Source organism: Mesorhizobium sp. 10J20-29 (genome assembly GCF_054130485.1).
Map to the genome: position 1 here is coordinate 1058801 of NZ_CP199156.1, position 115343 is coordinate 1174143.

Annotated in this window: 95 protein-coding genes and 4 pseudogenes (2 of these 99 running past the window's edge); 60 read left to right on the forward strand and 39 right to left on the reverse strand. The window is 61.1% G+C overall.

What is annotated here, in order from left to right:
- The 5 genes from ACT2BZ_RS05160 to ACT2BZ_RS05180 form a co-directional block, all read right to left on the reverse strand.
- Positions 1-768 carry the 5' portion of an aldo/keto reductase gene (locus tag ACT2BZ_RS05160; protein WP_457939780.1) on the reverse strand. Its footprint begins 243 nt before the window's first position, so 768 of the gene's 1011 nt are visible here — the first part of the coding sequence; it begins with the start codon at positions 766-768; the stop codon falls past the left edge of the window.
- Entirely contained in the window at positions 765-1052 is a 288-nt protein-coding gene (locus ACT2BZ_RS05165; protein WP_457939781.1) for a putative quinol monooxygenase, read from the reverse strand. The genes ACT2BZ_RS05160 and ACT2BZ_RS05165 overlap by 4 nt, the downstream gene beginning before the upstream one ends.
- Before the next feature lie 3 nt (positions 1053-1055).
- On the reverse strand, positions 1056-2612 hold the full coding sequence (locus ACT2BZ_RS05170) for a tripartite tricarboxylate transporter permease (RefSeq protein ID WP_457939782.1): 1557 nt from the start codon (positions 2610-2612) through the stop codon (positions 1056-1058).
- On the reverse strand, positions 2612-3388 hold the full coding sequence (locus tag ACT2BZ_RS05175) for a hypothetical protein (protein WP_457939783.1): 777 nt from the start codon (positions 3386-3388) through the stop codon (positions 2612-2614). Before ACT2BZ_RS05175 ends, ACT2BZ_RS05170 begins: the two co-directional genes overlap by 1 nt.
- A gap of 66 nt (positions 3389-3454) precedes the next feature.
- Positions 3455-4462: a Bug family tripartite tricarboxylate transporter substrate binding protein gene (locus ACT2BZ_RS05180; protein WP_457939784.1), complete on the reverse strand. Its 1008-nt coding sequence runs from the start codon at positions 4460-4462 to the stop codon at positions 3455-3457.
- Between the two features lie 134 nt (positions 4463-4596).
- Between ACT2BZ_RS05180 and ACT2BZ_RS05185 the strand changes: the two genes are divergently transcribed.
- Genes ACT2BZ_RS05185 through ACT2BZ_RS05195 form a run of 3 tightly spaced genes read left to right on the forward strand, consistent with a single transcriptional unit; the run spans position 4597 to position 7514 of the window.
- Positions 4597-5742, forward strand: a complete 1146-nt coding sequence (locus ACT2BZ_RS05185) for an isocitrate/isopropylmalate dehydrogenase family protein (RefSeq protein WP_457939785.1) — start codon at positions 4597-4599, stop codon at positions 5740-5742.
- On the forward strand, positions 5739-6809 hold the full coding sequence (locus tag ACT2BZ_RS05190; protein ID WP_457939786.1) for a Gfo/Idh/MocA family protein: 1071 nt from the start codon (positions 5739-5741) through the stop codon (positions 6807-6809). The genes ACT2BZ_RS05185 and ACT2BZ_RS05190 overlap by 4 nt, the downstream gene beginning before the upstream one ends.
- A complete protein-coding gene (locus tag ACT2BZ_RS05195) occupies positions 6810-7514 on the forward strand; it encodes a GntR family transcriptional regulator (RefSeq protein ID WP_457939787.1) in 705 nt (234 codons plus the stop codon). It abuts the gene before it with no gap.
- Positions 7515-7922: 408 nt separating this feature from the next.
- Here ACT2BZ_RS05195 and ACT2BZ_RS05200 read toward each other — a convergent pair whose 3' ends face one another.
- The 9 genes from ACT2BZ_RS05200 to ACT2BZ_RS05240 form a co-directional block, all read right to left on the reverse strand.
- Positions 7923-8330: a DUF1428 domain-containing protein gene (locus tag ACT2BZ_RS05200; protein ID WP_457939788.1), complete on the reverse strand. Its 408-nt coding sequence runs from the start codon at positions 8328-8330 to the stop codon at positions 7923-7925.
- A 565-nt stretch (positions 8331-8895) separates the two neighbouring features.
- Positions 8896-12060 carry a GAF domain-containing protein gene (locus tag ACT2BZ_RS05205; RefSeq protein WP_457941228.1) on the reverse strand — a complete coding sequence of 1055 codons (3165 nt, stop codon included), beginning with the start codon at positions 12058-12060 and terminating at the stop codon, positions 8896-8898.
- Between the two features lie 540 nt (positions 12061-12600).
- Entirely contained in the window at positions 12601-14019 is a 1419-nt protein-coding gene (locus tag ACT2BZ_RS05210) for a flavin monoamine oxidase family protein (RefSeq protein ID WP_457939789.1), read from the reverse strand.
- Positions 14020-14742: 723 nt separating this feature from the next.
- Positions 14743-15690 (reverse strand): formyltransferase family protein, encoded by a 948-nt coding sequence (locus ACT2BZ_RS05215; RefSeq protein WP_457939790.1) that lies wholly within the window; start codon positions 15688-15690, stop codon positions 14743-14745.
- Entirely contained in the window at positions 15687-16718 is a 1032-nt protein-coding gene (locus ACT2BZ_RS05220) for a nucleotidyltransferase family protein (RefSeq protein ID WP_457939791.1), read from the reverse strand. The genes ACT2BZ_RS05215 and ACT2BZ_RS05220 overlap by 4 nt, the downstream gene beginning before the upstream one ends.
- A gap of 8 nt (positions 16719-16726) precedes the next feature.
- Positions 16727-17737 (reverse strand): hypothetical protein, encoded by a 1011-nt coding sequence (locus ACT2BZ_RS05225; RefSeq protein WP_457939792.1) that lies wholly within the window; start codon positions 17735-17737, stop codon positions 16727-16729.
- Positions 17730-18173: a lasso peptide biosynthesis B2 protein gene (locus ACT2BZ_RS05230; protein ID WP_457939793.1), complete on the reverse strand. Its 444-nt coding sequence runs from the start codon at positions 18171-18173 to the stop codon at positions 17730-17732. The genes ACT2BZ_RS05225 and ACT2BZ_RS05230 overlap by 8 nt, the downstream gene beginning before the upstream one ends.
- 20 nt (positions 18174-18193) lie before the next feature.
- Positions 18194-18496: a PqqD family protein gene (locus tag ACT2BZ_RS05235; protein WP_457939794.1), complete on the reverse strand. Its 303-nt coding sequence runs from the start codon at positions 18494-18496 to the stop codon at positions 18194-18196.
- A gap of 535 nt (positions 18497-19031) precedes the next feature.
- Positions 19032-20225, reverse strand: coding sequence for a cytochrome P450 (locus tag ACT2BZ_RS05240; RefSeq protein WP_457939795.1), 1194 nt, complete (start codon positions 20223-20225; stop codon positions 19032-19034).
- Positions 20226-20296: 71 nt separating this feature from the next.
- On the opposite strand from ACT2BZ_RS05240, the gene ACT2BZ_RS05245 reads away from it, so the two are divergent.
- Positions 20297-20839 (forward strand): hypothetical protein, encoded by a 543-nt coding sequence (locus ACT2BZ_RS05245; RefSeq protein WP_457939796.1) that lies wholly within the window; start codon positions 20297-20299, stop codon positions 20837-20839.
- Between the two features lie 263 nt (positions 20840-21102).
- Here ACT2BZ_RS05245 and ACT2BZ_RS05250 read toward each other — a convergent pair whose 3' ends face one another.
- The 4 genes from ACT2BZ_RS05250 to ACT2BZ_RS05265 all read right to left on the reverse strand — a co-directional run bounded on the left by ACT2BZ_RS05250 (position 21103) and on the right by ACT2BZ_RS05265 (position 23885).
- A complete protein-coding gene (locus tag ACT2BZ_RS05250) occupies positions 21103-22272 on the reverse strand; it encodes a hypothetical protein (protein ID WP_457939797.1) in 1170 nt (389 codons plus the stop codon).
- Positions 22273-22364: 92 nt separating this feature from the next.
- A complete protein-coding gene (locus ACT2BZ_RS05255) occupies positions 22365-22889 on the reverse strand; it encodes a hypothetical protein (RefSeq protein ID WP_457939798.1) in 525 nt (174 codons plus the stop codon).
- Entirely contained in the window at positions 22867-23328 is a 462-nt protein-coding gene (locus ACT2BZ_RS05260; RefSeq protein ID WP_457939799.1) for a YidB family protein, read from the reverse strand. Before ACT2BZ_RS05260 ends, ACT2BZ_RS05255 begins: the two co-directional genes overlap by 23 nt.
- 107 nt (positions 23329-23435) lie before the next feature.
- A complete protein-coding gene (locus ACT2BZ_RS05265; RefSeq protein ID WP_457939800.1) occupies positions 23436-23885 on the reverse strand; it encodes a DUF4112 domain-containing protein in 450 nt (149 codons plus the stop codon).
- A 337-nt stretch (positions 23886-24222) separates the two neighbouring features.
- On the opposite strand from ACT2BZ_RS05265, the gene ACT2BZ_RS05270 reads away from it, so the two are divergent.
- The 9 genes from ACT2BZ_RS05270 (at position 24223) to ACT2BZ_RS05310 (ending at position 37933) form a co-directional block, all read left to right on the forward strand.
- Positions 24223-24621, forward strand: coding sequence for a recombinase family protein (locus tag ACT2BZ_RS05270; RefSeq protein WP_457939801.1), 399 nt, complete (start codon positions 24223-24225; stop codon positions 24619-24621).
- A 565-nt stretch (positions 24622-25186) separates the two neighbouring features.
- Positions 25187-26041, forward strand: a complete 855-nt coding sequence (gene coxB, locus ACT2BZ_RS05275; RefSeq protein ID WP_457941229.1) for a cytochrome c oxidase subunit II — start codon at positions 25187-25189, stop codon at positions 26039-26041.
- On the forward strand, positions 26041-28557 hold the full coding sequence (ctaD, locus tag ACT2BZ_RS05280; RefSeq protein WP_457941230.1) for a cytochrome c oxidase subunit I: 2517 nt from the start codon (positions 26041-26043) through the stop codon (positions 28555-28557). Before coxB ends, ctaD begins: the two co-directional genes overlap by 1 nt.
- Positions 28557-28940, forward strand: coding sequence for a hypothetical protein (locus ACT2BZ_RS05285; RefSeq protein ID WP_457939802.1), 384 nt, complete (start codon positions 28557-28559; stop codon positions 28938-28940). The genes ctaD and ACT2BZ_RS05285 overlap by 1 nt, the downstream gene beginning before the upstream one ends.
- Positions 28937-29569 (forward strand): cytochrome c oxidase assembly protein, encoded by a 633-nt coding sequence (locus ACT2BZ_RS05290; RefSeq protein WP_457939803.1) that lies wholly within the window; start codon positions 28937-28939, stop codon positions 29567-29569. The genes ACT2BZ_RS05285 and ACT2BZ_RS05290 overlap by 4 nt, the downstream gene beginning before the upstream one ends.
- Entirely contained in the window at positions 29566-30645 is a 1080-nt protein-coding gene (locus tag ACT2BZ_RS05295) for a c-type cytochrome (protein WP_457939804.1), read from the forward strand. The genes ACT2BZ_RS05290 and ACT2BZ_RS05295 overlap by 4 nt, the downstream gene beginning before the upstream one ends.
- A 322-nt stretch (positions 30646-30967) precedes the next feature.
- The gene (locus ACT2BZ_RS05300) at positions 30968-31612 is read left to right on the forward strand and encodes a TetR/AcrR family transcriptional regulator (protein ID WP_457939805.1); all 645 of its coding nucleotides are present in this window, start codon (positions 30968-30970) and stop codon (positions 31610-31612) included.
- A gap of 13 nt (positions 31613-31625) precedes the next feature.
- A complete protein-coding gene (locus ACT2BZ_RS05305) occupies positions 31626-32402 on the forward strand; it encodes a VOC family protein (RefSeq protein WP_457939806.1) in 777 nt (258 codons plus the stop codon).
- A gap of 992 nt (positions 32403-33394) precedes the next feature.
- The gene (locus ACT2BZ_RS05310) at positions 33395-37933 is read left to right on the forward strand and encodes a hypothetical protein (RefSeq protein ID WP_457939807.1); all 4539 of its coding nucleotides are present in this window, start codon (positions 33395-33397) and stop codon (positions 37931-37933) included.
- Positions 37934-38208: 275 nt separating this feature from the next.
- Here the strand turns inward: ACT2BZ_RS05310 and ACT2BZ_RS05315 are convergent, their stop codons facing one another.
- Positions 38209-39084: a thermonuclease family protein gene (locus ACT2BZ_RS05315; protein ID WP_457939808.1), complete on the reverse strand. Its 876-nt coding sequence runs from the start codon at positions 39082-39084 to the stop codon at positions 38209-38211.
- Between the two features lie 134 nt (positions 39085-39218).
- On the opposite strand from ACT2BZ_RS05315, the gene ACT2BZ_RS05320 reads away from it, so the two are divergent.
- Positions 39219-40430: a tyrosine-type recombinase/integrase gene (locus tag ACT2BZ_RS05320; protein WP_457939809.1), complete on the forward strand. Its 1212-nt coding sequence runs from the start codon at positions 39219-39221 to the stop codon at positions 40428-40430.
- Between the two features lie 306 nt (positions 40431-40736).
- Here the strand turns inward: ACT2BZ_RS05320 and ACT2BZ_RS05325 are convergent, their stop codons facing one another.
- A complete protein-coding gene (locus ACT2BZ_RS05325; protein WP_457939810.1) occupies positions 40737-42038 on the reverse strand; it encodes a hypothetical protein in 1302 nt (433 codons plus the stop codon).
- A gap of 314 nt (positions 42039-42352) precedes the next feature.
- On the opposite strand from ACT2BZ_RS05325, the gene ACT2BZ_RS05330 reads away from it, so the two are divergent.
- Positions 42353-42607, forward strand: a complete 255-nt coding sequence (locus ACT2BZ_RS05330) for a hypothetical protein (RefSeq protein ID WP_457939811.1) — start codon at positions 42353-42355, stop codon at positions 42605-42607.
- Positions 42608-43190: 583 nt separating this feature from the next.
- Complete coding sequence (locus tag ACT2BZ_RS05335; protein WP_457939812.1) at positions 43191-48149, forward strand: ATP-binding protein; 4959 nt, start codon at positions 43191-43193, stop codon at positions 48147-48149.
- A 360-nt stretch (positions 48150-48509) separates the two neighbouring features.
- Here ACT2BZ_RS05335 and ACT2BZ_RS05340 read toward each other — a convergent pair whose 3' ends face one another.
- The gene (locus ACT2BZ_RS05340) at positions 48510-48899 is read right to left on the reverse strand and encodes a hypothetical protein (protein WP_457939813.1); all 390 of its coding nucleotides are present in this window, start codon (positions 48897-48899) and stop codon (positions 48510-48512) included.
- Between the two features lie 74 nt (positions 48900-48973).
- A complete protein-coding gene (locus ACT2BZ_RS05345; protein WP_457939814.1) occupies positions 48974-51004 on the reverse strand; it encodes a DNA/RNA helicase domain-containing protein in 2031 nt (676 codons plus the stop codon).
- Positions 51005-51296: 292 nt separating this feature from the next.
- Between ACT2BZ_RS05345 and ACT2BZ_RS05350 the strand changes: the two genes are divergently transcribed.
- From ACT2BZ_RS05350 to ACT2BZ_RS05375, 6 genes are all read left to right on the forward strand, one after another.
- A complete protein-coding gene (locus tag ACT2BZ_RS05350; RefSeq protein ID WP_457939815.1) occupies positions 51297-51776 on the forward strand; it encodes a hypothetical protein in 480 nt (159 codons plus the stop codon).
- Positions 51777-51883: 107 nt separating this feature from the next.
- Positions 51884-52144, forward strand: coding sequence for a hypothetical protein (locus tag ACT2BZ_RS05355; protein WP_457939816.1), 261 nt, complete (start codon positions 51884-51886; stop codon positions 52142-52144).
- A 7-nt stretch (positions 52145-52151) separates the two neighbouring features.
- On the forward strand, positions 52152-52487 hold the full coding sequence (locus tag ACT2BZ_RS05360) for a hypothetical protein (protein WP_457939817.1): 336 nt from the start codon (positions 52152-52154) through the stop codon (positions 52485-52487).
- 482 nt (positions 52488-52969) lie between these two features.
- Entirely contained in the window at positions 52970-53695 is a 726-nt protein-coding gene (locus ACT2BZ_RS05365) for a hypothetical protein (protein WP_457939818.1), read from the forward strand.
- Between the two features lie 21 nt (positions 53696-53716).
- Positions 53717-54934, forward strand: coding sequence for a YcaO-like family protein (locus ACT2BZ_RS05370; protein WP_457939819.1), 1218 nt, complete (start codon positions 53717-53719; stop codon positions 54932-54934).
- A 170-nt stretch (positions 54935-55104) separates the two neighbouring features.
- Complete coding sequence (locus ACT2BZ_RS05375) at positions 55105-55686, forward strand: TfuA-like protein (RefSeq protein ID WP_457939820.1); 582 nt, start codon at positions 55105-55107, stop codon at positions 55684-55686.
- Between the two features lie 13 nt (positions 55687-55699).
- On the opposite strand, the gene ACT2BZ_RS05380 is transcribed toward ACT2BZ_RS05375, so the two are convergent.
- The 3 genes from ACT2BZ_RS05380 to ACT2BZ_RS05390 form a co-directional block, all read right to left on the reverse strand.
- Positions 55700-57565, reverse strand: a complete 1866-nt coding sequence (locus tag ACT2BZ_RS05380) for a TPR end-of-group domain-containing protein (RefSeq protein ID WP_457939821.1) — start codon at positions 57563-57565, stop codon at positions 55700-55702.
- Between the two features lie 432 nt (positions 57566-57997).
- Positions 57998-59017 (reverse strand): LLM class flavin-dependent oxidoreductase, encoded by a 1020-nt coding sequence (locus ACT2BZ_RS05385; RefSeq protein ID WP_457939822.1) that lies wholly within the window; start codon positions 59015-59017, stop codon positions 57998-58000.
- Positions 59018-59147: 130 nt separating this feature from the next.
- Entirely contained in the window at positions 59148-59732 is a 585-nt protein-coding gene (locus ACT2BZ_RS05390; RefSeq protein WP_457939823.1) for a DUF3489 domain-containing protein, read from the reverse strand.
- A gap of 156 nt (positions 59733-59888) precedes the next feature.
- On the opposite strand from ACT2BZ_RS05390, the gene ACT2BZ_RS05395 reads away from it, so the two are divergent.
- From ACT2BZ_RS05395 to ACT2BZ_RS05415, 5 genes are all read left to right on the forward strand, one after another.
- Complete coding sequence (locus ACT2BZ_RS05395) at positions 59889-61049, forward strand: hypothetical protein (protein ID WP_457939824.1); 1161 nt, start codon at positions 59889-59891, stop codon at positions 61047-61049.
- A 135-nt stretch (positions 61050-61184) separates the two neighbouring features.
- On the forward strand, positions 61185-61697 hold the full coding sequence (locus ACT2BZ_RS05400) for a hypothetical protein (RefSeq protein ID WP_457939825.1): 513 nt from the start codon (positions 61185-61187) through the stop codon (positions 61695-61697).
- 76 nt (positions 61698-61773) lie between these two features.
- The gene (locus ACT2BZ_RS05405; RefSeq protein WP_457939826.1) at positions 61774-63117 is read left to right on the forward strand and encodes a bifunctional DNA primase/polymerase; all 1344 of its coding nucleotides are present in this window, start codon (positions 61774-61776) and stop codon (positions 63115-63117) included.
- Positions 63118-64710 carry a hypothetical protein gene (locus ACT2BZ_RS05410; protein WP_457939827.1) on the forward strand — a complete coding sequence of 531 codons (1593 nt, stop codon included), beginning with the start codon at positions 63118-63120 and terminating at the stop codon, positions 64708-64710.
- A gap of 676 nt (positions 64711-65386) precedes the next feature.
- Entirely contained in the window at positions 65387-66190 is an 804-nt protein-coding gene (locus tag ACT2BZ_RS05415; protein ID WP_457941231.1) for a class I SAM-dependent methyltransferase, read from the forward strand.
- A gap of 605 nt (positions 66191-66795) precedes the next feature.
- Here the strand turns inward: ACT2BZ_RS05415 and ACT2BZ_RS05420 are convergent.
- Positions 66796-68826 carry a TRAP transporter permease gene (locus ACT2BZ_RS05420; RefSeq protein ID WP_457939828.1) on the reverse strand — a complete coding sequence of 677 codons (2031 nt, stop codon included), beginning with the start codon at positions 68824-68826 and terminating at the stop codon, positions 66796-66798.
- A 73-nt stretch (positions 68827-68899) separates the two neighbouring features.
- Positions 68900-69913, reverse strand: a complete 1014-nt coding sequence (locus ACT2BZ_RS05425) for a TAXI family TRAP transporter solute-binding subunit (RefSeq protein ID WP_457939829.1) — start codon at positions 69911-69913, stop codon at positions 68900-68902.
- A gap of 461 nt (positions 69914-70374) precedes the next feature.
- On the opposite strand from ACT2BZ_RS05425, the gene ACT2BZ_RS05430 reads away from it, so the two are divergent.
- The 10 genes from ACT2BZ_RS05430 to ACT2BZ_RS05475 all read left to right on the forward strand — a co-directional run bounded on the left by ACT2BZ_RS05430 (position 70375) and on the right by ACT2BZ_RS05475 (position 79883).
- Positions 70375-70563, forward strand: coding sequence for a hypothetical protein (locus ACT2BZ_RS05430; RefSeq protein ID WP_457939830.1), 189 nt, complete (start codon positions 70375-70377; stop codon positions 70561-70563).
- 464 nt (positions 70564-71027) lie between these two features.
- Positions 71028-71669, forward strand: a complete 642-nt coding sequence (locus ACT2BZ_RS05435; RefSeq protein ID WP_457939831.1) for a TetR family transcriptional regulator — start codon at positions 71028-71030, stop codon at positions 71667-71669.
- Between the two features lie 94 nt (positions 71670-71763).
- On the forward strand, positions 71764-72807 hold the full coding sequence (locus tag ACT2BZ_RS05440; RefSeq protein ID WP_457939832.1) for an NAD-dependent epimerase/dehydratase family protein: 1044 nt from the start codon (positions 71764-71766) through the stop codon (positions 72805-72807).
- A gap of 99 nt (positions 72808-72906) precedes the next feature.
- On the forward strand, positions 72907-73914 hold the full coding sequence (locus ACT2BZ_RS05445) for an ABC transporter substrate-binding protein (protein WP_457939833.1): 1008 nt from the start codon (positions 72907-72909) through the stop codon (positions 73912-73914).
- A 51-nt stretch (positions 73915-73965) separates the two neighbouring features.
- Positions 73966-74742, forward strand: a complete 777-nt coding sequence (locus tag ACT2BZ_RS05450; protein WP_457939834.1) for an ABC transporter permease — start codon at positions 73966-73968, stop codon at positions 74740-74742.
- On the forward strand, positions 74739-75506 hold the full coding sequence (locus ACT2BZ_RS05455; RefSeq protein ID WP_457939835.1) for an ABC transporter ATP-binding protein: 768 nt from the start codon (positions 74739-74741) through the stop codon (positions 75504-75506). Before ACT2BZ_RS05450 ends, ACT2BZ_RS05455 begins: the two co-directional genes overlap by 4 nt.
- 10 nt (positions 75507-75516) lie before the next feature.
- Positions 75517-76212: a hypothetical protein gene (locus ACT2BZ_RS05460; protein WP_457939836.1), complete on the forward strand. Its 696-nt coding sequence runs from the start codon at positions 75517-75519 to the stop codon at positions 76210-76212.
- Entirely contained in the window at positions 76209-77066 is an 858-nt protein-coding gene (locus tag ACT2BZ_RS05465) for a fumarylacetoacetate hydrolase family protein (RefSeq protein ID WP_457939837.1), read from the forward strand. The genes ACT2BZ_RS05460 and ACT2BZ_RS05465 overlap by 4 nt, the downstream gene beginning before the upstream one ends.
- On the forward strand, positions 77059-78687 hold the full coding sequence (locus tag ACT2BZ_RS05470) for a GMC family oxidoreductase (RefSeq protein ID WP_457939838.1): 1629 nt from the start codon (positions 77059-77061) through the stop codon (positions 78685-78687). The genes ACT2BZ_RS05465 and ACT2BZ_RS05470 overlap by 8 nt, the downstream gene beginning before the upstream one ends.
- Complete coding sequence (locus ACT2BZ_RS05475; protein ID WP_457939839.1) at positions 78684-79883, forward strand: MFS transporter; 1200 nt, start codon at positions 78684-78686, stop codon at positions 79881-79883. The genes ACT2BZ_RS05470 and ACT2BZ_RS05475 overlap by 4 nt, the downstream gene beginning before the upstream one ends.
- A gap of 96 nt (positions 79884-79979) precedes the next feature.
- Here ACT2BZ_RS05475 and ACT2BZ_RS05480 read toward each other — a convergent pair whose 3' ends face one another.
- Both ACT2BZ_RS05480 and ACT2BZ_RS05485 read right to left on the reverse strand, forming a co-directional pair.
- The gene (locus ACT2BZ_RS05480) at positions 79980-81107 is read right to left on the reverse strand and encodes an NAD(P)/FAD-dependent oxidoreductase (protein WP_457939840.1); all 1128 of its coding nucleotides are present in this window, start codon (positions 81105-81107) and stop codon (positions 79980-79982) included.
- A 52-nt stretch (positions 81108-81159) separates the two neighbouring features.
- Entirely contained in the window at positions 81160-82161 is a 1002-nt protein-coding gene (locus ACT2BZ_RS05485) for an SIS domain-containing protein (RefSeq protein ID WP_457939841.1), read from the reverse strand.
- A gap of 93 nt (positions 82162-82254) precedes the next feature.
- On the opposite strand from ACT2BZ_RS05485, the gene ACT2BZ_RS05490 reads away from it, so the two are divergent.
- The 4 genes from ACT2BZ_RS05490 to ACT2BZ_RS05505 all read left to right on the forward strand — a co-directional run bounded on the left by ACT2BZ_RS05490 (position 82255) and on the right by ACT2BZ_RS05505 (position 86922).
- The gene (locus ACT2BZ_RS05490; protein WP_457939842.1) at positions 82255-83112 is read left to right on the forward strand and encodes a PfkB family carbohydrate kinase; all 858 of its coding nucleotides are present in this window, start codon (positions 82255-82257) and stop codon (positions 83110-83112) included.
- A gap of 136 nt (positions 83113-83248) precedes the next feature.
- On the forward strand, positions 83249-84082 hold the full coding sequence (locus tag ACT2BZ_RS05495; protein WP_457939843.1) for an ABC transporter substrate-binding protein: 834 nt from the start codon (positions 83249-83251) through the stop codon (positions 84080-84082).
- An 82-nt stretch (positions 84083-84164) separates the two neighbouring features.
- Entirely contained in the window at positions 84165-85694 is a 1530-nt protein-coding gene (locus ACT2BZ_RS05500; RefSeq protein ID WP_457939844.1) for an amino acid ABC transporter permease/ATP-binding protein, read from the forward strand.
- Positions 85695-85797: 103 nt separating this feature from the next.
- The gene (locus ACT2BZ_RS05505) at positions 85798-86922 is read left to right on the forward strand and encodes a LacI family DNA-binding transcriptional regulator (protein WP_457939845.1); all 1125 of its coding nucleotides are present in this window, start codon (positions 85798-85800) and stop codon (positions 86920-86922) included.
- A 40-nt stretch (positions 86923-86962) separates the two neighbouring features.
- On the opposite strand, the pseudogene ACT2BZ_RS05510 reads toward ACT2BZ_RS05505, so the two are convergent.
- Both ACT2BZ_RS05510 and ACT2BZ_RS05515 read right to left on the reverse strand, forming a co-directional pair.
- Positions 86963-87136, reverse strand: a pseudogene (locus ACT2BZ_RS05510) (IS3 family transposase); the annotation flags it as partial.
- A 124-nt stretch (positions 87137-87260) separates the two neighbouring features.
- Entirely contained in the window at positions 87261-88142 is an 882-nt protein-coding gene (locus tag ACT2BZ_RS05515; protein ID WP_457939846.1) for an alpha/beta fold hydrolase, read from the reverse strand.
- A gap of 1177 nt (positions 88143-89319) precedes the next feature.
- On the opposite strand from ACT2BZ_RS05515, the pseudogene ACT2BZ_RS05520 reads away from it, so the two are divergent.
- Together ACT2BZ_RS05520 and ACT2BZ_RS05525 are read left to right on the forward strand one after the other, a co-directional pair.
- Positions 89320-89682, forward strand: a pseudogene (locus ACT2BZ_RS05520) (DUF4238 domain-containing protein); the annotation flags it as partial.
- A gap of 19 nt (positions 89683-89701) precedes the next feature.
- Positions 89702-90244, forward strand: coding sequence for a DUF4238 domain-containing protein (locus ACT2BZ_RS05525; protein WP_457939847.1), 543 nt, complete (start codon positions 89702-89704; stop codon positions 90242-90244).
- A 76-nt stretch (positions 90245-90320) separates the two neighbouring features.
- Here ACT2BZ_RS05525 and ACT2BZ_RS05530 read toward each other — a convergent pair.
- Positions 90321-90433 (reverse strand): annotated as a pseudogene (locus ACT2BZ_RS05530) (thermonuclease family protein); the annotation flags it as partial.
- Between the two features lie 673 nt (positions 90434-91106).
- On the reverse strand, positions 91107-91466 hold the full coding sequence (locus tag ACT2BZ_RS05535; RefSeq protein WP_457939848.1) for a cupin domain-containing protein: 360 nt from the start codon (positions 91464-91466) through the stop codon (positions 91107-91109).
- 22 nt (positions 91467-91488) lie between these two features.
- Between ACT2BZ_RS05535 and ACT2BZ_RS05540 the strand changes: the two genes are divergently transcribed.
- The 13 genes from ACT2BZ_RS05540 (at position 91489) to ACT2BZ_RS05600 (ending at position 103636) form a co-directional block, all read left to right on the forward strand.
- Positions 91489-93090, forward strand: a complete 1602-nt coding sequence (locus ACT2BZ_RS05540) for an FAD-dependent oxidoreductase (protein ID WP_457939849.1) — start codon at positions 91489-91491, stop codon at positions 93088-93090.
- 41 nt (positions 93091-93131) lie between these two features.
- Complete coding sequence (dctP, locus tag ACT2BZ_RS05545; protein WP_457939850.1) at positions 93132-94193, forward strand: TRAP transporter substrate-binding protein DctP; 1062 nt, start codon at positions 93132-93134, stop codon at positions 94191-94193.
- A gap of 66 nt (positions 94194-94259) precedes the next feature.
- Positions 94260-94781 (forward strand): TRAP transporter small permease subunit, encoded by a 522-nt coding sequence (locus ACT2BZ_RS05550; RefSeq protein ID WP_457939851.1) that lies wholly within the window; start codon positions 94260-94262, stop codon positions 94779-94781.
- On the forward strand, positions 94778-96091 hold the full coding sequence (locus ACT2BZ_RS05555; protein ID WP_457939852.1) for a TRAP transporter large permease: 1314 nt from the start codon (positions 94778-94780) through the stop codon (positions 96089-96091). Before ACT2BZ_RS05550 ends, ACT2BZ_RS05555 begins: the two co-directional genes overlap by 4 nt.
- A 21-nt stretch (positions 96092-96112) precedes the next feature.
- Positions 96113-96628: a cupin domain-containing protein gene (locus ACT2BZ_RS05560; RefSeq protein ID WP_457939853.1), complete on the forward strand. Its 516-nt coding sequence runs from the start codon at positions 96113-96115 to the stop codon at positions 96626-96628.
- Positions 96629-96635: 7 nt separating this feature from the next.
- Positions 96636-96950 carry an NIPSNAP family protein gene (locus ACT2BZ_RS05565; protein WP_457939854.1) on the forward strand — a complete coding sequence of 105 codons (315 nt, stop codon included), beginning with the start codon at positions 96636-96638 and terminating at the stop codon, positions 96948-96950.
- Positions 96947-97774 (forward strand): alpha/beta fold hydrolase, encoded by an 828-nt coding sequence (locus ACT2BZ_RS05570; protein WP_457939855.1) that lies wholly within the window; start codon positions 96947-96949, stop codon positions 97772-97774. Before ACT2BZ_RS05565 ends, ACT2BZ_RS05570 begins: the two co-directional genes overlap by 4 nt.
- Complete coding sequence (locus ACT2BZ_RS05575; protein WP_457939856.1) at positions 97771-98577, forward strand: aspartate dehydrogenase; 807 nt, start codon at positions 97771-97773, stop codon at positions 98575-98577. The genes ACT2BZ_RS05570 and ACT2BZ_RS05575 overlap by 4 nt, the downstream gene beginning before the upstream one ends.
- Positions 98578-98674: 97 nt before the next feature.
- The gene (locus tag ACT2BZ_RS05580; RefSeq protein ID WP_457939857.1) at positions 98675-99460 is read left to right on the forward strand and encodes an SDR family oxidoreductase; all 786 of its coding nucleotides are present in this window, start codon (positions 98675-98677) and stop codon (positions 99458-99460) included.
- 32 nt (positions 99461-99492) lie between these two features.
- Positions 99493-100233 carry an SDR family NAD(P)-dependent oxidoreductase gene (locus ACT2BZ_RS05585; RefSeq protein ID WP_457939858.1) on the forward strand — a complete coding sequence of 247 codons (741 nt, stop codon included), beginning with the start codon at positions 99493-99495 and terminating at the stop codon, positions 100231-100233.
- 38 nt (positions 100234-100271) lie between these two features.
- A complete protein-coding gene (locus tag ACT2BZ_RS05590; protein ID WP_457939859.1) occupies positions 100272-101234 on the forward strand; it encodes a dihydrodipicolinate synthase family protein in 963 nt (320 codons plus the stop codon).
- A gap of 18 nt (positions 101235-101252) precedes the next feature.
- Positions 101253-102998: an oxidoreductase gene (locus tag ACT2BZ_RS05595; protein ID WP_457939860.1), complete on the forward strand. Its 1746-nt coding sequence runs from the start codon at positions 101253-101255 to the stop codon at positions 102996-102998.
- Positions 102995-103636 (forward strand): TetR/AcrR family transcriptional regulator, encoded by a 642-nt coding sequence (locus tag ACT2BZ_RS05600; RefSeq protein WP_457939861.1) that lies wholly within the window; start codon positions 102995-102997, stop codon positions 103634-103636. Before ACT2BZ_RS05595 ends, ACT2BZ_RS05600 begins: the two co-directional genes overlap by 4 nt.
- A gap of 126 nt (positions 103637-103762) precedes the next feature.
- On the opposite strand, the pseudogene ACT2BZ_RS05605 reads toward ACT2BZ_RS05600, so the two are convergent.
- The 3 genes and pseudogenes from ACT2BZ_RS05605 to ACT2BZ_RS05615 form a co-directional block, all read right to left on the reverse strand.
- Positions 103763-103909: pseudogene (locus ACT2BZ_RS05605) on the reverse strand (transposase); the annotation flags it as partial.
- A gap of 378 nt (positions 103910-104287) precedes the next feature.
- A complete protein-coding gene (locus ACT2BZ_RS05610) occupies positions 104288-105388 on the reverse strand; it encodes a PAS domain-containing sensor histidine kinase (RefSeq protein WP_457939862.1) in 1101 nt (366 codons plus the stop codon).
- Positions 105389-106177 carry an alpha/beta fold hydrolase gene (locus tag ACT2BZ_RS05615; protein ID WP_457939863.1) on the reverse strand — a complete coding sequence of 263 codons (789 nt, stop codon included), beginning with the start codon at positions 106175-106177 and terminating at the stop codon, positions 105389-105391.
- Positions 106178-106505: 328 nt separating this feature from the next.
- Between ACT2BZ_RS05615 and ACT2BZ_RS05620 the strand changes: the two genes are divergently transcribed.
- Together ACT2BZ_RS05620 and ACT2BZ_RS05625 are read left to right on the forward strand one after the other, a co-directional pair.
- Entirely contained in the window at positions 106506-107963 is a 1458-nt protein-coding gene (locus tag ACT2BZ_RS05620) for a sensor histidine kinase (RefSeq protein WP_457939864.1), read from the forward strand.
- The gene (locus ACT2BZ_RS05625; protein ID WP_457939865.1) at positions 107960-108331 is read left to right on the forward strand and encodes a hypothetical protein; all 372 of its coding nucleotides are present in this window, start codon (positions 107960-107962) and stop codon (positions 108329-108331) included. The genes ACT2BZ_RS05620 and ACT2BZ_RS05625 overlap by 4 nt, the downstream gene beginning before the upstream one ends.
- 262 nt (positions 108332-108593) lie before the next feature.
- On the opposite strand, the gene ACT2BZ_RS05630 is transcribed toward ACT2BZ_RS05625, so the two are convergent.
- Both ACT2BZ_RS05630 and ACT2BZ_RS05635 read right to left on the reverse strand, forming a co-directional pair.
- Positions 108594-109226 carry a tyrosine-type recombinase/integrase gene (locus tag ACT2BZ_RS05630; RefSeq protein ID WP_457939866.1) on the reverse strand — a complete coding sequence of 211 codons (633 nt, stop codon included), beginning with the start codon at positions 109224-109226 and terminating at the stop codon, positions 108594-108596.
- Between the two features lie 173 nt (positions 109227-109399).
- Positions 109400-111067 carry an amidohydrolase gene (locus ACT2BZ_RS05635; RefSeq protein WP_457939867.1) on the reverse strand — a complete coding sequence of 556 codons (1668 nt, stop codon included), beginning with the start codon at positions 111065-111067 and terminating at the stop codon, positions 109400-109402.
- Positions 111068-111380: 313 nt separating this feature from the next.
- Here ACT2BZ_RS05635 and ACT2BZ_RS05640 point away from each other — a divergent pair, with 313 nt between their 5' ends.
- Positions 111381-111809, forward strand: a complete 429-nt coding sequence (locus ACT2BZ_RS05640) for an AAA family ATPase (RefSeq protein WP_457939868.1) — start codon at positions 111381-111383, stop codon at positions 111807-111809.
- Positions 111810-111817: 8 nt separating this feature from the next.
- Positions 111818-114109, forward strand: a complete 2292-nt coding sequence (locus tag ACT2BZ_RS05645; RefSeq protein WP_457939869.1) for a LuxR C-terminal-related transcriptional regulator — start codon at positions 111818-111820, stop codon at positions 114107-114109.
- 225 nt (positions 114110-114334) lie between these two features.
- On the opposite strand, the gene ACT2BZ_RS05650 is transcribed toward ACT2BZ_RS05645, so the two are convergent.
- Positions 114335-115343, reverse strand: the 3' end of a protein-coding gene (locus tag ACT2BZ_RS05650) for an MASE1 domain-containing protein (protein ID WP_457939870.1). The gene runs 1019 nt beyond the window's last position; 1009 of the gene's 2028 nt are visible here — the last part of the coding sequence; its start codon lies beyond the right edge, outside the window; it ends in the stop codon at positions 114335-114337.

The window sequence follows — 115343 nt, forward strand, 5'->3', positions numbered from 1 at the left end:
TTCGGCGAAATTCGCGGCCTTCGCCGCCAGCGCCAGGGTATCGGCATGGAATTCGGTCTCGAGAATGCGCTTGTCGCCGCGCATCGCGCGCGAGCCTTCCGGCGTGCCCTCTCGATACTTGCCGGTCAGAACGCCACGCCCGAGTGGCGAATAGGGGACGACACCGATGCCGAAATGGCGGCAGGCCGGAATGGTGTCCGCCTCCGCCGTACGGTTGAGCATGTGATAGTAGGGCTGCGCGACCACGGGCCGCGGAACACCGAGTTCATCCGCCACCCGGATCATCTCGGCGACCTTCCAGGGGCGAAAGTTCGAAAAACCCCAATACCCGATCATGCCCGAAGCAATCAGTTCGCCAAGTGCAGCGATGGTTTCGGCAAGCGGCGTGCGATTGTCATCGAGGTGCAGGTAGTAGACGTCGATGCGATCCGTCTTCAGACGATCGAGGGACATGCTTGCTGCACGCTTGACCCATGCGCCCGACAGCCCGCCCGATCCCTCGACACCCGCGACCGGATTTCCGACCTTGGTTGCCAGGACAAAGCGGTCGCGGTCGCCCCCGAGCACCAGTCCGAGCATCGTTTCCGAGCGCGATCCGGCGTAGGAATCCGCCGTATCGACAAATGTGCCGCCGGCCTCGGCGAATGACTCGACGATTCTCGATGCCTCGGCTTCTTCCGTCTGGTCGCCGAACATCATCGTGCCGAGGCAAAGGCGCGAGACTCCGGGCCCGCCCGGAAAGAGGTCGGTCTGCTTGAGTCGGCTCATGATTTGCGTTCCCAGGTTACGACCTTCTTTTCAACCACCCAGGGTGCAACCGCACGATCGAAGGCAATGAAGTGCTCCGACTTCAGATGTTCGTCGAAGGCTTCTCGATCTGCGTAGATCTCATAAAGATAGGTCGAATTTGGCCTGTCCGGCGACGTCCAGACGTCGAACACGTGGCACCGCACCTCCTTTTCGAGTGAATCCGCAGCCTGCCGTGCGACGCGATGGGCAAAATCATCCGCGTGCTCCGGTTGCACGTCGAACAGGACGGTCACGCAGTACATGGGTCAGGCCTCGTTGCTTTCAGGGGTGGTGCGTGGTGCTGCCGCGACGGCGCTTCTCGACGTCAGTCTGCGCAAGGCGCGTTTCACCATGGGTATTTGCGACAGTATGAGAAGCAGGTTCAGTCCGACCAGGACGGCGGCGCCGGGGCGTGTGACGAATGTCGAAAGATCGCCGTCGGAAACCAGCAGCGAACGCCTGAAGGTTTCATCAAACAGTCCCCCCAGAATGACGCCGATCACCAGCGGCGCGATCGGATACTCCATCCGGATCAGCGCGTAGGACACGATGCCGACAACGATCATGAGGAACAGATCGTTGGTTCCGCCGCCGACGGAGAACGAGCCGATGGTCGTCAGCACCAGCACGACCGGCAAGAAGATGGTCTGCGGCAACTTCAGCACCGTGATGAAGATGCGCGCCATGAACAGTCCGAGCACCAGCATGGTCAGCGAAGCCATCAGCAGTATCGCAACGATACGGATGATCAGCATCGGATCGATCGTCGGGCCGGGAGTGACGTTGTTGATCATCAGCGCGCCGAGCAGCGCGGCCGCCGGCGGCGATCCGGGAATGCCCAGGACCAGCAGCGGGATCAGCGCGCCGCCGATGCAGGCATTGTTGGCGGTCTCGCTGGAAAGCAGCCCTTCCAGCGAGCCCTTTCCGAACAGGCCGGGTTCCTTGGAGACACTTTTCCCGACCCCGTAGGAGACCCAGCCCGCGACGTCCTCGCCCACTCCCGGCAGGGCGCCTATGCCGACGCCGATGGCACCGGACCGGGCAATGGTCGGCATGTTCCGGCCGATGGTGCGCCAGTTCGGGAGGATGCGCCCCACCAGTGCCGGATTGCCCGTCAGCGGGCCGTTCTGCAGCCCGAACAGGATTTGCGGGATGGCGAAGCAGCCCATCAGCACGGGCACGACCTGAAAACCGCTCATCAGATACGACCAGCCGAAGATGTAGCGCTGCTCCGACAGGATCGGATCGAGCCCGACCATCGCCATGGCCAATCCGATCAATCCCGCGATCCAGCCCTTGATGACGAGATCCGAACTCATCAGCGTTCCGGACACCAGGATCCCGAAAAGAGCGAGCAACGCCTTCTCTGGCGAAGCAATCTGCTTTGCCAGCGCCATCAGCACCCACACGAAGATCAGCAGGCAGAACGTACCGATCAGCGTGCCTATGAAGGATGAGGTGGTGGTCAGGCCAAGGGCTTCGCCGCCGCGTCCCTTCTGAGCCAGCGGATAACCGTCCATTGCGGTAGCCGCGGATGCGGCGGTGCCCGGAATGTTGAGCAGGATCGACGGATAGGAGCCGCCATAGATCGCCCCGACATAGGCGCCGATGAGCGCGATCAGGGATTGCTCGACCGGAAACTTGTTGCCGAAGAAGCCCGTCAGGATCGTGACCGCGAGTGTCGCGGTCAGGCCCGGCAAGGCGCCGAAAACGATGCCGAGCGCGACCGAGCCAAACAGATAGACATAGGTGATCGGGTCGCTTGCCAGCTCGAAAAGGATCAGGCCGAAATTGGCGAACTGGCCGACGGCAAAGTCAAACATCACCTGGCATCCTTTCCGGCAAGCCAGGGCTTCAGCGTGACATAGTAGTGGTACTCGATCTGCTTGAAGATCAGCCCGGTGCGGTTGGGCACGTTCTGGCGGAACCCGAAGGCCATGGCGATGACCAGCAGGAGCGGCACCAGGAAGGCGATTGCCGGCGCGGCCCTGAGATACCCCCCGATGCGTCCGTTGGCGGAGCGCACCTCGAACATCATGACGATCGACAGAAGAATGAAGAAGGCCAGCGTCACCCAGTCATCGTCGTGCGGCACACTCCAGGCCGATTGCGGAAAGTTGGCGATCAATGCGTAGCCTGAAGGGATGCCGACGGAGATGAGCGCAATGGCGGTGGCCCTGCCCCGCGTCTCGTGGAAACCGTAGATCAGGGCACAGACCACGAGAGCGCTGGCAATGACGAAATCCACCCGCGGCACGAGCGCGAAGATGTAGGCCAGCATGATTGCTGCCGCGGCCAACATGCGCGTTCCGGCCATGCTCGTGGCCCAGGCGGCGACGGCTGCAGGCAGGCCGCGCTGCGGCAGCCCGCCCTGCCTGATCGCGGTGACCAGAAGAGCAATCGCCAGCACCAGGATGCCGGCGAAGATGCCGTAGGGAACCAGCGCCGCCGAGTTGTACCATTTGCCGGCCTCGACGCCGGCAGCGTCCGCCTTGAAGAAGGGAATCTGGGCTGTCTTGGCAAGAAAGAAGATGCTGGCTGCAATCAGTGCGATCGAAGTCCAGAAATCCTGTCGCCGGAGGCGGGCCTTGTCGGACAATGTCATCTCCCGAAAACGTTGGCCCGGATAAATTCCGAGCCAACGACGGTGCATCCTGGCCCGCGATCAGGGCTTGGATATTCCAAGCGTTTCCGGATCGACGGCCGTTGCACCGAGCTCCTTGAGCGTCCAGGCGAAATTGCTCTCGAGCTTGGCGAAGGCCGCGCTCGCTTCGTCACCCGACAGGCCGGACAGGTCGTAGTAGTTCTTCGCGGCCCACTCTTTCACGGTGGCAGACTGCATTGCCTTTGCAAAGGCATCGCTCAGCGCCTTCTTGGCGTCATCGGGCGCCGTCGCCAGAACGGCAAAGCCGATGGCCTGCTTTAGCGGCAGGTACTTCGAAAGATCGCCGTAGTCATCGAAGGCGGATGGAATTTCCATACCGTCGAGGTCGCCCTTTTCAGGCACCAGCATGGCCAGCGGCCTGATCTGCGAGCCCTTGATGAGACCCTGCTGTTCGGCCAGCGAGGTGACGATGACTTCCACTTCGCCCGAAACCGCAGCCTCCTGTGCTGGACCCGAACCGCCATAGGGCACGAATTTGAACTTCGCGCCGGTGCCTTCCTCAAGCGCGAGCAGGTTCAGATGGTGGATCGAACCCGAGCCGGAGGCGGCCGCCGGGATGGTGCCCGGATTGGCCTTGGCCGCCTCGATCAGTTCGGCGAGCGTCTTGTATTTCGAGTTCGCGTTGACCGAGATCAGGTCCGGCGAACCACCGACGATGAACGGGTACCAGACGTCGAACTTCTTGTCCCAGCCACCCTGCACGGCTGCGGTCACATTCGATTCCGAAATACCGGCGAGCGTATAGCCGTCGGCGGGCTGGTTGAGCACGTAGACCATGCCGTTCGAACCGGCGACACCGCCGGTCACATTGTTGACGGTGATCGAGACAGGCAGTTCCTTCTCCATCTCCGCCATGATCATGCGGTTGATCGAGTCGGTGCCGCCACCGGCGCCCCAGACAACGGCGTTAGTAATGTCGCGATAGGGGTATTCCTGCGCGGCCAAAGGCGATGTCAGCAGCGTTGCGCCTGCCACGGCCATTCCAAGCGTAGCGATGAGTCGATTCATCTGATTTCCTCCCAAGATGACCCTCCGACTTGCGCGAGCGGCGCCAAGACGTGTCATTTGCGTATGCATTAATTTATGCATTGTCAACGACATTGTTTGTGGGTATCTGTCGCTCGATCAACAAGGGCCTCTGAATGAACCAGATAGCGACAGCCGCGACGCGAGCCGGGCAAGGATCGAATGTCGAGACCTTCAAGGTCGCGGTCTTTGAGGGCGACGGGATCGGTCCTGAAATCATGGCCCCCACCATGCGCATTCTTAGCGAGGTGGCGGCCAGATCGGGCGCTTTCAGGCTCGACTACGACATCGTCCCGGCCGGAGCAGCTCACTATCGCGACCACGGAGAGTCCCTGCCGAAAGCGTCGCTCGAAAAGGCGCGCGCCGCGGATGCGATCCTGTTGTCGGCCATGGGCCTGCCATCGATTCGCTATGCCGACGGCACCGAAATCGCGCCGCAAATCGAACTGCGCATGGAACTCGGACTCTATGCCGGTGTCAGGCCGGTCATTATCCGCGCCGGGCAGAACTCGCCTCTGAAGGTAGCCGAACAGCGCGACATCGATTTCGTCATCATCCGCGAGTCCACTGAAGGTCTGTTTGCCTCGCACGGCAAGAAGCGCGCCGAAAGCGACGTCGAGGCAAGCGAGACCATGGTCATCACGCGGGCTGTTTCCGAGAAACTGTTCGACTTCGCATTTCGCCTTGCCCGCCAGCGAAAGGCCGCGGGCCTCGGACCGGGCATCGTTCATTGCGTCGACAAGGCCAATGTATTCCAAGCCTTCGCCTTCTTCCGGAAGATCTTCCTGGAACGGGCCGCGCGGTTTCCGGACATTTCGGCGCAATCGGCCTATGTGGATGCTGCGGCCTTGTGGATGGTGCAGCGACCTGAAATGTTCGATGTCCTGGTGACGGAAAACATGTTCGGCGACATTCTCTCCGATCTTGGCGCGGGCCTGATGGGCAGCCTTGGACTGGCGCCCTCGGCCGATATCGGCGACCGGCATGCCGTGTTCCAGCCATGCCATGGCAGTGCTCCCGACATTGCCGGCAAGAGCGTCGCCAATCCGATGGCGATGATCCTTTCCGCGGCAATGATGCTGGAATGGCTGGCCGAAAAGGGAGGCGAAGGCGTCTCTCAGGCGGCCATGACAATTCGTAGTTCTGTCTTCGATGTGTTGCGTGAAGGCCGCTGCCTGACGCCGGATCTTGGCGGCACTGGCTCCACCGAGGATGTTTGCGCGGCAATCCTCGCGCGCTGCCTGAGCGAGCCCGCATCATGAATGACACCGCACAACAGGCAGGGAGACTGCGCGTCGCACTGGTCGGCGCCGGATACTTCAGCGCCTTCCACGCCGACGGCTGGCGTCGGAACCCGGACACCGAGCTCGCAGGCATCGCCGACCCCCAGGTCGAGAAGGCTGCGAAACTGGCCCGGGCGGACGATGGCTCTGCCGCGCCCACCCGGATATTCGCCGATGCCGAGGAATTGTTCCGCAGCGTCGAACCCGACATCATCGACATCGCGGCACCGCCCCCGGCCCATTTCGCGCTGATCGAAAAGGCGTTGCGGACCAACGCCCGGGCGATAATCTGCCAGAAACCATTCTGCGGCACGCTGGCTGAAGCGCGGCGCGCCGTCGACATGGTTGCAGCAGCCGGCAAACTGCTTGTCGTGCACGAGAATTTTCGTTTTCAGCCCTGGTACCGTCTCATTCGGCGGCTGATCGAAGCCAAACGCATCGGCGACCTCTACCAGATCACATTCCGTCTTCGGCCCGGTGACGGGCAGGGCAGGGACGCTTATCTCGACCGGCAGCCCTATTTCCAGACAATGGAGCGCTTTCTGGTGCACGAGACTGCCGTGCACTGGATTGATACCTTCCGTTACCTTCTTGGCGAACCCGATACCGTCTATGCAGACCTGCGACGCTTAAACCCGGTAATTGCCGGAGAGGACAGCGGTTATTTCATCTACGGCTTTGCTGACGGCAGACGCGCTCTCTTCGATGCCAACCGACTGGTTGACCACCCTGCAGAGAACACACGATTGACCATGGGCGAATTACTCATCGAAGGCTCGAGGGGCGTGATTGCTCTGGATGGCTTCGGCACGGTCTCGGTCCGAGACACCGGCTGCCAGGCATGGACGGCGGTCGACGAGCACTATTCGCGTGACAGATTTGGCGGAGATTGCGTCTTTGCGCTACAGAAGCATGTCTCCGATCACCTGCGGCATGGCTCGCTGATCGAGAACGAGGCTGCATCCTACATCCGAAATATGGAAATCGAGGAGGCAGTATACCGGTCTGCACATGAAGGTCGAAAGGTCGACCTTGCGGGGAGTTGAATGCCTGATATCGAGCTCGCCCTGATAAGCAGCGAAACGGCTGACAAGCCGCAGTCGCAGACCCAGCGTGCGGTGACACTTCTGCGAGACATGGTAATCTCGAACAAGCTTGCACCCGGTTCGAACCATCTCGAAACAGAACTCGCCGAAATGCTTGGCATGTCGCGCACCCCGGTGCGCGAAGCCGCTATCATTCTTGAAGGCCAGGGACTGGTCGAGGTCAGGCCGCGACGCGGCGTTAGGATCCTGCCCATTTTGCCGGCTGACATGGAAGAGATCTATTCGATCCTGACCGAGTTGGAATCGCTTGCCGCTTACCAGGTTGCGAGCAAGAACATCGACACCAAGGACCTCAAGGAACTCAGGGCTTTCATCGAGACAATGGAGACGGCTCTCCAGGCCGACGACCGCCAGGCTTGGGCCCGTGCCGACGATCTGTTTCACCGCAAACTCATCAATCTGGCCGGCAATCGCAGGCTCGAGACCATCGTTTCTACCTATTCCGACCAAGTGCATCGCGCGCGTCTCTTGACCCTCTATATCCGTCCGGCCCCGCACGCGTCGAACGCCGATCATCGCGCACTGGTCGATGCCATCGCCAGCGGCGACGCCGATCTCGCTCGCAACATCCATCGGCGGCACCGGATCGGTGCCAAGGATCTGATGATAAAACTGATTGCATCACACGGCTTCGGCGCAGTCTGACATGATCGCCGATCCAAACTATCTGGATCGAGCAAACTAAGATTGGAACACCGACTGTCGCATCCAATCGCTGAGATGAGTTGGGTTGGGCCTATGACGGGTTCGACACCAGCCTCTAGCAGCGCACCCCGGTTGGAAACCGTGCCGCAACCTCGATCCGTTGGTTGGCCAACCGCAATGTCCGCTTTCGGGCGGTTCTGAGGCGGAGCCGTATGACCGACATGAGGGCGCAAAGAGGAATGACCAGTTTGGGGCCGATTCCCGACGGTCCGGTTCTAGGCAGCGCTCGGCAGTGAGCTGCCATTTTGGGCCCGCCCTCCCGGGCAAACTTTCCTGACCAGCCTTCGACCTCATTGCTGTCTCAGAAGCGCTCGCTCCAGCCGCCTGAAAGCCGAGGAGTATACAGTGTCATCGCAGGTCGAGTTCGACATAAAATCCTCCGGCAATCAGCCTTCGGCCGTCGAACACCGGTTCTTCGTCCATCGTGGCCTTTATGCGGGGATCCACCACTACAGCCTTTACTGCCCGATCACGTACCTCGCGGCTTGGCCACTCGGTGATCGATATCACGACAGTTTCACCGTCGCCTGCTCCAGCGAGCCTTTTCATGTTGGGCAATTCGCCAGGCGAGTAATCTTCCATGGCGTCTACGGCATGAAAATCTGCAGCGTCACTCCCCTCCTCGGATTGCCAGCAATCGAGGACACGAAGCGCACCATACTCCCGGTAGACTTCAGCGATACGGGCAGAAAATGCGAGGTACGCGGCTTTGTGGTCAGTGCGCACAGGCACAATAGTGACGTCATTGAAGGCCATCGTGTCTCCACAGCCGAAAAGCTCAATAGAGGATGGATCGTCGCGGGGAAGCTGACAACACTTTTCGTTTCGAGTTCACACCAGAAGACCCGGGACCGAAGTTGCCGGCGGCCGATGTCGTCTTCCAGGCCTGCGGGAGTCTGTACATGGATGGCCGATACGGTGCCGCTATCGGACTGGCAGCTTATGGCGAACGCAAGTCGGAAGCAGACGTTCAATTGGTCGGGTCGACGCTTCTAGCTGACATGAAACTCAAGAATCTGGACATCTCGGCTTGACTTGTTTTCTGTGCAGTCAGCCAATCAGTCTGTTAAAGTTTTCGTCCTGGCGAATCGACGCCTTCACGGACAGTCTGGCCACCACCCAGGACGCATACACCATAGGGCAACCGATTGCCTCGTTCGGGCTGGGCGTGGAGAATTCCTACAAGCTGTCGAATGGTACCGTCAGGCTGCACGACGATCTTTCGGTCGCATATGCGTTCAACTCCGGAACTGACACCGTCGGCTCGTGGCCCACACCTCCAAGCTAAATTGCCGTCATAAACGCGAGACGTCGCTCTTTGCTATCGATCGAGAATGGTCCGCACCTTAGCGGCCAGTTCCTCGATCGTGTACGGCTTTGACAAAAGCTCCGTGCCGAAGTCCAACGTGCCATTATGAACGATGGCATTGCGCGTGTATCCGGTGGTGTAGAGAATTTTCATGTCCGGCTTGAGCAACTTGACCTGCTCGACCAGTTCCCGGCCTGACATGTCCGGCATCACTACGTCAGTGAACAGCAGGTCTGGAACCGATCCTTCCTGGATCGCGCAAAGCGCTTCCTTGGGGCCACGCATTTCGATGACCGAATAACCCAACTCCCGTAGCGCTTCCACGGCCATAGCGCGGACGCGGTCATCGTCTTCCACCACCATCACTACCTCGGTTGCCTGTCCGCCATGGATTGCAGGCGGGGGATCCACGACCTCGTCGATTACGCTCCCAATGGAGCGCGGAAGATAGATCTTGACCGTGGTTCCTACCGACACCTCCGAGTAAAGCTTGACGTGCCCCCCAGATTGCCGAACGAAGCCATAAACCTGGCTGAGACCAAGTCCCGTGCCTTTCCCGACACCCTTGGTCGTATAAAACGGGTCGAATGCTTTTTCGATGACGTCCGGCGTCATCCCTGTCCCCGTGTCGGTGACGCAGACCAGTACGTACTGGCCTTCGGGAATGGAGTATTCGCGAGCGTAGCGCAGGTCGACATGCGCATTGCCTGTCTCGATAGTCAGCTTCCCGCCGTCCACCATAGCATCGCGGGCGTTGACGGAGAGGTTGAGCACCGCACTCTCGAGTTGTGCAGGATCGACCTCGACTTGCCAGAGTCCGGCGCCGAGGACAGTTTCAACCTGAATGGTCTCGCCAAGCGTCCGGGTGAGCAGTTCGCTCATGTCGCCAACCAGCCGGTTCAGGTTGATCCGTTTCGGCGCAAGAGGCTGCTGTCGGGAAAATGCGAGCAGGCGCTTCGTCAGTTCCGCTGCGCGTTGGGCGCCATCGACCGCGCCCTCGATGAACCGTCCAACATCGACATCGCCCTTGGCCAGCTTGCGCTGTGCGAGATTGAGACCACTCATGACGACGGCTAGCATATTGTTGAAGTCGTGCGCGATGCCGCCGGTGAGTTGGCCCACAGCCTCCATCTTCTGCGCCTGGCGCAAATGCTCCTCCGCCTTGGTACGCTCCTGGACTTCTTCGAGAACGCGTTGCTCGAGCGTGGCATTCAGTCTCTGTAGAGCATCTTCAGCGCGCCGCCGTTCCTCGATTTCCCGCTTTGCCGCGGAAAACAGCCTGGCGTTGTCAATCGCCGTCGCGGCATGTCCCGCGAGTCCCAACAGAGCAGTTTCGTGTTCTTCCCGGAATATATTGGGCTTCGCGTGCCCGAAGAACAGGCCACCCAACACCTCGCCCGACCGAGACATCACCGGCACAGCAAGATATGAGCGAACCGGCAGGTGCCCCTTTGGCATGCCGTGATTTGGCGAGTTCTTACCGTAGCGGGGATCGAGCAGGATATCGTCTGAGCGCACGACTCCACTTCCAACAAAGGTCGGTTCGAAGACGGCTGTCGCGCGAGGCATCGGGTAGTTCTCGAAGGCCGACCTGGGAGCTCCCGAGAGAGCGTACAGCATGTAGCTGCCGCCTTGCTCGTCCAGGACATTATAGAAGAAGGCGCCGAACTGGGCGCCCGACAGCTCGACGCCGGCGTCAGTGACGGTCTGGACGATACGGTCGAGATCCAGCTCGGCAGCGACGCGGGCACCCGTGTCGTTCATGATCTGGAGGTGACGTTCGGTACGCTTGCGAGACGTAATGTCGATCACGGTGCCGATGAACCGAACCGCCTGTCCGCCACTGAAGTGTGCGCTGCCCGTCGCTGCTATCCACCGCTCGACCCCATCCTGAAGACCGATCGTCCTATATTCGATGTCAAAGCCGGATGGCTCAGCGGGAGTTAGCGCACGACGGACGGCGGCGTCGGCGCTTTCCCTATCGTCCGGATGCAACCCGGTCAGAAACGCACCCTCGTAGGTGACCTCCGCATCCGGGGCCAAACCAAACAGCGCCTTGCACCGGTCGTCCCACTGCAAATGTCCTGAGACAGGATCGTAGTCCCAAATTCCGATTGCTGCTGCATCGGTAGCAAGGCGCAATCGCTCCTCGCTTGCTCGGGCGGCTTCCTGCGAGCGGATTCGTTCGATGTGCGCCCAACAGCGCTCGGTGACATCTTTTAGCAGCCCGAGTTCGTGCTCTGTCCACTGGCGTGGGGCCTTGTCATGGATCGCCATCAAAGCGGTCAGACGACCTTCCTTGACCAGCGGCATGCATATTGTGGCCGCAATGCCTATCGACTGGAAGGCTTCCGCCTCCTGCGGCGCGAGCTCCTTTCGATTGTCGCGGACGACCAGAGGCAAGCCGGCCCTGAGCCTCGCGACTGCAAGCTTCCCGAAGTCTGCGAGGCTATAGTATCCGACAATGCTCGGAGAACCCGCGGCGCTCCAGGCGCCACGGATGGTGAAGTGGTCTTGATCGCTCTCCATATCGGCATAGGCGCAAATCGACACTGCGAGATGTTCGCCAACGAGCTGCGTCGCCAGCTTCATCAGCGCGCTGGCATCGGTCATGAGACCTGTGGCCGTTCTGAGCTGATCAAGGAATGCCAATCGTTCTGCGTTTTGATGGAGTGCTTGCTCCGCGCGCAGGCGCTCGACTGCCGTTCGGGTTCGCTGCGCCACCTCGGAAATAAGAGCGAGTTCCCCTTCAGTCCAAGCCCGGGGTTCGGCGTGATTAAGATAGAGGAGCGCGACGAAGCCACCGTGCTCGGTCACCGGCATATTGACCACGGCCTGGGCGCTGATTGCCTTCAGCGCCTCCGCACCGCCTGCGGTCCTAGGGTCCTTTTCAGCATCCTCGAATACAACGGTCTCTCCGCGTTTCAGATCGTCAATGTATGAACCGTAATCGCGAAAATGCAGTGTTCCTGCCAGACTTCGGATCCCAGGCGCGTTCCAGTCGCGATCGATGGTGATCGTCTCTCGATCCTTGTCGATCTCGCCGTAGCCGACGCGGCTGACTTGCAGCGCCTGCCCCAGAATCTCGGCGGCGGCGTAGGCGAGCTCATCCGGATCGGTGATCTCGCGTATCCTGTCACCAAGCGCAGCCAAGACGGCGGCGCCGGGCGAAATCATTTCCTGATCTGGTAGATCCGAGGCCAAGAATCCCCCCAACGTTTGCGCGACAACAATTGACTGGCTTTCTGGTTCCACGGAATTCTGCCAGCATCCAACGCAGACGGAGATCTTTGTGGCGAGTCAAGGTCACATTCATCACAAGCGTTCAAAGGTCTCATGGCCGAGACCGGGCGCCAGACACCCAGACCGCTTACGGTCGTCGCTGGACGGTCCGTTGCCCTGCGCCGGCCGTCGGACGTGGCAGGCCACCTCACAGTTGCAGCGCCACCGCCAAACCCGAATCCTGACGCGTTCGTGGGACTCACCCGGCGGAAAAGGGGTTGACAGCGGAATGGCAGCTTGTTGGCCTGACATGTAGAAGTGCAGACTTTGACTCACTGCAGCCATGAGCGTGATCCGGCCCAAAGGGGACCGAGCCTACAACGGCATGGTCGGTGGATTGGCTTGAACCGTCAATGGATCGTCTGCGATCCGACCCTTGATGCCGGAGCGGTTGGAACTCGGTCAGAGGAGATTGAGTCCACCAAATCGAACCCGTCATTTACGGCGAAGCAGACCGAAATGCCGCTCGAGGAGAGCCTCGCTGGACTCCAGAGCACCCTCCATCCAGGCCTGTCTTCTTGACCACGCCTCACCGCAGATGTGGAGCTCGCAGTCCGGCATGGGCTTCAGCGCGGTGTTGAACGCCTTGTCCGGATCGCATCCCGACGACCAAAGATGGAACCCCGCGCCGAAGGGGAACTCCTGCCAATCCTGCAGGCAGACATCCAACGGTTCTGGCACAGATCCAGAAACCCCTCGCCCTAGAACCTGCGCCATCTGTCTGCATATTTCGGCCGCGAATGGATCGCCCGGCCCACGCCATTTCCCAGGCGCGGCGTCTCGCGAGAATGCGCGCCAGTATTCCGTGCGCTGACCTTCAGCATAGGCTTTCGCGACACCCACGCCAGTGCTCCTGCCCGCCCGCGCGTCGGTGCTGGCAAGGAACAATTGTCCGATTGGGAGGTCGGAGATTGCTCGATCTCCCGCAAGCTTCCCGGCCTGCCACCAAGGCTCGTCGAAGATGATCCCGCCCGTCACCAGGGGCCATGGGGTAATTGCGCCGAACAACTCCTTAACAGCTGGAAGGTCGGCCACGCCCTCGACCGGCTTCAGCCCTCCGGGGGGCATCGCCAGAATCGTCCGCTCCGTCTCCACGCTTCGCCTATCGACGCCGTCGACACGAAAGTGGAGGGTAGACGGTGCGCCATCGCGCCCGGCTTCGAACCGGTCGAGCCGGTGTCCTGTGCCAATCGTGACGCCATGCTCCGACAGGCTGGCAGCAAGTGCGGCAGTCAGTTCCGACATGCCGCCCGCGATGGTGACGTATCGTCCACCGAACATCTCCGTCCACAGCCAGTCGAGCGTCGTCCCGGCGTTCACTGAAGCCTCGCCGACGGAATAGCCGAGCCGGTCCGAAAGATAGCGGAGTTCCTCAGCCGTCAGCCTCTGCCGCAATACGGCATCAAGGGCCTGGCCGCTGAGTTCCTTGGAGTATGCCGGTACTCCGCCCCGGCCGCTGCCAGGCAGTTCATGGGCTTGCAGTGCGTCCTTGAGCATTCGCCTGGGACTGCGCCGCAGCCAACGCCAGCCGGCATCATAGGCAAACGCTTTTCGGAAGTAGCTGCGCCTCACCTCCCGCTCGCCGCGTGTCCTGCCGCGAAGATGCAATATGGCCGTGTCCTGGCTGGTTCCGACAGGAGCGGTTGCCAGCCCGAAATGGCTGACCAGACCGTGTACGATCCTGTGGCCATCGCTGATGACATGCGCGCCGAGATCCAGTCGCACGGCGGGATCGCCGCCCCACGAAACAGTGTGAACCCGCCCGCCGTGGCGATCGAGTGCGTCGAAAATTCTTAGAGAGTGAGCTGGATAGCCGGACTTGAGAAGCCGCCAGCCACAATAAAGCCCGGCCATTCCTGCGCCGACGATCACAATTCGACCGGGCTCACCCGGTCCCGCGCCACGCGACGTAGCGCTCACGCCTTGGCCTCAGGAGGCCGAGCTTGACGCAGCAAGGGCTCTAACCCCCTGGAGGGCAACGCAATATTGGAATGGTGTAGGACACATGGCTGCTTCTCGCGGTCCCGCACCATACTAGGTTCAGTTGACCTCTGAAATCGGCCTTTTCATCTGAACCAGCGTCACAACAGTTCCCGCCGTGACTGCCTGTAGCGTGACGCGCGATCTCGTCAAGGTCGGCTTCTGATAGCTCTTCTTCATTTCCCACTCCTACACTCGTTACGCCGTCGAGTGCGGAGTCCTCCGCCCTCGCGCAAGGACCACCTAGCGGAAGGTTTTATCTGGGACCCGCAACCGAAAGGTGGAAGCCTGGAGAACTAACGGCGGCACAACAGCGCCACAGCTTCTCGACCGCCTGACGCCTACTTTTTGGTCAGCGTGATGACAGCTACGGCGGTGACTGCCTGCAGCGTCACGCGTGACTTCGCCAAAGTCGGCTTCTGGTAGGTCTTTTTCATTCCCCGCTCCTATTTTTTCACGCCCGTGGCCGAAACCAACGCATTCTGTGAAGAAAGTGATACCCCAACGGCAGGCCTAGACAATATCTCCCCGGTGGGCAACCGCCGGGCACCGAAGCATCCGAGCGCATGCTCCGACTGTGGCAGCAGCACCACACCTTCAGGTGGCATCGCGTTCCGCAATCAACGTCGCCAGGCGCTTGAATTTCAAGAACGTGCTGCTCCAAGGCCAAGCCCGACGCAGTCGAAGGCGACCATCGGCGACATCTGCGTCAACGGTAAACCGTCCAATGTCGGGGCCATGCCCGCTCGGTAGGCCGAGCTGTTTCACGATCCCGGTAACCTTGATATCTTGAGCCTCGACGAGCGGCAGCGGCACCAGACTGCCCATTGTCTCGCAAAGCACACGGGCGGTCTGGACATCGAGATGCCGTCCGATCGCGATCTTCCCGAGATCCATGCGTCGGTAGCGCGCCTCGCCCTCGTTCTGGGGTTGCGCTTCCAATTCCCCTGCCAAGTAGCGCGGCAGCGCTTCGGCGGTCAGATACCAGGCGGCCCTCGCCGCGCTAGCCGTATAGCGTGCGAAATTGCCATCTTCCGGATAGGCGATCGGTCGTGTTTCGATCACGTCGCCACTATCGAATCCTGCATCCATCCGGTGGAGGGTCACGCATGCGTTTTCCACGATCTGGCCATCCAGAACCAGTGCTTGGGTCACATGGGGTCCCCGATAAGCAGGCAGCGGAGCGGGGTGCAGGTTCACGGCTTGCGTGCCGAAACGATCAAGGACGTCCTGAGGAACACGGAACGAAAAGAAGGTGCTGATCAGCACGTCGGCGCCGGATGCTTCGACCGCCTGCAGCCGCTCGGCCCAGCCTGACAATGGCAGCACGTCTCTGGTCACGATTCCATGGCGACGAACCACGGCTGTAGTGGACCAGCGCGGGGCCAGGATCGCAAGTCGCCCATCGCGGTGCATCAAACCAGGCCGGGGGTGGCGTCCGTACCAGACTTCCGCGATCTCGTTGCCGCCATCGATCCATCCGCGCATTGCACCAGCAGCTTCGGGAACCGGACTGGCAAGGAACAGGGCCTTTCTGCCGCTCATGGCGCGACCGGGGCTCTACGCAGGAGGTACCGATAAAGATACCTCTGGGGCAGGAAGCGCCAGCGATGCGGATCCTTAGCCGAGACAACCATCGGCGCGGTTATGAGCCGGCGCTCCAGCGCTGCCGACGGGATGGGTCGAAGCTGTCGATAGAGATCGCGGCAGGCGCGACAGCCGAAGATCTCGGCGGCGAGACGCAGCATGGTCGCCACCGCGAGCTTGGAATTCGATCGTTTCGCCCTTTCGGCCAGTTCATCCTTGTCCACTCCCATGCGCACGATCATCAGCCCGTCGACGACATATTGCAGTCGCCCGAAGAGGTGAGACGTGGCGCCGTGCAGGCCCGCGAGCACCAGCCGGGCTGCCGGCGTGACACCCCCCGCTTCCGGGTCGGCATAGAGATCGTAGGTCAGCGTCTGCGCGGCACGCAGTTCGGGCGCGTGGACCATGTCCGTATGAACCTCGACCAGCGTGTTTCCGCCATAGGCGTCGGCACGGGTCCACTGCCGCTCGGTGCGCAGACTGTGCTTGGCCGACTGCATCACCTCGGCGAACCCCTGATCCCGCAGCATCTTCGACAGTTCTTCAACCGCGTCCAGTCGGGAGAGGAGGTCGATGTCGGAAAAGGTTCGCGCGTGCAGGCCGCCATAGGCAGCTTCGGCGAAGTCCACGCCCTTGACGAGGACTACCGGCAGCCCGGCGGATACGGTGCTTTCCGTGATTGTCCGTGCGGTGTCAGCCAGCAGCGCCGCCCTTGCGAAATCCAGAAGCCGCAGATCGGTTGCGTACTCCATGATCTGTGTCTCGACCTTCTCTCGAAGACCCGGATCGCCCGAGAGCAAGTCCTGAGGCGCATCGGCAAATTGCGTTCTCAGGTTCTTGACGAAACTCGGCCTGACATTATGACGGCCGGCAAGTTCGACCAGCGCCTGCAATCGTCCGGGCTTTTCCGCGGGGAATGGCGAACAGGGAAAACTGTCATTGAGGCCCGCCGGATCAGAGAGCCTCGCCAGCCAGGCACCTTCCATACCAATCCTCACCTAGCGACGACCTGCGGGGCATGTTGCTCCAGGGCCTCCGCGAGAATCCCCGGCAACGTCCGGAGCTCCGTGCCGGCCGAGAGCATCAGGGCCGGGACCCGGGCAACGACCTCCGCCAGCGCTTCGAAGCGTGCTTGCGCCTTGATCGTCATGCCGCCCGGCCGGGCGGCGACATTGTCGTGCGCCAGCGCCATCAACAGGTCTGCCTTGGACAGGCGCTCGACAACGTGGCCGCCAGCTGAGCGCTGACCGAGGAGCACGACCGCCGCCACTTCCCTTGCCGCCGGCTTGGCGGTCGACAAGCGTCCTGCCAGGTCCGCGAGGGGCACAGCCTGCTCGCCACTGGCGTCCCAACAATCCTGCATCTGCCCTACCCATGGCAGGAGTTCCGCTGTCTTCCAGTGAACCTTCAGCGCTCGTGGCAGTCCCCAGGCGAGCGCAGCGCTGCCTGCCGGGATCACCACGCTCGCATCGTCGGTCACGAGCGAAAATCCATCATGCGCGAGCGCCATGGATGTCGTCGTCTTTCCGGCGCCCGATGGCGCGCAGATCAAGATGACCCGGTTTGACTGGCGGTCGACGAGACAAGCGCCATGCAGAAGATACTGGCCGTCACGTGCAAGTGCTGCATCGATGACCGCAATGGCCGCGGAAGTGAAGAATTCGGACTGGCTGTCCGGCAGGACAAACGCTTTCGCATCCTTGTATCGGTAGGACCATGAAACGGCCACGCGGTCTTCGACAGTCAGGTAAGCCTCATCCTCGGCCTCGAGTATCCGGCCCTGATAGCCGTCAGGCATCCGGCCTTCCCAGGTCAAAGGAAAACCAGGGGGATCGGGTAACTTGTCCGTCTGGATGATCCGCAGGGAAAAGACATCGCCGCGCAATTCGCCATCGGCGACGAAGTCCGGGAAGGCGGAAATCATGCCCTCAACCCATTCGTCCGCCGTCGCCGTGACATGCATGGCGGTGCCGAGAAAATCGAAGCTGCCCGACCGGTCAGGCATCGGCATCCTCGAACCGTAACCCCTCGGGTGCGGAGCCGACTCCCTGGCCGTTGTAGCTGAAGAGCTCGACCGTCCTTACGGTGGCCGGGTTGAGCACGGTTCGCCCGTCCAGATCGACCCAGCAATGGGCGCGGGGATGGTCGCTCCTGGCGGTATCGGGGAGCAGGCCGAAATGCAGCACGGGCCTGTAGCCTGCCAGCGAGAGGAACCGAAAGGCCAGCAGACCTTCGCGAAGGCATCGGCGGCCGCGCATTCTGAGCGGGCGCGCGGTGACCTCTGTGACCGCCTGCAATATCTCTTCGGCTGAGAGCGCCTCATAGGCTGGCACCGTCCTTGCCGGTGTCGCGAAATCTAGCAGCCTTTCGAGCGGCGAGCGTTTCGCCAGCAACGGTAGGTACCGCGCGACGATCCAGAGGTGCCATCGAAACGGCAGCATTCCGAGAACCTGCGAAGCCCTCACGCTCTTCTGATCAGCTGCTGTTCCAGCAGATCCTGCGCGATCTCCACAAGGTCCGATTCAAGCACCTCCCTGTCGACATCGAACACGTCGGAGAGGCGGCTGACCAGTTCCCCGAAATCGATGCCGTCCTCTAGGGCGCCGAGGACCGTCATCGTGGTATCGTTGACCGTGAACATCTCTCCGGAATCGAGTTTCAGCAGGACGCCCCCTTCGTTTTCGCCAAGCGACTTCGCGCTCACCTTCGGCGCCAAGACAAGCTTCGTAGCTGCTGAAATCACGCCTCTGGATGGTTGCATCATGGAATGGCTCTCTGCGAATCCCAAATGTTTGTAAGGGAAAGCCGGGCCGACTTAAACGCCCAGTACGGGCCTACGCGGAAGCGGCGGGCTATGGCACCTGACCAGCGTCAAGAGGCTCGTGGAAAGGCTGCGGCCTATGCCGGAGGGCGACGCGGGCCGGTGATAAGCACCTGGGCCGTCACCGCCTGGAGCGTGACGGACGACTTGACCAGGGTCGGCTTGCTGTAAACACGCTTCATTCGCTTGCCCCTTCTGAAATGCCGTTCACTCATACCAGCGGATGATAGGTCGGGCAATGGACCTGCCTCTGCCACGTCCTCGAAAAAGAGGCAGGCAAGCGTCCAGAATATTTCATCGACCTTGCGCGCGACTCGCCGAGGCGTTCCAGTCTGCGGGAACTGAGACACATGCAAAGCTTGATGCCCACGTGGCTTCCGGCGGAGCCCGCTGTGACGATTATTGGGCGCATTAGATCGAGCTGAAGGGTCTCACTGCGGTATAGCAGTTGCCAGACTGAAACTTCCGAGTTCGATATTCAAACGCACTTTGCGCGTGCGTAGGCTTTGACAAACAGCGAGGCAATCTGGGTTGTGAATTCAGCCGCCGGACATCTGTGGTGGCCAAGCCCAAATGGGGCAAACTGGTCTGCCGAGAACTCGCGCTGCAGGAAGCGATCCGAATTGAACGTCAGGGCGTCTTCGAAGGTTGAAGCGGCCTTGTGTATTTCCCACAGGCATATTCGGACGGCTGCACCCTTCGGGATCAATAATCCGTCAAATACAAAGTCCCTTTTTGCTGATCTCATCAAAGCTATGCTCTGCTCCATTCTCAGTGCTTCTAAGACAATTGCTTGCGTTCGCGAAACGCCTGATGTCGGCGGTTGGCTAGAGAAGGCTTGCCTGAGGATAGATGGATCGTCCCCGATAAACCGGACTATCCATGAGAAAAGGCTTTGAAAGTCGCTCCTACCCATCTCGACCATGTAAATGAGATTGCCGATCGTCGTACTGTCAATGAGATCTCCATTCACGAGTCGCCCTAAGACACTGTTGGAATCTATCCCTATTTCTCCATTAGCGTCAGTAATCAGCGCAAACAGTCGGTTGTAGATTATCTTGAAAGCTGCCCTCTGGCTGGGGCCAATCTTCCACACAAAGCCATCCGGGCCCATTGCGCGGAATTGCTGCTCGATCTCTTCGAACGCTGCTGTATGCGGCCTAACACCCAATAGTGTTCTGATAAGCACCCGCAGCGCGATCTGCTCAAGGACCCGCTGGACCGCAGTTTCTGTGCCACCGTCCAGCATCCCGGTCACACCCTGACCAATGATGACGCAAACATCGGTCACCGCAGAGGGTGCAACGGAGCCTGCCATCGCACGCGAAAACAGCTTGCGATAGGTCTTGTGGTCCTCCCCTTCCATCGTCCGGAGGAAACCTTTCGGGACGATGGACTTGAGGTCGATCGAAATTGAGTTCAGGTCCTCACGGTGCTGCGCCAACAGGCGACGAGCAGTCGCTAAATTGAGCACACATATATGGACCCTGTCTCCCCAAACGGTGGTAAAGATGGAACAACCATTTCCGGCTTTAGTGATCAGCACCTTGCGGTCGCTGGCTTGCAGTGGATCAATCGTGACAAAGTCGCCCGGCGGAAGGGGGAGGCGCTTCCATCCGGACTTAATTTTCGCGATGGCTACGCGACGTTTAGTTTTCCAAGAATTCCTCATATTGTCCCTTAAAAAGGGCACTTTGAGCTATCACACGAATTCGTACAAAACGTGAGTATCTGGCTTCGCCGATGCCAGCAACCTCCAGTGCATCCCTAGTTGATCTCGTCGATTCCGCATCCGAATTTTTCGCTCTACTGGCCGGACACCGCTTCTTCATCCTCTCGACGTCATACGTCATCCCAAACTTCCTGACTGCGGTCCAGGGGTTCGACAGCCTGCAGATGGGTCGCGTCCTGCTGGGGATCGTTTTGCCTCAGGTGCTGCTCGTCGTCCCGTTGGCCTTCGTGCTGGCACGCATCGATCCGCACTGGGTACTGGGCGCGGGTACTGCCCTGATTGTATTGGCCTGCCTGATGGCTGGCCAGCTAACCTCCGTCTGGTCGACGTCGGACTTCCTGTATTCCCAGGTACTTCAGGCCGTCGGTCAGTCTTGCGCCCTTACCAGTCTGGTCGTCATCACCACCCGTATCATCACGCCGGCACAGGCAGTCACGGGGGGCCTTCATGCAGACCAGCAGACTGCTCGGCGGCGAGGCCGGAGTGTCGTTCATGCAGAGCTATCTCTCGCAGCGCGAGCAGGTTCACTCCAATCTGCTCGGACAGCATTTTGACGGCCCAAGGAACCGCCACCGCCGCGCGGCTGCAGTCCTACACCGAAGCACTGCGGGCCCGCATCGCAGACGCGGGCAACACAATGCAACTTTTGTCATGCTGGGATCGGCCGTGCGCAAACACCCCGGAATGGATCAACTGCGTCAGAGGCCCGGAAATCTCGCCGGTTGATGCTCCTGTCGGAGACTGGATCCTCGCCAGCCAGTTCTGCAAGGAATTGAGCCAGTTTAGCCGGCACGATTTTTTGCGCCAACGCGGAAGTTCACTCGAGACGCACGAATGTGACTTCATCGAGAGCCGCACAAGACCCCTCGGTCTCTGCCAGTATAAAGCCGTTCGGAAGCGGGTTGACTGCACAATGCATGGGGAAGAAGGCATCGCCGATGTCGCCGACCGCATCATCGAGTATCAGCGCACTCTCACTCACTGAGAATCGACCTGTGACATTCTTCCTGCCCGATTTGTCTGTCATGCGGAAACTACCATCTGACGCAAAGTAGGCTTGCACCGGACCTGCCTGATACTCGCCGGGGGTGACTTGGCCTTCCGCGTCGTCTCCTAAGGCTGTCTGTCCCATCGACTGGTGCTCCGCGATCCGTTGCTCGATGTCGACGAGTTCGCTGCTGCGCTGTTCGAGGATTGAAGCGACTTCGCTCACTTGGTCTTGAAGCGATTTTCTCTGCTCTTCAGCGGCACTGATGTCTGATATCGCAGCGTCGCGTCGTCTGGATAGCTCTGCGATTTCCTTCTGCAGTTCAGTCCGTTCTTCGGCGATTCGGCTAAACTCCAGTCGTGCGGCTTGTAGCGCATCCTGGGTGGCGGCTTCAGCTTCACGGACCTTCTGAACCCGGGCCTCGGCACCAGCGGCCTCTTCGGCCAGCCGAGCCGCCTCGTCACTCAATTGGGCCACGTTCTGGCGAAGCTTTTGCTCTTCGTTTCTCGCAGCTTCGACCCGTTCTCCAATTTCAGTCAGGGCCTTTGACTGGCCGGCGATGTCTGCCTGCGCCTCTTCGAGTGACGATTGGCGCTTGCCGAGTTCGGCTTCGGTATTCTCAAATTCGGTCCGAATTTCTTCCAGCAGTTGGGTTTCCGATTCCACGGAAGCTTCCAACTCTGTCAAGCGCGCTGTGGACTGCTCCAGTTCCTTCTCGACGGCCGCCTGCCTTTCCGTCGCTTGAGAAAGTTGCGACCCTGCCTCCTCCGTCTGGATGCGAAGGTCCGCCAGATTGCCGGCGGCCTGCTTCTGCGCGGCCAATTCGGACTGCACGGCTTGCAACTGAGATTGCCTGTCAGACAATTGCGCTTCGGCGTCTGTCAAGTCGTCAGCGTAAGACAGCCATATGCCGATCAATAGCACCCAGCCGAGCCCAGCCAAGGCTGCTAGCGTGATGGGGACTGGACGTTTCATCTCGGACTGAAAGGAATTGGTCATTTCGCACCCCACTTTTCCCTAATAACGGGTAACAGTGGCGGAGCAAATTCGGTTCCAATTGTCCAAGCGCGTGGCCGGCAATTTGAATGCGGCTAACAACCTGCTGGCTTCAGCGATTTCACCATTCGTACCACAATTGGATCGTAGTGCAGCTTCTCGCCAAAATCATAGTCCAGTTGGAAAAAGCCGGCCCTGCTATCGCATACTGCGACTGCCCGGAAATAGCGAATGCGACCATTCCTGGTCCCGGAATAGCTTGCCCAGGTAGGGGTGATGCGCCGGTAGGAAACGTTCCAGCCTTGGGCCTCGTCGGACCTGAGTTGCGCTCGAACGGCAGCTTTGAATTCTTGCAGGGGAAGGTTGTCTCCCCATACCGCGAGATACCCGCTCTCTAGCGTCTGGAACGTAGCACCTTGGCCATCTTCAGTTGTGTTTGCTAGTTCGAAACCGGGCGGTACTTCGAAGATGACACCAAGACTGCGAAATCCAAACGGTTTCCATTCCGGGGAATCCGCCGGGACCGCCGGCGAACTGGCTGCCAAAGTTGCGGCTATCGCTAGGGTTGTCCAGGCGAGGACTCTAATCCATCGCCGATCACGTCCGTGCAGGTACATCATCGAGCAGATTTTCCCGGTCGGGCGCAGAGCCTGCGGCTAAAGTTCCGTCCGGTGTCAGTGCATCTACTGCTTGGGGCAGATCCCGCGTAATCCGAGAAACAAGCTCATCGCGTGACAAGCCTGTTTGCCTCGATAGGGATGCGAGCGTTTCCTCATCAATCGCGGATTCTACTTCCGGGACTCCGATGGGTTCGTTCGGCCCATTACGAACCCAGGAGTCAACCTTCGAAGCCGATCCACTCTGCCGGAAACGATCGAGTACATCTCCCAGCGCAGTGCCGGAGACGCCTTCTGACAGTTGGTCCAATATACCACGTTGCGGATTGTTCGGGTCTGCGCCCTTCCCCATCCCGCGGATAGCATCCCCAATTTTGTCGCGGTTCTGATATGCAAGAATGCCGAGAAGTCCAATTGCCAGTCTGCCGAGATTTGCCATCATTCATCTCCCTGTCCGCAGGAGAATTCCGGGGAATGTCGAAAGTTCCGTCGTGCAGTAATATCCACAGATCGCGTGGATGCGGCTGAACCCATCTGATTGAGCGTCTGCTACGGCCAGGGGTCTGCGCTGCGGTCCAGATGGCGACGCAATAGCCGCATGTTGCGATTGTTGGCCTTGAAGTAGATGTCAAACACCGACCCGAGGAGCGGGACACTTCCAATCAGCGTGTCCAGCAAGACGTTTGCGATCATTCGTCCCAGCAAGGCCCTTTCGACTCCCAAGGCCCGAGCGCGAGTTAGGATGTAGACCGAAATCAGTGCCGAGGCGGAGTCGCCAAGGATGGGGACAAGACCAACCACGGCATCCAAGCCAAACCGGATCGGTGTGCCAGGAATACTCCAGCGAGAATCCAATAACCTGGACAGCACCTCAAGGTCGGCCACCACGGTACCTTGGCGATCGACGGTCGTCTCACTCTGTATTTTTTTGGCTTTGCGTCTCTGGGCGGGGCTCAGATCGCCTCGCGGCCCTGCCGTATTCACATTGGCTGTCATCATCGCTCCTCCAACTGCAACTGAAGCAGGCTGGCGGGCAAAAGTTCCCTGCACGCAAATTGCGCCCTTGCGCTATGACGCACCTCTGCTGATTCCTCTCATCTGCTTGGCTTTTCATGGGTTGTGAGCACACTGCAAACGGTGGTTTGCAGTTTGAACACGAGGGCCAATTCCATGTTGCAGTGCGCAATCGCCTACTACAGGGTCTCAACCCAGCAGAATGGTCCTCAGATCTTGGTCTAGATGCTCAGCGCTCGGCCGTTCAGCGATTTGCAGAGGCCGAGGGGATGAAGATCGGTGCTGCCTTCACGGAGATTGAGACCGCAAGGGAGCACACGCATTGGAGCGACGCCCCCAACTCGCCGCGGCACTTTCCGCAGCGCGCCGGGCCAACTGTCCGATCGTAGTCGCTAAGCTTGACCGGCGGTCACGCGATGTCGCATTCATCTCAGGCCTGATGGCTCAACGCATCCCCTTCATCGTCGCTGAACTCGGCGCTGATGCCGAGCCATTCATGCTCCATCTCTATGCCACCCTCGCCGAAAGGCAACGCCGGCTGATCACTGAGCGTACCAGGGCGCCCTTGCCTCTCGTAAGACCAACGGGGCGAAGCTGGGAAATCTGGCCGCTGCGGCGGCTGCCAAAGCGGGTGCCGTGTCGATTAAGGCTGACCGTTTCGCCCACAGTGCTGCCGATCATCGCGTCCGCGCCCGATCGTGGCAGGCCGCGAACCTGCTGAGACACCTTATAACGCTCTGCGATTCTGCCATTAACAGCAGAATATTCTTATTAGAAAGCCGATAATTGAGCGACAGCGAGTTGCCCCGCTCACAGCGCGTCTCGGTCTTATCTGATGGCCCGGGCGACCATGCTGTTCCCAGGGAACCGCGGCAGGTGATCGGTCCGCCGATCCTCGGCACGCCCATCACGAATGGCAGCGGGATCGGCGACAGACCAGACACCGAACGGTTGACGTGCAAGCAAGGTCCGGTTCCAAAGGGGGGCTCACGTGACTTGCTGATGAAATCAACCCTGAACTGGAAGTCATGAGGAACATTTCTGACTGATCCAAGTTTCGCACGAGGCTCCAAGAAACGCCTTTGAGAACCAAAGTGCTTCTGCCCGCAGAACGGGAGGACGATATAGAACCAAGCCTCAGAGTAGGATCCAAAAAATCTTATGAGCTTCCGAGTAGCTTTGTGGTTCTTTGTTTTGCAGGCATGCTTGCCGGTTGCGGTGGCGCGCAATCCGCGCTCGACCCGTCAGGCGACGAGAGTATTATCGTCGCAAAACTCTTCTGGGTCATGACCGTAGGCAGTACCGCCATTTGGCTTGCGGTGATTGGCACGATGATGTTCGCAATTTCGCGGAGACGCCGGTCGCTTAGCGATGCAGGCGCCGGTCGGCTCATCCTGTGGGGCGGGGCGGTCTTTCCCTCGGTCACACTGCTCTTCCTGCTGGGTTTCGCGCTATGGCTGATGCCGGGCCTGCGACCGTTTGCGGCGCCCGCCGATGCCTCCCTGAGGGTCGACGTGACCGGCAAGCAGTTCTGGTGGCAGGTCGCCTATAACCTGCCGGACGGCAGCCGCGTGCATGCCGCCAACGAAGTCAGGCTGCCGGTCGGCAAGCGCGTCGAGTTCGCACTGGCGAGCGACGACGTTATACACTCGTTCTGGATACCGGCACTCGGCGGCAAGATGGACATGATCCCCGGGCGCACCAACCGGCTTTCGCTGCTTGCCACCAAGCCCGGAACCTTCCGCTCTCCCTGCGCCGAATTCTGCGGCACGTCGCACGCCCTGATGGCACTCTCCGCCGTCGCCATGGAGCCGACCGAATTCGACGCCTGGCTTGCGGCTCACGCGCGGCCGGCAGCTGGCGCGACCGGCGAGGGCCGTGAAGCCTTCCTGCGCAATGGCTGCGGCGCCTGCCACCGGGTCGATGGAACCGAGGCCAATGCCACCATCGGTCCCGATCTCAGCCATGTCGGCTCGCGGCTGACAATCGGCGCCGGCATCCTGCCCAACACCGAAACTGCGATCGCCCGCTTCATCGCCGATCCCGGCGCCATCAAGCCGGACGCGAAAATGCCAGCGTTCGGCATGCTGCCGGCGGAAGAAATCGCGGCCATGGCCGCCTGGCTAAAGGGGCTCGAATGATGCAGCCGGCTCCGAGGCTTCCTGAGCAGGAACGATCGGCACAGGCCGACCAGCTGCGCGATGCTTGGGCGGCGCCGACCGGATGGCGTTACTGGACCAGCGTCAACAACACCCAGGTCGGGCTCTGGTACGCCGGCTCCGCCTTCTTCTTCATGCTGTTTGCCGGAGTGCTGGCGCTGATGGTTCGCGTCCAGCTCGCCGTGCCCGACAATGACTTCCTGTCTGCCGATCTGTTCAACCAGGCCTTCACGCTGCACGGCACGGTGATGATGTTCCTGTTCGCCGTGCCGATCTTCGAGGCCGTGGCGATCTTTCTTCTGCCGTCGATGCTTGGCGCCAGAGAACTGCCATTCCCGAGGCTCGGCGCCTTCGGCTTCTGGAGCTTCCTGCTCGGCGGCATCTTCGTCTGCGGCTCGATCTTCTTCGATGCGGCGCCGTCCTCGGGTTGGTTCATGTATCCGCCACTCGCCACCGACAAGGAGTTCTCCGGCATCGGCGCCGATATCTGGCTGCTCGGTCTCTCCTTCATCGAGGTCGCGTCGATCGCCGCGGCGGTCGAGATCATCGTCGGCATCATGAAATGCCGGGCGCCCGGCATGCGCATCAACCTGATGCCGCTGTTCGCCTGGTACCTGCTGATCGTGGCCGGCATGATCCTGTTCGCCTTCCCGCCGCTGATCGCTGGCGACCTGCTGTTCGAGATGCAGCGCATGTTCGACTGGCCGTTCTTCGATCCGTCGCGCGGCGGCGACCCGCTGCTGTGGCAGCACCTCTTCTGGATCTTCGGGCACCCGGAGGTCTACATCATCTTCCTGCCGTCGATCGCGCTGATGGCGATGATCGTGCCGACCTTCGCGCAGCGGCCGATCGTCGGCTACTCGTGGATCGTGCTCGCTGCCGTCGGCACCGGCTTCCTGTCCTTCGGCCTGTGGGTGCACCACATGTTTACCACCGGACTGCCGCAGATATCGCTGGCCTTCTTCTCGGCGGCGTCTGAGGCAGTCGCCATCCCGACCGGCGTACAGATCTTCGTCTTCATCGCCACGATGCTGGCTGGCCGCGTCATCTTCTCGACGCCGATGCTGTTCGGCACCGGCGGGCTGGCCATCTTCGTCATCGGCGGGCTGACCGGCGTTATGGTGGCGCTGGCGCCGTTCGACTGGCAGGCACACGATACCTACTTCATCGTCGCCCACCTGCACTACGTGCTGATCGGGGGTATGCTCTTTCCTGTCGTCGCCGGCATCTACTACTACTATCCGCTGCTCAACGGCAGGAAGCTGTCCGACGGGCTCGGCCGGCTCGCCTTCTGGCTGATGTTCGTCGGCTTCAACGTCGCATTCTTGCCGATGCATCTGACCGGGTTGCGCGGCATGCCCCGCCGCGTCTTCACCTATCCGGACGAGCTTGGCCTGAACCTGTTGAACCTGGTTTCAACTGTCGGCGCCTTCGTCTTTGCGGCAGGCGTGCTAGTGGTTGTGATCGATGTCCTCAGGCCGAAACACCAGCAGCCCGTCGGCGAACGCAATCCTTGGAATGCCGGGACGCTGGAATGGATCAACGAGCCGCAGCACAATTGGGGCGTGCGGTCCATTCCCCAGATCTCGAGCCGCTGCCCGCTCTGGCAACAGCCGGACCTGGCCGAGCAGGTCAATGACGGACGCTGGTATCTCGCCGACGCCCCGCATGGCCGGCGCGAGGGCATGATCACCTCGGTGCTCGACGCCCGGCCGATCCAGGTTCTGCGCGTCGCCGGACCGGCGCTCATCACCATCGCGGCCGCCGCCTCGCTTGGTGGGGCATTCGTCGCCATGACCTTCCATTGGTGGCTTGCGACAGCCTTGTTCGCCGCCGTCTCTTTCAGCGCCATTCTCTACTGGCTGTGGACGGGCACGGGCGACATTCCGGACCAGGCGACCAGGCGCGCCGGTCCGGATCTCGACCTGCCGCTTTATGCCTCTGGCCCGGCCTCGGTCGGCTGGTGGGCAATGTTTATCACCATGGTCGGCGACGGCACGGCATTCGGCAGCCTGGTGTTCGGCTATTTCTTCTACTGGACGATCCACAGCGATTTCACCGCCGGCGCTGCCGGGCCCGGCGCCACATGGCCGATGATCGCGCTTGCACTGTTCGCCTGCAGCTGGGGGCTGACCGTCGCGGCACGGCAACTGAACGGCCGGGCAATGGTCGGCGCCATGCGGCTGGCGCTCAGCGTCGCCGCGGTGCTAACCGTTGTGGCGGCAATCGCCGGGTTCCAAGGCCCCTGGCAGGCCGGCATGGACCCGACCGAGCACGTCTACCCGGCCATCGTCTGGATCCTGATCGCCTGGACCCTCGTCCATGCCGCACTCGGCACCGTCATGCAGCTGTGGTGCCTGGCCGCCAGTTTTGCCGGTCGGCTAACCCCGGCGCATGACCAGGACATGCACAACGTGACGCTCTACTGGCACTTCATGATGGTAACCGCACTGACGGCTTTCGCCGTCGTCGGCCTGTTCCCGATGGCGGTGCCGTGATGGTCCGGCTGCTCCCCCGCGAAGTCGAATCCCTGTGGACGCTGTTCACGGCGCCGATCGTCTGGGCGCTGCATTTCCTCATCTGCTATGTCGGCGCGGCGATCTACTGCGCCAAGCCTGGCTTGCTGGGGCTTGATTTCGATGACGTGCGGCTTGGCATCGGCATCGTCACGGCGGTGGCGCTCGCATTGATCCTGCTCTCGACACTGCTGGCGTGGCGGCAATGGGGTTTTGGCACCTACGACCCGCCGCATGACGACGCCACCGCGCATAGCCGGCGCCGCTTCCAAGGCTTTGCGACGCTGTTGCTGTCGGGATTGAGCTTCGTGGCCGTGGTCTTCGTGGCGCTGCCGGCCCTATTCATGACGGAGTGCCTGCGATGAGGCGGCTGCTCCTATCCGGCGGGCTTGCGGTGCTGGCCTGTGTCTGGGGCGGTCCGCTGCTGGCCGCCTGGCGCGACAGTTTTGCCGCGCACATGCTTGCGCATATGGGCGTTGTCGCCGTGGCGGCGCCGCTCATCGCCGCGGGACTGGCACGCTCCTCCGGCTGGCCGCTGACGGCCATTCCTGCGCTATCCTCCGGCGCGGTGCCGGTCGTTGCTGCCCTGCTGGAGTTCATCGTCGTCTGGGGCTGGCATGCGCCGGCGATGCGGGCGCTGGCGGAAGCGTCGCTTGCCGCGACCGCGATCGAACAACTCATGTTCCTCGGCTGCGGCCTGGTGCTGTGGACCGCGGCCTTTCGCCAGGGCCACGAATTGGCGGGCGCCTTCGGACTGCTGCTGACCTCGATGCACATGACGCTGCTCGGAGCATTGCTGGCGCTCAGCCCGCGCCCACTTTACGGCCTTGCGGACGTCACCTGCTTTGGCGTGTCGCTCGGCGCTGGCCTCGACCAGCAGATCGGTGGCGTCGTCATGCTCGGCGTCGGCGCCGCCGTCTATCTTGCCGGCGGCATCTTTCTCGTCGCGCGCATGCTCAACCATGACGCTCCGACTGCGGAGGTTGTCCGATGATCAGGATCAACTGGAAACATGTCGCTGTCGCACTTGCGGTGCTGCCTTTTGCGGCGGTGCTGTTTGCATGGATCGGCTTCTTCAATGTCGGGGCCTCCACCGGCCACTGGAAGATCACCGACTGGTTCCTGCATTTCGCCATGCGCTCGGCCGTCCGCACCTACGCGCTGACCGTTGATGAACCGGAACGCCTTCCGGTCGAGGCGATCAAGCCGGCGGCCGGCCATTTCGCACGCGGCTGCGCCATTTGCCATGGGTCGCCGGGGGAACCGCGCTCGCCCGCTGCGATGAACATGCTGCCGCGACCGCCGGATCTCTTCTACTCGGTGGGTGAATGGCAGGACGCCGAGCTCTTTCGTATCGTCAAGCACGGCGTGCGCTTCACCGGCATGCCGGCCTGGCCGACCCAGAACCGCGACGACGAGGTGTGGGCGATGGTCGCCTTCCTGCGCACGCTGCCCGACCTGGAGGCCGGTGCCTACCGGCAACTCGCTTATGGCGAGGCCGGCGCTCCCGAGTTGCACACCACCTCGTTCAGCGAGGCGGTGGCCGAATGCAGCCGCTGCCATGGCGAGGACGGGGCCGGCGGTGGCCCGGCGACACCGCTGATAGCTGGTCAGAGCGAGGCCTACCTTGCCGCCAGCATCAGAGCATTTGCCGAAGGCCACAGGGCCAGCGGCTTCATGGCCCTGCCGGCGGCGGCCGTGGATCAAACCGATATCGACGCGCTGGCAAAGCACTTCGCGGAATTGCCTTCAGCGTGGGAGGACCGGGGCCAAGAAGCGCCGGAGGGAAGCCTGGCGCGCGGCGAACGCATCGCCCGTGCCGGCGTCGCTACGGAAGGCGTGCCGGCCTGCCTCGGGTGCCACGGAGAGGACCGCAATCCGCTCTACCCCCGCATTCGGGGTCAGCGGCAGGAATATCTCGCGCAGCAACTGCGGCTGTTCCGCGCCGGACGACGTGGAGGCGGTCCGTTCGGCCACCTCATGACCCATGCGGCCAATGGACTTCAAGATCGAGATATCGTCGATCTCGCGGCTTACTTTTCAGTTCAAACGACGCCGGATCCGCAATAAAGCGGATCTACCAAGTGGTTTAGAGATCGTAGCGCTCCAGCAGATCACGCCACGGTCCTCCCGACCGCGCAAGGGCCCAACGGGAAGCGTGACAAGACCGCTGACTCAAGCCAAAGGCAGCGCACCTAGTTTTGAAGATCCGGAATCTCCTCTTTCTGCATTGGCGCAAGAGCCGTTCCCGCCTCGACTGACGCTCCCGCCTCGGAGCGTCTGTCCAACCGTCTGTCGTCTCGAGCATGTTGCTGTAGGGCTTGGGGCGCCCTATGGGCGGGGTGGTGGATCCTCAAGTTGACATATACCAACTAACCGGTATGTATGTCGTATGCCAAGGCCAACCAAACAGAGCCCTGAACGCGGCGATGCCCGAACACGCCTTCTGGAGGCCGCGCGGGATGTCATCCGCAAGAAAGGATTCACCGCGACAACCGTCGACGACCTATGCAAAGCGGCCGGCGTGACCAAGGGAGCCTACTTCCATCATTTCGACACCAAGGAGGCTCTTGGCGTCGCTGCGGCGGACTTCTGGGCCGAGACGACCTCGGCGTTCTTCGCCGGCGCGCCCTATCATGCGCCGGACGACCCGCTCGATCGGGTGCTCGCCTATCTCGATTTCCGCAAGGCGATTATCGAAGGTGATCCGGCCGAGTTTACTTGTCTCGTTGGGACTATGACGCAGGAGACGTATGAAACTTCTCCAGCAATCCGCGACGCCTGTGCCTCAAGTATTTTCAGCCACGTCGCAACGCTGGAGCCCGATATTGAGGGCGCGATGCGGGATCGCGGCATGACCAAGGTCGGCTGGACAGCGGGGAGCCTTGCCCGCCAAACACAGGCGGTACTGCAAGGCGCCTTCATCCTGGCGAAGGCGAGCTGTGATCGCGAAATCGCACGCGAAAGTATTGATCACCTCAAACGCTATATCGAGCTGCTGTTCGACCAAGGTCGAGACCAGCAAGCAAACCGTTAGAGAGGAGAGAACCATGACCAATCGCGAAGGGACACCCATCTGGTATGAATTGATCACGAATGCCCCTGATGCAGCACAGGAGTTCTATGCCAGCGTCATGGGTTGGACGTTCGAGACAATGCCAGGCGGTCTGGGTCGAGACTATCGGATCGCCTCCACCGGTGATGCAGCCGTGGCAGGCTTGATGCATACGCCAGATCAAGCAACGGGCATGCCTAACATGTGGTTCACTTATATTGGGGTAGACAATGTTGACGCCTCGGCCACAAAGGTGAAATCGCTTGGCGGCGCTGTAGATATAGAGCCGACGGACATTCCTGGGGTCGGTCGTTTCGCCTTCTGCCGAGACCCGCTAGGCGCGATGTTTTATGTCATGCGTGGGAATAGCGACGAAGACAGCAAGGCGTTTTCGTCGACGAAAGCTGGCCACTGCAGCTGGAACGAGCTCATCACGACAGACCAGAAAGCGGCACTCAGTTTCTACAGCGAGCTTTTCGGCTGGGAACATGGCGGCGCGATGCCGATGGGCGACATGGGCGACTATACGTTCATCAACCACAATGGCATCATGATCGGCGCCATGATGGACGCGCCCGAAAAGGATGCCAAGCCATACTGGAACTTCGCGCTTCAGGTCTCCGATATCGATGCGGCCAAGGCCGCGGTGGAACACGGCGGCGGTACGGTGCGCATGGGTCCGATGGAACTGCCCAATGATAGCGGCTGGCTGATCCAGACCGACGATGCACTGGGTGCAAAGATCATGTTCACGGGCCGACGGAAAGGGTGAACGCGAAGGCTGACAAACTTGGTAGTCACGCCTCGATTCTTGGACTGACTATCGGTTTTTGGCGGCAATAGATTTGACGGTACTGGATCAGCGATTCATGCAGAGGGCGCCCGAAGCCCGATGGCTTGAACAGAACCAGCATTTCTGTTTCGCCCTGATGAGCTTCGCTGTTTGGTCTCGCCCCTCTATTTCCATCAGCCAATCGGCGGCGAAGCCGATCATCTCGCGTAGCAGACCGGCATTCGCGACGATTCTACCGAGTTCTTCATGTCAGCGGTTATCGGCGTTCCTTCCTGAGGTGACGCGGCCTCGACATCTAGACCCTAACGAGGCGCCGACGACCAGCGCGACGAGCTACACTACTTCCGGGGACGGCACCGAATCGGCCGCACCGCCTGTTGTCCCGTCTGTCCCCGCAGCTATGCAGGACACAACGGCGCAAACCGGCCAGACCACGGTGACGCTCTCTCCGCCATCGTCCCAAACGCAGTCTGTCGGTAAGTGATTGTAAACGCGGTGCAATACCGTGTGTCATCGCTGTTTGGCGGACAGGCTTGGCGGCTTTCAGGCGATGTTGGCGGACAGATGTTTGCCTAAAGCCCGGAACGCTGCGGGTTACGGGTTTCCGCTGCACAGTCTGTCGTACCGTCTGTTGTCGGGGCGGTGTTTGTCATTGGGCAGACTCTGGAACGGCGGCATCTTGCATCATGCCGCCGTTTGCTAAAATACGCCAACGGAAGCTGGCTTCTTCTGGAGACGAACTTCATATTGGACGTTCAGCTTAGTATGTGCGCGATCCAAAACCCGCAATTCGCATGGGTTGTGTATGGACGGTCCAAATATGGGCCCCGACGTTGCAAAGCGGATGTTCACCTTGCAATACCAGTCCGATCATTTGCGTGTCTTTCCGGCAAGGACCGAAGATTGCCAGATGCGCGCTTTATTGCTGTCAGGTTCATGTTATGCGGAAGCATGGAAGACCTCGCCAATCCTTGGAAACTCGGCCGTCGGAGTTCATCGACCTCGGCCGTACGTTGCGCGACATTCCGGTCGGCGAAAACCTAACGGACGAACTCGACCTGCAGCAGCGCATAAGTTCGGGCGCCTCGAAAACCTGGACGGAACTCTGCTCGGAGATGCGAGTCGTTGTGCTGGCGGAAGCGGGCGCCGGGAAAACCTGGGAGATTCGCAATCTCACCCAGCGTCTCCGCCATGATGGAAAGGTGGCATTCTTTGTCCGCCTGGAGCTCTTGGTGGACAATTTCGATCTGGCGTTCGAGCCCGGAATATACCCTGAGTTTCAGGCATGGCTGGCAGGGCAAGACGAGGCGTGGTTTCTCCTCGACTCTGTGGACGAGGCGCGCTTACGCCACCCCGGTGACTTCGTAGTCGCGATCAAGAGGATTGCCGCCGCACTGGGCGCGGCGAGCGCTCGCGCCCACATCGTACTGACCGGCCGCATCAGCGCGTGGCGTCCTGCGACCGACCTGGCTCTATGCCACGAGCAGCTGCCACATCCATCGCCTCGGATCAACAAACGGGTCGAAGAGGAAGCCGACGAGTCCGCTGAATCCGCCATAGAGATCGTAAGCGACCGGGGCAGGACGGGCGGCGCCACGCATGGATACCGTCTAGTCGCTCTTGATGACCTCAATGACGACCAGATCGGTCGCTTCATCGCCGCTCGAGGCGTGACGGAGCCTGCCGCGTTCATGAATGCGGTCGAACGTGCTGATGCCAAGGGGCTTGTCGGGCGACCACAGGATCTCGACGAGTTGGTAGATTTCTGGCGCGACAAGCAACGGATCGGCTCGAGGTGGGAACTTCTGACCGACAGCATCGAGCGTCGGCTCGCCGAGCGCGATCAGAACCGGGCCGATGCTCAGCCGCTGTCATCTGCGCGAGCTCTCTTGGGAGCGCAAACCTTGGCCGCGGCCGTCACTACGGTTGGCGTGCCAGTCATCAGGGTGCCTGATGGCGACGACGGCGCTGACGGCCTCGCTGCGACGGCCGTGCTGCCGCGGTGGACGCCAGCAGAGATCGGTGTGCTTCTGCAGCGCCCGATTTTTGACGGCGCCATTTATGGGACGGTCCGGTTCCACCACCGGTCAGTTCGTGAATTCCTCGCTGCTCAATGGTTCGCCAACCGGCTCGCGCACGCGCCCTCGCGCCTCGGCATTGAACAGCTCTTCTTCCGCCGCCAATATGGGATCGAGGTGCTCTCTTCGATCCTCCGCCCAGTTCTGCCCTGGCTGGTGCTAATGGACGAGGGCATACGCCGACGAGTCCTCGACCTTACACCCGAGGTGATCTTCGAAGGCGGTGATCCTAGCCGACTGCCGCTGGAGGATCAGAAGCGGATCCTGACCGACGTCTGCGACCAGCTTGCAAGGCACACCTCCCTCCGAACGGTGCAGGATTTCGCTGCGGTGCAGCGTTTCGCCAACAAGGACATCGCGGACGAGATCAAAGTTTTACTTCAACGCTATGGGGACGATGAGCAGGTCGCGCCGTTCCTACTCAGAATGGTTTGGCTCGGACAGCTTCGGGAGCTTGCTCCCGAAGTCATCAGACTGGCAGGGGATCCCAGAAACGCAGGTTATCGTCGGATCACGGCGATGCGGGCACTGAACGCCATCGGAACCGCGGCCGAGATTGACGCAGTACGCCAGGCCGTCCTAACGGACCCCGGCGATCTCGATAGGCGGCTGCTGTCAGAGATGATCTCTAGCCTGCCAGGAACACCTAACGACACCAGCTGGTTGCTGGACGCGATCAGGCGAGCAGTGCCAAAGCGTAAGCATGAGGTTGATCACCTGTCACATGAGATAGCCGCTTACGTGGAGCGGAGTGCGGTCATCGATCCGGCTCTGCTTGTTGGATTTGAGTCGCTGCTAGCTACCGCACCAATGCTCAGCGGCCTGAACAACGATGTCTCGCAGCGCTTCGAGTGGGTGCTCAAGGCAGCCTCGCGGTCGGTGGAGCGTCTGATCCGAGAGCGTGACCCGATCGTGCTCACGCCCGCGGTACACAACATCATCCGCCGTATAAGCACGGCACGCAGTTACCAGAGCAATGTCCTCTCCGACGAGAAGGAGGTCCTGGCAGAGCTCGTCCCGGCGTGGCCGGAGCTGAATCGGGCGCAGTTCTGGCACGACGTGGACCAGTTTCGGGCTCGATTGGTCGCAAAGGGTAATGGACGGCTGGTCGACTGGTGGCGGCCGGCAAACTATGGTGCGGCTTGGAAGTTCGTCGCCGACGATTTCGGCTACGTGGTCGAGGCCGTAGGCCAAAGACCGTTACTAGACGACAAACATGTCGCGCTTTCACTGGCATTCCACCTCTACCAGGGCAATGATCGCCCGCGGCCATGGCTGGCGGCGATGAAACGCATGGCGGCAGACGGTCAGCTGGCAGAACGGCTGCATGCCCTGCTTCATCCAGCTCCCGATCCCGAGATGAGGACGCTGAAGGCACAGCAACGTCGGTGGAAACGTCGCGACAAGGAACGTCAGGCAGCTGAGGCGAAAGAGCTGAAAGCATCACGCGACAATCTGACAGCGCATCTTCCGATGCTGCGAGCTGAGCTCAGCGCTCACCCGGAGAAAGCCGGCCAACTCAACGCAATCAGGTATCTGTTCGATCGCACCCGGAATGACCAGCATCAAAACCATTGGTCGAGCTACGACTGGCGCGTACTGATCGCCGACTTCGGCGAGGAGTTGGCGGAGCTATTTCGGGACGCTGCCCGGAATTTCTGGCGCCTCAACCGGCCGGTCCTTAGATCCGAAGGAGCGCCGGCCAATGAAACTGCGTTCGCCACGATCCTGGGACTTGCCGGCCTTGATATCGAGACGCGGGAAACGCCATTGATCCTCGAAACCCTGACGCCGAATGAAGTCGAGATCGCATCCCGGCACGCGGTGTCTGAGCTCAATGGCTTTCCGGCGTGGTTTCCGGCGCTTTACGAGTACCATCACACGGCTGTCGCAACCTTCCTCTTTACCCAGATCGAGTGGGAGCTGTCTGGAATGGCCGCCGAGAACCGGGGTTCCGATGTCCTGAGCGACGTGTGCTGGTCGGGCCAATGGTCCTGGAACGAGATCGGCCCCATGCTGCTCGCGCTACTCGGAAAACGAGAGCCGATTGACGGCGGCGCCTTGGGCAAGGCGCTTAGGATCGTTCGGGGGGCCAACGGCCCTGACGCGGCAATGGCAGAACTGGCACGATCCAAATGCCAAATTGTGACGGACATACCCCGACTTGGACAGTGGTTCGCGGTGTGGGTGGGCACCGAGCCCGAGGCGGCAATCCCGGCTGCTTCGGAGCGTCTCACTTCGTTGGAGGCGACGGTAGCGACCGAGCTCGCGATGCACATGGCAGTCGCTCTGTTGGGCGGGGATCATTACGATGGGCCAGTGGCAAGGTCCGCCTTTCTTCATCCCCGGCCGTTGCGCCTACTGTACGAACTCTTGCACCAGTATATTCGGCGTACGGAGGACATTCACCGGGCTGGTTCGGGCGTCTATAGCCCGGGACTGCGGGACCATGCCCAAGATGCCCGCGACAGCATCTTAATCCGCTTGCGTGACCAGCCCGGCAAGGAAGCGCTGCTGGCGCTACGCGACCTTGTGACCGGGCAGCCTGGTCGCGAATGGCTATCCGGAATGGTCCGCGGTAAGGCTGAGCAAGAAGGCGATATCGAGCCGTTCAAACCGCATGAGCTTGTCTATCTCGGCGAGCACTTCGAACGTCGCCCCGGGAGTGCCCGCCAGCTTGGAGACACCGCGCGGCTGCGCCTGCACCAATTGAAGGAAGCGGCCGAGGCCCGCCGATCGCTCGATCCTAGCGTGCGTGACATTGCCGATCCGGTAGCGGTTCGCGATCTGGTGCAAGGTCGGCTGGTTGAACAGTCCGACAATGCCTACGCCGTCACCGCGTCGAACGGACCGCCGCCGGCGCTTCTGTTGACGGGTATTGGCCATGCGGCGACGCAACCAATGATTGCGGTCACCTCAGAAGAAGCACTTGACGCCACCTGGATTGACGCACTCGACGCGGCAAACAGCTCACGACGCGGTGTTCTTGGCGTTGTCCATATGGCCCGGTCGAAGCGTTGGCGCTTACCGTGGTCGCGGCAGCCGACTCTGGAGAAAGCTGTTGCGGCCGCCAAGGCGCAATGGCAAGCGCGGGAGGGCGAGGTCCCAACGCTGGATGACGTCGAGGTTATCGGCATCGACCTGACAGCGATTCCGCTCGCTGCAGGCAAGAAGGGGCTGGCGGACCACTTCTTCGAAACGTTGCGCTGGTTCTGGCGCACGACGCCGCAGAAGGTGGGGGCCTGGATGATCGCGGCGGCCGTTGCTGCGCTCACAGGCATTGTGCCGGCACTTCTCGACGCCGCGTCGGAAAAATATCTCGACCTCCAGCTCAACCTCCAGGAAGCCGCCCCGTGGGTCGGCTGGGTCCTGTTGGTCCTCGGCCTGGCGATTTTCTTTATCGGCATCGCCAATGAGCGCAATGATCGGTAGCCATGCCGATCATCAATCGGTCCCGCATTCACCCATTCGTCTGACAAGGTAGGAGCGGCGAAAAGGTAAAGCTGCAAGCCCGTCTGCTACCGCTCTGGGAAAGGACGACCAGATGCCAACCTAGTAGGTCTTTCCAGTATGTCGTTGGCTTGATGTTCTCATGCGCGTCGGCCCCTGAACGGCAGTTCTCCAGATTCGCTGCCCAGAACGCCGCCGTTCCGCTACCCACCCCAAAACACGCGTTCCGGCCAGCAGTAAACGAGAGAGTTTGAACACTACCCACACCACGGCTTCGGCGTCGGCGGACAGCGAGTGGAGCCACACACGAACCGCACCGCCAGGCCCTCCGAAACAAGCGTGTCACCGACGTCACGGCCGTCAACGCTCAGAACGCCGCAGCTGCGGCCATAATTGCAAGCATCCGTTCCTTCGGTGCCAGGCTTGCAGGCGCATCGAATCCGCTCAAGACTGAGCCTGCCCTTTGAGACCAGTTGGCGTAGCCGTGCTTTGGCCTTCAGGCCGAGAGCGCGCTCCGCCGAGCATCCAGGCTGGATTGTCTCTGGCGTGTTGAAGCCAACCAAACGCGTCCCCTTGCGCTCGCCATTCACCCGGATGGTGTCACCGTCGATGATGGTGAAGTCGCTTCTTGTGATATTGGACCGCTCGAACTTAGACGATTTTACCGACTGCGTAGGTGTCGAGATGAGGCTGCTGACATCAAGCGATGGCGCTTTGTCGACGAGGGCCGAGACGACAGCCAGAACGGCAATGATTTTTAGCGAAATAAGCCAGCTTCTCGTCCTGTAGCCAAACCGCCGTCTGCGGTAGGTTTTGCGGTAGCCTGAACGAGGTACGGGCCGCGGTCGCGGACTGGCAAAGACCAGATTAACCGACCGTGCGGGGATGTCGCGAAGGGATTCTGGCGGCGCTACAATCTCCACGAGCTTCGCAAGTTGCTTGTCGCTGAGGCGCACGTTAACGCCGAACTGTTCGATGCGGCCTTTGAGGTCGGTCAGGAAGTTGGTCTGCCATGAGTCGAGCCTGCCGCTGGCGAGTGCGCCGTTGATCCTCGTCTTGAGCTGTTCGAGCTCCGCAGTCGTGTAAGCCACCAGATCAAGCCCCTCATCCGAAGTATCTGGCACTCCGGCCATGATCGTTCCGTCGGCATTGTCTCCGATCCACCTTGCCAAATACTAACCGGAACAATCTCTTCACTGCCGCTGGACTATCCCCACAGAGCACGCAATGTTCCGCGTCCGAGCAACCTGTTCACGGGGTAACAATCATGGCCCGAAAGCGCGCCATGTCAGCAAGGGAGGTGGATGCAATCCGCAAGGTCGGAATGACCTGCGTATCCGACAACCTCTATCTGCAGATCCGCGACCAGGGCACGAAGAGCTGGCTGTTCCGCTATTGGGTGGAAGGAAAGCCGAAGGTGATCGGCCTGGGCGCCGCTAAGGACGTCACGCTGGCAGAAGCCCGCGACAAGGCCGAACGACTGCGCATTGCGATCAGGGACGGCGCTGACCCCGCAGATGAGAAGAAGGCCAGACGTACGGCCCTTACAGCCGAACGTGCGGCTGCAACAGGAGCGACTGGTGCAGTCCCAACATTCGAGCACTGCGCCCGTGAGTACATGCGCTCCCATGAAGCATCATGGCAGAATGACAAGCATCGGGCTCAGTGGCCATCAACGCTGAAGGCTTATGTCTATCCGGTCATCGGAAAGAAACCGGTGGACCAAATCGGCATCGATGACATCCTTGCCATCCTGAAACCGATCTGGACCACGAAGGCTCCGACGGCCGGCAACGTCCGCGGCAGGCTGGACAAGATTTTGGGCTGGGCGACGGCAATGGGCTATCGCACAGGCGACAATCCGGCTTCCCGAGACGGACCGCTCCAACATCTGCTGCCGTCGATCGGCAAGATGAAGCGTGAAAAGAAGCACCACGCCGCTGTCCCCTACAAGGAAGTCCCGGCAGTAGTGGCAGAACTTCAGAAGCTCGGTTCGACAAGCGCTACTGCTCTGATTTTCACGATCCTGACTGCAGCTCGCACCGGCGAGGCGCTCGGTGCCACATGGAACGAGATCGAGCTGGGTGCAAAACTCTGGACGATTCCCGCATCTCGCATGAAGGCCGGCGCCGAACACCAGGTGCCGCTGTCCGATGAAGTCATAGCCTTGTTGAAGGCATTACCACGAGACGAAACCAACCCGCATCTCTTTCGTGGACGGCGGGCCAAGACATTGTCGAACATGGCCATGCTTCAATGCCTTCGCGGTATTCGTGGCGACGCTGCCACGGTGCATGGTTTTCGTGCATCGTTCTCGACATGGGCACGGGAGCAGACCGACTTCAATCACGAGATCGTTGAGGCAGCTCTTGCCCATACGCAGTCCAACGCCGTTATCGCGGCGTATGCCCGAACGACTTATCTCGACCGGCGGCGGGAGCTGCTGGCGGATTGGGCGACGTTTTGCGAGGGCTCTTGATGCCCATGGATGGGCACGAAGCTGCAATTGCATCGCACTGCAGCCCTAATCGCTTCCACCGCGGGGTATCCGCGGCCTCAAAATAGCGATGTGCTATTGTGGCGCCGGTCGCGGACAGTCTGCTTTGAGAACCGCTGGGGGTAAGCTGCCGTTCAAATTCACATTAGCTGGACACAGTTTGCCCCAATCGGCTTTCGTCCCCTTTTTGCGATCGTTCTTGTCACCTTCAAGAGGTGGCGCCGAGTTAGACGGATGCCGTACGCAATCCGCATGACTGCTTCGACGAACGCGTCTTGAGAGTGAGCGTCACAGTCTGTCCTCGCGCTTCTCGATTGTCCGTTCGTGCAGCAGATCGAAGATGCACCCCTGCTGGACCTGCCAGGTGCCTTCATCAGTTGGCATGGCGATGTCACCATTGGCCGTATGACGGAATGCCAGAATCAGGAAGTTGCCGCCAACACTTCCTTTCATACTCTGACCGAGCATTCGAACGTGCGCTTCCGCCCGTACGACAGTTGTCTGAAACACCGAGGAGATCTCGAACTCAGCGAGTTCCACATGTTCCGCATCTGCTCGCATACGCCCTGCGAGATGCCCATGCTTCTGCTGTGTAATGTTGACGGCCCGCTTTGCCATGAGGCCAAAATTCCCGGTCTGCCAGCCAGTAAGGAATTCCCGGACCGCAAACGGGGGTTCGTCCTCGGCCAAGTCCTCGGCGAACGGCCCCTCCCACCGGCGAGGCGCGAACGCTTCGATAGACGCCCGGTCGGCGCGGTTCTTCTGCATCGATGTGGTAATGTCGCCCCAGTGTGTGGATCGTCGCGCTTGGTCTTTCGTCCGTCGCGCCTCCTCGTCCCGCTTGTCTGCCGCCCAATCGACCAATGCGATCATCAACATCCAAGCCTTCCCGCAGACTGTACGATTCGCGTATCCTAGGGACCGACCGTGAAGGATGCCGTGCCGAAGCGGCACAGATAGCGCATCGTCGCTCGTCTTTCGCACTCCCTTCTTAATTCTCTCGATCGCCGCTGGGAGCGAAGAGGGGTGGGCCACCATCGAGTCGAACAAACTCAGGTCCGCATTCTTTTCGAACGGAGAGGTACCCAGCAAATCGGACGCAAAACCATCGCAGGCAATCAGGACCAGCGGTACTGCGGACCAGTAGCGGCGTTCTTCGGTCAGCGCGAGTGCCTCGCGCAGCTGATGCCATCGACCGTGGACATCGCCGAAAGACTTGCTCCGTGTGATCGCGAAGAGGTTGATGGTCTGTGGGTCTAGTACCCAGTTAACTAGGACCTCTTCCCCCGAATCCGTGTCACCCTCTCTGTGCTTCTCCAACGCAGCACGCATCGCGTCTACTGACATGGATGAGGTCGCGAACCAGCCGCGTTCTGCGAATACCGCGTTAAAGCGATCGGGAAGATCGAGGATCTCGGATTGGGCAAGAAGCTGATCTGCACTGTCTATAAAATGCTTCGCCTTTGCTCCACCAAAACCCGTACTGAGGGCTAGCTTCGCTAGAAAACGCGCCGCTCGTGCGGCAGGGAGCGCGGCCGAGAGTTCCTGCTTGGATGGCAGGTCAGCAATTCGGTTGTCCTTCTTCGCCATCTCGCCGCAGCTTGCGCTTCCAACTTGTCGGTGTGTCGCGCAGCATAAACGTCCGTCAGAAAAGTAACAACGACGGAGGTCCGTCCACAGCCGGTCGCCAACAATGCGCAGGCCATGAAGGATGCTCGCGACCGTCACGCCGCTATCGAGCAATCTGATCGTAGTCGATCGCGACGATCAGCCGGCGAAAATGCTGGCTTGGCTCTACGGTTCGCCAGCTACGATTTCGCTGCAGGCGTAAGCGTCGAGTGAAGCGATGGCGTTCGTCGCGGGCGCGCTCGCTGCGCTGCCTGAGCCCTACCGGGTGTATTTGGATGAGCCGCATCCTGGCGGCACAATCCGAAGACGTCGCGCGCCAATTGGTCGGGCTCGGGCCCAAGTTGGCGATGGTCCTCGACGGGGGCGATCCCGGGCAGAGCGTGGCATTCCTTGCGGTGATGGGCGAGCCTAACCCGGCATTCGACGCCAAGCCCGAGGATCTGCAAGATCGATCGCGAGCCGCCCAAGGTCGCATCCTCCGATTTGCGGCACGGGCCTGGCGAAGAGACGCGCGACGACGGGTCGATTGACGGTGCCGAGCTGGAAAATTGGACCAAGCCGGCGCGCAAGCCGTGCGCCGAGGCCGACCTCGCCGATATCGGGGACTCGCGCATCGGATAGATTCTGTAGGCACCGCCGCTCGTCGCGGGCGAGGTCTGGCCGCCCGAGCCGATCCGCGAGGTGATCGAGTTGTGTCGCAGCCGCGAACTCGAAGGTGGCCTTGCGGTCGGCGTCTCGAACCGTCGCAGCGTGACTGTCCGGCTGACGTCCGATGGCAGCAACCAGGAGCGCGATCTCGCGCTGCGCTATCGCGCCGAGGCGCTCGCCTGCGCTCTCACGTGGCCGCGTACCCGCGCGGTGCTTGAACGGATCGCGGAGCTACGACGCGCATGCCAAGTGGGAGGACAAGCATGCCGAGCAAAGAGACTGGACCTAGCCAATGCTACAGTGAGAGAGTTTGCGCCTTAGAAGTTCCCCTTGAGATCGAGCGGTTTCTTTGATTGCGTGCAGATGCTCGTACGGTTAACGAACAGCGGGTTTTTAAGATCATCGAAGAGAATCTTGACGACTGAGACTAGGACGAAAAACTGCCTGCACAATCGCGGACGTGCGATGAAGCAGTCGATTATTGTTTTGAGGGACAATCAACTGTCTAGTAAAACGCCACCGACATCTAAAATGAACGCGGGTGGACGGGCAACCGAAGCCGGAATGGACTTCCAGGCCGAGGTCGGCACTTGGCTTGCCGCTCATCTGCTGGCGCGGATACCCGTCGGTGGACGTTTCGGTCTCGCCAACACCGCCTTGCCGGTTTCGATCCAGCTCGAAACCGGCGACGGGCTCGACGATATCCGCCTCCAACAAGACGACGCCAGCCGTATTGACTTGCAGAGCAAAACCAGCGCAGGGCTGGCCACCAGTCTCATGAGCCCGCTCGGCAAGACCATTAGCCAGCTCGTTCGCGTAATGATCGACGCCCGCGCCGCCGGCGTCGCGGTCGATCCGGCGAAAGCGCGCGCCGTGCTGGCGGTCACCGCCAACGCGCCGCGTACGCTGGACTTACTGGAGCACGGGTGCCGAGCATTCGATCTTGGCGGCAGCTGGGCACCCACCAAGGCCGGGCGGTCCTCAGCCGAGCGCGACGCACTTGATCTCTTCGAGACCCATGTGCGAAGCGCATGGGCGACGCATCCGTCCACGCCGCCGACCGACGACGAACTCGCGACAGCGGCACGGCTGTTCCGCATCGTACGCTTCTCGATGAACGAGGGCGAGGACAATTGGCGCGAAGCCTCGCGGCTGCTCGGCGCGCGGCTTTATGGTGCCGAAGCAGCCGGCGACGCGCCCTTGCGCGAATTGAAGGGCATCATCCGCGCGATGATCGGCAGCGGCGCGGTCGCCAATCGCGTCGGCTTGCTGCGCGAGCTTCGCCGGCTTGGCCAAACTGACGTCGGCGCAGCGGACTATACCGGAGATCTGGAACGTCTGTCGATCGCGACCGAGGCCGAGCTTGGGCGCCTAGTGGGACACACGCGCCTGCCGATTGCCGACGGCATTCCTATCGCGCGGACCAGCGATGGGCGACTTGGCGCGGCGGTCGATACTGGCTCGCTGATCGTTATCGGTGAGCCCGGCGCCGGCAAGACAGGTGCACTGGTAGCGCTGGGGGAAGCGCGCCGAACGGAGGGAGACACAGTGGTGTTTCTCTCGGTGGATCGCTTTCCAGGCGTCGCTATCGCCGCCGACCTCCAATCCGAGCTGGGATTGGCTCATCCATTGACCGAGGTTCTGGCCGCAGCGCCCGGCTCAAGACGCAAGCTGCTTATTATTGATGCGCTGGACGCTGCACGTGGCGGTCCGGCGGAAGGCGTATTCGCCCAGTTAATCGAGGCGCTCGGTGCGGTGGCGCCGGACTGGACTGTTGTTGCCTCGATCCGCACATTCGATCTTCGCAACGGTCGGCGGTTCCGCGATGCGATGTCCGGCACTCCCCCCGACTCGTTTTATGCGGTGGCGGGCTTGGGCAATGTCCGGCATTTCCAAGTGCCGCGGCTGGCGGACGATGATCTCGACGCTGCCGGGATAGTAGCCTCCGAAGTTGGCGCGCTGCTTGCCGCGGCGCCCAGGAAGCTGCGCGACCTTCTGCGCAACGTCTTCAACCTCTCGCTCGCCGCGCAATTGCTCGCCGATGGCGCGAGCCCAGACAGCATCCGCACCGTCGCCACCCAGTCCGACCTGATCGACGCATCTGAAGATCGCCGGCTCACTGACACTGCCCTGCATCAGGCGACGGCAATGACAGTGGGCGCGATGGTGACCCGGCGCAGGCTCGCGGTACGCAAGATCGTGGTCGGACATAGTCAGCTTGACGCAGTGATTCAGACTGGCGTTCTGACGGAATCCGGCGATCTTGTCAGCTTTGCTCATCATGTTCTGTTCGACCATGTCGCCGGTCGTTTCTTCCTGGAATGGGATGACCCGGTCCGACTGATTGGCCAGATCGGCGGCGACAGCTCGATTGCGCTGATGCTGGCGCCGGCGCTGCGCTTCGCGATTGAGCGGCTATGGCGCCAGGACACCGACGGCAAGGCGCAGGTCTGGCAGCTCGTCGCCGATATCTACGCTGACCCGGCGGTCGATCCAGTGCTTGCCAATGTCGCGCTGCGCACCGCGATGGAGCGCGTTGCAACGTCCGCCGACGTCGCGGGCTTGGTCGCATTGATTGCAGCCCGCCCGAATGAGGAAGCGCTGGCGACAATGCTTTCGCGACTGGCCCGCTTTGTCGGGCTTGCGGTCGACACAGCCGGCAGCGTTGTGGCGAGCGAGGCGGTCGCTTGGGCACGGGTCGCCAATGCAGCGATCGCAACCGGTTCGCGCGACCTTTCGGACGCGACGCGGTTTCTGCTCCACACACTATTCGACAAGGGTGACCTTGCTGAGGCGGAGCTGCTCGATGTCTTCGGCCGCGCGGCACGGGCGCTGCTCGCCTTTGCCTGGGCCGCCGAGCCGCCCATGCAGCAGACCGCGACCAGTGCCATTCGCTTCGTTGGCAAGAGCTTCGCGTCCGATCCCGCGGCATCCCGCGCCCTGCTCGACCGCATGCTGCACGATCCGCATTTCTCGGCCCATGCCGACAAGGAAGCAACCTGGCTTTCCGAGCAAATCCTGCCGATCGCGCGGGCCGACGCCGAATTCACGATTGATATCTATAGAGTGCTCTACTCGCGCGACATCACTGACAATAGCACCTCGCTCATGGGTGGTGGGCGGATCATGCCTCTCACATCCAGCCGCAGCCAGGATTACCGTCATTGCCGTTACGAATTGGGCCGTCGGGTCACGCGCATCCTTGAGTTGTCGGCGCGACTTGGGACGCGTGCGATAGTAGAAGCATCGCTCGGCGACACCGATCGCGCGATGACCTCGGGGGAAGTTCGCAAACAGGTTGTCGTGCCGGGCCGTGCGCCTTTCGACCTGATCGGCCGCGATCGTGAATACAAAGCCTGGGACGACACGGAGGCTCGCAACGGCACGCAGGACGACGATGTGCTCGCCCAACTGGTCGCGCATCTGCGCGCCTGCCCGCCCGCCGCCTTCGCCGAGACCGTCGATGCCGCCGCGACCGACTATGCCGGCCCGGCGGTGTGGACGCGGATCGTGGGGATCGGCACCGAACGCGTCGGCGAGGTTGCCGACGTGCTATGGCCGTTCGCGCGCAATATAACGATCCTGGCGCATCGCGATATCGTCCGCGACGCCGTGCGCTTTCTCGCCGCCGTTTATCCGTCGCGCCCTCTTGAAGATCGGGCGGCGTTCGAGGCCGATGCACTGCGGCCTGATCTCTTTGCCGACGAGGCCGAGCAGCGCTGGTGGCGCCACACGCTCAGCCGCTTCCTCTCGCTGGTCGAGGTGGACGCAATCGCCACCGAGCCGATGCGGGCGCTGCGCGTGGAACTGGCCGCGGCGGACGCGCTGGCCGGAAATCCGCCGACGCGCTCGGGGTCGATCACCTGGGGATCGTCGCGTGGGATCACCCGCAGCCTGCTCGCCGGAGAAGGTGTCGATACCGAGAAGGGCGTGGACGCTCAGATGCTTTCGCAGTCCGAAGCGCTTTACGAGCTGGTGCAGGCGACGCCCTCGACCAGTGGCGCGGCCGCGCATGGCGCCTTGTGGACGGCAACGCTCGCGACGATCGGCATGTACGACGCCAATGCGGCCGCGCTTCACGAAAAGGTCGAGCAGCCCGTCTGGGGGCATATAAGCAATGCCGTCGAGCGCATCGTTGACGCCGACGCTTATGTACCCGGCACCGAGGGCCTGCCGACGCTCGATGAGTTGCTGGGCATTCTCGAGCGCTTGTGGGCCAGCCGCTTTCCCGAACCCAGGCAGAAGGACGAGGATTCAAGCTTGAGCTGGGGCAATTGGGAAGTCCGCGTCTATGCCGCCCAGACCTATGTCGAACTCGCCCGGCGCTTCGGCGAAACGCATAACGAATTTGTCGGCAAGTTCGATGTGATGCTCGCCGATCCCGCGCCCCAGGTTCGCCTCCAAGCCGCGCAACGCTTGTTAGTGCTTTGGCATGTCGCACGGGGAAAGATGTGGGACCTCGCCGAGCAGGTCGCGCGTGACGAGCCGCACACCGAAGTGCTGGCGTCTTTCCTCCACTATGTCGTGCCGCGCGTCACCTGGCAGGACGTCGAGAAGTGCAAGGCGATCATCGAGATCGTCCGCGCCCGCTGCGAGGCAGTCGAGCGCGCCGACAAGTTCGGTCGCGACAAGGTCGTCGAACAGCTCGGCAGCCTGACCGCGCAGCTCTGGTGTTGGCAGAAAGAGGCCATCGCGCTCGAATGGCTCAAGGCCAGGGTCGGTGACCCCGCCGCGCACCGCGAGTTCCTCACCTCCTTCCTGTCGATGCTGCGCGGCGCCTTCTTCGCCCGCTATGCGAGCGGCGAGGAGCATGATGCCGGGCTTGCCGATCGCTCGCAGCAAGCCGCTATGATCATCCTGGAGGCGTGCTCGGCGGCCTCGGAAGCCAGCCATGCCGCGGTAACGAGCGGGACCGTCGAGGGCGCCGAGTGCGATGCCGCCATCGCGACCTACAAGGCGGCGGAATCGGTTATCGGTCACCTCATGAATCAGCTCTATTTCGGCTCGGGCGCATATGCCAACAAACGCGAGACGAAGGTCGGCCTCACGTCCAACCAAGATATGAGCCGGTTCCTCGTCGATTATCGCCCGATGCTTCGCGTCCTGACGGCTTCGCACGAACCGTCGACGCACCATCATCTAGTCGAACTCTACGAGTTCCTGATCCCCGGCGACCCAGCCGGCGTGTTTGACGCACTCCACACGCTGCTAACCGGCCCGGCCGCGAGGGAAGGCTATCATCTCGAAAGCCTCGCCGCTCCGGTCATTGTGCGGATGGTCACCCGCTACATCGCCGACCATCGCTCGATTTTTGAGGATAGCACGCGCCGTTTCGCGCTCGTCGAAATACTTCGCCTGTTCTCTGATGTGGGCTGGCCGGACGCATTGAAGCTGCTCTATGAACTTCCCGACCTGCTTCGCTGACGACGATACCACGCTGACGTTGACCTGCTGGACCTTGCCAGGGCGTATTTCCAGCGAGCGGCTGCCGTCGGGAGACAGGTTGGAATTCCAGCGACGCTGCCGCGCGTCTGTGCGGGCGACAAGGGCAACTCGGAACTCGAAGATCGGCTGGGGCAGTATTTTCCGGTCTGTCGCCCGGCTTGGGCAGGTATTCAGTTGGAGGCCCTCGCTCCAGACCGGCTAGACAGGGCTTCTGGCAACTCTAGTCTTTTCGCTAATGGCAGAGGCGCGTCGGCACGACAACACGTCGAGGCGAACAAGACGATCAAGGGTCGTTGACAGGTTTATGCACCCGATGCGACGCCAGGACCTCTCCGGTTTTCATCGTGCCAGAGAGACGGCGCCTAATATCAATCCCAATGCACCCAGCGCGACAGACCACACGGTGAGCCAAGCGGGAACATGTACGGCGGGATCATTCACCGACAGATACCAGTGGACCCGGCCGAAGAATCCTACTCGCTTCAACACAAGAACAACGGACTCGTTCTCAACCACGCCGAGGTCAGCACGCTGGTCTATGTCGAGTAATATCTTGTCCGCCTCGTGTTCGTGACCCAAAACGCTTGCGAGGAATGACTGATTGTCACGGGTGATCCGAAACACGGTGAAGCGCTTCGTTCCGCCGCGCCTCGAATAGTGGATGCGGACTCGGCCGCGACCGATATCGTCGATCGGCGCTTTTCCTACAATGAACTTGTTGCTCGACATATCTACCTCCCCTTTTTGGTACTCCTCCGCAGATCTCTCGTAGCCGCGCCGCAAGCGCTGCGCCCAACGAACTCTTAGTCCGCTCCGCGCTTTAGTGGCGTACACCCCGCTGCCACCAACGCATAGGCGATCTCATCCGCCTCCCGGGGTGGTCTAGTCGGATCGTCGCTGTCTCCACGAGGAACATAAAGGATCGATCCCGCACGCCCCCGGGTAAGCAGCACACGGTAACCGTTTAGGCGAAACTGATGCTTTGCAGGCTCGTGAATGACCTGCCATTTAGGCGCGCGCATCATCCGCGGCTTCCAGCGATTGCCTGACCAGATAAGATCGCCTCCCCAGCACAGGCCGACGTAGTCGAGCTCCAACCCCTGACAACCGAACTCGCTCATTGGCGTCTCAAGAGCTCCCGAGCTTCGGAAATCTGTCCAGGGTTTGAGGAACCAATGGCCGATAGGCCCCAGTTCATTTGAGCGCGGTGAAGGTGGGATGCCCTCTCCGATCAATCGGACAGCTCCGGAACTGGTAAGTAGGCCGACAGAGCGTCCTCCGCGGCGCCTCTGCTTCAGCCAGTCTTTGGCGTTACCGACATCTCGAGTTAGATATGCAGGCGGCTCGGCCATCTGGTTTGCGATGTTTCGCGCCTGGTCCAGATCTCCGTCAAGCAACGCGGCGACCCACCTGCCGTGCAGGGGGTTGCGATAGCTTCGAATTGCATTCGCCAGATGAAGTGCGGGCTCACGCTGCACTTGATCGGGCGAGATATCTCCTCGGGCCAGAAGACCCGAGCCAGCTACATCCGGACCGCCGTCCAGCGCCTCAGGGGCCGCGATCACCTTCCACGGGCGACCTCGCTTGGCGGCCCGATCCAGTGCCTCACCCCAAAGGGAGAGGCCACCTTCTCCCCGATTGATTTCTTGTCCCGGCCCGACGAGGCAGACCAGGCAACTCCATTCAAGTCGTTCAAGAATATCTAGGAACAGCTCTGGCTCAGACTTGGGCCGACCCATCAGCTCCTGGCCAACCTTTTCATCCCAGGCTCGCTGCGCCTCGTCAAAAACGATCACATGCTCCGGCGGCACTGCGCCGTCGGTATGCTCTTTCAGATAGCCCAGCAGATTTTGTATGGCTGCATCCGCTTCATATTTTGCAGCCGCCTTAGTGCCACCTGTGCGGGTCGCACTATCGGCGGCCAAGGCTTCTGTCAGGACGTGAACGAGTGGGCGATTGCCTGAAAGCAGGGCTGCTGGTCTAGTCCCTGAACGGCTCTTCAGCGCGAGGTCGAGACCAAGCAGCGTCTTGCCCGCACCTGGAGCCCCAGTCACGAAACAGACGATTCTTGAACGAGTTGTTTCGGCCTCGGCGGCAATACTCCTGAGGCGTTCGCCTGCAGCCTGAAGCTCAAGATCGGCGGCATCTCCACGGCCGATGTCAGCAATTTGATGGCCTGCGTAAAGGGCTTGCGCGGCCTCAACAATGGTTGGAGTGGGCCGGTACGGTGACAGATCAAAGCCCAGCGCATCGAGTGGCTCGGCAGACGCGTCCGAAAGCGTTGCTGCAAGCAGCACGGCGTCACCCAGCGTGTTGGCATTGGTAAGCAGAAGCTCGGCCACGCCATCGACCATATGAAGCCGAATTTGCCTGGCCGGTGCTTCTTCCGCACAAAGGATCGGTACGACGTACCGAGCTTGGCTGACCTCGTGAAAGTCACGAAGGGACTGAGCATAACGTTCCGTCTGAATCTTGTCCGCGACATTGTACGTGCGGGCACCGATCTTGAATTCGATGACAATCACCAAGCCTGGTGCAAGTACCACTGCATCGAGCCGCTTGCCTAGGCGATAGAGCGGTACCTCTAGCAGCACTGACCAGCCCGGCCTGTCAAAGGAGGCCAGGATTGCCTTCAGGATTTCTATCTCACGTTCCCAGGCTCGAACCTGCTCGGCTTCGGCCGCCGCATGGAAGGCTACGTGACGGCTGGATAATTGGCCGACGATAGCGCTTGGATCGCTAGCCAAGAAGTCGCTCACGGTTCCACTGAAGAACGTCCGGCGAAGCTTTGAGGTATCCACGGAAATGGTTTCCGCGAATTGGATATTGTCCATCTTGGTAATCCTGTGCGGCCCGAAAATCAGTCTGACCGTAGTCCAGATACCTGACTCGACTCTTACACATTGGCCAACATCTTTGCCTAGCCAATGAGAGAACATCCATCAAAGGCAACAGACACAATTCGGCAGGCGGAAAGTTCAGCGGATGTGGATGAATAGTCAGTATCTTTCGGGCCGGCAGGCTTGCAGAAAATAGCAATGTCGTTCACTACGGAGTGGGCACCGAATTGCTTGAACAGGGCCAAAGAAGCCTGGCAGAAATTCGGGAAATATGGGGGGACATCCGATGCTGTTCGACGGCCGGGCGCTGCGCGCCTTTGTGCTTGTTATCGCCTCGCTTTCATCGAACGCCTGTACGACCACTCCCCAGGCGGTTGCAGCAAACCCGACTAAAGTCAGCAAGTCGGCACTATGCCGATCGTTTGTGACGACCCAGGACAATGCGTTCCGGCAGCAACTCTATGTCGAACTTTCAGCTCGTTCGATCACGCCAATGCAATGCGGCGAAATGGTTACAAAGGAAAACCAAGCACTCGCCGTCGCTGCCGTCGTAGCCGTCGGCGTCACGGCAGCTGCGGTCTGCGCGAACAATGATTGCGGCGGCGGTGGCTACGTCCCTCCGAAAAGGTATGGACGATATGGCGCTGAATGGGACATGTTTTACAATCAGTACGGCCAACAAGTATGGGCTTGCCGCGACACGGCAAACGGCGAGTTCACCTACGAATACAGGTGCGCAGGGTCGGCAAGATATGACCACTGGTGAGTAGCAGCACGCTGAAACTGAAGCTGCCCAACAGCCAAGGCAAAGTTGGGGATCTCGATTTGCCACAGCGCGGCTTCGCGGGCATCATTCCATGACGGGAGATCAAGATGTCACTGGCCGACGAACTGCTTGCCGCGTGTGAAGATGAGAGCCTGGCGCCCGAGCTGCGCGCGTTGCTTCGCCGTGCCGCCGAACTCATCTCGGAAGCCGAACTCGACGCCGAGTACCTTGAGCTGATCCGCGAGATGAATGAAGCCAACCAGCGCCCTTTTGGCGGCAACGAAGTAGTCAAAGACTGGCTGATCAGGCGGGGAGGCCTCCCCATCGAAGATCTTGACGAAGAAAGCGAGACGAAGGGGAGCGCCTAGGGCGGGGATGCAAGGTCCTGCTGCGCTTTGCCTGGCGCTGGGCCTGGTGTTCCCCGCCAGTCCGGCAGCGTCGCAGACCTTCAACTGTCAAATTCCCATTCCTACGCTCAAGGATCGGCTTATCGCTGAGAGCATCGCCCGGTACCCCGGCAACTGCCCATGCCCCTACAACAGGGATGCTCGCGGCCGAAACTGCGGCAAGCGCAGCGCCTGGACCAAGCCCGGCGGATATTCGCCGCTCTGTTTCCCGGAAGATGTGACGGCCGATATGCTTCGCGAGTTCTGCGAGGTGCTGAAGCTGCGCGGCGAGGGAGTCGGGGTCAATCAGGGCGGGTTGTATTGATCGAACGGTTAGTCGGCCGTTGCTAGTGTGGCGGGTTAGTGGCACGCCTGCCATATGATCGCCAACAGCAGCCGCGCGTGGGGTGCGATGACAAGGCGACCGGACCCATGTGGTTGCGTCGCGCCGCCATCTAGCTCAGAGGAGCGTCGGAACTAGCCGGGCGATTTGCAGTGGTCAACATCCAGCCTGCGCTGCCAATTTTCTCTACTAGATGTGTCTGGCTGCGGGCACTGAAGGTGGCTGGTTGCGAAGCAGTTCGAGACGACCAACAAGTAAGCTGAGTTTGGACGCTTGTTGGCCAATCTGGCCTCCCGGCTCGATGCTCTGCCTTGGCAAGTTGTAGTCCATACCGCAGACATGTGGATTCTTGATGTTGGAACTTGGGGGACTGTCCTTGTCGTTCGCCAAAAGATCGACAAATCGCCCACAAGAAAGTAGTGTATTCGTGGATACACTCTCTTGTTGTTTTCTAGGAGATCAACATGCCTGAATCAGAGGATGACTTCTGTACGGATTATCAAGCCGACCCGGAGGTGAGGGTTCGAATCGACAACCAGGTTTCGCCCTTCTACGCACGTTACAATCGCTGGGAAAGGGCAGGTGCCAATGCAGAACGAAGCGTTATGGCCTACTTCTTCAGCCAAGTGTTTGATGCAGTAGAAACTGCGCTAGACGCTGGAAAGGGTCAGCCGAAGGGTGGTGTGCTGCAGGGCGACTGTAGCAAATTTCAATCCTTTCGAAAGGACGGGCCTGGTCCATATTTTCCAGCTCTCAGTTCAGACGAAAGGAACATACTCCAGGCTAACGGATTACCATTAACGAGCGCAAATTCTTTGGGTCTCGATAGATTCAAGGCACTTCTGCTGCTCTACTTCACTGGTATTGACGTCTCAGACGAAATTCTCCGCACGATAAACGGAACGATCTTCGTACAGGTAGACTTGAAAGGCATTGCCGGCGGCGGCGGTGGTCGCGACAAGCGACTGTTTGTCATCCCAGGTGATCAGCTTGTCGAGTTCGACGCCGATCTAGATCTCGGGCTTTGGCGGATTGTCGACGACCAGATAACGGACGCTCTGGACGCAGTCCGTAGCAACACGATCAATGTCACCGGAGCTGTGCAGCTGCGGCTTGGAGATAACAATTTGGCTATTTACGAGCCAATCAAGGTGGGCGGTGGCGGCATGGTTATCATGGGCAGAGCCTAGGTCGGACCAATACAAGCCCAGATGCGGCAGGCTACTAATAACCACTCGGTCGAATGGCCTCGTTCACTCGTCATCAATCCAAATGAGCCGCATTTCTCGCGATCGGGCAATCTTTGCCGAACGTTGGAGGCGGCACTTGAATTTGCCGGTTCAGCCGGGATTACGCGCGTCGCTGATGTCGGTGGACTTGACGATTCACCGCTTTCGGTCGTGTCCGTCATCCGCCCTGCGGCGCGCTCGATCTGTCTGTCTTCTGGCAAGGGCCTAACCTTGCTAGAGGCGTGCGTATCTGGACTGATGGAGGCACTAGAACTCCACTACGCCGAGACGTTTGACCAGTGTTGCCGGGTAGCCGAAGTTCCAGGCGACATCCTTATGCCGGCGTTCTCCGGCTATCCCAAGATCGCCCGGTCCGGAGCGGAGGGTAGCGACACGAGCGACACAAGAGTGACGCTGGGAGTTTGTCTGCGGACGGGAACAGAGGCCGCAGTGCCGTTTGACCTCATCCATGTCGATCTTCGCACCGGCACGGCGTTCCGGCGTGACGGGTTCGTTGTGAGCAGCAACGGTCTTGGTGCTGGCCAATCACGCGAGGCGGCGGTCGTGCATGGACTTTGCGAAGTCATCGAGGGCGACGCAGTTGCCCTATTCCAAGCATCAGGCCGCCGCCGAGGCATCCCGGTGCACGCCAACCGCATTAGCGATAGCGCAACATCGATCCTCATCGCTGCCCTGCAAGAAAGGGCGATCGACGTTACGCTTTGCGAGATAACCACCGATGTCGGTGTACCGGTATTTTACTGCAGCCTGACGGAGATTGGAACGTCGCCGCTGCGACTCCCTGTATCCGCCGCCGGGACGGGTTGCCACCCTAACGGTCATGTCGCCATGCGACGAGCGCTGATGGAAGCGGTGCAGACAAGGGTGCTCCTCATATCAGGCGCGCGCGATGACATTACACCTGAATACTATGCAATGGATTTGTCCCCTGCGCAGATGACAGCGCAAATGCCGGCTGTGCTGGATGGTCCAATCTCCGAACTGCCGGGTCACGCAAGCGTTGAATGGGTTGTCGGCCGCCTTGCTTCGGCCGGATTTATGCACCCTATAGCCGTCGACATTTCCCCGCACTGTGGTGCACTATCTTTTGTGCGGGTCGTCGTACCTGGCTTGGAGGGCTACCCGTTCGCACGCGGCTACATCCCAGGCAGCCGCGCACGATCGGCACGAGTGACGTGAGGGCGACCGTCTTCGTTGGCCCGACCCTGGGATCCTTGCCCCGCCTTATCGGAAAGGACGCGCCGTGGGACTGGCGACAGCCAGCGCGGCAAGGCGATATTTATTGTTGCGTACGTGACGGGGTGCGAATCATCGGCCTCGTCGACGGCGTTTTCAGGGGAGCGCCATCGGTGCAGCACTCAGAAATTCGTTGGGCTATCGACAGAGGCGCTGTGGTCTGCGGAGCTTCGAGTATGGGTGCGCTGCGGGCAGCCGAGCTTCACCAATTTGGGATGATTGGTATCGGCCGGATATTCGAGGATTATCGATCCGGCATACTGACGCGGGATGATGAGGTTGCGATCGAACACGGACCCGCCGAACTCGACTTTCCAATTCTATGCGAAGCACTAGTCAACATACGCCCCACGCTTGCTCGGGCAGAGGCTCTAGGTTTGGTCACAAGCCAGCAACACCAGCGCCTGGTCGAGGTAGCTGGATCTATGCATTATCCGAAAAGGACATTTGAATCGCTTGTTGCGATACACAACGTTGCCCATCCCGACGAGTCGGTTTCGCCTTCAGTCGCGAAATGGCTGACTCAGAATCGTGTAGACCAAAAGAGAGAGGACGCGTTCCAGCTTTTGTCGCTTACCGGTCGGCTGACGCGAACCCCAATTGATCACCAGCCAGCGCAAGCGTTTGAGGAAACTGAGTACTTTATGGCGTTTCGCGGCCGTTTCGACAATCCGATCCTGCGCCTCCTGAAGTAATAGGCTTTGCGGATTATGCTCCTGGCGGCCCTGACGCAGCAATCCTGCGCTCGCATTTTTCAACGATGCCTACAAAACGTGGGTGTCCGGCAAGTGGCTGCAGGTCGGCGTCTTGCTTTAGCCATTGCGCGAATTCGACTGGCATCCGAAATACGCAGGATTCAAGAAGGTCGATCGCGCGGTCAATCTCCAGAATCTGCGCCAGCGCGCATGACAGGTTGTAGCGGTCAGTCATGTCGTCTGGCTCGATAATTAGGGCGCGTTCGATCCACTCGACAGCGCGCTCCTTTTCCCCAAGGCGCGCGAGCGCCAAGGCTCCGTGGGCGATCGCGTTGGCGTTGTCGCGGCGCATTGCGATTTCCCGCTCAATCCGCTCAAGCGCTTCATGCGTTGTCTTTCGGAATTCGTCTTCCTGGCCCAGGCCGCGCTGAGCGAGCGCAAGGAGATTGAGTGCAGTGTGGTCCGTCGCGTGAAGCGATGCGGCGTAGTGGAAATGCTCAATTGCCTGCTCATATTCTCCCAACTCAAGGTAGGTCATCCCAAAATTGTGGTGGACATCGAAGGAATCGGGTTCGAGATCTGCGGACTGACGATGCTCTTCAAGTGCGTCGTCGAATTGGCCGCGCTCTGCCAGGACTCTGCCGATTGCCGCATGGGCTTCCGACAGATCGGGCTCTATCAAAAGCGCTCTGCGTGCCTCTTCCATGCCGGTATCGGCAGATCTGCCGGCGGTATGTAGGTAAGACATACAAAGCGAGGAAAGCGCCCATGCACGGGCGTAATTAGTGTCGATCTCCAGCGCTCGCCTGCAGAACCGTAACGCGATTTCATAATTCCTGGCGCCGCGCAGGGAGAAATAGGACCTCCCCATCAAATAGTAGCGATAGGCGTCGGAATCGTAGGTCGAGCGGGTTTCAATCGCCGTCCGCTCGTCCGGCAGAAGGCGGACCTTTAAGGCGGTAACGATTGCAGTTGAAAGTTCGTCTTGCAGGGCAAATACATCACTGATCTCGCGATCGTAGCGTTCGGCCCAGATCTCGGTGTCACGAGCAGAGTCCACCAGTTGCGCGCTGACTCTCACACGACTGCCTGACTTGCGCACGTTGCCTGTTACGATGTGACTGACGCGAAGATCTGACCGGGTCTTTTCGATGGCCAGAGGTCTGCCCTTGAGCATGAAAGATGTCGTGCGCGACACGACCTGAAGCGCCGATACCTTCGATAGGTCAGTTATGATATCTTCGCTTATTCCGTCCGAAAAGTATTCCTGTTCGCGATCCCCGCTGTCGTTGGCAAATGGTAGCACAATCAAGGAAACCGGGGCCTGCGCTCCGACCGGGGCCGCTGCGCTGTTTGTCAGAACGGAAGGCGCCATCACGCGATAGACTCCAACCTGTCTGTCGATGTTCTTCAGGGTCTTCAAACCCAAGTCAGCGAAGTCGTGACCGCACTTGCCTCGCACCTGTGCGAAAACCGAGTCGGATACGAAGATCGAACCTGGCTCAGCGATTGATTCTAGACGCGCAGCGATATTGACGCCGTCGCCGAACACATCGCTGCCGCGAAGCACCACATCCGCCAACGCGATCCCCACCCGATAAACGATCGGCGCGCCGGCTCGCACGGTGTTGGCCTGGGCCACGGCCGACTGGAACGCTACTGCATACTCTACGGCGTTCACCGCGCTACCAAATTCGATTAGCGCGCCGTCACCCATATATTTGACAAGCCTTCCCCGGTGCTTGGCGGCCAATGGTTCGAGAATTTCAGTGTTGATGCTGTCCACTTCCGACAAGATGCCGATCTCGTCCATGCCGACAAGGCGGCTGTATCCCGCAATGTCGGCGACGAGAATTGCTGCAAGACGGCGTTCAATCATGGCGACCTCGGGGTTAAAACCTACTCGCCGCGCGTTGTTTTGGCCAACGAACAATAAGCACGATCTACATGTTCATAGCCGGCATTTGATAGATTGGGTTGATGATGAATCGAACTGGCTATCAAGTCCACCGTTTGCAAATGAACTGGTCAAATGGACCTTAGGGTTTCAATTCGTTTGGTTGCGCCTGACGCGTCAAGTGCGGCCCCGCCAACGGTGTTCGAGTTCATTCCGGACAGAAATGCGAAGATGCGATTGCGCTGTGGTGCTGGGGCACCGAAATTGATGTCCGCGACGTTCTCCAGTCCTTGGCAATTCTGCCCGGTGAGTGGACCGGGAATCTAAATCCGTATCCATGCTCAGCACGCCGCGGTCGCAAAGTGAGTCGCCCAATGCTGCGAGTTTCGCGGCAGAGCGTTGTACTCCGCTAGTTTATCGCCAACCGAGTACCGGGGCGACGTGGGTCAAGACAGCTTCTATGACATGAGCATTGTATTCTACGCCGAGCTGGTTTGGCACAGTAAGCAGCAGCGTGTCGGCCTCGGCAATGGCCTCGTCGCCCTTCAACTGCTCGATTAGAACCTCCGGCTCGGCGGCGTAGCTGCGGCCAAAGACGGCCAGCTTCTCTGGCTCGATATAGCCAAAATGGTCTTGGCTTTCGCCGCCGCCGAAATAGGCCCGGTCGCGATCGTCCACCAACGCAAAGATGCTGCGGCTGACCGACACTCGTGGTTCGCGCGCATGACCAGCTTCTTTCCATGCTTCGCGATAGGCCCGAATCTGGGCAGCCTGCTGGACGTGAAACGGTTCGCCGCTCTCGTCGAACTTGAGCGTGGAGCTCTGCAGGTTCATCCCGAGTTTCGCCGCCCATTCGGCCGTTGTGTTGGTGGCTGCACCCCACCAGATGCGGTCGCGCAGACCTGCCGAATGCGGTTCGACGCGCAGCAGGCCGGGCGGGTTCGGGAACATCGGTCTCGGATTTGGGTTCGCGAAGCCTTCGCCTCGCAACACGTCGAGCAGAACTTCCGCGTGACCTCGAGCCATATCAGCATCGGTTTGGCCCTCTGGCGGGGCGTAGCCGAAATAGCGCCAGCCGTCGATCACCTGTTCGGGCGAGCCGCGGCTGATTCCAAGTTGCAGGCGTCCGCCAGATATTAGGTCCGCAGCGCCCGCGTCTTCGGCCATGTAGAGTGGATTTTCGTATCGCATGTCGATGACCGCCGTACCGATCTCTATTCGGCTGGTCTTTGCACCGACCGCCGCTAGCAGCGGAAACGGCGATGCGAGCTGGCGCGCGAAATGATGCACCCGGAAATACGCTCCGTCGGCACCAAGCTCCTCGGCAGCGACGGCAAGGTCGATCGACTGCAACAGGGCATCGGCGGCCGTTCGCGTTTGAGACTGTGTCGAAGACGACCAATGGCCGAAGGACAGAAATCCGATCTTCTTCATGAAAATCCTGTGAGATGGCGATAGTCGTGCCCGTGTCAGGTAATCATGCTGAAGGCATCCGGCAAGCGTGCCCAAGGTCACCGGACCGCGCACCGCCGGGAGTCCGCCAAGCCGATCGTTCTGCCGTTCCTCAGCTGTTAATGCGGTTAGAGCCGACGGCGGCCTTGTATACTCGACCGCGGCCCTCAACCTTCTCCGACGCTATCATTAGCCCGAATTTCTTTACCAGCGCGCCCGACATTACGCCACGTATTGAATGCCCTTGCCATCCCGTCGCCCCGACCAGTTCCTCGATCGTTGCGCCCTCTGCCCTGCCCAGCAGCTCGACCAACATCGCCAGTTTTGAGCCAGCGCGAGGTGACCGCGGCTCCTTAAGCGATGGGGGCGCCTCCTTGGCGGCAACGGTACCCTTCTTTCCGGCCGAGCGGGATCGGCGGCCAGCCTTGCCGTGTCGCAGCAATCCGACGGCCTCCAAGCCGGCTTCTGAGATGACGACCATCAAAGACTGGCCCTGGTCATCTTCCCGCCAGACCGGAGCCTTGGGGATGGCAGGCTTCTCGATTACCAATCCCATCGCCATCAATCGCCTTATAACGCGGACCTCTGAACCGGCGTTGAGTTTCCCGTTCCGGATCGGCCAGGCGATGTAGTTGCTTCGAACAGCGGCTGCATGCAGCGTGCTGCGCTGCAGTTTGGTGAGTTTCAATTCGGACATTCTTCGTCTCCCGTTGTGGCCCCGCGGGGATCGCGGTGCCTGCACGGCGGCGGGCCCGGTCAGTTCTGCCGGGCGTGGGAGGGCGGCGCCTCTTGTCTGGCGCGCGTTGGATTGAAATGCTTGTTTGCAACAACAAGTCCAGCGGTGAAGTCGAACATGACCGATCCTTTTGCGGTTACCGAATACGATCTCGACGATCTCCCTGACGCTCGAGATGCCCAAAGAAACGAGATGTTCTTCACGCGGGGAACCCACGGAGAACCTGGTTTCGCAGACGTCTGGATCGCGCATGCGGCTAAACGAACGCATGCGCGCCACATCGATACTGTTGACTATCTGGCGCGCACGGTTCGCGACGCATATGAAATTGAGCGGTTCGGATTCCTGGACTTTTCGCTGGCTGGCGAACCAGGTCAGAAGGTCATAGCGCTTACACAGGAAAGCTTGGCCAAGGCCACTATCCTTCCCGACAAAGAAATGTCCGACCTGCGGACTCGGCGGCTGGCTTTGGCGACGCTGGTCGATCAGCTTGCACTTGAAGGAAAACCTCTGACCTCTGACATACGAAAGACACTCGCTGTCGCGCTCAATTTGGAAGAGAGAGTTCGTCGCCGGAAGCAGGCGGCCGCCTTGGTCTACATTGAGGCGCAGTTCATCGCACGCGGCGCCACCGTCACAGCTGCCTTGGCGGAGGCCAGATTGAAACTCGGAGTGTCTGAAGGCACGCTATATTCATTTCGGAAGAGCCCGATCTATCAGGCTCGGCTCAAAGCGGCGACGACGAACAGGTCCTCGCAACATCCGACTGCGCAAACAGAGACCTATCATGCATCAGACCCTTGGTTCGCCGGAACTAACGTCGGCGATCGGCTTGATCATGCAGACAGGATTGCGCAACGCGTAATTTACGCCTCAGTAGAAGCCGAGCCGAAATCCAAGGCCGGCAAACGAGCGCGTCTGGCGAGCCAGAAATTGCGATGGGATGTTCTAAACCTCCTCCAGGGGGCAGACCGACTGGGGAGCCCGCCCACCGAGATCATGAGGGTTGCCCTGGACCATGTCCTTGGGTTGATAGATGGACGCGCTAATGTCGTCCCGATACCTCTGGGAGGCGTTGTTGACCGCAAGGCGTTCATGGACATGGCAAGGCTTGAAGCGGGTTGGCGGGGAAGACCTACACTTCCGACATTGCGCGCTGCTTTCGCTGAGACCTACGGCAACAGACCCGACGAGGGCAGCTTCGGCGCCAGAAGGCGTAGTCCTCTTTACCAGACTGCCCTCCATCTCCTGAGCGAGTGGCGCCGGCGAACGGGCTGACAGGCACTTCAAAACAGCTGCGGGTCGCGCCGCTGCAAACCACATCCGCCTATTCCCAAATGACGATCAGTCGAACGCGAGGCCTTGCTTTGTAGGGCTTTCGCGTCGGCATCAACACAATCGATGGAGAATAGCATGACCCAATATGTTGCTGACAAGGATGGATACCGTTGGAAGAAGGACATTTTCACCAAGTGGTGGCTGAACGACGAGTATGATACGATTTATGCTTGGATCAACTCCGGTGACGACGACGAGGTTAGTGTCGAGTTCGAAGCCTTGTCGTGGGAAAACCCGGATGTCTCTGATCCGGTCGTGATACCGACTTCTGCAGACTATTTCTGCGTGGTGAGTTGGCTCGACCCGTCGGGAAAGCTGCATCACCGATGTCACCCAGTGATCGCTTGGCTCCACAGCGACGACTCGGTTCATCCTCTTACAGCTACCGATGTCCGGGACAGGTATCCCTCGGCAATTCTGCATCCGAACGGAGAGGTCTTCGCGCAAGAGCAGACTTGGCCGTCGCTCGAGGATTATCTAGAGGATCGGCGTCCCGAGCTTGAGGAGCGTGAACGCAGGGTTGCTCTTGTGGAGAGGCTGCAGGCCGAGAAGAGGGCTGAGGCCGCCAAGGCGGAAAAGCCTTCCTGAATGCTCAAGGAGGGCAGTGCTTTTGCGAGCACTGCCCTCCTTGCCTCCTTGTCCCACATTTGTCGGAGTCCTGACCATGCATGGGCATTCGCTTCGCCATCATATCGACCGTCTCTGCTCGCTTGGCTTACAGGTGGTCCGCCTCCGCGCCGGCACGAAGAGCGCCTTCGAGAAGAGCTGGCCGACTCTGGTCCGGACCGCAGATGATTTTCAGCCTGGCGACAATATCGGCGTTCGTTTCGGACCGGGCAGTGGCAACCTGATCGACGTCGACCTCGACTATCCGACCGCGCGCGGCCTGGTTGGCTGCCCGGCTTTCGGACTCGACCATCTTGTCGAGTTCGGCCGTGCGAGCCAGCCGGTAGGCCAGCGTGGTCACCGCTTGGCGATCGTGCCGGACTCACCCAATGAAAGCCGTGTGTTCGGCATCCGATCGAAGGAAGCCGCTGCGCTCATGAAGGCGCGCGGGCTTGGACTGACCATAGTCGAGATCCGCGGCTCGAACGGCAGCCAGACCGCCGTTCCGCCAAGCATTATCAGGCAGCCTAGCAAGAAGCCTGACCGCCTCGTCTGGAGCAATCCCGACGCCGAGTTCCCCGAACTGTCCTGGGGCGAGCTGAACTGCCGCGTCGGACGGCTGGCTTTCTCCGCTCTTGCCGCTGCTGTCTATCCCGACAACGACCGCGACGCCTTCTGCCTGTCCGTCTTCGGCGTACTGGTAGAGGCAGGCGTCGATCTGGTCACCGCCGAGCAGATGGTCTGCGAGGTTGCCGGACTCGCGGGCGATGAGGCCGCACGCGATCTCGTGCTGGAACATCATGGCGAGGGCTTGGCCGATTTTCTTGCTCTGACGAGGCTCCAGCCGCTTGAGCCCTCGATCCGGTCATGGCTGGGCGTAGAACTCGCCGACTTGATGGGTTCCGGGCAACAGCTGCCAGACCACGACCATGCGCAGGGCGACGTGAAGTCCGGCCAGATCGATGCCGACACGTTGCGGACGCTTCTCGAGGTTCTCGATCCATGCGATTTCGGAGGCTACTACGACCACCTATCCATCTTGCAGGCCTCACACCATGCGACCGGCGGCAGCAAGCCTGCCTGCGAGGCGGTTGTCGCCTGGTCGGCCCAAAATTCAGATTTCGGTCCCGGTAAGCGCGACAAGTCGGGCAACCTTTGGGCGGACATTATCCGAGGCGCCTGGAAGCGCTCGAAGGTGCAGCGAGACGGCCGAGTTTTTACGCTTGGCACGCTTCTCCATCACGTCCGCGAAGCTGGACACCAAGATCTGGCCAACCGGGTGATGATTCAGGCCGCCTTTGAGCCCTTTGAGGATCCGACCGCAAAGACAATCGAGGTCGTCGAATACGACGCACCGGTTATCGACACCGTAAACTGGAATGCGAACGTAGAGGAGAAGTAGATGAACGAGCACACAAATATCGACGAGCCGATCGTCAAGTACTCGCGGCCCGAGCTGCCACGCTGCCTCAACGAAACCGAAGCCGAGCTCCGGCGGAGCGTTGCGCCGATTTGGCAGATGCGCGGGCGTCTCGTGGAGATGATCCGCCTAGATGCCGACGATGAATCCGAAGGCGTCAAGCGACACGCTGGTGCGCTTCAGATTCATGTCCTCAACGATCATCGGCTTCTCGAGTTGATGCTAGGCTCGGTCAAGTTTGCATCGTGGAATGAACGGCGGAAGGTTTGGGTGCGCAGTGCTCCGCCCCTGGAGTTTTCGCGCCACTACAACGCTCGCGGCGCATGGGGTCTGCGCGTCCTGCGCGGCATCGTCGAGGCGCCGACCATGCGGCCGGATGGCACGATCCTTTCGCAACCCGGCTTTGACGATTTGACCGGTATCTATCTCGACACCGGCGGCGTCGAGTTTCCGCCCATCCCCGATCAGCCAACCCGAAGTCAGGCTCTTGCCGCTCTTGGAAAGCTGAAGGATGTCATCAAGGATTTTCCATTCGTCCTCGACGACCAGAACGACCCGCTTGAGGAAAGTGCCTATCGGTCCGTCGCGCTATCGGCAATCCTGACGGCCGTCAGCCGTAAGGCGCTGCGAACTGCGCCTGGGCATGGCTTCGACGCAACCAGCATGGCCACCGGAAAGACGCTGCTCTGCGACACCATCTCGATGATCGCGACCGGCCGCCCTGCCTCGACGATTTCGCAGGGCAAGAACGAGGAGGAGTTCAACAAGCGGCTCTTTTCTATCCTGCTGCAGGGCGATCCTGTCATCACGATCGACAACATCGAGCAGCCGGTGCGTTCCGACGAGTTCTGTACGGTGTTGACCTCGGAGACATGGCAGTGCCGCGTGCTCGGCATCTCCGGCAACCGCACCGTCATGACCAACGTGCTTTTCTTGCTCAATGGCAACGGCCTCACCTTTGAAGGTGATATTCGCACCCGCGTCCTGATCTGCCGCATGGACTCCCGCGTTGAGGATCCCGGTGCGCGCCGTTTCGATCGCGATCTACGTGAATGGGTGCCGCAGCATCGGGCCGAGTTGGTCGTGGCGGCGCTTACCGCACTGCGCGCCTTTGTGGTTGCGGGGCGACCGGGCCTGGACAAGCTGCCGGCCTTCGGCCGTTTCGAGGACTGGTCGGATCTTGTACGCGGCGCGCTCGTATGGCTCGGCGAGCCAGATCCATGCGCAACCCGCCAGGATATCGATGCGCATGATCCTGAGCGTGAAGCCCTTTCTGCGCTGCACAGGGCATGGCGCGATGTCATCGGGGCAAAGAACCTCGTCACTGCCAAGGCATTGATCGAGGCGGCCAGCCCTGACCTGTTGGAGAACGTAGCCGACAACGACCAGAAGGCCGCTGCGGCTGAAAGGCTTCGAGATGCCCTCGAAGGAATCTCGCCGCGGTACAGCAATCCCAAGGTGCTCGGCACCTACCTCAGCAAGTACGTCGGGCGCATCGTCGACGGCTATTGCATTCGCGAGCACGCCATCCTCGGAAAGTCGAAGGAGTATCTGCTCGACATCGCAATTGGGTAGGGGTGTGAGCAGGGTCATAAAAGCGATGGCGCGGGAGATGTTCGGCTTTCGATTGGGACCGTTGGGAGTGTTGGTACCTATTTGCCCCTGATCTTGAACGAAGTCAGAGAGAAAGAAGACTTCTATTCGTGAACGGCCGAAAAGTGTCCCAACGAACCCAACGCTACCAACGAAATAGCCGCTTTCGCGAATTGTCCGGAGTCGGACGAAAAGGGTCCTCCCGGCCGTTTCGATGCTACCTGGGGGGCTGCAGCGCGATGTCTGCCTCCCATTGAAGTCTTTGTGCGACACCTAGTAGGCCTCGAGGCGGCAATGGGAATTAATGCCTTCCAGCCGCCTTCCTTAGACATGCGGCAGCCCCCTCGGCGATGCTGGATTCCATGCTGGATTTTCAGGTCACAACGGCACAAATTCGGCGTCGCCGCCCTATGCTGCGTATATAATAATAATTGCCTGGAACGAGCCAGCACCGCTTGCGGGAGCCTCACGTCGGCTTGCTGCTGAGCCAGTCCTGGTCGGGGACGTAAAATGCATCGCCAATGTCGGTCACGTGAGCGGTCAGTGCAGCGTGACCGGGGAACTAATTCACCGTCGGATTCGCACGACCACACCTGAAATCGTCCGCTGGCTGACAGTCACAATGTGCGATATGTTCTGCCCCAAATGGGCCCCTGCGATGCCTACTTCTATACCCAATCTCTGGAGCGGAGGTGCTGCTTACGAGCGGTATATGGGGCGGTGGAGCCGAAAGATTGCTCCGCAGTTCGCCGCTTGGGTTGATGTTCCGCGAAGAGCCAAGTGGGTAGACATCGGATGTGGAACCGGCGTGCTGACTGCAGTCATCTACGATCAATGCGAGCCTTCAGAGCTCGTGGGGATCGACAACGCCGGCTCGCTCCTGGAAGTAGCGGAGGCGCAACTCGCCGACCCCCGTGTCAGATTCAAGCAGGGGGATGCGCAAGCAATTCCGGAAGGCGACGATACTTTCGACGTTGCTGTGTCGGGGCTCGTACTTAACTTCGTTCCCGACAAGGAAGGCGTGATTGCGGAGATGGCCCGCGTCACTAGGCCTGGCGGCACGGTCGCGCTCTACGTGTGGGACTATGCGGGTCATATGCAGGTGATGCGCCACTTCTTCGACGCCGCTACTGCTTTCGACCCGAATGCCAGCGAGTTCGATGACGGCGTAAAGGCGCCAGTCTGCCGGCCGGGCCCTTTGGGCGAGCTCTTTTCTGGCGCAGGTCTCACCGACGTGGAAGTACGGGCGATCGATATCCCGGCCGCGTTCAGTAGCTTTGACGACTATTGGACACCTTTCCTGGGCGGGACCGGCTCTGCGCCGAAATACTGCATGTCTCTCGATGAAGGGGCGCGCGGTCAGCTCCGCGACGCGATCAGGAGTCGGCTGCCAACGGGACCAGACGGCGAAATCCTACTTGCAGTAAGGGCTTGGGGAGCGAAGGGGCGCGTCCCCGGGTAGCGACGCACTTGGTTCGTGGAATCAAATCGAAGGCGGGAAGGTGCGCTTATCCGGAGATGCGAACGTGCACTCTGTTGGAGGAACCAAAGGACAAGGCATCTGTTCTAATCGGGAAGTGGCCCTTTGGTGGCGATGGAGGCACGACATGGCTAGCAGCAAGAAAGTCCCTCACGAGAGCGAGTTCCGCGCCCTACTTAGGCGATCGGAGCGCAAGGCCGACATCAGCTTCGGGAAGGTAGTCAGGAGCACCCTCGAAGCACTACCGCCTGTTCCTGGTGTCCTGCGGGGTTCCAAACTTATGGCTCGTTCGGGACCGGCACGCGGCGGAGTTGGAAATATCGGGGCGCAGTTGCAGCCATGATTCACGGATCGCGGGCACTTCGCGGGACGGCAGGATCATCAGCGGTACGATGACCCAAGTAGGATTATCGCACCGACGTCGGCTGTAGCCAGAGAGACGACCAATTTCGCAAGAGCAAGGTCGTGACGGTCCGCCGAGAGGCATCTCCGCCACCCGAGTTGCCATTGAGCACTAGCCTACCGAAGTGACTGCCGCGCAGAGAGCAGTGCCGCCAAGTTGCTGCCCCCAATGACGTCATCAGAAACTAAAGCTGCCTGAGCCCCCTCGCTGTAATCCCCTGCCAGACGAGCACGATCGCAAGGAGCGATACGCCGATTATCGTTGAATAGAACTCAGGCGCGACCAACAAGAGCGCGGAGACGATCAGGGCCGCGCGCGCAGGAACCCCTAGCGGTCGCAGAAGATATGCCGAAAACGCCGCCGAAAGCGCGGTGATTCCGAGCACCGCCCCGCTGGTCGCTAGCAGAAAGCTCTGCCAGGTAAAATCCTTGACTACGATCAGCATCGACGGCGAGAAGACAAATACGAAAGGTACCAGGATCTTGCCGATACCGAGCCGAAAGGCCGTGTTGCCGGCCTTGAAGGGATTGGCGTTGGCAATGCCGGCCGCGGCATAGGCGGCGAGCGCCACCGGAGGCGTAATGTCGGCTAGCACGCCGTAGTAGAAGACGAAGAAGTGCGCGACCAGCGGCTCAACCCCCAGCAGCACGAGGATCGGCGCGGCGACTGTGACCATGATCAGGTAGTTAGCCGTCGTCGGTATGCCGCAGCCCATCAAAATGCAGACGATGCCGGTAAGGATCAGAGTAAACAGCAGCGTCAGGGTCGGCATCGACATCAAGTCGAAAGGGATTAACGGCTGGATGGCCGATGCCCAAGCGGCGGCGTTGGACGTGACGATGTAGGAAACTTTGAAGCTGACGCCAGTCAGCGTCACCACGCCGATGACAATGCCTACCGTGGCAGCAGCGGCGCCCACCGCGAGAGCGTATTTCGCCCCGAGCACAAAGGCCTCAAATACGTCCTGCGGCTTCAGCCGCTGGCGCGGGTTGAGGAAACCGATCACCACGCATGAAGTAATGCCCCAGAAGGCGGCCAGATAGGGCGTGTTTCCATTTAGTAGGACGGCGACCAGCACGAACAGCGGCACAACGGTCGGCCAGTCGTGCTTCAGCACCATCCATACTTTTGGTAGTTCGTCGGGGCTCAGGCCGCGCAAGCCCTGACGCTTGGCCTCGAAATGCACCTGCAGCAGCACGCCGAGAAAATGCATGGAGGCCGGAACGATCGCGGCAATGAGGATGTCGGTGTAGGGGATGCCGAGAAACTCGACCATCAGGAATGCGGCGGCACCCATCACCGGTGGCGTAATCTGTCCGCCGGTACTGGAGGCCGCCTCGACGGCGGCGGCAAAGTGGCGCGGATAGCCAATGCGGATCATCGCCGGAATGGTCAGTGAACCCGTGGTCACCGTATTGGCGATGGACGAGCCGGAGATCGAGCCGAGGAGCGCCGAGGAAAGCACCGAGACCTTAGCCGGACCACCGGAGAAGCGGCCGGCGAGCGCCGACGCCAGATCGATGAACAGCTTGCCTAGCCCCATGCGGGTAGCCAGCACGCCAAACAACACGAAGTGGAAGACATAGGTGGCGACCACGCCGACCGGCAGGCCGTATATGCCCTGGCTGGTCAGATAGAGATGGTTGACCACTGTCGACCAGTCGGCGCCGGGATGAACGAGCAGTCCAGGTGCTGAGCGACCGAAGACGGCGTAGAGCATGAAGATGACGGCGATGACCGGCAGCGGCCAACCCATGGCGCGTCGGGTTGCCTCGAGTAGAACGACAATCAGCATCGTGCCCATGACCACGTCGATGGTCAGCGGGTTGCCGATCCGGAAGGCCAGGTCGTGGAAAACATATGGTACGTAGAGAGTCGACACGACCGCCGCGGCTGCGAGCAGCCAGTCGATTATCGGCAGGCCGGCCGGGCGCAGCACGGAAGAGGGGTAGAGGGTCTTCTGGCCCTTAGATGTTGCCGCGAAGACGAGAAAGATTAGCGCCAGCACGAAAGCCATGTGGACGCCGCGATGAGTGACCTCGCGAAGCAGGCCGAAGCCGGCGGTGTAGTAGTGGAACATCGACAGCGAAAACAGCAGCCCGGCGGTAAGCCACGAGGCCGTCGGGCCAAGCGGGCGGAAGCGCACTTCGGGGTCGAACTTTTCCTCGAGCTTACGCGCTTCCGCTTCGTCGAATTCGATCTGCTCGCGGCTCATCGGCGACCTCTCCTGTCAACAAAAAGGACCGGGCCGCATAGCCGCCCGGTCCTCCGGTCGTTTTGGTGGCAGCCTATTTCAGGACGCCCGCTTCCTTGTAGTAGCGCTCGGCGCCCGGATGGAGCGGAATGCCGACGCCGTCAAGCGCCGTTTCCAGCGTGATCGACTTGCCCTTGGCGTGGCCGCTGTCGAGCAGGGCGCGCGAGTTCTTGTTCCACAGCGCCTTGGTGATCTCGTAGACGAGGTCGTCCGGCTGGTCGGTGCTGGTGATCCACTGCGCGCCGACGCTCACCGTTTCGGTGTCCGCGTCAACGCCCTGGTAGGTGCCGGCGGGAACGACGTTCTTGGCGAAGAACTGATACTTTCCGCGCAGCCCCTCGGCCTCGGTGCCGGTGATCGGAACCAACGTGATCGGCAGGCTGGTGGCCAGTTCGGTGATCGCGCCGGCCGGGAAACCACCGACGAAGAAGAAGGCGTCCATATTGCCGTCGCGCATCAGGTCGGCCGCCTGATTGGGCTTCAGGAACTCAGCCTCGACGTCTGCTTCGCCCAAGCCGTAGGCCTCGAGGATCAACCGCGCGTCGACCAGCGTGCCGGAGCCCGGCTCGTCGAGCGACACCTTCTTGCCCTTGAGATCGGCGACAGATTTGATGCCAGCATCGGCGCGGGCCACGAGATGGATGCTTTCAGGGTAGAGATTGGCGATGGCGCGAACCTTCTCGACAGCACCCTTGTCAGCAAAAATACCAGTGCCGCTGTGTGCCCAGAAGGCGACATCCGACTGCGAGAAACCCGATTCCAGCGAGCCGCCGGCAATGCCGTTGACATTGGCAACGGAGCCATTCGAAGCCACAGCCGTCGCGACGAGACCAGGCACGCCACAGCTGCCGCCCTCGTCGCATGCGCGAGAACCCGGCGGATTGGAAATGGCATTTGCGATCAGGCCGCCGATCGGGAAATAGGTGCCCGCGGTTCCGCCCGTCGCAATGCGGAAGAACTGTATGTCCTGCGCACCGCTAACGCCAGCAGCCAGCGTGGCCGCAACGGCCGCGGCAACAGCTAGCTTCATTGCTCTTTGAAACATCATTCTTCGTCCTTCTCAAATCTGTTGAAGCGCCTGCCAGGCAAACGCGAGCGCATACACAAAACGATGGCAAGGACAAAGTCTAGTCGGGACTCGCGCGATAGCGTTCAACTGTCAGGCTCCCGATTCCATGATCCGAAGATCGGTCTGACAAAAGGGAGTGTTGCTTGAGCCCCTGACATGCCTATGCCCCTGCACTAGGAAGCTGGCAGCCCGATTCTGCACCAGCAAAATGCGCTGCAAACACAGCGGACCACAACGATGCAGGGCCGGCTACATCAAAGCATTGGCCTGGTGAGAACCCACACCTAGCGTGGCTGCGAACAACTTTTACTGCGAGGACAAATTCGGCCGACGATCAGGGCGGGAGGCAAGCTACCGTTGGATCGGCCGGTATTGACGGGGCCCTTCTATCCACGTGTTTTTACAATGAGCGACAATCCTCCGATTAACTTGGAGGTCCCATGCTTTCTCTACAGATCGTGTTCATGGCCACAGTCGGACTAACTGTAGTCAGCGGCATCACCGCTACCGCCATCGTCATGTTCGGCGATACCCGGCACAATCGCGGCCAGCGCCTCGTTGCCGAGAAATTTGCCCAGATCGCGTTACTCGGAGCTGCCGCAATTATATCACTCTTGGCGATCCCCTGAGATCGCGCGCAACAACGCACGCGAGCGCTCTCAGGCAGATCTCTACAGGCCACTTCGCTTCGGTGATTGCGGGCTGCGGTTTGCTCGTCGACCACCGGGAACCATCCTCCAGTCCGCTACAGTGAGGTAGATTACGACTCCTGCTGCGTCTCATATAGGTGGAGCCTACGCAGCGCTATTAGAGGTGTCAGCCAATCAACCGACACATTCAGATGGAGCAAATTGCCATTGTTCAAGTACCTGCCGCCCTAAGAGAAGCCAGCGAAAGAGGCAGGACCGCGCACGCCGACGAAGGATTCCAAGAGACACAAGACGGAATCCCCTTGCCGGTCACTCTCTTGAGCTTTGACCTGTCTTGTGTCTACACGGCAGGGTCCGTTTGAGGTAGTCGAGGCGCAAGGAGAGGCCGTGAGTACAGACGAGTACTATTCTATCGCAGCCTCTCCGAGACTGGAGGGTGCACTATGACCGCCGCGACCGAGCGGAAAGTCAGGACGCGCGATCCCGAAGCGACCAAGGCGAGGCTGCTAAAGGTGGCGACCGCCGAATTCGCGGCCCGCGGCTATGATGGGGCGCGCGTCGAATCGATCGCCAGGAAGGCCGGCGTCAACATCAATCTCGTCTATCATTATTTCGGCAGCAAGGAGGGCATCTACGTTGCCGCGCTCGAATCGATCTACGTTCTGATTCGCACCCGCCACCGCGACATGGTCCTCAAGGACCTCGACCCGGTCGCCGCGATGAGCCAGCTTGTGCGGTCGACTTTCCGCATGTTCGTCGACACGCCCGAGGCCATCGGCCTGCTAGTGGCGGAGAACGTCCAGCGCGGCAAGTACGTGCGCAGTTCCGCCCTGATCGCCGGCCTCTACAACGCCTTGCTCGAGTTCATCCGCGACACGCTGGACCGCGGGGTTGCAGCGGGGGTCTTTCGTGCCGGCGCCGATCCGGTCGAGCTTTTCATCTCGATCAACGCCGAAGGCTATTTCTACCTTTCGAACCGGTACACGCTCGGGTTCATCCTGCACCAGGACCTGATGACCGACGAGCGCCTCAAGGCGCGCGAGGACCACATCGTCTCGGTCATACTAGGCTATCTCCGGCCCTAGCCGTTCTCTCACACGACCGGAATCGGCGCCAACCCGACTATTGACAAACCTCTGTAACTAAGTAAGTACTTAATTAATTACAGAGGAGGATTTCATGACCGAGCATCCGCAGATGCACCGACTTCCGGCGACCATCGGAACCGAGGAGGAGCTCGAAGAGCTGCTCTCGCGGCCCACTCCGTGGCTTCCGGAACTGCTCGGCTCGCTCGAAGGCGATATCATGGTGCTCGGCGTCGGCGGCAAGGTCGGGCCGTCGCTCGCGCACATGGCCAAGCGTGCGGCGCCCGACAAGCGCGTCATCGGCGTCGCGCGGTTCTCCGAGCCGGGTCTGCGCGAGCAGCTTGAGGGCTGGGGCATCGAGACCATCGTCTGCGACCTGCTCGACCGCGAGGCGGTGGCCGACCTGCCCGATGTCGCCAATGTCGTCTACATGGCCGGCAAGAAATTCGGCACCGGCGAGGATCCGAGCTTCGCCTGGGCGATGAACACCCATGTTCCGTCGCTCGTCGCCGAGCGCTTCAGCGATTCCCGCATCGTCGTCTTCTCGACCCTTTGCGTCTATCCCTTCGCCCCCTTCGTCGGCGGCGGCTGGAGCGAATCGGTGGAGCCCGGGCCCTATGGCGACTACGCTACGAGCTGTGTCGGCCGCGAGCGCATGTTCTCGCACTTCTCGCGCAAACACGACACGCCCGGCCGGCTGATCCGGCTCAACTACGCGATCGACATGCGCTACGGCGTGCTGCACGACATCGCGCGCTGGGTGAAAGACGGCACGCCGATCCCAATCGGGACGGCATTCGCTTCCGTCATCTGGCAGGGCGACGCCAATGCCCAGATTCTCGGCGCCCTGGCGCATTCCACCACACCGACTTCGCCGCTGAATGTCGGCGGACCCGAGCACGCCAGCGTCATGATGATTGCCGAGGAGTTCGGGCGCCGCTTCGGACGCGCTCCCGTCTACGACGGCGAGCCGGCGGCCGAGGGCTGGTACAACAACACGCTTTCCGCGCAGCGGCTCTACGGTTATCCGACCGTCTCGCTCGCTGTGATGATCGACTGGGTGGCCGACTGGATCGGCCGCGGCATGCCGTCGATCGAAAAGCCGACGCACTACGAGGAACGCGGCGGCCGCTTCTGACCGCAACGGCAACGGACTGCGCACGTTGACCGCAGTCCGTCGTGGAAACACCAGCGCGAGTGCGGCGCGATCACCGCACGAACCAAGGGAGGTAATGCAATGAGGAATATCGTTCGAACCGCCATCCACGCGGCCCTGCTGGCAACTGTCGCGCCGATGGCGGCGCAGGCAGCCGACAAGGTCACCTTCGTGCTGAACTGGACGACCTCCGGCGAGCATGCGGCGATCTTCTACGCCGACAGCGCCGGCCTGTTCCGTGACGCCGATCTCGATGTCACCATCGAGCAGGGCCAGGGCTCGACGGTAGCTGCCCAGCGCGTCGGTGTCGGCTCGGCGCAGATCGGCGTCGCCGATCTCGGCGCCGCGATGGTCGCCAAGGGCGCCGGCGCGGACCTCGTCGCCGTGATGAACATCTACGCGAACTCGCCCTATCAGATGTACTGGCTGAAGGATTCGGGCATCAAGGGTATCGAGGACTTCCCGGGCCACAAGTTCGGCAATCCGCCGGCCGACGCCGCGCGCGCCATGTGGCCGGCTCTGGCCCGCGTCAACGGGCTCGATCCCGACAGCCTGAAATGGGTCAACATCTCGCCCGCCGCCAAGGTCAGCGCCCTGATGTCGGGCGACATCGAAGGCACGACCTATTTCTCCAACTACCACCACATCATGGCCGATGCCTTCGGCGACCGCCTGCAGTGGTTCGCCTGGAAGGACCATGGGCTCAACCCCTACGGCAACTCGGTCATCGTGCATGGCGAGTTCCTGCGCGACAACCCGGATGTCGTGCGTCGCTTCGTCGGCGTCATGCAGCGTGCCTCGGTGCACTGCACGGAGAGCCCGAAGGAGTGCGTCGACGTCCTGCCGAAATACTCTTCGGGCCTGAAAGTCGAGAGCGAGCTGAAGAACTGGATGGGCGTCATCGACCTGATGACGGACGAGGTCTCGACGACCAAGGGGCTCGGCTATTTCGATCCGGAGCGGGTGGCGTCGGACGCCAAGCTCGTGTCAGAAGTGTTCTCGATCAAGGAGCCGTTCGCTCCCGAGGACGTCTACACCAACGAGTTCCTCGATCCGTCGATCAAGATGGTTGCACCAGGCTCGAACTGAGCCGCAGCCGGCGGGCGGAACTCCGGTTCCGCCCGGTCCATGGAGTAGTTCATGTCATCCGACACCCGCGCGGCGCATTCCGCCGCAACCCGATATCTGCTGGCCATCGGCGTGCATCTTGTCGCCATCGCGCTGTGGCAGCTTGCCGCCGACAGCGGCAGCCTGCCGGCATACATCTTGCCGTCGCCGCTGGAGATGCTCCAGACGCTCGGCGAGGGGCGCAACGACTGGCTCGCCAACACGGCCGTCACGGCCACCGAGATTGTCGGCGGGTTCCTTCTCGCTGCTGTCGTCGGTGTCTGCCTGGCGCTGGTATTCTCGTGGAGCAGGCTGGCCAGTGCCATGCTGCTGCCGCTCCTCGTCTCGCTCAACATGGTTCCGAAGGTGGCGCTCGGCCCGATCATCATCGTGTGGATGAGTTACGGCATCACCACCAACATGCTGATCGCCTTCGCCATCAGCTTCTTCCCGATCGTCATCACCACGGCCCGCGGCCTGTCGGAGATCGAGCCCGAAATGCTCTACCTAGTGAAGACCGTCAACGCCAGTCGCTGGCAGATATTCACCAAGATCCAGTTCCCCGGCTCCCTGCCCTACATCTTCTCGGGCATGAAGGTCGCCGCGGTGCTGGCCGTCGCCGGCGCCATCGTCGGCGAATTCATCGGCTCCGACCGCGGCCTCGGCTATCTGATGATCCAGGTGCAGATTAATCTCGACACGGCGACCATGTTCATGGCGGTCACCATCATCACGCTGATCGGCGTCGCCATCTACGGGGCGGTCGCCGCCCTCGAATGGTTGCTCGTCAACCGGGGAGGAAACGCATGAGCGCCGAGCCCTTCATCCGCATGGAGAACGTCCGCAAGGTGTACGGCCAGGGCGGGCGCAACGAGTATGTCGCCGTGTCGGACGTCACGCTCGATATCGGCGAGGGAGAGTTGCTGTCGATCGTCGGCCCGTCGGGCTGCGGCAAGTCGACGATCCTGATGATCCTTGCCGGCCTGACCAGCCACGAGGGCGGAACGGTCAGCGTCGGCAACAGCGCGAGCCCCTTCGACCCGAAACGCGACATCGGCATGGTGTTCCAGCAGTCCCTGCTTCTCAAGTGGCGGACCGTGCTCGACAATGTGCTGCTGCCTGCCGAGATCCTCGGCCTGCCGATGCGCGAGGCGCGCGATCGTGCCCGCGACCTGCTGTCCCTGGTGGGGCTCGCCGGCCAGGAGACGAAGTATCCAAAACAGCTTTCCGGGGGCCAGCAGCAGAGGGTCTCCATCGCCCGGGCGCTCATCCACGACCCGAAGCTGATCTTGATGGACGAGCCGTTCGGCGCCCTCGACGCGCTGACCCGCGAGAAGATGAACCTCGAACTGCTGCGCATCTGGGAAGCCAGCGGCAAGACCATCCTTTTCGTCACCCACGGCATCAGCGAGGCCGTACTGCTCGGCAGCAAGATCGCCGTCATGACCGCCGGTCCCGCACGGCTCGCCAAGCGCATCGACGTCGAGCTGCCCTATCCGCGCACCCTGGACATGAAGACCCATGAGCAGTTCGGGGCGTACACGCGCCAAGTATACGAACTCCTGGGAATGTAGTGAGGACGACATGACCGCCAATGGTCTCATGGCCTTCTGGGCCGACATCGACGAGGACTACGTCCTGCGCTATCAGCAGTGGCACAATTGCGAGCATATTCCGGAGCGGGTCTCCATTCCGGGCTTCCTGCATGGCCGCCGCTACAGGGCCGAGGACAACTGGCCCCGCTTCCTGATGTTCTATGAAACGGAGGGGCCGGAGGTCTTCACGTCCGACGCCTATATGGCGGCGCTCAATGCCCCGACGCCCTGGACGCGCGAGGCGCTTACCCATTTCCGCAATCCGCAGCGCGCCGTCTATTCGCTGGCCGCCACCGCCGGCGGAGCGGGCGCGCTGACGGCGCCCTACATTCGCGCCGTACGCTTCGACCTAGCCGGACCGGAGGCGGAGACAGCGCTGCTTCGCTGGAACGAGGCTCTCGCCGGGGCCGAGGGCGTGCTTCGATCCCGCATCTGGAAATCGGATGCTGCCGGATCGAACGTGCAGACTTCGGAGCGCGCCATCTATGGCGGCGGACCCGGAAGCCAGATACTCCTGGCTCTGCTCGAGATGGCCGGTCCGCCGGCCGGCTACGGCGATCCGATGGCCGTGGCCGATTCCGCAGTGCCCGACCTCGCGGCCTCGCGTCGCGACGAGGAAAGTGAAACATTCTGGCTGGAGATCGCTCACGATGCTCCCGCCAAAGCGACCGGAGCCGCAGCATGAAATTGATACGTTTTGGCGAGTCGGGCAGCGAACGGCCGGGCCTGATCGACGCGACCGGCACGGTGCGCTCGCTCGCCGGCATCGTCGCCGACATCGGGCCTTCGGTCTTGTCCGACGAGCAGCTCGCCCGTTTACGCGACCTCGATACGTCCTCGCTGCCGGCCGTCGATGAGGGCACCCGCCTCGGTCCCTGCCTCGCCGGTATCGGCAAGATCGTCGGCATCGGCCTCAACTACTCCGACCACGCTGCCGAATCGGGACTACCCGTTCCGACCGAGCCGATCGTTTTCCAGAAGGCGACCAGCGCGATCAGCGGCCCCTACGATCCCGTCCGCATCCCGCCCGACGCGGTGAAGACCGACTGGGAGGTCGAGCTTGCCTTCGTGATCGGCAAGACGGCCAGGAACGTGCCCGAGTCACGCGCCATGGAGCATGTCGCCGGCTACGCGATCCTCAACGACGTCTCCGAGCGGGCCTGGCAGACTGAGCGCCAGGGGCAATGGATGAAGGGCAAGAGCCACGACACCTTCGCGCCCATCGGCCCCTGGCTGGTGACGCGCGACGAGGTCGCGGACCCGCAGGACCTCGGCATGCGGCTGAGCGTCAACGGGACGATGCGCCAGGACGGTTCGACCAGGACGATGATTTTCGGTGTCGCCTATCTGGTCAGCTATCTGAGCCAGTTCATGACCCTGCAGCCGGGCGACGTCGTCACGACCGGCACGCCCCCCGGCGTCGGCCTTGGCATGAAGCCGCCCGTCTATCTCAAGCCCGGCGACGTCATGCGCCTTGAGATCGATGGTCTCGGTCACCAACAGCAGGAAGTCGTGCTAGAGTCGCGCAGCTATGCCTGAGGGCGCCAGCCAGACCGCCGATTTCGGACGCTACGACTTCGTCGTCGTGGGCGCCGGGTCGGCCGGTTGCGTGCTGGCCAACCGGCTGAGTGCGAACCCCCGCCACAGGGTGCTTCTGCTCGAGGCCGGTGGCAGCGACAACCACATCTGGGTCCACGTGCCCGTCGGCTATCTGTTCGCCATCGGCAATCCGAGGCTCGACTGGTGCATGAGCACCGAGGCGGAGCCGGGTCTTAACGGCCGCTCTCTGCTCTATCCGCGCGGCAAGGTGCTCGGCGGGTGTTCGTCGATCAACGGCATGATCTACATGCGCGGTCAGGCGCGCGACTACGACATCTGGCGCCAGCTCGGCAATGAGGGCTGGGCCTGGGACGACGTGCTGCCCTACTTCCGTAGGTCTGAACGTCATTTCGGACCGGCCGACGAGTGGCACGGAGCCAGTGGCGAACTGCGCGTCGAGCGGCAGCGGCTCAACTGGCCGATCCTTGACCGGGTTGCCCGCGCCGCCGTCGAAATGGGCATTCCCGTCAGCGACGACTTCAACAGGGGCGACAACGAAGGCGTGGGCTACTTCCCGGTCAACCAGCGGAACGGCCTGCGCTGGAACGCCCGCAAGGCCTTTCTCGATCCGGTGCGCCGGCGACCCAACCTCCGGATCGTGGCCGGCGCCATGGTGGAGCACGTCACTTTCGAGGGAAAGCGCGCAACAGGCGTCGTGTTCCGGCAGGGCGGCAAGCTCCACCATGCCGCGGCGACGGGAGAAACGGTACTGGCGGCCGGCGCCATAGCGACGCCGAAGATTCTCGAGCTGTCCGGCGTCGGATCGCCGGAGCTGCTGGCGAACCACGGGGTCGCGGTCCGGCACGAACTGAAGGGAGTCGGCGAAAATCTGCAGGATCACCTGCAGATCCGCATGATCTTCCGGATTTCGGGCGCGCGCACGCTGAACGATCGCTACGCCTCCATGCGCGGCAGGCTTGGCATCGCAACCGAATATCTGCTGAAGCGAACCGGCCCGATGTCCATGGCGCCCAGCCAGCTCGGCATCTTCACGAAATCGTCGCCTGAATACGAGACTGCAAACATCGAATACCACGTGCAGCCGCTGTCCCTGGATGCCTTCGGCAAGCCGCTTCATGACTTCCCGGCCCTCACGGTATCGGTCTGCAACCTGCGCCCTGAAAGCCGTGGCACCTGCCACCTCGCCAGCGGCGACCCGGCCGCCGCGCCTTCGATCCGGCCGAACTACCTGTCGACCGAAGCCGACCGCCGGGTGGCGGTCGAAAGTCTGCGCCACTCGCGCCGCCTAATGGCTACCGACGAAATGCGGCCGGTAAAACCCGTCGAGCTGCGTCCCGGCTCCGAAGTGGAGAGCGACGAGGAGCTGCTCAAGGCCGCTGGCGACATCGCGACGACCATCTTCCATCCAGTCGGCACGGCGCGGATGGGCACCGACGACAGGGCCGTCGTCACCCCCCGGCTCGACGTACATGGCCTAGCCGGGATCAGCGTTGCGGACGCTTCGGTGATCCCGACGATCCCGTCCGGCAATACGCACGCACCGGTGACGATGATTGCCGAGAAGGCCGCCGAGATGATCCTCGCCCGAGCCGCCGCGTGACAGCGCCGCTGCGCGCCGCGCGTGCGGCCACCGACTGGCCCGTCGTCCTGCTCGTAACCTTCGCCGGCTCATCCGCCGCACTACAGATCGGTAAGGCGGGGGCAGCCATGCCGCTGATGCGCGTCGACCTGTCCGCCACCCTGGCGGAAGCCGCGGTATATCTTTCCGTCATCAGCCTTCTCGCCGCGCTCACCGGCGCGGCCTTCGGCCCGGTTACGGCGCGCTTCGGCTCCTTTAGGGTGGGCTTGTGCGGGCTCCTGCTGATGTCGGCCGCGTCTGCCGCTGCCACGCTGGCGAGCGGCTCCGAGTTGGTGTTCGCAGCCAGAATCGTCGAGGCACTCGGCCTGCCGCTTGTAGTCACCGCCATGCCCACACTGGTGCAGGGCGCCGCGAGGCCCGAGGACCGGGCCCTGGCGCTCGGCATCTGGGCGGCCTGGCTGCCGATAGGCGTGGCTGTCGGCATGGCCCTCGGCTTCGTTCTGCTCGAGGACCAAGGGTGGCGGACCTATTACCTTGTGTGCAGTGCCGTGCCCCTTGCGGTGGCCGCGGCGCTGGTCGCGCTGCGCCGGCGTCTGCCCCCCTCGCAGCCTGCTTCCCCAGCCTTGCCGCCCGGGCCGTCGGCGGGAACGGGGCCGGTCTTTCGCATGGCCGCCATCTTCTGCATGTTTTCGGCCGCCAACCTGATCTTCATGGGATTCCTGCCGAGCGTCATCGTGGAGTCTGCGGGCCTCAGCCCGCGCCATGCCATGCTCGTCGCGCTGGTCGGCGCCCTTCTCTTGGTGCCGGCGAACGTCGCTACCGGCGAGGCGTGTGCGCGCGGAGTGAGCCGCTACTGGCTGATGCTAATCGCTTTCCTTGCTATCGGCATCGGAGGCTTTGTTTTCTTCGATCCAGCCATTCCGCTCGTAGTCCGGCTGGTCGCGGCCGTCATCTTCGCCCTCGGCACTGGCATTGCGCCGGCGCTGATCTGGTCGTCCATCCCGGCGTTGTCGAGCCAGTCCGGCATGCCTCCGCCTGTCGTTTCGGGCACCTTCTATCAGGCCGCCGGAATCGGTCAGGTCGCCGGGCCCGTGCTGGCAGGATTTGCGGTCGAGTCCGCCGCGACCTGGCAGGCCGGAGGCTGGGTTATCGTCGCGTGTAGCATCGGGGCTGTCGGAATCGCTTTAATCGATCGCAAGGCAAGCGGATTTCGATAGATTGCGAGGCACGGTCTCCTCCCCGACCATCGATGATTTGGTGACGCGGAGGTGGTGCCTCTCATTGCACAAAGTGAATGGCACGCCAGAGCATCGTCAGCTGAAGCGTTCGACACGGAATGTTGAAAGCAATGGGTGTTGCTGATCGAAACGAATCTCTTGGGCGAGCAATTCGCCTGCAATCAGTCCAAGCGTCGCGCCACTGTGGCTGAAGGCAACTTGGAGTCCTTCGACAGCCTCGACAGCGCCCAGTACCGGTTCGCCGTCGCCAGGGATGGGCTTTGGTCCGACCGCGTAGCTAGCGAGCTCGAGTTTCGGACTTCCATCGAGCACAGCGCGTGCTTCATCGAGCAGCCCTAGTATAGTCGAATCCTGAACGGTGTACGTACCGTCCGGGTTCGCCACGACTTCCTCTTCGGACCATGCCGAGTCGAGCACAAGTGCGGCGTCCGGTGTGGGGCGGACAGCGACACGGGGAGTGTTGAGAACGGCGCGGAGTCGCGTGCCGGCCGGCCGAGTTTTCAGAAGCAGCGAAATGGGCGTTGCGTCCGATACTGCGATGCCTACCTCAGCAAGCATGGCCGGGGTATCGGGACCTACGGCCAGCATCACGACGTCGGCGGCTATTGAAGAGCCGGCTGCCGTGACAATGCCGCATACGCGCCCATGGTCGATTTTAACCTGAACTCGTCCAGCATCTGCGATCAGCTTCCCGCCGCGGGCCCGAAACTCGCCGAGGAGCAGATGGATCAACGGAACCAGATCGACCCAGCCCTCGCCAGGATTGAAGATCGCACCCTGCCGGGGGATCGCGCCGGGATTGATGCCAGGGGTAGCGGCGGCAACCTCGTCGGAGCTGAGCAGCAAGGCGTGATAGCCGCTATCCTGCTCAAGTCGGCAGATGGCCGCGATCTCATTTGACTCGTCGTCAGCGTCCCAGGTCAGTGCGCCGTCGAAACGCAACCAGGAAGCCGTTTCGGGCCTTGCAGCGGCGAGGGTCCGGTAGCGATCGATGCCTGCGAGCCTCAACCGGTGATAGGGCGTATCGCCGCGCCGCGCCGAATTCAGCCATGACAGTGAACGGCCGGACGCTCCGCTGGCCGGTGGGCCGTTGTTGACGACTGTCACATCCACACCAAGTCGCACGAGGTGGAGCGCTGTGGAGATTCCGAAGATTCCTGCGCCGACGACGACGACGTGGCGCGGCTTGGGGGATGCGGTCATGGAAACTCTTTCTTCGGGTGAACGTGGGAATGCGCGGGGCGTGCCGAAGAACTTAGTAATTGCTCAGCTTCTTCATGTAGCGCCGCCCCTCGAGCATCGGCTGATTGCGCAGGTCGGCCAGCTGGTAGGCAAAGGCCCACAGCGTATCGAAGAAGACCAGCGGTACGAGATAGGGCTTGATGCGCTCTGACATACCGGAAAGGTCGAGTTCCGCGCCGTCGAGCACCAGCATATTGTCCGGGCTGCCGTGTTCGAACAGGAAGTCGCGGGCGCGCTCGGCGAGACGTCTCGTCTCATCGAGGCCCAGCATCACTATGAAGCCGGCATCTTTGTCGACCACCTCGAACGGTCCGTGGAAGAACTCGTTGGCGTGGATGGCTTGGGAATCGTACCATTGCATTTCCATCAGTACGCAAATGGCGAATGAATAGGCCGCGCCATAGCTGGCGCCGCTGGCAAGCGTGTATATCGTCTTGCGCGGCGCAAACCGCGGCGCGTAGCGCCTGAAGCGTTCGGCATAGGCGGCGTGCGCTCGATCGATCGCAGGCTGCAGATGGGCAAGGCTTGAGATTAGGTCGGTCGTCAGGCGGCTATCTTCCTGACTGTCGATCAGGCCTGCGAGAAGCATGTAGAGCACGCCATAATTGCCATAGGCCGAATCTATAGGTTTTCCGGTTGTGTACGACGCCTGATACGCGACTGAACTGTCGACCGACTGAGCTAGAGGCGATGTCGGCTCCATCGTCATGCCGATGGTCGTGGCGCCTCGGGCGGCGGCATGCTTTGCCGCCCCCACGGTTTCGCGGGTGGTACCGGTTTGCGAACAAAGGATGACAAGTGTGTCCGGGCCAAGCCGTCGCGGATCGCGGCAAACGAACTCGTCCGCGTTGTAGATGTCGCAGGCAAACGAACCGGCGTGGCGGTCTATGAAGTACTTGCCCGCCATCATGACCGAAAGGGAGCCGCCGCAGGCAACCAGAAAGACGTGCGAAATCCGCTTGTCTGCAACCATTCCGAGGGCGCGTTGAACATCGTCTGGCAGTGCGGTGATCATTGGGATCCTCGTAGCATCGAAAGGTCGGCGCCCGTTTGACAGGAATTGAGCATTGTGCGAACGTTCTCACATTCTTAAACTGAAAGTAGTCAGATGGTCAAGATTGCCGCAATGGGCGACAACGTGGTCGATTGCTACGTCGCCCGTGGTGAGATGTTTCCCGGGGGAAACTGCCTTAATGTGGCGGTAAACGTCGCCCGTTTCGGCGGCGAGTCGGCATATGTCGGAGCGATCGGCAGGGACGCGGCAGGCGAGTTGATCCGAACCGCACTGTCAGCTGAGAAGGTGAACATCGCACGGTTACGCCACCTCGATGGCGCAACCGCCTATTGCTTGATCGGCAGTCGCGAAGGGGATCGGATATTTCTCGACTTCGATCTTGGCGTCTCGATGTTTACCCCGGACGAAGCGGATCTGGAATTCCTCGCTGGATTTCAGGCTGTTCATATCGGCCAGTCCAGCGGGCTCGACGCTTGGATCGCTTCAGCAGGACACAAAACACTGATATCATATGACTTTTCCACGCGAAGAGATGCCAAGCACCGGCGGGATATCGGCCGCCACTGTTATCTCGCGTCGATTTCCGGCGAAGATCTCGACCCTGATGAGCTCGATGACGTGATGCGAGAACTGCTGGAGTCCGGCGCCACCTGGGTGTTAGCGACACGGGGCCGTGCTGGCGCGCTGTTGCGCAACTCCTCGACATCCTACAGCACTCCCGCACGCATAATCGAACCGGTAGACACGCTGGGCGCCGGCGACGCCTTCATTTCGAGAGTACTGTACGGGCTACTCGGCGATGAAACGCCCGAGCAGGCGCTCGGTCAAGCCGCTGAGGCTGCGGCGACGACGTGCCGACACTTCGGAGCTATCGGGCATGGCGCAGCGATAGACATTCTGAGAACGGATCGAGAAGTCCGAGAGTGGGCCGATGTCCAAATGCGCGGTTAATCCTAATCGGGAAGGACCAATTGACGCAGCAAAATACTGTTGCTATGTGAGAACGTTATCACCTCTCTGCAAAGAGGTCCGAAGCTACCCGAGAGGAACGCAGGTCATGTTCGACCGCAATTGAAGAGGAGAAGATATGCGTACAGAGACAAGCAGGCGGAATTTCGTGAAGTCTGGGCTGGTGCTGGCTGCTGCACTGGTGACAGGAGTCGGCATTGGTCTGCCGTCCGCGGCTACCGCAGCCGACAATCCCTATAACCTCATCGATCCGTCAACGATCAGCGTCGGCACAATGGGCGATGCGAGACCCTATGTGTTCACTGACGCCGACGGAAAGTTCACAGGCTTCGACGCCGAACTTTTCCGCGACGTTGCCAAGCGGCTCGGTTTCAATGAAGACCAGGTGATTTTTGCAGGGCAGGATTTCGCAGCACTGCTGCCGTCCGTCGCGAACGGCCGATTTGATGTTGCCGTAGCCGCTATCGGAACGACCGAAGCGCGCAAGGAGACCGTGGACTTCGGCGACGGCTATCTGGCGGGCTACCTGTCGATCATCTCGACAGACCCCGATATGAACAGCAATGAGAGCACGGCGGGAAAGCGCATCGGCGTCATTCAGGGCACCCTCCAGGAGATCTATGCCGAAAAGAATCTCAAGGGCGACATCGTGAAGTTCCCTGACAATAACTCGGCTGTTGCCGCTCTGAACAACGAAACGATCGACGGCCACTTTACCGACTACGAATCCGCGAAGCAGTATATTGAGCGCTACCCTGATCTTAAGATCACGATGAACGTGCCCTCGTTCGACGCGCCTGCCGGCTTCGTGCTCAAGAAGGGCAACGATGCCTTCCGCGAGGCCTTGAATAAGGCCCTGCGGGAAGCCATGGACGACGGCACGTGGAAGCGCCTGCACGAAAAGTGGTTTCCGGGCACGCCGATGCCGGCTGAATACCTGCCCAAGTCGTAAGCGCGCGAGCGTCCAAAAATGGTACCTACCGGCCGGGCCCGTGAGCAACGGTGCCCGGCCGAATTCTTGATTGGATTGGGAAATGGGCTGGTTCGAAACATTCTCCCGCAGCTTCCTCGACTTCCAGGCGATGGCCGACGTGCTGCCGAACATGGTCATGGTCGGGCTCAAGAACACCTTGATCCTGGCCGTTGCATCTACATTTTTCGGCACCGCAATCGGCATCGTGCTTGCGGTGATGGGGATCTCCGAAAATCGACCGCTGAAGCTCGTCGCACGGGTCTACACGGACATTTTTCGCGGCCTTCCTGCGATCGTTACGATATTGATTATCGGTCAGGGCTTTGCCCGATTGAGCCGTGACCTGTTTGGTCCGTCGCCTTACCCGTTGGGTATTCTCGCTCTCAGTCTTATCGCGGGTGCTTATATCGGTGAGATATTCCGGTCTGGCATCCAGAGCATCGAGCGCGGACAGCTCGACGCCACCCGCACGCTAGGAATGACCTATGGCCAAGGCATGCGACTGGTCGTCATCCCGCAAGGCATCCGCCGCGTGCTGCCGGCGCTGGTCAACCAGTTCATCGGCAACGTGAAGGACTCTAGCCTTGTCTACTTCCTCGGTCTGCTCGCGTCAGAGCGTGAACTCTTTCGCGTTGGCCAGGACCAGGCCGTCCTGACCGGCAATCTTTCACCGCTTCTGCTGGCGGGTGCGTTCTATCTTCTGATTACAGTGCCGCTGACCCATCTGGTCAATTTCATCGACACGCGAATGCGGACTGGCAAACGGATTGAGGCTGCAAAGAGCGGTCTGGTCGAAGTGGCTGAACTCGCCGAGGTGGCCCAGTCCGACACCTCCAAGGCGCCAACGACCGCGCGTAAACGCTTCAAGGGCGGCAGCATCGAGGTCCGGAATATTGACATGGCCTACGGCGAGATCCAGGTGCTCCATGATATCAGCTTGAAGGTGGAGCCTGGCACTGTCACCTGTCTGATCGGGCCATCCGGTTCAGGCAAATCGACATTGCTGCGCTGCCTCAATCGGCTTGTCGAGTGCCGGGCCGGTGACATCCTGCTCGACGGCGAGAGCATCTACGAATCGACTCCAGACCAACTTCGCCGCCGCGTAGGCATGGTGTTCCAGCAGTTCAACCTGTTCCCAGACCGCAGTGCACTGGCCAACGTCACCTTGGCACTGCGTAAGGTGAAGGGCATGTCGCGCGAGCACGCCGAGGCCGCAGCCACCGCGAAGCTTGCCGAAGTAGGTCTGAGCGAGCGCAAGGATCATAGGCCCGCTAATCTATCGGGCGGACAGCAGCAACGCGTGGCAATTGCACGGGCATTGTCGCTGGAGCCTGAAGTCATGCTGTTCGACGAAGTCACGAGCGCTCTCGACCCGGAACTGGTGAAGGGCGTGCTGACCCTGATGGCGGACCTTGGCCAGCGCGGAATGACGATGGTGGTCGTCACTCACGAGATGAACTTCGCTCGCAAGGTTGCGAACCAGGTCGCCTTCATGGATGAAGGACGGATCGTCGAAGCTGGATCTCCTGAGGATATCTTCGACAATCCGCAGAGCCCGCGCCTTCAGCGCTTCCTTTCAGAGGTGTTGTGAACGAATGCTGCGAGCTATGTAGTGGCGGGGTCGTGCGCGTGGATTCCGCACAAATGGCCTCTCACTCCGCGCAGAGGTCGGATGAGTTAATGGGATCTGTCGAGTGACGACCCGAACAACGAAGAACGTAACCATTATCGAGGTCGCGCATCGGGCCGGTGTGAGTCCGGCAACTGCTGGACGCGTACTCGGCGATTACGGCTACGCGAGTCCGGTCGTGCAGGAAAAGGTCAAGTCGGCTGCGGCGGAACTGGGCTACCGACCTAATCGCCTGGCCAAGGGCCTGATCACTGGCAAGACCCAGACCATTGGCGTGGTGGTTGGTGACATCGAGAGTCCGTTCTACGCGAGTGTGCTGCGCGGAGTTGGCGACGTTGCGCGCAGCAGGGGCTTTGGCGTCATTGTTACCAACTGCGACGAGAATGCCGAACTCGAGCGCGAGGCGGTGCAGCTACTTCTCGAAAAGCAGGTTGACGGGCTGATCGTATCGTCTACCTTTGTTGAGGATCCGCTCCACCTCAAGGCAGCTGTTGCATCTCAATGTCCGATCGTTCAGTTCGACCGGATCGTGGAGGGACTGGAAACCGATTCTGTTGTGGTGGACAATGTTTCGGTGACACGCGGTAGCGTCGCGAGGCTGATCAAGGCTGGCCATCGACGCATCGGTATATTGGCCGAACTCGTCCCCGGTAAGAGCGACGATTTAGCTACCTTCGTAGGTGCTGCAGAACTCACTGGCGAGGATACTCGATATCATCTTCCGAGCTGGCAGCGCTTGCTCGGCTATCTGGAGGCTCACAGGGAAGCCGGAATAGAGCCCGACCTGGAGCTGATCCGCCGAGTGGTCGTCTATTCCAGCGAGGCGGCTCGCAAGGAAGCGTTGGACCTCTTGACTATTCGCAACCCGCCGTCCGCGCTGTTCACCGCCGACGGTGTTATGTCGACGGGCGCGCTGGAGGCAATCGCCGCATTGAAACTTTCCGTACCAGAAGATGTCTCGCTGCTCTGCTTCGACGATCTCGACTGGATGAAGTTTGTGGCAACAGGCATCACAGCGATCGCGCAGCCCTCCCACGCAATCGGTGCAGCCGCGGCAGAGCTTCTGCTGGAGAGGCTGCTCGACAACACGCGGCCTTTTGAACACCGCGTCTTGGCGGGACACTTGGTTGAGCGCAGTTCGATTTCCGTACTAGAAAGCTTTGCTTCCGTTGCCCACGCCAAATCTTAGTTCACAAAACCATTCCTCTGTATGAAAAGCCCCGAGTCTTCTAGACGCCCTCGGTTTTCATTTCCCGCCGCCGCTCGAACTCGACGGGTGACAGCATCCCGTTCCTCACATGCTTGCGGATAGGATTGTAGAACATCTCGATGTAGTCGAACACGTCCTGCCGTGCCTCGATGCGGGTCTCGTAGATACGGCGCCGTATCCGCTCTCGAGGAATGCAGCCCAGTCCATAATGGTGAACTGGGAGCCCTGGGGTGCATCGTCCCGTCGAGCCAATCCGTGCCGAACTGCCAGTCGTGAACTTGCGAACTCCAGCGACGACCACTGCGTGCCCTTTACGTTCAATGCTTCAGTAGGAAATCCGTGATGGCCTTGATGGATCTGTCGGGTGCGTCCTCGTGAACAATGTGAGACGCGCCGTCCACGACATTGAGCCGCGCACGGGGCAAAAGCTTGAGCAGCCGTACCGACATTCTGTGAAACGCAGAGGGACTTTCCGATCCCACCAGAAGTAGCGTCGGCACCCCGACGGTTGCGACCTGGCGCTCGTCCAGCGCGGGAAAGCCCTCTCCAAGCATCTGAGCCTTGTCGGCTTTTCTGTTGTCCCAGATCTGTTGATACCGTTCCGGGCTCAATCGATCGAAGCGGGACGATCCCAGGACACCTCTTCCAAACATCTCGATGGCCGCCTTGTCGTCGCCGCGCCTGAATGCCTTTGCGGCGGGCTCCATCACGTAGCCACCGAGCTTCAGGATCGCAAGTCCCGCGAGAGGTGATCTGGCAAGCATGGACAGGACTTGTCCCGGCCTCACCGGAAAGTCGAGAAACAGAGTTAGGACCGGAGGCTCAATCATCACAAGGGAACGAACGAGTTCGGGGTGTTGCATGGCAGTCATCAGGACGATGACACCACCCCAAGAGTGGCCGATCAGGTGGGCGGGCGCCGGCATGTTCGATCGAAGGATTTCAGCCAGATCGTCGACATGGGTCTGGATAGGATCGGCCGCACCGTCGGGAATGTCTACATTGGGCCGTGCGAACCTGCGGCTGTACGCAGTGACTCTCCAGTGACATCCCAGTTCTGGCACCACATCGTTCCAGGTGCGCAGGTCGGACACACCTCCATGCACCAGGACGACCGGATCCCCCTGACCTGCCTCGACATAGGCGAGCTCCGTGCCGTTGATATGGAACCTTTGTATACTGGAAAACTGATCTTCCATGCTCGAAGCATAGCAAGTTCTGCCTGGCGTGTCGTTGCGCCTTGGCATGGCAGAGAGCAATCTAACCGAGAGCTAGCCTTGCAGGCCGTGCGCTGCCCGAGTGCGAGGCATGAATGCGTGCGGTAGGGCGACCCTAGATCCAACCCTTCTTCACAGCGTCACGCCACAAGGCCCGTGCGTACTCTTCGGGCGTTCTGCCGTTTGCGTTGCTTTTTCGTAGAACCTCACCGTCTTCTTCGGCATCTGCGTAAGCGGCGCAGACTGCATCTTCGTCCCGGCCAATTGTCTGAACCAGTTTCCGCATCAGTTCGCGCTGGCCAAATGGCTGTTTCCTCAACATCGGTGACCTCCCCTTCACGAAGATCATATACTTGGGGAAAGTTTGCCGTCCATAGACCCCTGCGGCGTTCAGCAGTCGTTACACTAACCCCACCATCGCAAAACTTCGGCCAACTTTGGTCGTGTATCGGCCTCGCCGAGAACTTGTGCCCCGCAGCCGCAATACAGAGTGATAACCGCTGTTGGCCTTGTTAGGCGCCGCTGTGGGGCTTCACATGATTTCCATGATGCAGCGCGTGGCCGAAATCCGCGGCCTCACGTTATGTTCGAAACCACTGGTTCGCCAGCACCGCACCGTCTGTTCTTCCGTCTGTCCGCGCCGATCGATCAAACTGTACCGCGCAAGTCAGCCAGACCCCGGTGACGCTCTCTCCGCCATCTGACCAAACACTGTCTGTTGCTAAGTGATTGTTATTGCGCGGAAGGACCGTGTGTCGCCGCGATTTGGCGGACGGGTTAGAGGCCGTTCAGCCTACTGTGGCGGACAGATGTTTGTCTGAAGCCCGGAGCGCTGCGGGTTTCGGATTCCTGCTGCACCGTCCGTCCGACCGTCTGTCGTCACGGCGTTGTTTGTCATTGGGCAGAAACTAAACTGCGGCCTCTCGCGTCATGCAGTCGCTCGCTGGACTACGACAACGGAAGCTGGCTTCATATGGAGATGAACCCGGTTCTTTCGACCCAAAGCGCAGACCTCTAAAGCTGCCATTTCGCTGTAATAGGGACACCAGCATTGCACGCCTATTGATCCGCTCAAGCGCCGCCGCCATCTACAAAAGTAGGCACCCTTTTTATGGCTAGTACTTTGCCCTATCACAAGCCAACAGTCGAGCTGGGCACGATGCCATCGAATCCATCTACCAAGCACCATTTCATCCCGGCATTTTACTTGCGCCGTTGGGAGAGCCCTCCGACTGGCAAGTTGACCGAGTATTCGAACCCTTATCAGCGGAAGATCGCCGTCAAGGCGGTGACGGCTGAGCGTACAGGCTACGAGGAGCGGCTCTACGAACTCAAGGGTTATGAGCCCACTCTGGCGCAGCAGGTCGAAGAAACCTTCTTCAAGCCTGTTGATACTTGGGCGTCGGATTCACTGGACATGTTGGAGGCTTACGGCCACTACGCGCCGTGGGACACCCAAAGCCGGTCGTCTTGGAGCCGGTTCATCCTGTCGCTACTTCTCCGTTGCCCGGAGGACGTCGCCATGTTCCGGGAGTGGTGGCATGAAGACTTCAGCACCACAGATGCTGAAGCAGAGGCACGTTATCAGGCGATTCCGCGAGCCTGGTGCTCCGGAAACTTTCTCGGAGTACCTGGCTGGCCAGCCGCTGGCCGAAAAGGAGCGCCACCAGTTCGACGTGTTTTACACGTTGGTCGACCACGAGAACGTGGGTTCGACGCTTAATGGAATGCACTGGAGGGTGCTGCAGACGGCACCGCATGCGCCGACCCTGCTGACATCCGACAGACCGGTCATCCGTACGCCGCTCGGGGCCACGGAGGCGCATGTGGTTCTACCGATCGGACCACGGCTGATCTGGATCGGCGGAAGCAATGCCGACTTCCTCGAACGCGTGCGTCTAGCTGACCCCGTCCAACTTGTGAAAGAGGTCAATCGCCAGGTCGTGGAGGGAGCGAAGCGGTATGTCTGGGGCGCCGACGCGAGCCATCTCCGATTTGTCCAGAACCGCTTCGGCAGCAATCCTCAGCCGCGGGTGATGGAGAGCGTAGTGGCTCGGCGCCGGGCAGCGGTGAACGCGAAGTAACCGGCAGTTATGAGAGTGAAGTCTCCCGCCTTACACTACTTCGCCGGAGCTTACCTAGTCTTGAAGCGAAAGGGATCTACCCGCACCAAGGCTTCGGCGTTGGCGGGCAGCGACCGGACCCGCACACGAACGGCACAGCCAGGCCCTCCGAAAGAGCGTGTCGCCAACGTCGCGGCCGTCAACGCTGAGAGCGGAACCAGACCTTCGCGGCTTTATATCTGAACGGCGGCACTGCGGACTTTTGAGACGTTGCCCTGCACCTTTGAACGGGCAAGTTGGGCGGAGAGCGGTCGTCCGCCGTAATGGGGACGAACGGCAGCAACGGGCCGGGTGCAGACGGTCCGGTTGTGGCGAGTGCTCCGCGACAAGCTGCCATTCAAGGTCTGGCCCATCTGCTTTCCGCGACTGCCGACATGCCTCTAGGATCCGTGCTGCTCGTGGATCAGGGTTGGCGGACCTATTACCTAGTTGCGTTGCAGTGCCCTTGGCCGCAGCTGCAGCAATGGTCGCTTTGCGCCGGCGGTTGCCCCACCCGGAGCGTGCTTCCCTCGCCTTGCCGCCCCGATCAGCGGTGGGATCGGGACCGGTCTTTCGCATGGCGGCCATCTTCTGCATGTTTTCGGCCGCCAATCTGATCTTCATTCGCTTCCTGCCCAGCGTCATCGTAGAGTCGGCGGGCCTCAGCCCGCGCCAAGCGATGATAGTTGTGCTAGTCGGCGCCCTTCTCCTGGGGCTGGCGCACGTCGCTACCAGCGAGGCTGTGCGCCCGGAGCGAACCGCTACTGACTGCGGCAACCGCCTCCGTTGCCGTCGGCATGGCCGCGCCGCTCTGCGCTTCTGCACATCCTCGATCTGGACGGCGTCAGGGAACGTATCGGCGGGATAGTTCGGCCCGGTCCTCGTAGCTTGCCTCGAAGATTGGCGCGGCTAGCGTGGCGCGGACCTTGAGAATGCCCGAACCGACATTGCGGAACCCGTGCTTCGCACCGGCGGGAATCAACACCGACTGCTGGGGCTTTACGATCATACTGTCCCCACGAAGGAAAACCTCTGCCTCGCCCTCCATGATTTCGAGCACTTCCTCGACGGCGTGGAGGTGGATGGGCGCACCAAGGCCGGGGTCACAGAACTGTTCGAAAATGCACAACTGGGCGGAACTATTCATCGCTGAGACGCGCATCAGCGTCATTACGCCATCGCGCCATTTCTCGAGCGGCTGCATTTCGTGTTTCAGAACATTCATAATGCACTCCACAAATTGGAAAAACCGAGCGGCCTTCGCCACGCAGATTGACAGGCCATTTCAAGCAGTCATACTGACCTACATGTCAGTAACCAAATCCGGAGACGGGCTCAAGACAGATATCATTGTCGTCGGTGGCGGCGGATCCGGCTTGATGGCCGCGCTCGCTGCCGCGCGCGCTGGCGCCCGCGTCACGCTGCTGGAGAAGAACGAGTGCCTTGGCGGCACCACTGGGCTGTCCGTAGGCACTATTTGCGCAACGGGGACGCGTCTTCAGCGCGCGGCTGGGATCAAGGACGGTCCGGATTCGCACTTCGTCGACATGGAGAAATTCATGGGCGATCGCGCTAGTCGCGATAATCTCCGTCTGCGGCGCATTCTGGTTGACAATGCGTCGGAGGCGGTAAGGCTTCTCGAAGAGCTCGGCGTCACGTTCATGGGGCCGCTTCCGGAGCCGCCGCATACACAGCCACGTCTGCACGCCGTACTCCCGCACTCTCGGAGCTTCGTGCGCCACCTCGAAAAGGCCTGCCGCGAAGCCGGCGTTTCGATCCTGACCGGCCGCCGCGTCACGGGGCTAGTGAGGGACGCGGGCGCCGTTCGGGGTGTCGAGATCGAGGAGCCGCGGGGGCGAGAGCGGGTCTCCGCTTCGCGCGGAGTGATCCTTGCTTCTGGCGATTTCAGCTCGGCGGAGACGGAATATAAGCAGCGCCACATGAGCGGCTCACTTCTGAAAATCGGCGGTGTCAACCCTGCGAGCACGGGCGATGGACAAAAGATGGCGGAGGCTGCGGGTGCGGAAGTGGTGAACGGCGATTTAGCCTGGGGGCCTGAGATACGCTTTTTCGCACCGGCGCGCCCCGGGCTCATCTCCCGCACGCCGACCAACCGTTTCGTCGCGCAGTCGCTGTTGGCGGCAATGAAGATCCTGCCGCAATGGGCGCTCAGGCCTGTCCTGCTGCGCTTTGTGACAACATTCCTTGCGCCCTCGCCGCGGTTGTTCGAGGAGGGAGCGATCCTCGTGAATTGTCTCGGGGAGCGCTTTTGCGACGAGTTGGGCCGCCCGCAGGACGCGATCGGCGACCAGCCAGACCAACTGGCCTGGATCGTGATGGACGAGACGACCGCGCGCAGGTTCACGACTTGGCCTTACTTCATCTCCACAGCGCCCGGCGTAGGGTACGCTTACCTACCGGATTACGCCCGCTCCCGGCGGGACATCTACGCCACGGCTCCAGATCTTGCCGGACTGGCGGCGAAGACGGGCCTGCCCGGGGAGGCTCTGGAGCGCAGCGTGGCACGCCCTTACAAAACGCGTGCGTCAGGTGGCGACTTCCCTCGTCCAATGCGTGGCCCATTTCACGCGCTCGGCCCCGCCAAATCTTGGATCGTCTTCAGCGAGGGCGGTGTCCGCATCGATGAGAATTTCCGCGTGCTTGATAAGGCGCGCGAACCGATCCCCGGTCTTTTCGCGGCAGGTTCCGCCGGACAAGGCGGGGCGATACTCGAAGGTCACGGTCATCACCTGGCCTGGGCCTTCGTTTCCGGTCTGCTTGCTGGCCGCGCCATCGCTTCAGCGGCGGAACTCCCGGCAATGGACTGATCAGTCGGATGAATACAACAAAGCAAAAGAGAGGGTACGACATGTCATCTGGTAAACTCGCAGCTTCGGCCGCGCTGGCCTTCGGTCTCGCCTTTGGCGCGCACGGCAACGCCGCAGCGCAGGAGACGATCGAGCTAAACATGGCGACGCCGTGGGCGGGCGGACACTGGCTCGAATTCGGTGCGCAACGCTATGCCGAGATCGTCGAGCAAATCACTGATGGGCGCATTAAGATCAACGTATTCCCCGCGGGTGCGCTCGGCCCGGCGTTGAAGGTCACGGAGACAGTCCAGACCGGCGTCGCCGATCTTGGCCATGCCTGGCCAGGCTATGACTGGTCGGTGGACCGCACCGCAGCGATCATTTCGGGTTGGCCGGGAGGGCCGAACCCTGAAGAAATGATGCAATGGGTCTTTAACGGCAATGGCGGCGCGCTCTGGAAAGAGTGGCGCATGGAAAAATTTGGCGTCGTCTCAATCCCGTGCGGCACGCCAGAGACAGAAATTTTTATGCACTCGCACAAGCCGGTGACCAAACCCGAGGACATGCAGGGCCTTAAGCTGCGCACCTCCTCCTCCTGGGCTGAGATCGCGCCGATGCTCGGGGCTTCCACCGTCGTTCTGCCCGGCTCCGAGGTGTTCTCCGCACTCGAGCGTGGCGTCGTGGACGCCATCGAATGGGGTGGTCCCGGCGGCAACGAGCAGGAAGGCTTTAACAAGATTGCAAAATACGTGATCACGCCCGGCCTCCACTCCCGCGCCGCTGCCCATGACTGCATTTTCAACGTCGATGTCTGGAATCGCATCCAGGAGAAGGACCAGAAGCTCCTGGAGCTCGCGGGCAAGATGGCGTGGATGGACGCTTATCTCAGCTATGTGAAGCTCGATATCGAGGGCTACAAGAAGATGAAAGCCAACCCGGACAATGTCTTCCTGACGGTTGAGCCGAGCCTGGTCACCGCAGTCAGCGAGGCCTCCACCAAGTGGGCGGAGGAGCAGTCCGCTTCCAACGAGTGGTTTAAGCGCATCTACGAGGACCAGAAGGCGTTTCTCGACGACATGAAGCTTGAGGCCGAGTTCCGCTTCCCGATCGGCGCGCGCTGATCTCCGTCGACTCGGACCGGCGCGGCTCGACCGCGCCGGTCTTCCTATTGAGAGGACCGTCTCGCGATGAAGTTTTCTGCCCTGGTTGGCCTGATCGGACGCGCCTCTCTCTGGTCCGGTCGCCTGAGCGCGCTGTTCGTCTCGCCGCTCGTCGCCGCGATGGTTTACGAAGTGGTCAGCCGCTATTTCTTCAACGCCCCGACCCAATGGGCGTTCGAAGTCAGCTACATGATGATGGGTACGATCTTCCTGCTGGGCATGTCGTACGCCCTGTCTGTCGACCAGCATGTGAAAGTCGATTTTCTTCACGCAAAACTGCCACCGCGCGTGATCGCGACCATCGACTCCGTCGCCTACGCCATTCTTACGGTCATGATGCTCTGGCTGACGAACACGCTGATCTTCAATGCGATCAATGTCTACAGCACCGGGGAAGGTTCAGGCCTTTCGTCCTGGAACCCCAAGATCTGGCCGTATCGCGTGATATATGCCGTTGGCTTCGCGCTACTCGCGCTGCAATGCCTCGCCAAAACGATTCAAAATCTTCTGATCGCGTTCGACGCTGAATTTGGGGACGACAAGCGATGAATTCCGATATCGTCCTCTGGATGTTCCCGGCGCTGATTGTTCTCATTTTCCTCGGGATCCCTGTCGCGTTCTCAATGATGCTTACAGCGCTGGCTTTCGGGCTCATGCGCTTTGGCGACACGGTTTTCTATCAGTTTGCTCAGCGGGTCGACGATGTAGCGACGAACTACGTGCTCGGCGCGATCCCGCTCTTCGTCTTCATGGGCGCGATACTCGAGCGAGCCGGAATTGCGGAACGGCTCTTCGACGCCCTCTACATGTGGACACGCCGCCTTCCCGGCGGACTTGCAGTCGCGGCACTCCTGATGTGCACGATTTTCGCAGCCGCAAGCGGCGTCGTCGGGGCGACCGAGACGCTGGTCGGAATGCTCGCCATTCCGGCGATGATGAAACGCAACTATCATCCACGTCTCATTGCCGGTACGATCTGCGGTGGCGGCTCACTGGGAACTGTGATCCCTCCGTCGATCCCTGTGATCGTGCTTGCGCCAATGGCGACCCTGCCCATCGGCGACCTAATGGCCGGCATTCTCGTGCCCGGCCTGATGATGTCGGGTCTCTTCGTCCTCTACATAGTCATCGTCTCTGCCCTGCGCCCTGAATACGCGCCGGTCGATGAAGGGAAAGATCCGCGCAGCCTCGGCGAGAAGCTCATGTTCACGATGACAGCGCTTGTGCCCCCGACAATACTGATCGCCACGGTGCTCGGCTCGCTCTTCATGGGACTTGCCACGCCGACGGAGGCCGCCGCCTGCGGCTCGGCGGGCGTGCTGATCCTGGCGCTCTTGTACGGACAGCTGAATCTCCGCGTACTCTTCCAGGCTTCATTGCAGACCATTTCGCTCACGGCGATGATCATTGCGATCGTTCTCGCAGGAGGGATGTTCTCAGGGGTCTTCTTCGCCTCCGGCGGCATGGGGCAGGTTCAGGGCATTCTCCGCAGTTTTGGGCTAGACGCCTGGTCGGTCGTTGCGATTATTCTCTTTATCGCGTTCCTGCTCGGATTCATCGTCGACCTCATCTCGGTCGTGCTGATCCTCATCCCGATCTCGATGCCGCTGCTCAAAATCTATGGGATCGACCCGCTCTGGTTCTCCATCGTCTTTCTCGTGATGCTTCAGACGAGCTATCTCACACCCCCGATGTCGCCTTCGATCTTCTACCTGAAGGCAATCGCTCCACCAGAGATACGTCTCAAGGACATGTATTGGGGCGTAATACCCTTCATCTTCTGCCAGTTGACGGTGCTCATCCTCGTGCTGCTCTTTCCCGGGCTCGCGACCTGGATGCCGGACCTCATCTACAACTGACGGGCAGGAAAGGAGATCGCGATGAGCGAGACAGAAACGCAAAGCCGGTCCATCGTTCTCGGCCCGGAAGACGGGGAGAGCTTCTGGCAGCCCGTTCCCGCCAACGGGTTCGTCCGGAACCTGCTCAACCAGGAAAAGACGGGCGGCGCTGCCGGCTTCTCCATGGGCGTGCAGACAGTTGCGCCGGGCTGCTCCATCCGCGAGCACACCCATGACGCCCATGAAGAGGTGATCTTTGTCATCGGCGGGCGCGGTTCCACCCGGATCGAAGGCGAGGATCACCCCATCGAGAAGGGCTCCTGCGCCTATATCGGGCGCGGCCTGAAGCATCATTTCATCAACCCGAACGACGAGCCGTTGAGCTTCACATTTCTCCTCATGCCGGGCGGGCTGGACAGTTTCTTTGCCCGCATCGGACGCCCGAAAGCGCCAGGCGAGCCTGCGCCGGAACCATTCCCCCGGCCGGAGAACATTGCCGAGATCGAGCGTGAAACGGTGTTCGGCTGGGTCGATTCCAGCTTCGATCAAAAAAAGTGAGCGAACAATGATCTATGAAGAGCGTGACTATCGCATCAAGGCGGGCAAACTCGCCGAATTCGTGAAGCTCTACGGCGAATACGGCCTGTCGATCCAGAAAGAGCTGCTGGGCACGTTCCACGCCTATTTCACGTCCGAGATCGGCGAGTTGAACCATGTCGTCGCATTGTGGAGCTATGAGAGCCTCGACGACCGCACCGCCCGGCGTACGAAGATGTTGGCCGACCCCCGTTGGCAGGACTATCTGAAGCGCGTCGACGGCTTGATCGACGTGCAGACGAGCCGAATCCTGACTCCCGTATCCTACTCGCCGATGCAATGAGTGCGGCGGGCGACAGTACGGTGGGCGAGAGCTTCTTCGCCAGCGCGGATGATGGCGCAAAACTCAAGGCCTGGTCGCATGGCTCGGGCCGGCGCGCGCTTCTTCTCGTCAGCGGTCTGGGCGGCACCGGAGGCTTCTGGAAAGAGGTCGCGCACGCTCTTTCCGGCAACATGCGCGTCCTGCGCTTCGATCAGCGCGGGATCGGCGCCAGCGAACGCGGCAGCGCGTCGGTTTCGATCGACCAGTTGGCGCGGGATTGTCTCTCCGTGCTCGGCGCCGCCGGCATCGAACGCGTCTTCCTGCTCGGCCATTCGACCGGCGGCTGCATCGGACAGGCCTTCGCCCGGATCGCGCCGGGCCGGACAGAAGGATTGATCCTGAGCGCCGCCTGGATGCGCCCGAGCCATTATATGGCGGCGCTTTTCGGTACGCGGCGCGACATGCTTGCCCATTCGCCTGCTACCTATGCGGCGAGCGCGGCGCTCCTGTCGCATCCGCCCGACTGGCTGGAGCAGAACTGGGGCGTCTTCGAGGCCGGCGTTAGGAACGCGCCGGCAACACCGGAGGCCGTCGCGGTGGTCAGGGAGCGGATCGACGCGCTGCTCTCTTTCGACGGCAGCGCTGAGGTCGGCTCGCTCACGCAGCCTGCGCTCGTGCTGGGTGCGCGCGACGACATGATCGTCCCGCCCTTCCTTCAGGAGGAACTGGCGGCGGCGCTGCCCTCGGCGGAGCTGAGGATCATGGAGAGCGGCGGGCATTTCTTCCCCGTCACGCGACGCGACCGGATGGTGGCCGAAATCTCGGACTGGATCGGGGCACGATGACGCAACGACGCATACTCGTGATCGGCTATGGCGCGATTGCCGCCGAACTGGTCTCAACGCTACGCGATCCCGCGATCTTCGGTGCCCGTGTGGGCGTGATGCTCCGCCCCGGCTCGCCCTCGCAAGCGAAAGTGCCCGACGGGGTCGACGTCATTGAATCCACGGTCGAGGTCGCAGCTTTCGGACCCGATCTCGTGGTTGAGGCGGCTGGCCATTCGGCGGTGAGGGAGTCCGTCCCCGGCCTTCTGGCTCTCGGCCTGCCCGTACTTGTCTCCTCCATCGGAGCGCTTCACGACGACGATCTCGTCAAGCGGCTTTCTGACACCGCGGAAGCGCATGGCGGGAAGCTCGTGCTCGCTTCCGGCGCGCTCGGTGCACTCGATTACATCCGCGCGGCGCGCAGTTCGGGCGCACTCGACGTCACCTACGAATCCCGCAAGCCTCCAGCAGCCTGGGCGGGTGACTTGAAAGCGCTCGGCCATGACCCGAAAACGCTCGCGGTGCCCGTGACACTCTTCGAGGGCACGGCGCGGGAGGCGGCCGCCGCCTATCCGCAGAACCTCAATGTCGCGGCGGCGCTCGCGCTCGCAGGGCCGGGCTTCGACGGCGTGCGGGTCCGCGTGGTCTGCGATCCGGAGGCAAGGGGCAACACCCATGTCGTAACCGCGTCGAGCGAGTTTGGCACGATGCGTATCGAGATCGCAAACCGACCCTCCCCCGCCAATCCGAAATCGTCCTGGATCGTCGCCCACTCGCTGTCCGCCGCGATCCGCCAGCACTTTTCGCCGATTCAGATGCTGTAAAACAGGCGATCGAGCAGTGCCTTTTGATTGCGTGCTGAAGACTGAAATGCTACTTACTGACATGTCAGTAAGTTATCAGACACAGGGAGAATACCAAATGAAGCTTGCCGACCGCATCGCGATCATAACAGGCGGAGGCTCGGGCATCGGCCGCGAGGCATCCCGTCTCTTCGCTGCCGAGGGCGCAACGGTGATCGTCGCGGACCGCGATCTCGACGCAGCCCGCTCCGCCGCCGATGACATCGTCGCAAACGGCGGAAAAGCTGAGGCGATAGTCGTCGACGTCGCGCGCGAGGGAGACGTCAAGGCGATGGTGGAGAAGACGGTTGCGGCGCATGGCCGGCTCGACATTCTCGTTAACAATGCGGGCTACGGGTTCGCAGGTACGGTTGTATCCACCGCCACCGAGGACTGGGACGCGCTGATGGCGGTCAACGTCAAGGGCGTCTATCTCGGTTGCAAATACGCAATTCCGGAGATGGCCAGGAACGGAGGCGGCGCGATCGTCTCCACCGCCTCGGCGGCAGCCAATATCGGGATTCACGACCGTGCGGCATATGTCGCGTCGAAGGGCGCCGTTGCGGCGCTGACGCGGGCAATGGCGATCGACCATGTCGACGACGGCGTGCGCGTCAACGCCGTGGCGCCGGGCACGATCGAGTCTCCCTATTTTGCCGAGATTTTGAAAGGGCCGGATTCCGCCGACCTCCGCCGCGGGCTTGAGGAGCGCCAGGCGATGAACCGGCTCGGCAAGCCGATAGAAATTGCCCAAGCCATGCTCTGGCTGGCCAGTGACGACGCGTCCTTCTGCACAGGGACCGTCCTTGTCGTGGATGGCGGCTGGACCGCCCGCGGCGACCGCAAACCGAAGAAGAAGGCCTGAGGCCCATGTATGGACTGAATGGAAAGAGCGCCATGGTCACAGGTGCCGCGCATGGCATCGGCAAAGAGATCGCGACCCGGCTTTTGAAAGAAGGATGCGCTGTCGGCCTGCTGGATTTCGACGCCGACGGGCTGGAGGCGACGGCAGCCGCGCTTTCTCCCCTTGGCAAGGTCTCCCACGCCGCCTGCGACGTCTCCTCGAAGGAATCCGTCCAAACGGGCGTCGCGAAGCTGACCGACGATCTGGGCGCGATTGACATCCTCGTCAACAACGCCGGCATCTGCAAAGTCGGCAAGTTGCTCGATTGCGAGGAGTCCGTCTGGCGCGCCACCTTCGGCGTAAATGTGGACGGCATCTTCCACATGGTTCGCGCCGTCGCACCCGCGATGGTCGCGCGAGGCGAGGGCTCGATCGTCAACATCGCCTCGTGGATGGGCAAGTCCAGCGTCGCCGCCTACGGTGCCTATTGCGCCTCGAAATTCGCCGCCGTCTCCCTCACCCAGTCGCTGGCTTGCGAGTTGGGCGAATCCGGCGTGCGTGTCAACGCGGTCGGACCAGGCCTGATCGTCGACACCAAGATGCGCGACGAATCCGAGGTGCTTCGCAAGGAGCAGGGTCTGCCGAGCGCTATTGATCGCGCGCAAAGCATCCCTCTTCGCCGCCCCGGCGTTCCCGCCGACATCTCCAACGCCGTTCTCTTTCTCGTCTCCGACCAAGCGTCCTACATCACGGGCGAGACGATCAGCGTGACCGGCGGCCTCTGGAACGACTGATTTCAACACCCGCCATGAACCAGCAAAGGAGTGACCCCATGCCTCGTTTCAAGGACTACCGCCCTGCCGGTGTGATTCCGGCAACGCTGCTCGCGCTCAACGAAGATCTGAGCATCGACGCAAAGGAGACGCGCAAGCATCTTCGCGAATGCGCACTGGTCGACGGCGTGTCCGCCGTGACGGTCAACGGTCACGCCTCCGAGGTTCACGCATGCACGTTCGACGAGCAGCGCATGATCCTCGCCGATTCCCTTGCGGAGGTCGGCGACCAGGTGCCTCTGATCAACGGTGTCTATGCCGATGGCTCGCTCGAAGCGGCAAAGATCGCCCGTATGGCCGCCGACGAGGGCGCGTCCTGCCTCCTAGTCTTTCCGCCCAACAGCATGGCGATGGGCGGGCATCTTCGCCCCGAGATGGCGATCGAGCACTACAAGCGCATCGCGGGTGAAACGGACCTGCCACTCATCGCGTTCCAGTACCCGATGGGCACCGGGCTCGGCTTCACGTTCGAGACGCTCTTGCAACTCTTCGAGGAAGTCCCGACCATCGCGGCGATCAAGGACTGGTCGAACGATCCGATGCTGCACGAGCGGCATATCCGCACCTTCCAGAACCTAGCGCGCCCGGTGAATGTGCTGACGACGCATTCCGCCTGGCTGATGTCCTCGCTCACATTGGGGTGCAACGGCCTTCTCTCGGGCTCCGGCAGCGTGATCGCCGATCTTCAGGTCGCGCTGTTCCGTGCCGTGCAGGCTGGCGATCTGAAGCAGGCGCAGGCGATCAACGACCGGATCGTCCCCCTCTCGCAGGCGTTCTACGCTCCGCCCTTCCTCGACATGCACAACCGCATGAAGGAGGCGCTTGTGCTGCTCGGTCGGCTGGAGAAATCCTTCGTGCGTCCGCCGCTGATGAAGCTGACGGAAGCCGAGATCGGCCGGATCGGCGAGGCGTTGAGTCAGGCGGGCGTCACTCGCGACGGCGCCCTGCCCCTCGCGGCTTGACCCCGAGGACCCGGTCCGATGCCGAAAGGCGACCAACGGCCCGGCCGCCTGTTCCATCCGGGCCGGATCGGCCCGCTATCGCTGAAGAACCGCGTAATCATGGCTCCCATGACCACGCGGCTGGCGGATCGGGACGGGTTCGCCACCGATGCGGGCCTTGCCTATTACCGCGCCCGCGCTGCCGGCGGCGTCGGGCTGCTTACGGTTGAAATGGCGGCGCCCGAACGGGTCGGCAAGCACCGCCATTTCGAGCTTGGCGCTGCGGACGATTCCTTCCTCCCCGGCCTTTCAAGGATCGTCGAGGCGATTCACGCCGAAGGCGCGAAGGCATCGATCCAGCTGGGGCATGGTGGCGGCCACACGCGCGTCGACATATGCGGAACGACACCGATAGCCCCCTCGGCGATCCCTCACAGCGTCCAGGAGGGGCACACGGAAGTAATCGTCCCGGAGGCCATGAGCCGCGCACGGATCGCGGAGACCGTCGACGCTTTCGCCGCAGCGGCCGAACGCATGGCCAGGGCCGGCTTCGATGCGGTCGAGCTTCACGGCGCGCACGGCTATCTTCTCTCCCAGTTCATGTCGCCGATGGAGAACCGGCGGGACGACAAATATGGTGGCTCGCTCGAGAACCGGGCACGTTTCGCGCTCGAGATCACGCGTGCGGTCCGCGCCGCCGTTCCCGGCCTCGCCGTCATCTTCCGCATGAATGGCGATGATTTCTTTGAGGGCGGCATCACTCCGGATGAGGCGGTTACCATCGCTGGTTGGGCCGCCGGTGCGGGCGCGGACGCAATCCATGTCACCGGCGGGCATTACCGCTCCCAGCCGAACGCCGCGATCATGATCCCGCCGATGGCCACGGCGCCGACACCGTTTCTCGGCTTCGCGCGGATGGTGAAGGCAGCCATCGACGTACCGGTGATCGCTGTCGGTCGCTTCGGCGACCCGGCGGCGGCGGAACGCGCGCTCCAGGCTGAGGAAGCCGACTTCATCGCGCTCGGCCGACCGCTTCTCGCCGACCCGGACTGGCCCCGCACGGCGCGCGACGGGCACGAGGTTAGGCGCTGCCTCGCCTGCAATAGCTGCGTTGACGGCATGCGCGCGGGCGAGCGGCTCCAATGCATCGTCAACCCGCATGCGGGCCGGGAAGCCGACCAGCGCGGGGCCCCGTGCCGGTCCGGGCAACGCATCGCGGTGATCGGCGCCGGGCCGGCCGGGCTAGCCTACGCCGCGGAGATTGCCGCATTGAACGACGTGACCCTCTTCGAGAAATCCGACGGCGTCGGCGGGGCGTTGCGCCTGGCCGGTTTCGCACCGCTATTCCAGGGCGTGGAAGCGAACCGGGAGAGTCTTCTGGCCCATGCTGAAGCGCAACTGCGCCGTTGCCGCGAGCGGGGCGTTGTGGTCGAGCTTGGCGCAGACCCGCTTGCCGACGCGGGCCGCCTCACGGAATTCGACCATATCGTCATCGCGACGGGCGCGCGCTACCGCGCGGGGGCTGGCCCCCTCGTCACCGCGCTGCTAAGAACTGGGTGCGCCCGAATCGGACCCGTCGCCGCGCTCGGCCGTCGCCCGGCGTTTCGGGACTGGTTCTACCATCGCGCCCGCGAGGCGACCGGCCCCCGGATCTCGGCCCGGCTCGAAGGGCGCAGCGTCGAAGTGATCGGCGACGCGCTGCGACCGGGAAAGACGGGCGCGGCCGTTGCCAGTGCGTTCGAGGCGGCCTACCGCCCCCTCGCGCGGGCGGAGGAGCGGCCATGAAGATCGAGACCAAACCCCTGGAGAAGGGCCTCCCCAGCCTGCGGGACGATATCAAGCGTGTCACCGTCACGCTTCTCCTGCGGAACGGCTACCAGGGGCTCAGGTTTCGCGACATCTCGGATACGCTCGACACCACGCGGGCCAATATCCACCATCATTTCGGCAACAAGCAGAATTTGTGCGAGGAAGTCATCGTCGAGTATGTCGGGCACACGCTCGACAGCTGGGAGCGAAACTGGGCCGGCCCGTCGACGCTGGCGGAGAAGATCGAGGGGATGAAAGAGGCGAACCGCGCCCGCTATCTCACCCACAACCCCACCGGACGCACCGTCAATCCCTGGTCCCTGATCGGCAGGATGCGGCTGGAGCGCGACATCATCGGCCCGCGCGCCCGTGAGGCATTGGTCGCTTTCGGTGTTGCGCTTGACAGGATGGTCCTTGCCGGGGTGTCGACGGCGATCGAGCGGGGCGAACTCGCGAAGGACACGCCCCGAGAGGCAGTGGCGCTGCAACTCGTCGCCGTCGCCGACAGCGCCGGGTTCATCACCCTGGACGGCGGCGATTTCAGCCGCCTGGAGGAGCTCTATCGCTCGATCAGCCTGATCGTTCATCATGCGTACGGGGTTAGAGGGAACTGATTCTCGTCAAGTCAGACAAGGAATTGACCCCGCGACGCTCCCGGGCGGCTTGCCGCGAATACCCAACTACACGCCGCAACCAAACGGACCGGAAGGCCGAGCGCGGCTGCTCGGATGTGATCCGGCGCGGAGGACCTGATTACCCTTCAGGCCACCGTATTCGGACCGCCAACGATAGTAAGCTACTTCGGTCACGCCTATCGACCGGATCACTTCGGCAATCGACTTACCCTGCGAACTCAGCACATCCCGGACCGCGCGATCCAGGAACAGCGCCCAATGTCGTCGTACGCAGGCTCTGCCCCTCAAAACACTGGCAACGCATCGCCATTCATTCGACCGGAACATAAAAAAACTTCATTGCAGCATCATCCATTCCACGCCGACATTTGGTGACTTCGTTAGCACCGAATAGGTCCGACTGCTTTCAGGAACGGCAACCGGCTCACACAATGGCGATTTTGAGGGCGCAAGGCGGTATTACCAACTCGGGGTCGATACAGTCGGTCTTCTTCAAACGAGCTCATGATCGGCTGCCGCAATACTGCCTCATTGATAACGACCAGGACTCCCCGTCGTTATGATCAAGTGTGCAGCCCCGTCCGAGACCTGACTACCACCCAATCGTCCTTGGGTGTCGCTCTCCGAAAGCTATACCAACGGCATCCGGAATGTGACGCGCACTTCGTCCTCGTGCGATTGAACGCCGAGCGAGCCGGCGTGCGCGCGGGCGATCTCGGAGGCTATGTGCAGCCCAAGGCCCAGCCCCTGCTGGCTGGAGCTCGTGCTGCCCCGAAAAAACGGCTGGAACAGGTGAGACATTACCTCTTCGGGGATCGGTTCGCCGTGGTTGGCGATCGCCAGCACCAACTCCTGTCCGGTCGTTTCGGCATGGAGGCGAACGGGTCGGTCGGAGGCACCATGGGTGATCGCGTTGCTGAGGAGGTTCGAAACGAGTTGGGCAATCCGCCGTCGATCACAGTCGACCGGTTCGGTCAGATTGATCTCGGCTTCGATGCTTCGTTGCGGATGTGCTGCTTCCAGTTCTTCGATGATCTGGTGAAGGACCGGCGCGAGCGGCGCGCTCGCGTCACGCGACAGTCTTATCCCGCCGCCTGACTGACTGCGTGCAAGGTCCATCACGTTGTCGATCAGTTCGGAAACGCGTGCGAGGCTGCCCTGCATCAAACCGATGACATGCAGAGATCGTTCACTCTGAGGCTCCTTCAGCAGCATTTGGACCCCTGCATTCAAGGCGGCTACCGGATTGCGCAGATCGTGCCCGAGGACGGCAATGAACTGGTCCCGCAGTTTCCCGAGCTTTCGCTCGGCTTGTTGCGCGTCGACGAGTTCGCGTTCGTAGCGTCGGCGTTTGGTCGCCTGGAAAAGCGTCACTCGCGTAAAGACCAGCGCGCCGGCCGCATCGCGCTTCTCGACGGCATTGGCGAGGACCGGAAGCAGCCCCCCATCGGCAGTGACCAAGTCGAGCGCTACCTCGTTGAAGAACCCCTGCATCCTCAGCAAGGGCGCAAAGTGCGTCTCGTAGAAGATACTGCCGGCAACATTCAAGAGATCACGCAAGCGCTTGCCGACGAGTTGATCTGCGGGAAAGCCGAGCCATGACGACAGGGTGGCGTTGGACTTCACGATGAGTCCCTGCGGGTTCAGCGACAGGTAGCCGCACGGAGCATTCTCATAGAGGTCGTTAAGGTCTTCGACCTGCTCAGCCCTGCCCTCGCCCGGATGAATCATCTAGGTGAAATCGCGGATAGCCGCGATCACCTCGTCCGGCGCGCTCAGATTGGGGCAGTGGCCGCTCGCCTCCAGATAGACCAGCTTGCTGTCGGGCACATGCGCCTGGACATACTCACCGACCTGCTCCGAGGCGATGATGTCGTTGCTGCACTGCAGGATCAGTGTCCGAGCAGTGACCCTGTGTAGGTCGGCGCGGTTGTCCGAGGTGAAGGTCACGCGAGCGAAGGCTTTCGCAATGTCCGGGTCGGTACGGCAGAAACTGTCGGTGAGTTCGTCCGCGAGTTCGGGGCGATCCGCATTGCCCATGATCGCCGGGGCCATCGCAGCCGACCATCCCATGTGGTTATCGGCAAGCGAATGAAGCAATTCGTCGATCTGATCGGCGGTGAAGCCGCCCGTATATCCCGTGTCGTCAATGTAGCGGGGCGAAGGCCCTACCATCACGAGGCTTTCGAAGAGCTCCGGCGCCTTGATCGAAGCCAGGGCGCCAATCATGGCGCTGACGGAATGGCCGACGAAGATCACCCTGGACAACCCGAGTTCGCGGCAGATCTCCACCACATCATCCGCGTAGCCTTGCAGGCTGGCGTACTTCTGAGCGTCGTAAGCCGACAAATCCGAACGGCCCGCGCCGACATGATCGAACAGAACGACCCTGTAGTCGGCTTCGAAAGCGGGAGCCACATAGCGCCACATGTTCTGATCGCATCCGAAGCCATGTGCAAACATCATGGGCTGCTGGCCGGCACTGCCGAGTTTGACATTGTTGCGCGACAAGACTGACACGGACGCCTCTTCCCTGATCGTGTGGGGTGCTCGCTGGAATCCGACTCCTACAGCAATTTTGCCAGATTGAAACCTCAAGGCGCTTATTGGGACGATTGATCGATCCGATTGTATGAATGCGCGGTGCCGGGTCGCGAGTACCGGGCAAAAAGCGTGCGAAAGCATCGATGTCCATCAAGGGCTCTCGAGTCTTTCAGGATCGGCCAATTGGTTGGAACTACAACCCGATAGGCGGGTTGAGTGCTGCGGCGGAAAGGGACGCCGTTTGTTCTATTTCAAAATTGCACCGTAGATTGATGTGCCGAGGGCGCCGATCTCAGGAGACAATGTGCACTACGGCGACCCCACTCAGGACCCGCATCTCAACACGATAAATGCGCTCGACAGCGAGGAAGCTCGCAGGCAGCTGAATGCCGTCCTGGACAATGCCACGGTCGCCATCTTCCTGATGAACGAGCGACAGCAGTGCACGTACATGAATGCTGCAGCCGAGCGCCTGACGGGGTATTCACTGCATGAGACCCAGGGACGCGCGCTCCACGACGTGGTCCACCACACCCATCCCGATGGTCGGCACTATCCCCTGGAAGACTGTCCCATCGACCGCGCGTTTCCCGAACGGAACCGGATGCAGGGCGAGGAGACCTTCGTCCACAAGGACGGCAGCTTCTATCCCGTCGCTTTTACGGCCAGCCCGATCCGTGACGACAATGGCCAGCCGATCGGAACCATCATCGAGGTGCGTGGCATCGCCGAGGAGAAGGCGCGGGATACGGCACTGCGTGAAAGCGAGGAGCGTTTCCGCAATATGGCCGACCACGCGCCGGTCATGATGTGGGTGACGGAGAGCGACGGCTACTGCAGTTACCTGAACCGCGCCTGGCATAAGTTCACCGGACAGACTGCCGAAGAGGCGAAGGGTTTCGGCTGGTTGGATGCAACCCACCCCGACGACAAGGGCGAAGCCGAACGCATCTTTGCTTCCGCCAATGCGCGCCGCGAGGCCTTCCGGATCGAATACCGCCTGCGTCGTGCCGACGGCGTCTATCGCTGGGCTATCGACGCGGCAGCCCCGAGGTTCGGGCCGGGCGGCGAATTCCTCGGATATATCGGCTCCGTGATCGACATCGACGAGCGAAAGGAAGCCGAGGAGAGGCAGAAGCTTCTCGTCCAGGAGCTTCACCACCGGGTGAAGAACAATCTCGCCACGGTCCAATCGATGGTCAATTTCACGCTCCGGACATCCGAGACCATGGACGATTTCCGCAAGAGCGTGGCGCACCGCCTGTCCGCACTTGCGCGCAGCCACTCGATATTGACCAGCAGTTCGGGCCGGCTGACCGCGCTGCGCAAGATACTTTTGAGCGAACTCGAGCCCTATGATCATGACCTCCGCGTCGAGCTGGACGGGCCTGACCTGAATGTGCCCGACGATGTCGCCATGGCGCTTGCGATGGCCACCCACGAGCTGACTACGAACGCTTCGAAGTACGGGGCTCTTTCCGTCGACGACGGCGTCGTCTGCCTATCGTGGTCAGTCGAGGCTGATGGCTTCGACCGCCGGATCCTGTCGCTTCAATGGCGCGAGCGAGGTGGCCCACCTGTTACCATCCCCACCAAGCGCGGCTTCGGGTCCATGCTGCTTGAGAGGATACTCGGGCCCCAACTCAGGGGAGCTGTGCAGATCGAGTATCTTCCTGAAGGCGTCCATGTCGAAATCCGCGGGCTGATCCAGGCACCGGTAGCTCACCCCTACGCCAACTTTGCGCAGGAAGTTGTCCCGTGAAACGCAATCTCGCAGGCGCGCGCGTCCTCATTGCCGAAGACAACATTATGGTCGCGATGGACTTGGCGTCCGAATTCGAGGCGTCGGGCGCCGAGGTCATGGGACCCTTCGCAAGGGTCGAGGAGGCCATCGCGGCACTCGTTTCGGGCAAGCCCGACGGAGCCATCCTGGACGTGAACCTGCTAGACGGGATCGTCACGCCACTGGCAGTGAACCTCATCGAAACCAATGTGCCGGTCGTATTCTGCACGGGCGTCTCCCTGCCAACAGAACTGGGCGCCCATTATCCGGATGCCCAGGTCTTCATAAAGCCGACCTCATCGGACCGTTTGGTGGATGCGCTGGCGCTGCGTCTGGTGCCACGGTGAGCTGGCGACCCGGCTCGTGTTGCCCGCCGCTAACTGCTATGTGGGAGGAAAGAAGTTAGCTGCCTACTTTGTCTACCGACCGACTATCTGACACGCTTGCTCCTTGATGCCGGCTCGCACGCATGTCGTTCAAACCACGCCCTTGTCGCGCCTGAAGTGTCCGCAACGTCCGCTTACGGGCCGAGGCCACCGATCGCTTGACTTCCGATATGAGGGCGCGTTCCAGAATGCGGGCCTGCCATTTCTGGCGGGGCCGCTAGGCTCAGATTTCGGTTGTCTCAGCCAGCGTAAGTGCATCATCGAGGTCGACGCCGAGGTATCGAACAGTGTTTTCAATCTTGGTGTGGCCAAGTAGGATCTGAATGGCTCGAAGATTGCCGGTCGCCTTGTAGATCAGGGCTGCCTTCGTCCGACGAAGGGAATGCGTTCCGTAGTCTTCCGGTCGCAATCCGATCGCCGCTACCCACTCGTCGACTAACCGTGCGTATTGTCGGGTACTTAGGTGTCCATCCGGATCAACTCGGCTTGGAAAGGCAAAATCGTCGACACTGCCACCACGGCGTTCGAGCCACGCGAGTAGGCTTGCTCGTGTATCTGCGGTTATCTCGAACTGGACTGGTCGGCCAGTCTTCTGCTGGATTACCATTGATCGGTTCCGTATCGTCGGGCCAGATACAAGTGAACCGATCTTCATTTTCACAAGGTCGCAACCGCGAAGTTTGCTGTCGATCGCAAGTTCGAACAGCGCCCGGTCACGCATCCTGCCTTCGCGATCCAGGAAAAACCGAATTAGCCAGATTTGCTTAACTTTGAGCGCTCTCTTGGCGCCAACCTGCTTACCGACATTCCAGGCAGGCCGCCCTTTGGCGACCGGGTCATACTGTGAGATACCCATAACACTTCTCCCATCGGCCGACATGGCCCATCTAGAGATAGTGACGAAGCCGGAACCGGACCGACGGCTCTAAGGTTTGGGAGGAAGATTGCAGACCTTCACGGCGGGCGTCCAAAGTCTCTACCGCCCCAAGATGAGAGAAAGCCGGCTCCGTCGCCCACGGTGTCTCAGCCTTATCGCTCAAAGGTGATCTTACCACCGCATATAGTCATGACTGGTTTCGACTCGTGCAAGCGGTCGGGCTCAGCCGCTTCGATATCGCCCGAGAGCACCACTATGTCAGCATAGTATCCTGGCAGGAGGCGCCCCTTGCGATCCTCGGCGAACTCCGCCCAGGCTCCTTCCAGCGTGTATGCAGCGATCGCTTCGTGCAGTGAGAAGCTGTGGTCCGGCATGTCATCTGCCCAAGGTTTGCGTACCATCGCCGCCTGAATACCCGCGATCGGATCGACTGGCGAAACCGGCCAGTCGGAAGCGAAGACGACATGTGTGCCGGTCTCCTTGATCGTGCGCCAGGCGTAGGAAAGCCGCCAGCGGTCACGACCGATCTTCGAAACGGATGGCTCAAGCGGCAGTCCCATCGAGCCTGGAGGATGCGGAGGCTGCATCGACGCTATGACGCCAAGTTTAGCAAAGCGTGGAATGTCGTCGTCGGTCGTAACTTCGATATGCTCGACGCGGTGACGGCTGTCGCGCCGGCCATTGATACTTGCGGCCGCCTCATAACCGTCAAGCACGGTGCGGACGGCCGCGTCGCCGATCGCATGGACAGCGATTTGCAGGCCTCGGCGATCGGCTTCCGTGGCGATTTCGGCAAACTCGGCGTCCGAGAAATAGGGCTCGCCCCGCCAGTTTGGATCATCGCCATAAGGCTCGATCATATGCGCTGTGCCCGAGTCGAGCACGCCATCCATGAAGATCTTGACCATTCCCGACTTGAGCCAGTCGCTGCAATAGCGCTCCGCCATCTGGGAGGCTTTCTCCAAGTCGGATAGGGTCATGAACGGTTTGTAGTGGAACGGTATCTGGGCCCGGCAGATCAGCCCGCCTTCTCTTTCCACCTCCTCCAGCAGTTGCAGCTGGTAGAGATTGCCGTCCATGTTGTGGAAGGAGGTTATTCCGTGTTCGGCGGCATAGGCGAGGCCGCGCCGCATGATCTGCTTGTCGGACTCCCACTCTTCCGACGTCGGCCGTTGCTCGGGCTCGCCGCCGGTCTGGATGCCGAGCCGCACGCGGCTCGGGCCGGCAAGATGCGAGACGGGCTGCATCGCCTCGCCTTCGCGTAGCTCGCCGGTGGCCAGGCCATCTGGCCCCATCACAACCTCGTTGCCGGGATTGACCGTCTTGCCGTGGAATATCCCGGCTCTTTCAAGTGCGATCGTGTTGGCCCACATCGTATGATGGTCCGGCGCTACAAGCGCTACCGGCCGGTTCGCCACGATACGATCGAGGTGGTGGCGCGTCAGCTTTTCACGCTCGCCAAGGATCGTGTAATCGCAGCCCTGACCGAAGAGGACCCGATCGTCTGGGCGTTCGGCGGCGTAAACCGACAATTTTGCCTTGAGATCATCAAAGCCCTTGGTGCCGAAAAGCTGAAGATGATCAAGTTCAGCGGCGCCCATGAAGAGATGAATATGGCTTTCAATAAACCCAGGGAGGACCGTTCCTCCTTGCGCGTCAATAATGCGCGTGTGGGCTCCCACTGTGGCCTCAATCGCTTTTCTATCACCAATCAAGGCAATCTTGCCGCTTTCGATGGAAATCGCTTCTGCGCGCGGGGCGCCATCGACCATGGTCAGTACGCGCGCGTTCACAATCACGAGGTCGGCTTTGTTCGGCATGGGATTGTCCGGTCTCTCCTGATGGGGGCCTGCTCGCACAGGCACTTTCGCTATGACGATAAGCGTTCCAGTCGATCTTGTCCGCCATGCGACAACTCAAGTCATTTTTGGCGGTCCTTTTCGTGCGATGCCAAGTCAGGAAATGGAGAGGACGTTAGCTTAACCGCCTCGTAGCTGAGTTTTGGACGACAATACGTAAGCGAGTGCAGGTGCCTTGCACATTCGTCACCTATCTGTTGAGACTGGGAACGGCATTGTCGGTATGGCTCCTCGCGGTGGACCGAGTGAATGCTTAAACGGGTGGCGTGGTCACATGATCAGCACAAAGATGCAACCACCGCACCTGCGCAACGCGTTAATCGAAAGAGCGCGTTTGCAGCGTTTGCTTGGCCATGCCGTCGAGGGGAAACTAACCATCGTCTCTTCACCCGCGGGCTTCGGCAAGTCGACGCTGCTCGCCCAATGGGCGCAGTGTCTGGCGGGCGGGCGGGTTGCTTGGCTTTCGATTGACCGATTCGACAATGATCTCGCGCGTTTCCTGAAATATTTTGCGTCCACCCTGAACAGGGTCGACGAGCGCATTGCAGAGAACGCCGTGTCACTGATCGACTCCAGTCCGGTCACACCGGTGGACTCGCTTCTCACCTCCATCATCAACGACCTCTCTCGCGCTGATGCCCCAATATACCTCGTTCTCGATGACGCCCACTTGATCGCTTCGCAGGAAGTCGCAGGATTTTAGGCGCGCTCGTGGCTTACGCACCTCCTGCGTTCCATCTGGTGCTCGCCACGCGCGGCGATCTGCCGGTAGAACTAGCCGCCATGAAGATGAAGGGCCAAGTTGTCAGCCTTAACGACGGCGACCTGCGCTTTTCACTGGAGGAAAGCGAGAACTACCTTCTCATGGTTTGTGGCCTGACGCTCAGTATTCCAGCGATCGTGTCTCTTCACCGAAAAACCGAGGGCTGGCCGGCTGGGCTCCAGCTTGCCGCCTTGGCGCTTGCGCACGAGGACAATCCGGAAGCTTTCGTGGCGGAATTCAGTGGCAGCCAGCGGGATATCGCTGCGTTCTTGGCGCAAGACGTCTTGGCGCGGCAGGATCTCCACATCCAGGAGTTCCTCCTGCGGACGTCGGTACTAGATCGCTTTTGCCTCGGCCTTGTGCAGGCGCTCTGTCCAGACATCGATTGCACTGACGCGTTGGATGCGGTCGAGCGCTCGAACCTGTTCCTGATCGCTCTAGACAATTCCGGCCAGTGGTTCCGGTACCACCATCTATTCAGCGATTACCTTCGCAATAAGCTCGACGTCCGCCCTGCCAGCGAGCGGGTGCGACTTCATGCTATCGCTGCGACTTGGCTGGCCGAGCATAACCACGTTTCCGATGCGGTCGATCACGCACTTCAGGCGGGCGATACCGACTTTGCGGCAAAGCTGGTTGAGACATGCGCGATGCCGCTCATCATGCAGGGCCATATTCCACGTCTGACCGAATGGCTGAACCAGCTTCCCGAAGCTGTCGTAGCTCAACGGCCCCGCTTGCTGCTGGCTCGCGTCTGGGCGCAGTTCCACATGAGCCGGCCGCGCCAAGCTGTTCGCATCCTCAAGCAGGCCAAAAACTTGATCGACTTGATGTCACAGGGGAAACAGCTGGCGCCCCGGATCGAACGCTCACTCAAAGCGGAACTGAGGACGCTGACGGCAGGCGTGCTCAGCGCCAGCGATCGCTCGCGCTCGGCTACTCGCGCCGCTGCGCGGTGGCTGGCCGCCTTCCCGGAAGATGAACCCTTCGCGAGGGGTACGCTGGCCAATGTCGCTTCGTTTTCACACTACTCGTTGGGAGAACTGGAGGCCTCGCGCCTCCTTAGCCTGAAGGCGCGTGACTATCACGCAGCTTCTGGATCTGTATTCGGAACTGTCTATTCGGACCTTCTCCTGGGTTTGGTCGAAATCGCTGCGGGCAATCTGCGTGGCGCCTATGAGCACCTCGATCGCGCCTGCCAATTGGCAAGGGAACGTCTCGGCTCAGGCTCCTACGCGGAAGCGATGACTGCGATCTTTCTGGTGGAGCTTTCTTATGAGTGGAACGACTTGGACGGTGCAGAGAGACTTCTGCATCAACACCGGCAAGTCATCGAAGAATGCGGCTTGGTCGTGCACGAAATGGCATGCAAGCTGCATCTTGCGCGGCTGGCCGCCGCCCGAGGGAGGCAGCAAGACGCATTAAACCATCTCGAGGCCGCGGAGCGGCTTGGAATTGAGAAACGCTACCGACGCCTGACCGCTAGTGCGCTTGACGAGCGCGTGCGCATGCTGCTTGCGAGCGGCGATTTGCGGGGCGCCCGCCTTGCGCTGAGATCACGTGGGATTGAGCTCTCGCATGAGGCGCTGTCTCAGCCCGTCCATCCTATGGAAGAACATCTCCGCATTGGCGCGGCGCGCATGCTCATTGTCATCGGCCGCCAGAAGGAAGCTATCGCGCAACTGGAGCGCATTGGTGCGCGAATGCGAAGCGATGGCCGCATGCGCGGGTTCATGCAGATCCGGGCGCTGGTAGCTGTTGCCGCCCACAGCGCCGGCGAGTCATTGCTGGCGTTGGCCGCCATCGTCGACGCTGTAACACTGGCCCAAGAGCAAGGGGCGATTCGCTCGCTCGTGGACGAGGGTGAGCCGCTACTTCAAGTGCTCGATTTTGCGCGGCAGCGCATTCCCGCATGGACTGGTTCATCGGAGACGGCGGCTTTTGTCGAGATTCTGCTTAGCTCCTCCGGAGGACTCGATCGTCGCCCACGGACTCGCACATCCGACCGACTGCGAACCAAAGAGCTCTTAAGCAGCAAGGAAACGCAGGTCGCGACGCTCTTGATGGAGGCCTACACCAACCGCCAATTGGCCGAGAACCTTTCAATGGCTCCCGACACGGTGAAATGGCACCTTAAGAACATTTTCGGCAAGCTCGGCGTCTCCAGCAGGACGGAGGCGGTTCTCCGGCTCCAAGAAATCGGCATTGAGGGAACTTCGATGCGGGATATGGCAGGGTGAAATCCGCGCACCACCCATTCGGGTGGGGTGGAAAAATCGTCGCTTTACCTGAACGTGGAGGGACAGATGCGTGAAGTTGCGAGACCATCACCGGACAGATGCATTGATTGGCCGAGGGAGAAACGTCGCAGGACCTTGCCGCTCAGGGGCAGAAATCACACCGGAGCTGCGAGCGCCGCGGGCGACGAAGCAGACCCGCCGCGCTCCCGATCCCTTAACTTGCGGTCACTCCTGCTCAAGCTTGCCGGGTTTGGGCTGGATGACCGAAAGCGGGCAACGCAGCTGCCAGACAATGCCCTCGGGCGCGTAGTCAATGGTGACCTTCCCCGACATCGACGAGGCGGTCATCTTGTCCAGCACGACGCTGCCAAATCCGACCGACCCGGGGGCGACTACCTCGGGTCCGCCCGTCTCGCGCCAGGACATGGAGAAGGTATCCGCGCCGACCGTCCATGCAATCTCCACACGGCCTTTGTCGTTGCTGAGGCTGCCATACTTGGCGGCATTCGTCGCCAGCTCATGCAGGGCCATGCTCAGCGCCTGAGCGGCGGAGGGCGGGATCATGACGGAGGGGCCAGACAGGATGATGCGGCTGCCGACCGTTCCGAAATGCTCGACCTGGGTGCGCACGAGTTCTTCAAGGGCGATGTTCTGCCATTCGCTCTGCACCAGGAGATCCTGGTTCGCCGCGAGAGATTGCAATCGCTCGCTAAAGATCCTGACGAAGTTTTGGGGCGACCGCGCGGCCATCTGGCGTGCGATGACCTGGACAATCGTGAGCAGGTTCTTGCTCCGATGGTTGACCTCGCGCATAAGCAACTGGCGCGCCTCATCGGAGCGCTTGCGCGCGGTAATGTCCTGAATGATCTTGATGAGATAGGCGATCTTGCCGTCGGGGTCGCGAACGCAGCTGACTGTGGTGTGGCCCCAGACAGTTGAGCCGTCTTTGCGGATGTATCGCTTCTCAAGTTCGTACTCGTCGGCCGCACCGGACTTCAGCCGGTTCCAGGCCGCTTCGCCCAGCGACAGGTCATCCGGGTGGGTGAACTGATCGAGCGGGTGGCTCTCCATCTCGTCCAGCTCGTAGCCGAGCATCTGCGCCAGACGGTCGTTGACGCGCAAGAGCATGCTGTCGCCTCCGACGATGCTGATGCCGACACCCGCATTCTGGAACGTCGCCTTGAAGCGCTGCTCGGCCACCTCGATGGCTAGTGTGCGTTCAGCGACCCGCTCC

Coding starts and splice junctions, on each gene's coding strand:
- ACT2BZ_RS05165 (WP_457939781.1), bottom strand. CDS start 1,052: ATGTACTGCGTGACCGTCCTGTTCGACGTGCAACCGGAGCACGCGGAT.
- ACT2BZ_RS05170 (WP_457939782.1), bottom strand. CDS start 2,612: ATGTTTGACTTTGCCGTCGGCCAGTTCGCCAATTTCGGCCTGATCCTT.
- ACT2BZ_RS05180 (WP_457939784.1), bottom strand. CDS start 4,462: ATGAATCGACTCATCGCTACGCTTGGAATGGCCGTGGCAGGCGCAACG.
- ACT2BZ_RS05185 (WP_457939785.1), top strand. CDS start 4,597: ATGAACCAGATAGCGACAGCCGCGACGCGAGCCGGGCAAGGATCGAAT.
- ACT2BZ_RS05190 (WP_457939786.1), top strand. CDS start 5,739: ATGAATGACACCGCACAACAGGCAGGGAGACTGCGCGTCGCACTGGTC.
- ACT2BZ_RS05195 (WP_457939787.1), top strand. CDS start 6,810: ATGCCTGATATCGAGCTCGCCCTGATAAGCAGCGAAACGGCTGACAAG.
- ACT2BZ_RS05200 (WP_457939788.1), bottom strand. CDS start 8,330: ATGGCCTTCAATGACGTCACTATTGTGCCTGTGCGCACTGACCACAAA.
- ACT2BZ_RS05205 (WP_457941228.1), bottom strand. CDS start 12,060: ATGATTTCGCCCGGCGCCGCCGTCTTGGCTGCGCTTGGTGACAGGATA.
- ACT2BZ_RS05210 (WP_457939789.1), bottom strand. CDS start 14,019: ATGGCCGGGCTTTATTGTGGCTGGCGGCTTCTCAAGTCCGGCTATCCA.
- ACT2BZ_RS05215 (WP_457939790.1), bottom strand. CDS start 15,690: ATGAGCGGCAGAAAGGCCCTGTTCCTTGCCAGTCCGGTTCCCGAAGCT.
- ACT2BZ_RS05220 (WP_457939791.1), bottom strand. CDS start 16,718: ATGGAAGGTGCCTGGCTGGCGAGGCTCTCTGATCCGGCGGGCCTCAAT.
- ACT2BZ_RS05225 (WP_457939792.1), bottom strand. CDS start 17,737: ATGCCTGACCGGTCGGGCAGCTTCGATTTTCTCGGCACCGCCATGCAT.
- ACT2BZ_RS05230 (WP_457939793.1), bottom strand. CDS start 18,173: ATGCTGCCGTTTCGATGGCACCTCTGGATCGTCGCGCGGTACCTACCG.
- ACT2BZ_RS05235 (WP_457939794.1), bottom strand. CDS start 18,496: ATGATGCAACCATCCAGAGGCGTGATTTCAGCAGCTACGAAGCTTGTC.
- ACT2BZ_RS05240 (WP_457939795.1), bottom strand. CDS start 20,225: ATGAGGAATTCTTGGAAAACTAAACGTCGCGTAGCCATCGCGAAAATT.
- ACT2BZ_RS05245 (WP_457939796.1), top strand. CDS start 20,297: ATGCCAGCAACCTCCAGTGCATCCCTAGTTGATCTCGTCGATTCCGCA.
- ACT2BZ_RS05250 (WP_457939797.1), bottom strand. CDS start 22,272: ATGACCAATTCCTTTCAGTCCGAGATGAAACGTCCAGTCCCCATCACG.
- ACT2BZ_RS05255 (WP_457939798.1), bottom strand. CDS start 22,889: ATGATGTACCTGCACGGACGTGATCGGCGATGGATTAGAGTCCTCGCC.
- ACT2BZ_RS05260 (WP_457939799.1), bottom strand. CDS start 23,328: ATGATGGCAAATCTCGGCAGACTGGCAATTGGACTTCTCGGCATTCTT.
- ACT2BZ_RS05265 (WP_457939800.1), bottom strand. CDS start 23,885: ATGATGACAGCCAATGTGAATACGGCAGGGCCGCGAGGCGATCTGAGC.
- coxB (WP_457941229.1), top strand. CDS start 25,187: ATGACCGTAGGCAGTACCGCCATTTGGCTTGCGGTGATTGGCACGATG.
- ctaD (WP_457941230.1), top strand. CDS start 26,041: ATGCAGCCGGCTCCGAGGCTTCCTGAGCAGGAACGATCGGCACAGGCC.
- ACT2BZ_RS05285 (WP_457939802.1), top strand. CDS start 28,557: ATGGTCCGGCTGCTCCCCCGCGAAGTCGAATCCCTGTGGACGCTGTTC.
- ACT2BZ_RS05290 (WP_457939803.1), top strand. CDS start 28,937: ATGAGGCGGCTGCTCCTATCCGGCGGGCTTGCGGTGCTGGCCTGTGTC.
- ACT2BZ_RS05295 (WP_457939804.1), top strand. CDS start 29,566: ATGATCAGGATCAACTGGAAACATGTCGCTGTCGCACTTGCGGTGCTG.
- ACT2BZ_RS05300 (WP_457939805.1), top strand. CDS start 30,968: ATGCCAAGGCCAACCAAACAGAGCCCTGAACGCGGCGATGCCCGAACA.
- ACT2BZ_RS05305 (WP_457939806.1), top strand. CDS start 31,626: ATGACCAATCGCGAAGGGACACCCATCTGGTATGAATTGATCACGAAT.
- ACT2BZ_RS05315 (WP_457939808.1), bottom strand. CDS start 39,084: ATGGCCGGAGTGCCAGATACTTCGGATGAGGGGCTTGATCTGGTGGCT.
- ACT2BZ_RS05320 (WP_457939809.1), top strand. CDS start 39,219: ATGGCCCGAAAGCGCGCCATGTCAGCAAGGGAGGTGGATGCAATCCGC.
- ACT2BZ_RS05325 (WP_457939810.1), bottom strand. CDS start 42,038: ATGGCGAAGAAGGACAACCGAATTGCTGACCTGCCATCCAAGCAGGAA.
- ACT2BZ_RS05330 (WP_457939811.1), top strand. CDS start 42,353: ATGAGCCGCATCCTGGCGGCACAATCCGAAGACGTCGCGCGCCAATTG.
- ACT2BZ_RS05335 (WP_457939812.1), top strand. CDS start 43,191: ATGAAGCAGTCGATTATTGTTTTGAGGGACAATCAACTGTCTAGTAAA.
- ACT2BZ_RS05340 (WP_457939813.1), bottom strand. CDS start 48,899: ATGTCGAGCAACAAGTTCATTGTAGGAAAAGCGCCGATCGACGATATC.
- ACT2BZ_RS05345 (WP_457939814.1), bottom strand. CDS start 51,004: ATGGACAATATCCAATTCGCGGAAACCATTTCCGTGGATACCTCAAAG.
- ACT2BZ_RS05350 (WP_457939815.1), top strand. CDS start 51,297: ATGCTGTTCGACGGCCGGGCGCTGCGCGCCTTTGTGCTTGTTATCGCC.
- ACT2BZ_RS05355 (WP_457939816.1), top strand. CDS start 51,884: ATGTCACTGGCCGACGAACTGCTTGCCGCGTGTGAAGATGAGAGCCTG.
- ACT2BZ_RS05360 (WP_457939817.1), top strand. CDS start 52,152: ATGCAAGGTCCTGCTGCGCTTTGCCTGGCGCTGGGCCTGGTGTTCCCC.
- ACT2BZ_RS05365 (WP_457939818.1), top strand. CDS start 52,970: ATGCCTGAATCAGAGGATGACTTCTGTACGGATTATCAAGCCGACCCG.
- ACT2BZ_RS05370 (WP_457939819.1), top strand. CDS start 53,717: ATGCGGCAGGCTACTAATAACCACTCGGTCGAATGGCCTCGTTCACTC.
- ACT2BZ_RS05380 (WP_457939821.1), bottom strand. CDS start 57,565: ATGATTGAACGCCGTCTTGCAGCAATTCTCGTCGCCGACATTGCGGGA.
- ACT2BZ_RS05385 (WP_457939822.1), bottom strand. CDS start 59,017: ATGAAGAAGATCGGATTTCTGTCCTTCGGCCATTGGTCGTCTTCGACA.
- ACT2BZ_RS05390 (WP_457939823.1), bottom strand. CDS start 59,732: ATGTCCGAATTGAAACTCACCAAACTGCAGCGCAGCACGCTGCATGCA.
- ACT2BZ_RS05395 (WP_457939824.1), top strand. CDS start 59,889: ATGACCGATCCTTTTGCGGTTACCGAATACGATCTCGACGATCTCCCT.
- ACT2BZ_RS05400 (WP_457939825.1), top strand. CDS start 61,185: ATGACCCAATATGTTGCTGACAAGGATGGATACCGTTGGAAGAAGGAC.
- ACT2BZ_RS05405 (WP_457939826.1), top strand. CDS start 61,774: ATGCATGGGCATTCGCTTCGCCATCATATCGACCGTCTCTGCTCGCTT.
- ACT2BZ_RS05410 (WP_457939827.1), top strand. CDS start 63,118: ATGAACGAGCACACAAATATCGACGAGCCGATCGTCAAGTACTCGCGG.
- ACT2BZ_RS05415 (WP_457941231.1), top strand. CDS start 65,387: ATGCCTACTTCTATACCCAATCTCTGGAGCGGAGGTGCTGCTTACGAG.
- ACT2BZ_RS05420 (WP_457939828.1), bottom strand. CDS start 68,826: ATGAGCCGCGAGCAGATCGAATTCGACGAAGCGGAAGCGCGTAAGCTC.
- ACT2BZ_RS05425 (WP_457939829.1), bottom strand. CDS start 69,913: ATGATGTTTCAAAGAGCAATGAAGCTAGCTGTTGCCGCGGCCGTTGCG.
- ACT2BZ_RS05430 (WP_457939830.1), top strand. CDS start 70,375: ATGCTTTCTCTACAGATCGTGTTCATGGCCACAGTCGGACTAACTGTA.
- ACT2BZ_RS05435 (WP_457939831.1), top strand. CDS start 71,028: ATGACCGCCGCGACCGAGCGGAAAGTCAGGACGCGCGATCCCGAAGCG.
- ACT2BZ_RS05440 (WP_457939832.1), top strand. CDS start 71,764: ATGACCGAGCATCCGCAGATGCACCGACTTCCGGCGACCATCGGAACC.
- ACT2BZ_RS05445 (WP_457939833.1), top strand. CDS start 72,907: ATGAGGAATATCGTTCGAACCGCCATCCACGCGGCCCTGCTGGCAACT.
- ACT2BZ_RS05450 (WP_457939834.1), top strand. CDS start 73,966: ATGTCATCCGACACCCGCGCGGCGCATTCCGCCGCAACCCGATATCTG.
- ACT2BZ_RS05455 (WP_457939835.1), top strand. CDS start 74,739: ATGAGCGCCGAGCCCTTCATCCGCATGGAGAACGTCCGCAAGGTGTAC.
- ACT2BZ_RS05460 (WP_457939836.1), top strand. CDS start 75,517: ATGACCGCCAATGGTCTCATGGCCTTCTGGGCCGACATCGACGAGGAC.
- ACT2BZ_RS05465 (WP_457939837.1), top strand. CDS start 76,209: ATGAAATTGATACGTTTTGGCGAGTCGGGCAGCGAACGGCCGGGCCTG.
- ACT2BZ_RS05470 (WP_457939838.1), top strand. CDS start 77,059: ATGCCTGAGGGCGCCAGCCAGACCGCCGATTTCGGACGCTACGACTTC.
- ACT2BZ_RS05480 (WP_457939840.1), bottom strand. CDS start 81,107: ATGACCGCATCCCCCAAGCCGCGCCACGTCGTCGTCGTCGGCGCAGGA.
- ACT2BZ_RS05485 (WP_457939841.1), bottom strand. CDS start 82,161: ATGATCACCGCACTGCCAGACGATGTTCAACGCGCCCTCGGAATGGTT.
- ACT2BZ_RS05490 (WP_457939842.1), top strand. CDS start 82,255: ATGGTCAAGATTGCCGCAATGGGCGACAACGTGGTCGATTGCTACGTC.
- ACT2BZ_RS05495 (WP_457939843.1), top strand. CDS start 83,249: ATGCGTACAGAGACAAGCAGGCGGAATTTCGTGAAGTCTGGGCTGGTG.
- ACT2BZ_RS05500 (WP_457939844.1), top strand. CDS start 84,165: ATGGGCTGGTTCGAAACATTCTCCCGCAGCTTCCTCGACTTCCAGGCG.
- ACT2BZ_RS05515 (WP_457939846.1), bottom strand. CDS start 88,142: ATGGAAGATCAGTTTTCCAGTATACAAAGGTTCCATATCAACGGCACG.
- ACT2BZ_RS05525 (WP_457939847.1), top strand. CDS start 89,702: ATGAAGACTTCAGCACCACAGATGCTGAAGCAGAGGCACGTTATCAGG.
- ACT2BZ_RS05535 (WP_457939848.1), bottom strand. CDS start 91,466: ATGCAGCCGCTCGAGAAATGGCGCGATGGCGTAATGACGCTGATGCGC.
- ACT2BZ_RS05540 (WP_457939849.1), top strand. CDS start 91,489: ATGCACTCCACAAATTGGAAAAACCGAGCGGCCTTCGCCACGCAGATT.
- dctP (WP_457939850.1), top strand. CDS start 93,132: ATGTCATCTGGTAAACTCGCAGCTTCGGCCGCGCTGGCCTTCGGTCTC.
- ACT2BZ_RS05550 (WP_457939851.1), top strand. CDS start 94,260: ATGAAGTTTTCTGCCCTGGTTGGCCTGATCGGACGCGCCTCTCTCTGG.
- ACT2BZ_RS05555 (WP_457939852.1), top strand. CDS start 94,778: ATGAATTCCGATATCGTCCTCTGGATGTTCCCGGCGCTGATTGTTCTC.
- ACT2BZ_RS05560 (WP_457939853.1), top strand. CDS start 96,113: ATGAGCGAGACAGAAACGCAAAGCCGGTCCATCGTTCTCGGCCCGGAA.
- ACT2BZ_RS05565 (WP_457939854.1), top strand. CDS start 96,636: ATGATCTATGAAGAGCGTGACTATCGCATCAAGGCGGGCAAACTCGCC.
- ACT2BZ_RS05570 (WP_457939855.1), top strand. CDS start 96,947: ATGAGTGCGGCGGGCGACAGTACGGTGGGCGAGAGCTTCTTCGCCAGC.
- ACT2BZ_RS05575 (WP_457939856.1), top strand. CDS start 97,771: ATGACGCAACGACGCATACTCGTGATCGGCTATGGCGCGATTGCCGCC.
- ACT2BZ_RS05580 (WP_457939857.1), top strand. CDS start 98,675: ATGAAGCTTGCCGACCGCATCGCGATCATAACAGGCGGAGGCTCGGGC.
- ACT2BZ_RS05585 (WP_457939858.1), top strand. CDS start 99,493: ATGGTCACAGGTGCCGCGCATGGCATCGGCAAAGAGATCGCGACCCGG.
- ACT2BZ_RS05590 (WP_457939859.1), top strand. CDS start 100,272: ATGCCTCGTTTCAAGGACTACCGCCCTGCCGGTGTGATTCCGGCAACG.
- ACT2BZ_RS05595 (WP_457939860.1), top strand. CDS start 101,253: ATGCCGAAAGGCGACCAACGGCCCGGCCGCCTGTTCCATCCGGGCCGG.
- ACT2BZ_RS05600 (WP_457939861.1), top strand. CDS start 102,995: ATGAAGATCGAGACCAAACCCCTGGAGAAGGGCCTCCCCAGCCTGCGG.
- ACT2BZ_RS05610 (WP_457939862.1), bottom strand. CDS start 105,388: ATGATTCATCCGGGCGAGGGCAGGGCTGAGCAGGTCGAAGACCTTAAC.
- ACT2BZ_RS05630 (WP_457939866.1), bottom strand. CDS start 109,226: ATGGGTATCTCACAGTATGACCCGGTCGCCAAAGGGCGGCCTGCCTGG.
- ACT2BZ_RS05635 (WP_457939867.1), bottom strand. CDS start 111,067: ATGCCGAACAAAGCCGACCTCGTGATTGTGAACGCGCGCGTACTGACC.
- ACT2BZ_RS05640 (WP_457939868.1), top strand. CDS start 111,381: ATGATCAGCACAAAGATGCAACCACCGCACCTGCGCAACGCGTTAATC.